Origin of the sequence: Variovorax paradoxus, assembly GCF_022009635.1 — a bacterium.
Taxonomy (GTDB): Bacteria; Pseudomonadota; Gammaproteobacteria; order Burkholderiales; family Burkholderiaceae_C; genus Variovorax.
Window position 1 is genome coordinate 6606276 of record NZ_CP091716.1, and the last position, 110851, is coordinate 6717126.

The following is a 110851-nucleotide window of genomic DNA, read 5'->3' on the forward strand; positions in this document are numbered from 1 at the left end:
GCGGCCTTGAAGTCGTCGAAGTGCTGCACGTAGCCCGGCACGTGCTTGGCCGAGCAAGTGGGCGTGAAGGCGCCCGGCAGCGCGAACAGCGCGATGGTCTTGCCGGCCGAAGCCTTGGCCACCCGAGTTCGACACCAACCGCGCTAAGTGCTTGATTTGTATGGGCCAAGACTCTCGGCTGCCACTACAGCAGGCTCAATTGGGTGTCTTGCTGGGGTTTTTTGATCTTCAGTGCGGCCAGCACATCGGTCTGGCGTTGGACGATGGAAGAGACGCCCGCAATGGGCGCGGCATTGTTGATGCTCACACGGTGGCGCTGAATTCGCCGCAAGTCCGCCAGGGCAGCCTCCGGTGACAAATCGCTGCCACTCATCTTCAGGCGCTGGCGCATCACGCGGTACAGGATCAGGGCCAGCATGCAAATGCTCGCATGCGCCTTGATGCGCTCGGGCAGGCGGTGGAACACCGGCGCAATCTCGATCTCCGACTTCAGCACCCGAAATCCCCGTTCGATGTCTGCCAGTGCCTTGTAGCGCTGCACCACCTCTTTGGGTGTCAAGTCCGCCACGTTGGTCACCAGCAGCAGCTTGCCATCCATCGCCTGGGCGCGGGCCAGAGCTGCCTGGTCGATGTCATACGTGAACAGATCGGCATGCAAATCGACCTTGATGATGCGCTTGAGGTGCGCCTCGCTCACCTCATGGAAGAAGCGTGCCGTCACACCCGCATCAGACAGCTTTCTACCCCGGTGTGCCTTGCCTGCATCTTGCGAATCGAGCTTGCCCACCAGCTGGTCGGCGCGCTGGCGCAATTGGTCAATGCGCGCCTGACGACTGGCAGTCTGCTCGGCCGCCTGCTGCGGGTTATGGGCCGCCACCAGACGAAGACCCTGCCATTGCGCCTCATCGATAGTCTCTTCTGTCGTTTCTTGCTCTGATGCGCGGGCTCGGGCTCGGGCGTTGATCGGCTCCAGTATGTCTGCGAACTCGCCATAGCGCCGCCCCGGCACTGCCAGGATGAACTCCAGCGCTTGATCGGTTGATCCGCTGGCCCCACCCGACAAGCGCAACTCGGACAAGGCCTCTATGTTGTCCAGCGAAAGCAGCCCACGGTCAGCCACCACCACCAGGCGGCGGATGTGCGGGTAACGCGCCATCACCTTCTTCAAGGTCGGCTCCAACGTCGGTGCCTCGGCTGTGTTGCCCGCAAACACCTCGTGATAGATAGGCATGCCGTCGGCTGTTTGCACCACGCCGAGCATGAATTGGCGCACCACCATGCCTTCCTTGGACATCCCATAGCGGCGCACGTCACCCTCTTGCTGGCTCAGTCCTTGGGCGCGGATGGTGGTCAGGTCGTAGAACACCACCGACAGATCCTCATCAATCAGCGGGCGCAAAAGGCCCGCCACGCATTCATCCACCGCGTCCTGGTGGTCCATGAGCGCATCCATGCTGCGCAGCAGTTGCTGGTGGGTGAGTGCCTCTGCATCGATACCCGGCATGCTGACGGTTTGCAGCCAGCGCAGCACCCCGAGCTTGGAGTCGGGGTCGCACAGCCGGTTAAAGACCATCACCCGCAGGGCATGCTCGATGGGGTTGGTAAAGCGTGCGCGGCGAAAGACAGCAGCCAAGCCATCGAAACCCAACTCGTGCCAGAGTTGATCCAGCGCCCAGACATCGCCCAGGGCCAGTGCGGATTCAAAACGCACCTGGGGAACGGATGTCTCACTCAGTGAGCGACCCTTGGCGCGAAGCAGACCGCCCAGCAGTGAGTCGACTTGTCCATCTGTTTCGTCCACCCGCCCGATGGTGGCCAGCGTGCGCTGGCGGGGTTTGCCGTGTTCGTCTCGGAAGGACTCCACCAACTGGGCGTAGGTGTGGCCGCCTGAGCGGGTGAGCTTGATGAACATAGAAGAAGTGTAGCAAAAAAATACGGGCAATTGCCAACACATCAGCAATAAAACATTGCCACTACATAAAAATCAAAACGCCTCAGCTAAGTGCTTGATTCATATGGCACCGGTCCGCGAAAACATCGGAAAACGGCGGTTTGGTGTCGAACTCGGGTGGCCACGTCCACGGCATTCGGGCCGATGCTGCAGCCCTCGCCTTCGACTTCGGAATACTCCTGCAGGGTGGCTGCGGGAAGGGTGTCGCCGACTTTGATCATTCGATGTGCTCCAGAAAAAGAAAAACGGCCCACATTGTGGGCCGTTTCCGGATTGGTTGCCCCTGGGGGCTCCAATGATTGATCAGACCAGAACGGCCTTCTCGACCAGACGGGTCACGACCCAGTTCTTGGTCTTCGAGATCGGACGGCTTTCCGTGATCTCGATGGTGTCGCCCAGCTTGTACTCGCCCTTTTCGTCATGGGCGTGGTACTTGCTCGTCTTGGCCACGATCTTGCCGTAGAGCTCGTGCTTCACACGGCGCTCGACCAGCACGGTCACGGTCTTGGCACGCTTGTCGCTGACCACCTTGCCGATCAAGGTGCGCTTGAGGGATTTTTTAGCTTCCGTCATGTTCACTCCTTACTTGGCGGCTTGGGTTTCTTGCTGCTTCTGAGCAAGAATGGTCTTGGCGCGCGCGATGTCGCGACGCGTCACGCGCAGCGTCGAGGTGTTCGACAGCTGTTGCGTGGCTTTCTGCATGCGCAGACCGAAATGGGCCTTCTGCAGATCCTTGATTTCGGCTTGCAGGCCTGCGACGTCCTTCGTGCGCAGGGTTGCGGCCTTCGTCACCTTGGCCGGAGCCGCGGTTTCTTTCTTCTTACGGGTTGCCATGGGTGTTCTCCTCTCAGGCGCCGAGCTGGCGAGCGACGAAAGTCGTACGCAGCGGAAGCTTGGCGGCGGCCAGGCGGAACGCTTCGCGGGCGAGTTCTTCGGGCACGCCGACGATCTCGAACACGATCTTGCCAGGCTGAATTTCAGCGACGTAGTACTCGGGGTTGCCCTTACCGTTACCCATCCGCACTTCTGCGGGCTTGGTCGAGATCGGCTTGTCCGGGAACACGCGGATCCAGATACGGCCACCGCGCTTCACGTGACGCGAGATCGCGCGACGAGCGGCTTCGATCTGGCGCGCCGTGAGGCGGCCGCGGTCGGTGCATTTGAGACCGAAGTCACCGAACGCAACCGAGTTACCCGTGGTTGCGATGCCGGTGTTGCGGCCCTTTTGTTCCTTGCGGAACTTTCTGCGTGCAGGTTGCAGCATGTTTTATTACTCCGTGAGGGCCCCAGGCACTTGCGTGCCCGGGAGCGACCGATTACTCGGTCTTGGCACCGTCCGCTGCTGCAGCGGGCGCGGCTTTGCGGACGCGCTTAACGGCGGGTTTCGAGTCTGCACCGGCACCGCCGGTTGCTTCTGCGGGCTTGTCGCTGCCATCGGCCGGCGCGGTGTTGCCACCGATCGGGCCACGGCCGCCGGCACGGGGGCCGGGACCACGACGGTCGCCACCCGGACGGTCGCCAGGGCGACCATCACGGCGCGGACCGCGCGGACGACGTTCTTCTTCGGGACGCGGCGTTTCAACGGCCGGCAGGTCGTTACGACCCAGCGTGTCGCCCTTGTAGACCCAGACCTTGACGCCGATGACGCCGTAGGTGGTCTTGGCTTCCGAGGTGCCGTAGTCGATGTCGGCGCGCAGGGTGTGCAGCGGCACGCGGCCTTCGCGGTACCACTCGGTACGTGCGATTTCGATGCCGTTCAAGCGGCCAGCCGACATGATCTTGATGCCCAGGGCACCCAGACGCATGGCGTTCTGCATGGCGCGCTTCATGGCACGGCGGAACATGATCCGCTTTTCGAGCTGCTGCGTAATGCTGTCGGCGATCAGCTGCGCATCGATTTCGGGCTTGCGCACTTCTTCGATGTTGACCGCAACCGGCACGCCGAGCTGCTTGCCCAGTTCGCGCTTGAGGTTCTCGATGTCTTCGCCCTTCTTGCCGATCACGACGCCCGGACGTGCCGAGTAGATCGTGATGCGTGCGTTCTTGGCGGGACGTTCGATCATGACGCGCGACACCGAAGCGTTCTTCAGCTTCTTCTTCAGGTATTCGCGAACCTTGATGTCTTCGGCCAGCATGCCCGCGAAATCGCGGTCGCTTGCGTACCAGCGGCTGGACCAGTTACGGGTAACCGCAAGGCGGAACCCGGTTGGGTGGATTTTCTGTCCCATATTTCTTCCAGGCCTTCTTAGTTGCCAACCGTCACGTACACATGGCACGTGGGCTTGCTGATGCGATTGCCGCGACCCTTGGCCCGCGCGGTGAAGCGCTTGAGCGTTGCACCTTGCTCGACGTAGATGGTCTTGACCTTCAGCTCGTCGATGTCGGCACCGTCGTTGTGCTCGGCGTTGGCGATAGCCGACTCCAGCACCTTCTTGATGATCACAGCGGCCTTCTTCTGCGTGAATTGCAGAACGTTGAGCGCTTGATCGACCTTCTTGCCGCGGATCAGGTCAGCGACCAGACGGCCCTTGTCGACCGACAGGCGGACACCGCGGAGGACTGCACGTGTTTCAGACATGGTCGTTCCTTACTTCTTCTGGACTTTTTTGTCCGCGGGGTGCCCCTTGAACGTGCGCGTGAGCGCAAATTCGCCGAGCTTGTGGCCGACCATCTGGTCGGTGATGTACACGGGCACGTGTTGCTTGCCGTTGTGCACAGCGATGGTCAGACCGATGAATTCGGGCAGAACCATCGAGCGGCGCGACCAGGTCTTGATCGGCTTCTTGTCCTTGGTCGTCACGGCCTTGTCGGCCTTGGCCACGAGGTGGTGGTCGACGAACGGACCCTTTTTGAGAGAGCGAGTCATTGGCTATCCCTTACTTCTTGCGACGCGACACGATGAAGACCTGCGTGCGCTTGTTGTTACGGGTGCGATAGCCCTTGGTCAGGTTGCCCCATGGGTCGACAGGATGGCGGCCTTCGCCAGTCTTGCCTTCGCCACCACCGTGCGGGTGGTCGACCGGGTTCATCACCACGCCGCGAACGGTCGGGCGAATACCCATGTGACGCTTCACACCGGCCTTGCCGAGTTGGCGCAGGCTGTGCTCTTCGTTGGCAACTTCACCGATGGTCGCGCGGCATTCGATGTGAATGCGGCGAACTTCGCCCGAACGCATGCGGACCTGGGCGTAGACGCCTTCGCGGGCCAGCAGCGTGGCCGACGTACCGGCCGAACGAGCGATCTGCGCGCCCTTGCCGGGTTGCAGTTCGATGCAGTGGATCGTCGAGCCGACCGGGATGTTGCGGATCGGCAGGGTGTTGCCGGCGCGGATCGGCGCTTCGGCGCCCGACAGCAGCGTTGCACCGGCTTCCAGACCGCGCGGGGCGATGATGTAGCGGCGCTCGCCGTCGGCGTAGCAGACCAGCGCGATGTGGGCGGTGCGGTTCGGGTCGTATTCGATGCGTTCGACCTTGGCCGGGATGCCGTCCTTGTTGCGCACGAAGTCGACAACGCGGTAGTGGTGCTTGGCACCGCCGCCACGATGACGGATCGTGATGTGACCGTTGTTGTTACGGCCGGCCTTCTGGAACTGGGGTTCCAGCAGGGGAGCGTGAGGAGCACCCTTGAACAGGTGGTCACGCGAGATCTTCACCGCGCCGCGTTGGCCCGGCGAAGTGGGTTTCATCTTGATGACGGCCATGATTAAGCGCCTTCCCCGACGAGGTTGAGCTCTTGACCCGGCTTCAGGGTCACATAGGCCTTGCGCACGTTGTCGCGGCGGCCGATGGACTTGCCAAAGCGCTTGGTCTTGCCCTTGGTGTTGAGCACCGACACGCCCTGGACTTCGACCTTGAACATCAGTTCGACAGCGGCCTTGATCTCGGGCTTGGTGGCGTCTTGCAGCACCTTGAAAGTGACAGCGTTCGACTTCTCGCCGACCATCGTGGCCTTTTCGGACACGATCGGGGCGACCAGCACCGCCATCAGGCGGCCTTCTTCGAACGTACGTTCAGCGGCGGTAGGGTTCACGCGGCTCATGCGAACATCTCCTTGAGCTTGTCGACGGCACCCTTGGTGACCAGCACCTTCTTGTAGTGAACCAGCGACACCGGATCGGCGTAACGGGGTTCGACCACGAGAACGTTCACCAGATTGCGCGAGGCAAGGTACAGGTTTTCGTCGACTTCTTCGGCGATCACGAGCACGGACTCGAGATTCATCGCCTTGAAACGGGCAGCCAGCGGCTTGGTCTTGGGCGAGTCGACCTTGATCGAATCGACCACGGCCAGACGGCCTTCGCGAGCGAGTTGCGAGAAGATGGAGGCCATGCCGGCGCGGTACATCTTCTTGTTGATCTTCTGCGAGAAGTTTTCGTCGGGCATGTTCGGGAAGATACGACCACCCCCGCGCCACAGCGGCGAGGACGTCATACCGGCACGGGCGCGGCCCGTTCCCTTTTGCTTGAAAGGCTTCTTGGTCGAGTGCTTGACCTGTTCGCGGTCCTTCTGGGCGCGCGTGCCTTGACGGGCGTTGGCCTGGAATGCAACGACGATCTGGTGGACCAGGTCTTCGTTGTAGTCACGGCCGAACACGGTCTCGGGAGCGTCGTACTTCGACGCGGCCTGGCCTTGTTCGTTCAGGAGTTCGAGTTGCATTACTTCGCTCCTTCAGCCGCTTGCGGCTTGGCCTTGATGGCGGGACGCACGGTGACGAAGCCACCCTTCGAACCCGGGATCGCGCCCTTGATGAGCAGCAGTTGGCGTGCTTCGTCGATGCGGAACACGTCGAGGTTTTGCGTCGTGCGGGTGACGTCGCCGAGGTGGCCCGTCATGCGCTTGCCGGGGAACACGCGACCGGGGTCTTGTGCCATACCGATCGAGCCGGGAACGTTGTGCGAACGGCTGTTACCGTGCGACGCGCGTTGCGAGCTCATGTTGTGACGCTTGATCGTGCCAGCGTAGCCCTTGCCGATGGAGGTGCCTTGCACGTCCACCTTCTGGCCCACGGTGAAAACGCTGTTCACGGCGATCACGCCGCCAGCCTTGTGCTGACCTGCGGTATCTGCGGTAACGCGGAATTCCTGGATGATTTCGCCTGCTTCGACACCCGCCTTGGCGAGGTGGCCGGCTTCGGGCTTGGTCACGCGCGATGCTTTGCGCGAACCGAACGTCACTTGCAGGGCGACGTAGCCATCGGTCTCTTGGGACTTGATCTGGGTCACACGGTTGTTGGACACATCCACCACCGTGACAGGAACTGCATCCCCGTCATCGGTGAAGAGACGCATCATCCCCACCTTGCGGCCCAGCAACCCGAGGGAGTTGCTCAGACTCATATGTTTTCTCCAAAAATGGAAATCCTCTTCCGCCACTGCCACTTCAATTGGCAACAGCGTTTGCCAGATTTCTCCGGCTACGGAAGAAGGTTGATAAATCTCTGCCCGCATGACGCCTTGCGGACGCAACAAGGGCAGAGCCAGCGATTATAGCCCGCCATGCGCGGGCCATGCAAGTGGCCGCTCAGGCCCTTGTTTCCGGGACCGAAGCTCGGATCTTCTGCCTATTTGGCAGGCAACGAGATGATCTTTTCGCCGCCGGGCGCAGCCTTAATTTCACCCGTGGGCTTCATGGAGGGCGCGTCCGGACCGGTTTGCACCGGGATGGAGACGGCGCTGCGCGCGTTGCCCTGCGCGATGAAGACATTCAGATAGGCAAGGCCCTCGCGATTACTCACCACCGTGACGGTGGCGCTGGAGCGCGCGCCCGGGGGCAGGGCCAACGTGTTGCTGCCCGACAACGTCAGTCCGGCGTCCGGGCTCAGGCGCACGGTCGCGCCGTCGGGACTCGTGACGCCGTCGAACTGCAGGGTGATGACCGTCGGCTTGCCCACCTGGGGATTCGCGGAAAACTGGTATTGCAGCGCGACGCCTGAGTCGTTGGACTTCCTGGATGCTGCGACAAGAGGCTGGACAGCCACCTGTCCGGCGCCGCGGGGGGCCGGCGTGCCATCGGCCAAAGCCGGCGCCGACATCGTTGCCAGCGCGAGCCATGCCAGCGCCATCGTCGAATGGATGCGGATGTTCATGGCAAGCCTTCCTATTGAACGAGAACGGAGAAACACCTTGGCGGCAGGTTGTTCGCGCCGGACACCGGGGCGTCATCCCGAACCGCGAGAACATAGTCGCCTGCGCCCAGGCTGACCTTGTTACTGGTTCTTGCGATCAATCCGCCCTTGAAGAGATCGAAGTTTGGCACGCCGCTTCCTCCGCTGAGCTGGATCGTGTAGTCGCGGCTCGCGGGTGCATGGAAGCCGAGATAAGAAATATTGCCGAGCTTGTTGACGGTGCCGGCCACATTGGAAATGCATGCAATGTTGGGGGACAGGACGCCGACCGTCACGGGGGAGTACAGCGGCAGCACATCAGGGACCGGCATGGCGGCCGCGCTGTCATCGCTCGTTTCGCCGACGCCGTAGGCATCGGTGGACGTGATGCCTTGCCCCATGAGCAGGGCTTTCAGCGCCGGCGCGCTCCCGGGCGCGACTGTGTCGAGCACCGAAGCGAACAGGTGGATCGAGGTGACGGGCGTCGCGCTGCGGAACTGGAAGCTCGTCATCGTGTCGTTGATCGGCTTGAACCCGACCTGCTGGTTCAGATTCCAGAGGACGGACTGGATCGAAACCTCGCGGTACCAGCCGGGGTTGGTCGACGGGCCGGCCTTGAGATCGACCAGTATGGAGTCGGTCACCTGGCCCGGACCACGGGAGTCCACGTAGGTGCTCCGACCCAGCGCAATGCCCGACCAGGCGTTGCCCCAACCCTCGGAGAACGCCAACCGACGATCGACACGGTCGCCGCCCGAGTGCTCTCCGCCCGGCGAGTCATCGCGGCTGAAGGACGACTGGTAGTAGTGCCCCCATTCATGCGCGATCACCGGCGAATCGAACTCGTCGGTGTCGACGTTCTCCTTGCCCAGCACGTAGATCTCGCGGCCGGTGCTCTTGCTGACGAAATAGGTGGTGGTGATCTGCCCCAATGCCGGATTGCCGGGCGACGGCGCATTGTTGGGACTCCAGTACACGCGCAACGACGGGAAATTCGTGGCGGGGGCAACCGACAGCACCTTCTGCATCGCCGTGTAGACCGTGTCGAGGATTGCGAAAGGCGCCGCCACGCGCGGCGAGGCATATCTGGACCCGTCCCAGCCGGTCGATGCCCGAAGGTCGCGCGTCAAAGCCGCGGTGCCCGACGAGAACGCCGCCGTCTGCATCGAATACAAGGCGTTGCCCTGGGTGTTGTCGCGCACGCTGACATCCCAGGCTGCGCCGGGCGCAGCGCGGGTCAGCTGGGCCCTCACGCGCACGATCACGGTCGCATTCGCCGGAACGCTCACTGAATAGGCGCCGTTGTCGTCGGTGGTGGCGACAGCGAGCTGCGCGGAAGAAGCAGCATCGACCACCTCCAAAGACGCCCCTCGTATGGGCTTGACCGACGTGGATGCGTACACCAGGTTGCCGCTCGGATTCGGCACCGATTCATAAGTGGCTGTGCCTGTCAGCGTAACCGGCGCCGCGCTCACCGGCAGCACGAAGGGCAACACGCCTCCACCACCCCCTCCCCCGCCACCGCCGCCACAGCCGGCCAGCAATGCAGCGGCAATGCATGCCGACGACGCAAACGCAAAAGAGAACCTGTGGTTCATAGCTGGTGCTGCCCTCGTTTCAGCCCCCGGTCGATACGCCGGAGTTGCCGCCGCGCGAGGATGCCATATCTGGGCAAAAAAGCACAAAGCCCGCCGGCATTTCTGCGGGCGGGCCTTGCTAAAACGCGACGCGTGTCGTGTTTTTCTTACTGCAGCTTGATTTCGACGTCCACGCCGGCCGGCAGGTCGAGCTTCATCAGCGCGTCCACGGTCTTGTCGGTCGGGTCGACGATGTCCATCAGGCGCTGGTGCGTACGGATTTCCAGCTGGTCGCGCGACGTCTTGTTGACGTGCGGCGAACGCAGGATGTCGAAACGCTTCATGCGGGTCGGCAGGGGCACGGGACCCTTGACGATCGCGCCGGTGCGCTTGGCGGTGTCAACGATTTCGGCTGCCGATTGGTCGATCAGCTTGTAGTCGAACGCCTTCAGGCGGATGCGGATTTTTTGCTTGGTTGCCATGGTGATTCCTTTGCGTCCGTCTTAGATGTCGAGGATCTTGGCCACGACGCCCGAACCCACGGTGCGACCGCCTTCACGGATGGCGAAGCGCAGGCCTTCTTCCATCGCGATCGGGTTGATCAGCTTGACGGTGATGCTGACGTTGTCGCCGGGCATGACCATTTCCTTGTCCTTGGGCAGCTCGATCGCACCGGTCACGTCCGTCGTGCGGAAGTAGAACTGCGGGCGGTAGTTGTTGAAGAACGGCGTGTGACGGCCGCCCTCGTCCTTCGACAGGACGTACACCTCGGCGGTGAAGTGCGTGTGCGGCTTGATCGAGCCGGGCTTGCACAGCACTTGGCCGCGTTCGACTTCTTCGCGCTTCGTGCCGCGCAGCAGCACGCCCACGTTGTCGCCGGCTTGACCTTGGTCCAGCAGCTTGCGGAACATTTCCACGCCGGTGCAGGTGGTCTTGACCGTCGGGCGGATGCCCACGATTTCGATTTCTTCACCGACCTTGATCACGCCGCGCTCGACGGCGCCGGTCACCACGGTGCCGCGACCCGAGATCGAGAACACGTCTTCCACGGGCATCAGGAACGTGCCGTCCACGGCGCGCTCGGGCGTCGGGATGTACGTGTCCAGCGCTTCGGCCAGCTTCATGATGGCTTCTTCGCCCAGCTTGCCCTTGTCGCCTTCCAGGGCGAGCTTGGCCGAGCCGTGGATGATGGGGGTGTCGTCGCCAGGGAACTCGTACTTGTCGAGCAGCTCGCGCACTTCCATTTCGACGAGCTCGAGCAGCTCGGCGTCGTCGACCATGTCGCACTTGTTCAGGAAAACGATGATGTAGCCCACGCCCACCTGGCGAGCCAGCAGGATGTGTTCACGGGTCTGGGGCATCGGGCCGTCAGCGGCCGAGCACACCAGAATGGCGCCGTCCATCTGGGCAGCGCCGGTGATCATGTTCTTCACGTAGTCGGCGTGGCCGGGGCAGTCGACGTGTGCGTAGTGGCGGTTGGCCGTTTCGTACTCGACGTGCGCGGTGTTGATCGTGATGCCGCGTGCCTTTTCTTCAGGTGCAGCGTCGATCTGGTCGTAGGCCTTGGCTTCGCCGCCGAACTTGGCCGACAGCACCGTGGCGATCGCAGCCGTCAGCGTGGTCTTGCCGTGGTCGACGTGACCGATCGTGCCCACGTTGACGTGAGGCTTGGTGCGGGTAAATTTACCTTTTGCCATTTTTCAATCCTTGAAAGAGCAGTTCCCGTGTATTGGTTTTATGTCTGCACCCGATTGCTGGTTCGCCTCGCACGGGAACGCGGCGGCACCGGATCGCAGACAACGAGGGCCGCGCACTGCGCGGCCCCGCATTCTTGAAAACTTACTTGGCGCGAGCGGCCACGATGGCTTCGGCGACGTTGCGCGGAGCTTCAGCGTAGTGCTTGAACTCCATCGTGTACGTGGCACGGCCTTGCGACATCGAGCGCAGCGTGGTCGAGTAGCCGAACATTTCCGACAGCGGCACTTCTGCCTTGATGGCCTTGCCGCCACCGACCATGTCGTCCATGCCCTGCACCATGCCGCGGCGGGACGACAGGTCGCCCATCACGTTGCCGGCGTAGTCTTCGGGCGTCTCGACTTCCACGGCCATCATCGGCTCGAGGATCACGGGGTTGGCCTTGCGGGCACCTTCCTTGAAGCCGAAGATCGCGGCCATCTTGAACGCCATTTCGTTCGAGTCCACGTCGTGGTACGAACCGAAGTGCAGCGTGACCTTGACGTCCACGACGGGGTAGCCCGCCAGCACGCCTTGCGTCAGCGCTTCGACAACGCCCTTTTCCACCGCGGGGATGTACTCGCGAGGAACCACGCCGCCCTTGATGGCGTCGACGAACTCGAAGCCCTTGCCGGCTTCCTGCGGCTCGAGCTTCAGGATCACGTGACCGTACTGGCCCTTGCCGCCCGACTGGCGAACGAACTTGCCTTCGGCTTCTTCGACGGTCTTGCGGATCGTTTCGCGGTAGGCCACTTGCGGCTTGCCCACGTTGGCTTCCACGCCGAATTCGCGCTTCATGCGGTCCACGATGATTTCAAGGTGGAGCTCGCCCATGCCGGCGATGATGGTCTGGCCCGATTCTTCGTCGGTCTTCACGCGGAACGAAGGATCTTCCTGAGCCAGGCGTTGCAGGGCGATGCCCATCTTTTCCTGGTCGGCCTTGGTCTTCGGCTCGACGGCCTGCGAGATCACCGATTCCGGGAACACCATGCGCTCGAGGGTCACGACGGCCGTCGGGTCGCACAGGGTTTCGCCCGTGGTCACTTCCTTCAAGCCCACGCAGGCGGCGATGTCGCCGGCGCGGATTTCATTCACTTCTTCGCGGTTGTTGGCGTGCATCTGCACGATACGGCCGATACGTTCCTTCTTGCCGCGCACCGGGTTGTAGACGCTGTCGCCCTTGGTCAGCACGCCCGAGTAGACGCGCACGAAGGTCAGCTGACCCACGAACGGGTCGGTCATCAGCTTGAATGCCAGAGCCGAGAATTTCTCGTTGTCGTCAGCCTTGCGCACGACAGGCGCTTCGTCTTCGTCCAGGCCGGCCACCGGCGGGATGTCCAGCGGCGACGGCATGTATTCGACGACGGCGTCGAGCATGGCCTGCACGCCCTTGTTCTTGAAGGCCGAGCCGCACAGCATCGGCTGGATTTCGCCGGCGATGGTGCGCTGACGGATGGCCTTCTTGATTTCTTCCTCGCTCAGCTCGCCGCCTTCGAGGTACTTGTTCATCAGCTCTTCGCTGGCTTCGGCAGCCGCTTCGACGAGCTTTTCACGGTATTCGTTGCAGACATCGGTCAGGTTGGCCGGGATGTCGCCGTACTGGAAGGTCACGCCCTTGTCTTCGTCCCAGATGATCGCCTTCATCTTCACGAGGTCGACGATGCCCTGGAAGTGCTCTTCTGCACCGATCGGGATCTGGATCACGACGGGGTTGGCCTTCAGGCGGTCGATCATCATCTGGCGAACGCGCAGGAAGTCGGCGCCGGTACGGTCCATCTTGTTGACGAACGCGAGACGGGGCACCTTGTACTTGTTGGCCTGGCGCCAGACGGTTTCCGACTGGGGCTGCACGCCGCCGACGGCGTCGTACACCATGACGGCGCCGTCCAGCACGCGCATCGAGCGCTCGACTTCAATGGTGAAGTCCACGTGGCCGGGGGTGTCGATGATGTTGATGCGGTGTTCGTCGAACTTGCCAGCCATGCCCTTCCAGAAGCAGGTAGTGGCAGCGGACGTGATCGTGATACCGCGCTCTTGCTCTTGCTCCATCCAGTCCATCGTGGCGGCACCGTCGTGCACTTCACCGATCTTGTGGTTCACACCGGTGTAGAACAGGATACGTTCGGTCGTCGTGGTCTTGCCAGCGTCGATGTGCGCGGAGATGCCGATGTTGCGGTAGCGCTCGATGGGGGTCTTGCGGGACATGATTTACTTTCGGGTTGAAATGCGTTGAGCGCTGGGCCCCGGGCACGGGCACAACGCCCGAAACCCGACACCCAACGCCCAAGCGAAGTTTGATTTTTAGAAGCGGAAGTGGCTGAACGCCCGGTTGGCTTCTGCCATGCGGTGCACTTCGTCGCGCTTCTTCATGGCACCGCCACGGCCTTCCGTGGCTTCCATCAGTTCGTTGGCCAGACGCAGGGCCATCGACTTCTCACCGCGCTTGCGGGCGGCTTCCTTGATCCAGCGCATCGACAGGGCGAGGCGACGGACGGGACGGACTTCGACCGGCACTTGATAGTTCGCACCGCCGACGCGGCGCGACTTCACTTCGACCATCGGCTTCACGTTGTTGATGGCAACGGTGAACGCTTCGAGGGGGTCCTTGTCCGGGTTCTTCTTTTCGATGAAGTCGAGTGCACCGTAGATGATGCGCTCGGCAACAGCCTTCTTGCCGCCTTCCATGATCACGTTCATGAATTTCGACAGCTCGACATTGCCGTACTTGGGATCCGGCAGGATTTCACGTTTGGGGACTTCGCGACGACGTGGCATTTTCTTAACCTCTTTGCTTCAGTTGGCACCGTTTCCGGTACCGCGAGAGCCAGCTGGAACTCTCACTTACTCGACCCGACATTGGGTCACTTCGTTCGATGTGCCAGCCAAGGCAACCGAACACCGTTTCTTGTCTTTCGACAACCAGAAGGCTTAAGCCTTCTTGGGACGCTTCGCGCCGTACTTGGAACGCGACTGCTTGCGGTCTTTCACGCCTTGCAGGTCCAGCGAACCGCGCACGATGTGGTAACGCACACCGGGCAAGTCCTTGACACGACCGCCGCGAACCAGCACGACGCTGTGTTCCTGCAGGTTGTGGCCTTCGCCGCCGATGTAGGAGATGACTTCGAAGCCATTGGTCAGACGGACCTTGGCAACTTTACGAAGCGCCGAGTTGGGCTTCTTGGGCGTCGTGGTGTAGACGCGGGTGCAGACACCGCGACGTTGCGGCGAGTTCTGCATGGCAGGGCTCTTCGAATTGATCTTCTCGACCGTTCGACCCTGACGCACCAGTTGATTGATGGTTGGCATGAATGAATTAGTCCCAAAACGACCCGGCCCTGGCTGTGAAACCGCCCCTGTTCGTGACACAAGGAGACCGGGAATAACGAAAACGTGAAACCCTTCGGAAAATTCCGAAAAGCCCACGAGTATAGCAAACGAGCTTGAAACGGCAAGGTCAGACGCCCCGGACACCCCGCCGGCAGCCCTGTCTTGCCCCTCTTTTACATATGCGACTTACTTGATCCAGAGCCGCACGGCGTCCCAGGCGCGACCGAAGACACCGGCCTGCTCGACCGCTTCCAGGGCCACCAGCGGCACGTCGGCCACGGGCTGCTCGTCCAGCGTCACCTTGAGCGAGCCGACCTGCTGGAATTTGGTGAAAGGCGCCACCAGCGGATCGGGCCGCGACACCTGCGTCTTGATCTTGCTGGCACTGCCTGCCGGCACCGCCACCACGATGGCCTCCGGACGCCCCAGCTTCAGGGTGTTGTCCTTGCCCTTCCAGACGGCGGGGGTGGCGGCCGGCTGGCCGGCGTCGAACAGGCGGACGGCGTCGTAGGCCGTGTAGCCCCAGTTCAGTAGCTTCTGCGATTCGTTGGCGCGAACGGTCTCGCTCGTGGCGCCCAGAACGATCGACAGCAGACGGCGGCCGCCGGTCAGGTTGGGGAAGTCGCGCTTGGCGGTGGCGATCATGCAGTAGCCCGCAGCATCGGTATGGCCGGTCTTCAGGCCGTCGACGGTGGGATCGCGGAACAGCAGCATGTTGCGGTTGGTGTCATTGGTCGACGGCGTGCCCGGATAGCGGTACTTCTTGATGGCGTAGTACTTGGCTTCCTCGGGGAAGTCGCGCACCAGGCGGGTCGCCAGGATGCTCAGGTCGCGGGCCGTGGTGGTATGGCCGGGCGTCGTCAGGCCTTCGGGATTCTTGTAGGTGGTGTTCTTCATGCCCAGCACCTTGGCCTGGGCGTTCATCATTTCGACGAAGTGCTCGACGGTGCCGCCCACGCCTTCGGCCAGCGCCACCGTGGCGTCGTTGCCCGACTGCACGATCAGGCCCTTGATCAGGTCTTCCACCGGCACCTGCATCTTGGGGTCGATGAACATGCGCGAACCGGGCATCTTCCAGGCACGCTGGCTGACGGGCAGCGTCTGCGTCAGCGAGATCTTCTTGGTGCGCAGCGCGTCGAACACCACGTACGCAGTCATCAGCTTGGTCAGCGAGGCCGGCTCGACGGGGCTGTCGATGTCCTTCTGCGCCAGGATCTGGTTCGCGGTCACGTCGAGCAGCAGGTAGCTGCGGGCGGCAATTTCGGGAGGCGCCGGCACTTGGGCGGCGGCAATGAAACTGATGGATGCGGCAGCGGTAATGACCAGCGCGCGGAGCGCACCAAGGAAACGATTCATCGGGAGTTTGGGAAGAGACGAAAACAGGCCTGCAAGGCCTTCACGCAGCGCCCGCGCGGAGATGGCGGGCAACGAGACTTTTGAGCAGCGGCAATTGTCCGTGAAAGAAATGGCCGCCCCCGGGGATGACTGTGACAGGAAGTGACTGCGGCCGCGCCCAATCCATCACGGCGGACAAGGCCACGGTGTCGTCGGCCTCGCCGTGAATGACCAGCGCGCGCTCGCGCGCCTCGACCGGCAACGGAGCCACGACATTGCGCGCGGCGGCGGTGCCGACCAGCACGATCTGCCGCACGTCGCGCTCGCCCCACAGCCTGGAGACGGCGCCACTCGCGACAAAGGCCCCGAACGAGAACCCGGCAATCGCCAACGGCCCTTCGGGCGCCAGTTGGCCGACGACATTCAGCATGTCCTCCAGCTCGCCGCGCCCCTCGTCATGCACGCCTTCGCTGGCGCCCACGCCGCGGAAATTGAAGCGCACCGAGGTCCAGCCGCTGGCGACGAAAGCCCGCGCCAGCGTCTGCACCACCTTGTTGTCCATGGTGCCGCTGAACAGCGGATGGGGATGGGCGATGACGGCAACGCCGCGCGGCGCTTCAGCGGGCTGGTCGCGCTGCACTTCGATGCGGCCGGCGGCGCCCTGGAGGGTGATCTTTTCTGTCTGGGAATTCATTGGCGCAAGGTACGAGCAAAGGGGTCGGCGGAAAGTTCAGCGCCCGATGTCGGGCGGAAGCAGCAGCCGCTCGACGACTTCGCCGTTCTTCAGATGGGATTCGACGATCTCGTCGATGTCGTCGCCGTCGACGAAGGTGTACCAGATGGCCTCCGGATACACCACCGCGACCGGCCCGCCCGCGCAGCGGTCGAGGCAGCCGGCCTTGTTGACGCGCACCTTGCCGGGCCCGGAAAGCCCCGCCTCCTTGACCTTGGCCTTGCACCGGTCGAAACCTTCCTGCGCGTTGTGCAAGGCACAGGAGTCCTCGCCGTTCTTGCGCTCGTTGAGGCAGAAGAAGATGTGGCGGCCGTAATAGCCGGACGGCGCGGCGGTTGAAGAGCTGGGCATCCGACGATTTTAGTGACCGCCCCCTGCGGCCGGGCCGCCATCGCCGCTGCCGCGCCCTCGCCGCGACAGCGCCGCTACCACATAGGCCAGCACGGCGAAGGGCCATACCCAACCCAGCCACTGGGCCAGTCCATGGAAGCGAATGAAACGCCCCTGCTCCCATGTGGCCAGGGTCTGGGCAAAATACGCGCTCTCGGGCGCTTGATTCAGCAGGCTCAGCTGCAGCACCAGCCCCATCAGCAGCAGGGCCGCGCACAGGCGGCGCGGCGCCAGCAGAAGCAGGATGCCGGCAAAGAGCGCCGCAGCCATGCCGACCTGCACTGGCAGATCAAGCCACGCCCAAGCATGCGCCGGGCCGTAGCTCAGGGCCGCCGACAACGCCGAAGCCGCCACGCCCACCAGCAGGATCAGCGGCAGCATGATCGCCCGCTGCACCACGGAGCGCGCCACCAGATAGCCCAGCAGGCACGGCACCAGCGCCCCGAGCATCACGCACAGCAGCTCCACGGCGGGCACCAGCGGCTCGAGCTCGAACTGGCGCAGCGGCAGCCAGTCGATGAAAGGCGTGTCGAGCAGCCACTCGGAGATCGCGACCTCCAGCCGCTCGAACACCTGTCCGAGCCCGAAGGTCACGGCCGCCGGGAACAGCAGCGCAAACGGCCACAGCGCCAGCAGCACCAGTGCGCCACGGGATTCTTCGACGAACCACTGCGACCGCGCGCGGCTCCAGTGCGCAATGGCCCCGAGTCGTTCCAGCCCCGCAGCCAGCACCGCGCCGATGATCGTGCCGGTCGTGTTCAGCGCCAGATCCACATTCGAGGGAATGCGCACCGGCAAATAACTCTGCAGCGTCTCCATGGAAAAGGCGATGGCCGCGCCAGCCACCGTGGCACGCAACACCACCCGCCATGCGCTGGCGCTGCGGCGCGTGCGAAGCACCGCCAGCGCGCACAGGAACCCGAAGGGCACATAGCCCACCACGTTGATCGCGAAGTCGAAGCCCGTCCAGTACTTGGGCCAGGGCGCCCACAGGTAGGCCCACGGGACGATGCCCTGGTCGCGCCAGTCGGCGAACGGGTACAGGCTGGCGTAGACGATCAGCGCCGCATAGGCGAGCGCCAGGGGGAACGCGGCGGACTTGTGCGGCTTCTCCACCGTGGCCACCATGCCTGCCAGCGTCAGAACGGCTTGACCACCACCAGGATCACGATGCCCAGCAGCAGCAGCACCGGCAGCTCGTTGAACCAGCGGAACCAGCGGTCGCTGCGCCGGTTCTCGCCCGCCACGAAGCGGCGCAGCAGCACGCCGCACCCGTGGTGATAGCCGATGGCCACCACCACCAGGGCCAGCTTGGCATGCATCCAGCCGTTGCCGGGGCCTCGCCCGATCCCATAGCCCAGCCAGAGCCACAGGCCGAAGCCGAGCGCGGGAACTGCCAGGAAAGTCGTGAATCGCAAGAGTTTGCGGGCCATCAGCAAAAGCCGGTCGCGTTCAGCCTTCGATTCGGGCGGCACCATGGCCAAATTAACAAATATCCGCGGCAGATAGAACAATCCGGCGAACCAGCTTGCAATGAAAACGATGTGGAGAGATTTGACCCAGAGCATGGCGGCAGTTTAGTGGCGCCCCCTCTTCGGCCCCTCTGAAACAGGCTCCGTGAAAGGTCTCCGGGCAAAAAAAAGCCCGACGTCTTCACGTCGGGCTGGGAAGCCCTTTTGCTGTCACACATCAAGGCACCCGCTCAGGGAGGAAAAGCGGGGAGCGGCAAGCCGCCCGCTTCAGAATTTAACAAAGACGAAACAAGGTTTCAAGCGACTGAGGCACTTTCTTTGACATTTAAACCAAAAAATTGAGAACCTTAGGCCTACGATTTACCGTAGTTGTCAGACAACTGCCCGCCGCAACGCCGGCACTGAGAATTGTTGCTTCAGGCACAATTTTGGGTATATGACGTCATCAAATTTACCTTTGGCCATGTTCCCCGCCGGCCGTCCGCGACGCCTGCGCCGCGACGCATTCACCCGCAACCTGGTGCGCGAACATGCACTGACGGTCAATGACCTGATCTATCCGGTCTTCGTGCAGGAAGGCGAGAAGCAGCGCGAGGCGGTGCCGTCGATGCCCGGCGTGGACCGCCTGAGCCTCGACCTGCTGCTGCCGGTGGCCGAGCAATGCGTCGAAGCCGGCATTCCGGTGATGGCGCTGTTCCCGGTGATCGACGCCAGCCTCAAGACGCCCGACGGCCGCGAGGCCTTCAACCCCGACGGGCTGATTCCCCGGGTGGTCGCCGCCCTCAAGGCGCGCTTCCCGGAACTGGGCGTGATGACCGACGTCGCCCTCGACCCCTACACCAGCCACGGCCAGGACGGCCTGCTCGACGACACCGGCTACATCCTCAACGAGGAAACCGTCGAAATCCTGGTGAAGCAGGCGCTCACACAATCGCAAGCCGGCGTGGACATCGTAGCCCCCAGCGACATGATGGACGGCCGCATCGGCGCCGTCCGCCAGGCGCTCGAAGCCCGCGGCGACATCCATACGCGCATCATGGCCTACAGCGCCAAGTACGCCAGCGCCTTCTACGGCCCCTTCCGCGACGCCGTCGGCTCGGCCGCGACGCTCGGCAAGAGCAACAAGAAGGTCTACCAGATGGACCCCGGCAACAGCGACGAAGCCCTGCGCGAAGTGGCGCTCGACATCGCCGAAGGCGCCGACATGGTGATGGTGAAGCCCGGCATGCCTTACCTCGACATCGTGCGCTGCGTGAAGGACGAGTTCCGCGTGCCCACCTTCGCCTACCAGGTGAGCGGCGAATACGCCATGCTCAAGGCGGCCGCCCAGAACGGCTGGCTCGACCACGACGCCGTGGTGCTCGAAAGCCTGCTGGCCTTCAAGCGCGCCGGCGCCGACGGCGTGCTCACGTACTTCGCGCTCGATGCCGCGCGCCTCCTGAAGAAGTAACGGCCCGCCGGCACCGGGCATGCGCATTTTCGAAATCAACCGTTCGCGGGTCAGCGAACACGCGGCGCTGGCGCCGCTGGCCGTGCCGGGCGCGTGCGGCGCCGGCGGCTATCTCTGGATCTCGCTCACGCGCGAGGAATTCAAGGCCTCGCTGGCCGAAGTCCAGCAGATCCTGCAGACCCTCTGCCTGACGCAACTGGTCGACCTGCACGTGGCCGACCTGCTCAACGAGCAGTTGCCCTCGCACTACGACTACACCTCGAAGTACGACGTGCTGGTGTTCCGGCGCCTGGCCAACGGCCAGGGCCAGGCGGCGCTGGGCAACGGCAAGGGCAACGGGAACGAAGCGCCCCCTGTCCCCACCCCGCCAACGCCCCGCGGCGGCCCGCCCGTGCTGCGCCGGGTCGACACCCGGCCGGTCGGCTTCGCCGTGTTCGACCGCGTGCTGCTGTCCGTGCACCCGGAAGACGGCGCGGTGCGCGACGCCTTCGCCGCCCGGCTGCTGGCCGCCGCCTCGCCCGACGACCGGGGCGCTCCGGCGCTCGATGTGCGCGCCACCTCGGCCCGGTTGCCGGCAAGCCCCTCGGACCTGATGCTGCGCGTGATCAACCAGATCGTCGACGGCTACCTGGATCTGCGGCGCGAGCTCACCAAGCAGCTCGACCACTGGCAGACGGAACTGATCGATCCGCGCAGCCGCTTCACCAACTGGAGCGCGCTGATGGAGGCACGCCAGTCGCTGCACCATCTGGACGAGATCTGCGAAGACCAGCGCGCCGCCATGCAGGACTGGATCGACTCGCTCGAGACCCTGCCCGTGCCCAAGGGCGAGGCGGAGCAGCGCGAGCGCGAACTCATCATGATCCGCAGCCGCGACGTGCTCGAGCACATCGAGCGGGTGGTGCACCACGTGCACCGGCTCGAGCAGAACGCCGAGACCGCCGTGCAGATGCACTTCAGCGTCCAGGGCCACCGGGCCAACGACATCATGCGGGTGCTGACGGTGCTGACCGCCGTTTTCCTGCCGCTGAACCTGATCGCGGGCATCTTCGGCATGAACTTCGAGTTCATCCCGCTGGTACACAAGGCCGACGGTTTCTGGATCGCGATGACCTCGATGCTGGTCATCGCCGTTCTGCTGGTCGTGATCTTCTGGCGCAAGCGCTATCTGGCCCGCACGCGCTGACACGCCGAATCCGTCCCGCCAACGAAAAAGGGCCACGCTTTCGCGTGGCCCTTTTCGATTTCGGCAGCCCCGGAAGGGCCGCTTCGATTACTTGGCGACGGCGCCCGAACCTTGCTGGGCTTGAACGCGAGCGTCCATCGGGTGTTGCATGGTCGAAATGACCTTGCTGTTGACGCGCGAGCCGCCGGTCACGTTCTGGTCGGGAGCGTAGGCGGTGCGAACGGCTTCTGCCTGGACGATCGAACGGTCCTTCGACACGGCGACCGTTTCCGGGCCGCGCGAACCGCGGGTCACGTTCTGGTTCGGAGCCGATGCGGTGCGCACGGCTTCGGCGTTCACTTCGGCACGGCTCTTGGTCGAGACGGCGGTGTTCACGCCTTCGTAGGTTTCTGCTTGCGCGCCGGCGGCGGCGAACAGGGTCAGGGCGGCAACTGCGAGGATTTGCGAGGTCTTCATATTCATTTCTCCTGGATGTTCGTTGGACCGTTTGTCCACCAGGCTTGCATGGTCGCTTGCCTGTGCAGCGAGTTTCGGGGCGAAACGCATGGCCGAAACGCGCCGATCAGAGACACCGTGTTTCCTCTATTGAAACAATGGCGACATGAAGGCATGCAAGTAAAAAAGCCGGCCCGGTTCGCACCAGGCCGGCCTGTCGCGAAATACCGCTTTGCCGGGCTACGGACGCCCGGTGCCGCGCTGCGGGGGCACCTCGCTGTTGAAGAAGGCGCGGCGGTCCAGGTTCTGGTTCGGCGCATGGGCCGTGGCCACGGCCTCGGCGCGAACCGATGCCCGGTCGCGCACGCTGGGCCGCGAAGTCAGGGGCTCCGCCACCACGTCTCCATATATGTTGCCGGCACGCGCCGCGGCGTCCGCCCCCGCCACCACGTCGGCCCGGCTGGTCACGGCCTGGAGCGGCTGAACCGGCGCATAGCCCTGGGCCCGCACACCGGCGGCGGCCAGCATCGAAAGGGCTGCGGCGGCGATGATGTTCGAGGTCTTCATGTCAGTTCCTTGGGGCAAGCGGCGGCATGTAACCGAAGTGTCGCCCAATCTGGTTAGGAAAAACCCGGGAGAATCGAACCATCGCGTTCCCAAAACGGAAACAATGGGCTCATTCACATGGACAGTCTCGATCTGATCAGAACCTTCCGGGAAGTCGCCTCCCACGGCAGCTTTTCCCAGGCAGCCAAGAGGCTCGACATGTCGAAAGCCACCGTCAGCAAGTATGTGGCGGAGCTGGAAACCCGCTTCGGCGTGCGTCTTCTCAACCGCTCCACCCGCTCCGTGAGCCTCACCGACGCCGGCCAGCTGCTGCTCGACCGCAGCACCCCGATGCTCGAGATGGTCGAGCTCACCCAGTCGGAGCTGCAGGACCGCGCCAGCCAGCCCGGCGGGCGGCTGCGCATCTCGGCGCCGCACGGCATGGGCAGCGGCGAATTCCCGAACCTGCTGGCCGACTTCATGCGCTACTACCCCGACGTGACGATCAGCCTGCAGCTGACCAACCGCACCGTCGACCTGGCCGAGGAAGGCATCGACGTCGAGCTGCGCAGCGGCCCCGTGGAAGACGCCAACCTCATCGTGCGCAAGCTGCGGCTCATGAACATGGTGGTCTGCGCCTCGCCGGTCTACTGGAAGAAGCACGGCAAGCCCGAGCATCCGCGCGACCTCGCCAGCCACGATGCCCTGACGTTCTCGCTGCTGGGCCAGCAGCCGGTCTGGCGCTTCGACGACAACGGCACGCCGCTCGACGTGCCGGTGAAAAGCCGCATGGACTGCACCGAAGGCGCGCCGCTGATCCGCGTGGCCATGCACGGCTTCGGTGTGATCTACCTGCCGTCGATCCTGGTGCAGTCGCACCTGGACCAGGGCGAACTGGTGCCGGTGCTGCAGGGCTACGCCCGCAAGGACATGTGGCTCTCGGCCGCCTACCTGCAGCGGCGCCACAACAGCGCCGCGCTGCGCGCGCTGCTCGACTTCCTGCAGACCCGCGTCGGGCCCGGCAGCACGCCGCGCAAGAGCCATTGAAAAACCCGGCAGCGCCGGGTTTTTTCATTCAGCGCGGAAACCGCTCAGCCGAGGTGCTTGGCAAAGAACGCCAGCGTGCGCTCGCGTGCCAGCTTGGCGGCGTCCGCGTCGTACGAGCCGCGCTGGTCGCAGTTGAAGCCGTGGCCGACCGGGTACACGTGCACCTCCACTTCCGGGTGCGCCTTCTTGAAGGTCTCGATGGTGTCCAGCGGAATCCAGTGGTCCTGGTTGCCGAAGTGCGCGAGCACCGGCACCTTGGGCTGGCGGGCGGTTTCCTCCGGCGTGGTCATGCCGCCGCCGTAGTACGGCGCCGCGGCCGACAGGCCCGGCAGCAGCGCGGCGGCGCGCCACACCAGCAGGCCGCCCCAGCAGTAGCCGACGATGCCGACCTTGCCCGCCTTCGACGCATAGGCGATCGATGCCTCGATGTCCAGCAGAACGCCGGGCGCCGGCAGTGCCTCGACCGCCGTCTTCAGGCCGAAGCCGTTCTTCATGTCGTCGTCCGAATAGCCCAGTTCCACGCCCTGCTTCACGCGGTGGAAGGTTGCCGGCGCCACGGCCAGGTAGCCCTCGGCCGCATAGCCGTCGGCCACCGAGCGGATGTGCGAGTTCACGCCGAAGATTTCCTGCACCACGACCACCGCGCCGCGCGGCTTGCCCGCGGGCTCGGCCACGTAGGCGGGGAAGGTGAAGCCGTCCTTGGCGGTGAGATCGATGAATTGGCCCATGTGCTGGTACTCCTAGATGGTGAATCGAATGAATGAATGAGTGGGCGCCGGGCTACGCGCGCAACGCCCGTTCGACGAAGTCCAGGCGATCTTGCCCCCAGAATATTTCGCCATCGATGACATAGCTCGGCGCGCCGAACACCTGCGTGTCGATGGCTTCCTGCGTGTATGCCTCGTAGCGCTCCTGCACCGCCTGGCTCTGCGACTGCTCGGCACGCTTGGCCGGCAGGCCGCACTCGACGACCAGCGCTTCGAGCACGTTCGGATCGCCGATGTTCCGCTCCTGCACCCACACCGCCTCGAACACGGCCGCGCACATGCGCATCGCGGCATCGGTGCCGTCGTGCAGGTCGACCGCGATGATCAGCCGCGCCGCGTCGTCCCCAGCCACCGGAAAGAACTTCGGCTTCGGGTTCAGCGGCAGTCCGAGGTGGCGCGAGAAGCGCGCCAGGTCGACCAGCCGGTAGGCCTGGCGCTGCGGTGCGCGCTTGCCCAGCGGCAGCCCGCCCGACACCGGGAAAACACTGCCCATGTCGATAGGCCGCACGCGCACCGCGGCGCCGGCTGCCTTGGCAATCGCCGCGAAGCGGGAATGCCCCAGATACGTCCACGGGCTCTGCGGAGGAAAGTAATAGTCGATCGTCTTGCTCGTGCTCATTCGCATGCCCCCGGTGATGTAATCAGCCGACGGTTTTAACTGACACGCAGTTTCTCTGCAGGAGGTAGGTTTTGGACCAGGTGCTCTTGATCACGGGCGGCGGACGCGGCATCGGCGCCGCCACCGCCCTGCTCGCCGCGAAGCGCGGCTACGCGGTCGCCGTCAACTACGCCAGCAACTCGCTGGCCGCCGACGAAGTGGTGCGCGGCATTCGCGCGGGCGGCGGCACGGCCATGTCGGTGCAGGCCGACGTGGGCGACGAGGCCCAGGTGCTCGCCATGTTCGAGAAGGTCGACGCCAAACTCGGCCGCCTCACCGCGCTGGTCAACAACGCGGGCATCGTCGACGTGCCTGCGCGCGTCGACGAAATGAGCGTGGCGCGGCTCGAGCGCATGTTCCGCATCAACGTCATCGGCAGCTTCCTCTGCGCGCGCGAGGCCGTGCGCCGCATGAGCACGAAGCACGGCGGCGCGGGCGGCGCCATCGTCAATGTTTCCAGCGGCGCCTCGCGGCTGGGCTCGCCGGGGCAGTACATCGACTACGCCGCGAGCAAGGGCGCCATCGACACCTTCACCATCGGGCTGGCCAAGGAAGTGGCGGACGAAGGCATCCGCGTGAACGCGGTGCGCCCCGGCGTGATCGACACCGAGATCCACGCCTCCGGCGGCCTGCCCGACCGCGCCGCAGCGCTCGGCCCGCAGGTGCCGATGAAGCGCGCCGGCACCGCCGACGAGATCGCCGGCGCCATCCTGTGGCTGCTCTCGGCCGAGGCCAGCTACACCACCATGGCACTGCTCGACGTCACCGGAGGCCGCTGAGCCATGAGCACATCGATGGACCTGATCAAGCCGCTGGTCACGCTGGTGGCCATCGTCAACCCGCTGGCCATCGTGCCTTTCTTCATCCACTACACGCAGGGCTACACCGACGCGCAGCGCCGGCACACGGTGCGCATGTCGGCCTTCAGCGCGTTCGTGGTCATCGCCGTGAGCGCGCTCATCGGGCTTCAGCTGCTGTCCTTCTTCGGCATCTCGATCGCGAGCTTCCAGGTCGGCGGCGGGCTGCTGCTGCTCATGAGCTCGCTGTCGATGCTCAACGCCAAGCCGGCCGAGAGCAAGACCAACGTCGAGGAGCTGCGCGCCACCGAAGTCAAGGCGTCGATGGGCGCATCGATCGCCGTGGTGCCGCTGACCATTCCGCTGCTCACCGGACCGGCCGCCATCTCCACGGTGGTGATCTACGCCGACAAGGCGCAGCACCTGTGGGAGCTGGCCATTCTGGTGGGCTACGGCGTGGTGGTGGCGCTGGCCACGGCGCTGGCGTTTTCGCTCGCGCAGCCGATCGCACGGGTGCTCGGCAAGACCGGCATCAACATCATGACGCGGCTGATGGGCCTGATCCTCGCGGCGCTCGCGGTCGAAGTCATGGCCGACGGCCTGGGCAAGCTGTTCCCGATACTGAACAAGCTCGCCTGAGCCGCCCGTCAGGCCAGCATCTTCTCGATGATCTTCCAGTGCGCCGGCTCCACCGGCGTGATCGACAGCCGGTTCCCCTTGCGCAGCACCACGAGGTCGGCCAATTCAGGCCTGGCGCGCAGCTCGGGCAGCGCCAGCAGCCGCGTCTTGCGCAGCGCCTGCACGTCCACCAGCAGCCAGCGCGGATCTTCCGGCTTGGCGCCTGCGTCGTAGTAGGGCGACTTGGGGTCGAACTGCGTCGGGTCGGGCTTGATGCCCGAGGCCACCCGCGCGATGCCGGCGATGCCCGGCTCCGGGCAGCTCGAGTGATAGAACAGCACGCCGTCGCCGACCTTCATGCCGTCGCGCATGAAGTTGCGTGCCTGATAGTTGCGCACGCCGGTCCACGCCACGGTGGCGCCGGGCGCGGCGAGCGCATCGTCGATCGAGACCTCGTCGGGCTCGGATTTCATCAACCAGAAATTGGGGGAATGGGTGGGCATGGTCCCGTCATGGTGTCACATAGTCGGACACCACCACCCACTTGCCGTCCTTGATCTGCGACAGCCGCGACTGGTCGTTGCCCAGGCGCTTGGTGGCCGTGTAGGTGCTCTTCGGGCTGCCGAACATGTCGGGCTCGAAGGTGATGCTGTCCATCGCCTTGATGAAGCTGTCGGTCGTGAGGTTCGGGCCGGCCTTGGTCGCGGCCTTGATGAACGAATCGATGATCACGTAGCCGTACACCGAGAACACCGTCGGGTCTTCGTTGAACTTGGTCTTGTACTTGTTGGCCCAGAAGCGCAGCGGCTGCGACTGCTCGTCGGTGTAGGGGTTCTGCACCGTCATGGTGGCGTAGATGCCGTCCATCGCCTTGCCGCCCAGCTTGTGGATCAGGTCGGTGTAGGCCGCGCTCGAGCCCAGGAAGGTCGGGTTGAAGCCGGTCTTGCGCGCCTCGCCCACGGTGCCGATGGTCTCGCGGATGATGGTGCCGAGCACCACGAGGTCGCAGTTGGCGGCCTTCATCTTCGCGACCTGCGAGCTGAAGTCGGTGGCGCCGCGCTTGAACGAGGTCTTCTCGGTCAGCTCCATGCCCGCGGCCTTCAGGCCCGCCTCGGCGCCGCGCTGCACCTCGAGCCCGAACTCGTCGTCCTGGTAGATGGTGCAGACCTTCTTGGCGCCCTTGTCCTTGATCATCTTCGGCAGCGCCAGCCGGATCTGGTCGTAGTAGGTGGCCGCGAACGAGTACTTCAGCCGGTTCAGCGGCTCGTACATTTCGCGCGCCGCCGTGATGGGCATGTAGTTGATGACGTTCTTGTCGAACTGCACCGGCATCGCCGCCATGTTCTGCGCCGTGCCGATGTGGCCGGCCATGATGAAAATCTTTTCCTGGTTCACCAGCTTCTGCGCCGCCAGCACGGCCTTCTTCGGGTCGTAGCCCGAGTCCTCCACGAACAGCTTGAGCTTGCGGCCGTTGACGCTGCCCTGCTCGTTGAGTTCGTCCACGCGCAGCTGCATGCCGTTGCGCGCCTGCTTGCCGAAGCCCGCGAGCGGACCCGACAGGTCCTGGATGGTGCCGATGCGGATCTCGTCCTTGGTCACGCCCTGCTGCTGCTGCGCGGACGCGAGCGTCGCGATCAGTCCCAGCACGGCCAGCGTCGTCAGTGTCTTGAGCTTCATGCGGTTGTCTCCTCGGGTTGACGGAAAAAACGAATCACCGGTACATGGCTTCTATGCGCTCGGCGTACTTGGTCTGCACCAGCTTGCGCTTGAGCTTCATCGTGGGCGTGAGCTCCTCGTCCTCGGCGCTCAGCTGCGTCTCGAGCAGGAAGAACTTCTTGATCTGCTCCACGCGCGCGAACTTGGCGTTGACGCGGTCGATCTCGCCCTGGATCAGGTCCAGCACCTCCTTCGTGCGCGTCAGGCTCTCGTAGTTGCTGAACGGCACGTCGTGGTCCTGCGCAAACTTCTCGACGTTCTCCTGGTCGATCATCACGATCACCGTGAGGTAGGGCTTCTTGTCGCCGATCACCACGGCGTCGGTGATGTAGAGGCTGAACTTGAGTTCGTTCTCCAGCTCGCTCGGCGTGACGTTCTTGCCACCTGCCGTGATGATGATGTCTTTCATCCGGTCGGTGATGCGGAAATACCCGTCCTCGTCCATCACGCCGACGTCGCCGGTGTGCAGCCAGCCTTCGGGGTCGATGGTCTCGGCGGTCTTCTCGGGCAGGTTCAGGTAACCCATGAAGACATTGGGGCCTCGCACCAGGATCTCGCCGGTGGCGGGGTCGATGCGCACTTCGTTGTAGCCGGTGGCCGGCCCGATGGAGCCGGGCTTGATGCGCGTGGCCGGCACCGCGGTGGAAGCGCCGCACGACTCCGTCATGCCCCACACCTCCAGCATCGGCACGCCGAGCGCCAGGTACCATTTCACCAACTCGGGCGAGATGGGCGCCGCGCCCGTCACGAGAAAACGCGAGCGGTGGATGCCGATGAGCTTGCGCGCGTTGTCCAGCGCCAGCAGGCGCGCCAGCCTGAACTTGAACTTGAGCCCCGCCCCGACGGGCTCGCCCGCAAGCACCTTCGCCGCAATGGCTTCGCCCACGCCGATGCTCCACTTGTAGGCGGCCTGCTGCAGCGGGCCGGCTTCCTTCAGCGCGATCATCACGCCCGAATAGAACTTCTCCCACACGCGCGGCACGGCGGTGAACACGGTGGGCGCGATCTCGCGCACGTTCTCGGGCACGGTCTCGGGGTTCTCGACGAAGTTGAGAATCGAGCCGGTGTACATCGCGAAGTACTCGCCACCCATGCGCTCGGCGATGTGGCACAGCGGCAGGAAGCACATGCGCTCGTCCTTCTCGTCCTGCGCGATGAGCGTGTTGTAGCCGCGCGCTGTGTACACCAGCCCCGCATGGCTGTGCATGGCGCCCTTGGGCTTGCCGGTGGTGCCCGAGGTGTAGACGAGGATAGCGAGGTCTTCGGGCCGGCAGGCGGCCACGGTGCGCTCCACCGCCTGCGGGTCGGTCGACAGGCGGGCGCGCCCGAGTTCGCGCAGCGCGTCGAGGCTCATCACGCCCGGATCCTCGAGGTCGCGCAGGCCCTCCATGTCGAACACCACGATGCAGCGCAGGCCCGGCAGGCCGGCGCGCACTTCGAGCGCCTTGTCGAGCTGTTCGTCGTCTTCCACGAAGAGCACGGTGGTGCGCGAGTCCTCGCAGAGGTAGTGCACCTGCGAGGCGGCGTCGGTCGGATAGATGCCGTTGGACACGCCGCCGCAGCTGAGCACGGCCAGGTCGGCAAGCACCCATTCGATGACGGTGTTGGACAGGATGGACGCGCACTCGCCCGGCGCGAAGCCGATGGACTGCAGGCCGGCCGCTATCTCGCGCACGGCGTCGGCGGTCTGGTGCCAGCTCCAGCTGCGCCAGATGCCCAGCTCTTTCTGCCGCATCCAGATGCTGTCGCCGCGCTGCTTCACGGCGTTCCAGAACATCGCGGGAATGGTGTCGCCGGGCACGACGACGTCGAGCCGGGGTTCGAAGGTGTTGAGGTCCCAGAGTCCTTGCATGGCGGTGGCTACCTCCAGGTCTTCTTCTTTTTCCAGCGCCGCTCGCCGCGCACGCCGTCGTCCTTCACGCCGAGGTAGAACTCCTTGATGTCTTCCTTTTCCCTCAGGCGTTCGCAGGAGTCTTCCATCACGATGCGGCCGTTCTCGAGCACGTAGCCGTGGTCGGCGGCATTGAGCGCCATGTTGGCGTTCTGCTCGACGAGGAGGATGGTGGTGCCGCGCTCGCGGTTGATGCGCACCACGATCTCGAAGATTTCCTTCGTCAGCTTGGGGCTGAGGCCGAGGCTGGGCTCGTCCAGAAGAATGAGATGCGGCGCCGCCATGATGGCGCGCGAGATGGCGAGCATCTGCTGTTGCCCGCCTGAAAGAAGGCCCGCGTCCTGCGTCGCGCGTTCGCGCAGGATGGGGAAGTAGGCATAGACGGTCTCCATGTCCCGCGCCACGCCGTCGCGGTCCTTGCGGGTGTAGGCGCCCATCAGCAGGTTGTCTTTCACCGAAAGCAGCGGAAAGACTTCGCGGCCTTCGGGCACATGGCTCAGGCCCTGCTGGACGATGTAGGCCGGGTCCTTGGCGGTGATGTCCTTGCTCTGGAATTCGATGCTGCCTTTTCTCGGGTCGATGATTCCGGAGATCGTCTTCAGGATCGTCGTCTTGCCTGCGCCGTTCGAGCCCAATACCGTTGCGATCTCGCCCTGCCGTACTTTCAGGCTCACGCCTCTGATGGCCTTGATGGGGCCGTAAGCGCTCTCCACGTTGAGCAACTGGAGCACGATGTCGCTCATCTTTGTCTTCCTGCGTTCGGGGAGCGGCGCTCAGAGTGTTTCCACCCTAGCCAAGCCCGGTGTGCGGTGCGGGGCGGGTGCCCCCTCTGTGCCGCCGAGGAGCGCAGCGTTTCGCGGACAAGGGCTCGCAGCTGTTTGAGCGAAGCGAGTTCTGCGAGACCCCGCGAAACGCGAGCACCGCAGGGGAGCCGCGAAGCGGCCGGCATAGTGGGGGCGCCCGCCCCGCACCGCATACCGGGCGTCCCCAAAGAGGCAACGAACGAAGCATTCACGCCGCCACCCTCCTCAAACTGCTCACGTCATCCACAGTCCCAAGGTAGGCCTCGACAACACGCGGATCAGCCTGCACCTCACCAGGAGAGCCGGTAGCCAGTACCTCCCCCTGGTTCATGGCAAGCACCCGGTCGGACACTTTGGAAACAAGCGACATGTCGTGCTCGACCATCAGCACGGACACCCCCAGCTCATGCTGGATGTCCTGGATCCAGAACGCCATGTCCGCCGTCTCTTCGACATTGAGCCCCGACGACGGCTCGTCGAGCAGCAGCAGCTTGGGTTCGGTGCACAAGGCACGCGCCAGCTCCACCACCTTGCGAACGCCATAAGGCAACCCCGCCACCATCGAATCGCGATGATGCTGCAGGTCCAGCAACTCGATCACCTGCTCCGCCTTCTCGCGCGCCGCGATCTCCGCGCGCCGCGTCGCGGGCGTGAAGAACACCTCGCTCCAGAACCCCGTCTGCCGGTGCGTGTGGCGGCCGATCAGCAGGTTGTGCAACACCGTCGCATGCTCGAACAGCTCGATGTTCTGGAACGTGCGCGCAATGCCCAGCGCCGCGATCGCATGCGGCGCCTGCTGCGTCAGCGCGAGCGGGCCGCCCTCTTCGCCATGCCAGGTGATCTCGCCCGTGGTCGGCGTGTAGATGCGGCTGATCAGGTTGAACACCGTCGTCTTGCCAGCGCCGTTCGGCCCGATCAGCGTGAACACCTCGCCGCGCCGCACGTCGAAGCTCACCTTGTTCACCGCAAGCACGCCGCCGAAGCGCACGCTCAGCTCCTTCGCGGAAAGAAGAATGTCACCGCTGCTCATCTCAGGCGATCCGACTTGGTGAACGACTTCTGCCGCTTGAACAACCCCTTGCGGTAGAACGGAAAGAGCTGCAGCCAGGTGCGCACCTTGAGCCAGCGCCCGTACAGCCCCAGCGGCTCGAACAGCACGAAGGCGATCAGCACCACGCCATACACCAGCCCCTGCAGCCCCGGTGCCTGCCCGATGGCCTCGGGCAGCCAGTCCTTGCCGATGGAGATCAGCTGCGGCATCGCGATCAGGAAGATCGCGCCCAGGAATGCGCCGTGCACCGAGCCCAGCCCGCCGATCACCACCATCAGCAGCAGGTCGATCGATTGAAGGATGCTGAACTGGTCCGGCGAGATGAAGCTCAGCTTGTGCGCATACAGCGCGCCGCCCAGCCCCGCGAGCGCGGCCGAGATCGCGAACGACATCGTCTTGTAGCGCGCCAGGTGAATGCCCATGCTCTGCGCCGAGATCTCCGAATCGCGGATGGCGACGAAGGCCCGCCCCGTCGGCGAGCGCAGCAGGTTCAGGATGCCCAGCGTGGCCAGCACCGCCACCACCAAGCACAGGAAGTAGAAGCCCTCGCCCGAACCCAGCGACCAGCCGAAGAGCTGCGGCGACTTCACATGCAGCCCGGCGTTGCCGCCCGTCACGCTCTCCCAGCGCGCGAACACCTCCTCCACGATGAAGCCGAACGACAGCGTGGCAATGCCCAGGTAGATCCCCTTCACGCGCAGCGCCGGCAGCGCGACCACCACGCCCACCGCCGCCGACAGCGCCGCAGCCGCGACCAATGCGAGCGGAAACGGCACGCCCAGATTCGTCAGCACACCCTGCGTGTACGCCCCCGCGCCCAGGAACGCCGCATGCCCGATGGAGAACTGCCCGGTAAAGCCGGCCAGCAGCATCAGCCCCAGGCCGACGATGCCGTAGATCAGCACGAAGGTCAGCTGCGCGAGCCAGTACTCGTCGATGACCCACGGCGCGGCCAGCAGGAACGCCACGAGCAGGCCATACCAGAACATGTGGCCGCCGTGACGCGCGAGGCGGATGTCCTGGTCGTAGCTTGTCTTGAAGATGAAGCGCATATGGGACTTACACCTTCTTGCGGAGCTTTTCGCCGAACAGCCCGTTGGGCTTGATCATGAGCATCAGCAACACCACGATGTACGGCGCCGTGTCCTTGAAGCCGTCCGGCAGGTAGAAGCCCGCGAACGACTCGACGATGCCGATGACCAGCCCGCCGACGATCGCGCCGGGCAGGCTGCCGAAGCCGCCCACCACCGCCGCCGGAAAGGCCTTGAGCCCGATGAAGCCCATGTTCGCGTGCACGAAGGTGATGGGCGCGAGCAGCATGCCCGCAATCGCCGCCACCGCCGCCGCCAGGCCCCACACCAGCCCGTTGAGCCGCTTCACCGGAATGCCCATGTAGTAGGCCGCCAGCTGGTTCTGCGACGAGGCCTGCATCGCGATGCCGAGCTTGCTGTAGCGGAACATCGCGAACAGCAGGCCGCACAGCACCGCGGTGGCGATGATGATCGCGAGCTGCTCCAGGTTGACCACCAGCTCGCCCAGCTTCCAGATCTGGTCCTTGTAGGGCACGGCCAGCGTGTGGGTCTCGGTGCCGATGCCGGGCACCATGGTGATGACACCACGCGCCACGTAGGCGATGCCGATGGTCAGCATGACGATGGAGAACTGCGGCTGCCCCAGGATCGAGCGGATCACCACCAGCTCCAGCAGCACGCCGAAGGCCGCCATCGCCACCACCGCGAGGATGGCCGCGAGCCAGAACGGCATGCCGAACAGCGACATGCCCGCGAACGCGCCGAAGGCGCCCAGCATCATCAGGTCGCCCTGCGCGAAGCTCACGGTCTCGGTGGCCTTGTAGATCAGCACGAAGCCCAGCGCGATCAGGCCGTAGATGCAGCCCTGCGCGATGCCCGACAGCAGCAGTTGAAGAATCTGCATGCCCGCCGCCCGCGCTACTGACGGAAGCCGCCGGCCAGGTCGTGCAGCGCGAGGCGGCGCGAGCCGGCCACGATGTCGCTGGGCTTGAGGCCGTAGACCTGGCGGATCGAATGGCTGAAATGCGTGGAGTCGGGGTAGCCGGTGTCGAGCGCGATGTCGGTGAGCGTGCTGCCCTGCTGCACGTAGCGCAGCAGGCTGCGCGCGCGCTTCCATGCGCGGAAGGCGCGGAAGGCCATGCCGGTCTCCTGCTTGAACAGGTGCAGGAAGCGCGAGAACGACAGGTGCACCGACGCGGCGCACTCCTCGGCCGACATCGGCGTGGCGGGGTCGGCGTTGATGGCGTCGGCCACCTTGCGGATGCGCGCGTCGAGCACGCGCGGCGCGAGCGCCTCGCCGAAGAACAGCGCGTCGAAGTCGAAGCCCTCGAAGTTCATGCCGCGCGCAGAGGCGGCCAGCAGGTGCGCATGCGCCTCGCGCACGCGCTGCACGAAGGCCGGCGCATCGACCGGGCCGCAGTGCTGCAGGAAGGCCGGCAGGCGCGCGGGGTCGACCGACTCCGACTCCACCAGCAGGTTGAAGATCAGCGGATGCGCGCTCTCCACCTGGTGCGGCACGTGCGGCGGCACGACGATGAATTCACCGGTGAGCCACGCGCCGCCGCCGACGCGGATGCGGTTCGGCGGCGCGCCGGCGGGCGACACGTACACGCCGTGCCCGCCCATCGTGCGTTCGGCGGCCGCGCCGAGCAGGCCGGCGTAGAACACGCGGTGCGGCGTGAGCCACATCAGGCGCTCGCCCTGCCGTGCGGCGCCGCTTGCCGCCGGCGTCGTCCTCGTTCGCTGCATGGTGCTTGTCTCCTGCATCGGTGGACTGCCGCTTCGAGGCGGCGTCCTTTGTTGGCTGGATCGTAGCGGCGCGGGCCGCCGGCGCGGCATCGATTTGCGCGGGGACTTTCCCTAGGCTTCGGCGAAGGCCCGGCGCAGTTCGGCGGCGCACAGCGCCACTGCGGTGTTGGCCTCGTCGAGCACCTTGCCCATGGGCACGAAGCCGTGGATCTGGCGCTCGAAGCACACGTACACGGCGCGGTTGCCGGCGGCGGTGAGCGCGTCGGCATACGCGGCGCCCTCGTCGCGCAGCGGGTCGTAGCCGGCGGTAAGCACCAGCGCGGGCGGCAGCTTCGACAGGTCCGCGTGCAGCAGCGGCGAGGCGCGCCAGTCGAGGTCCTGCGCCGGATCGGTGATGTAGTGGTCGTGGAAGTAGGCCATGGTGTCGCGGGTCAGCAGGTAGCCCTGGCCGTTGGACTGGTGCGAGGGATGGCCGCGGCGCATGTCGGTGGCCGGGTAGATCAGCAGCTGGAAGGCCACGGGCAGGTCGCCCGCATCGCGCGCGGCGATGGCCACCGCCGCCGCGAGGTTGCCGCCCGCGCTGTCACCGCCCACCGCCAGGCGGCTCGCGTCGAGCCCCAGCGTCGCGGCCTCGCGGCGTACCCAGCGGGTGGCGGCCAGCGCGTCGTCGAAGGCGGCTGGGAAGCGGTGCTCCGGCGCCATGCGGTAGTCGACCGCAACCACCGCGCAGCCCGCGCCGTTGGCCAGCTCGCGGCACAGCACGTCGTGCGTGTCGAGGTCGCCGATGACCCAGCCGCCGCCGTGGTAGTACACCAGCACGGGCAGCGGGCCCACGCCGGAGCCCATCGGACGGTACAGGCGCACCGGGATGGTGCCGTGCGGCCCGTCGGCGGCGAGGTCGCGCACCTCGGCCACTTCGGCCGGTAGCGGCTGGGTGGCGGTGCGGCGGTCGCGGTAGAAGGCCCGCGCGTCGGCCGGCGAAAGCGTGTGGGTCGGCGGAATGCCGCGCGCCTCGATGAAGTCGAGCAATGCGCGCGCCTGGGGATGCAGCATGGTGTCTCCGGTGGATTCGCCCGACCATGCCCGTGCCATCGCGGCGCGGCTTGCGGAAACTGGCTATGCCTTGCGGGGTTTCACGCGCGAAGCGGCTTCCTTGGCCAGCTTGCGGGCCGTGTCGGTGTCGGCCGCGTGCACCAGCGCCACGCCCATGCGGCGCTTGGTGAAGCTCTCGGGCTTGCCGAACAGGCGCACTTCGCTGCCGGGCACCTGCAGCGCATCGGCCACGCCGTCGAATGCGATGCCGGTGGCGTCCACGCCGCCGTAGATCACGGCGCTGGCGCCCGGGCTCTTGAGCGAGGTGTCGACCGGCAGGCCGAGGATGGCGCGCGCATGCAGCTCGAATTCGTTCTGCCACTGCGTGGCCATGGTGACCATGCCGGTGTCGTGCGGGCGCGGGCTGACTTCGCTGAACCACACCTCGTCGCCCTTCACGAAGAGTTCCACGCCGAACAGGCCCTGGCCGCCCAGGTCTGCGGTGACGGCCTGCGCGATCTGCTGCGCCTTCGCGAGCGCGGCGGGGGCCATGGGGTGCGGCTGCCAGCTTTCCACGTAGTCGCCGCTGACCTGCACATGGCCGATGGGGTCGCAGAACTTCGTTTCCACGCTGCCTGCGGCATCCTTGGCGCGCACGGTCAGCAGGGTGATCTCGTAGTCGAAGTCGATGAAGCCTTCGACGATCACCCGGCCATGGCTCACGCGGCCGCCGGCCATGGCGTAGTCCCAGGCCTTCTGCACGTCGGCCGGGCCGTCGATCTTGCTCTGGCCCTTGCCGGAGCTGCTCATCACGGGCTTGACGATGCAGGGGTAGCCGATGCCCGCATCGATGGCGGCCTGCAGCTCGGCCAGCGAGTCGCAGAACTTGTAGGGGCTGGTGGGCACGCCCAGCGTCTCGGCGGCCAGGCGGCGGATGCCTTCGCGGTCCATCGTGAGGCGGGCGGCGCGGGCGGTGGGAATCACGCGCACCACGCCGGCGTCTTCGAGCTGCTGCAGCATGGGCGTGGCGATGGCCTCGATCTCGGGCACCACCAGCGCGGGCTTCTCGGCCTCGATCAGCGCTTTCAGCTGCTCTGGGTCGCTCATGGTGATGGTGCGCGCATGGTGCGACACCTGCTGGCCGGGGGCGTTCTCGTAGCGGTCGACGGCGATGGTCTCGACGCCGAGGCGCTGCAGGGCGATCAGCACCTCCTTGCCGAGTTCACCGGAGCCGAGCAGCATCACGCGGGTGGCGGAGGGAGAAAGGGGGGTGCCGAGGGTGGTCATGGTCACGGGACAGGAAGATGGGGGAAGAAAAGCAACCGCAGCACTGTAAGCCACCCGCCGGCCCCCGGTGTCACGCGCGGCAACGGCGGGGGTGCGGGGCTGATCCACAATCGATGCTCCCTGCCGCGGCGCTCGCCCCCGCGCACCCCGTTTTTTTGTTTCTTCAAGGAGTTTTCTCATGGCTATCCAGACTGTCGGCATCATCGGCGCCGGAACGATGGGCAACGGCATCGCGCAGGCCTGCGCGGTGGCCGGCGTGAAGGTGGTGATGGTCGACATCGCCCAGGCGGCGGTCGACAAGGGCCTGGCCACGGTGTCGGGCAGCCTCGACCGCCTGATCAAGAAGGAAAAGCTCACCGCCGAGCAGAAGACCGCCGCGCTGGCGCTCATCCAGGGCTCCACCAACTACGAAGACCTCAAGAGCGCGCAGCTGGTCATCGAGGCCGCCACCGAGAACCACGCGCTCAAGCTCAAGATCCTCAAGCAGGTCGACGAGATGCTGGCGCCCGAGGTCATCATCGCCTCGAATACCTCGTCCATCTCGATCACGCAGCTGGCCGCCGCCACCTCGCGCGCCGACCGCTTCATCGGCATGCACTTCTTCAACCCGGTGCCGATGATGGCGCTGGTGGAGCTGATCCGCGGCTACCTCACGAGCGACGCCACGCACGACACGGTGAAGGAACTGGCCGAGCGCCTGGGCAAGTCGCCGATCACGGTGAAGAACGCCCCGGGCTTCGTGGTCAACCGCATCCTGGTGCCGATGATCAACGAGGCTTTCTTCGTGCTGTCCGAGGGCATCGCCACGGCGGAAGACATCGACGCCGGCATGAAGCTGGGCTGCAACCAGCCCATCGGCCCGCTGGCGCTGGCCGACATGATCGGCCTGGACGTGTGCCTGGCGGTGATGGAGGTCTACCTCGAGCAGTTCGGCGACTCCAAGTACCGCCCCTGCCCGCTGCTGAAGGAAATGGTCGCCGCCGGCCAGCTCGGCCGCAAGACGGGCCGCGGCGTCTACACCTACTGAGCAACAGAACCATAACAACACGGAGACAAGACCGATGACCGCGACCCCCACCACCCCGCCGGCGGAAGGCTGCATCGACACCCAGGTGCTCGACCACGTGCTGCTGATCGGCATCAACCGCCCCGCCAAGCGCAACGGCTGGACGCCGCCGATGTTCAAGCAACTGGCCGAGGCCTACACCCGGCTCGACGACGACCCGAACCTGCGCGTGGGCGTGCTGCACGCGTTCGGCGACCACTTCACGGCGGGCCTGGACCTGCCGGCGGTCACCGAATACATGAAGCGCGGCGAGAAGGCGATTCCCGCCGGCCTGGTGGAGCCGCACGACTTCGGCCTGCCCGGCTACCGCCGCCGCACCAAGCCGATGGTGGTGGCCGTCAAGGGCATCTGTTTCACGGTGGGCATCGAGCTGATGCTGGGCGCCGACATCGTGGTGGCGGCCGACAACTGCCGCTTCTCGCAGATGGAAGTGCAGCGCGGCATCATGGCCACGGGCGGTGCCACGCTGCGCATGGCCGAGCGCGCCGGTGTGGGCAACGCGATGCTGCACCTGCTCACGGCCGACGAGTTCGACAGCGCCGAGGCCTATCGCCTGAACTTCGTGCAGAAGGTGGTGCCGGCCGGACAGGAGCTCGACGCGGCGCTGGCCATCGCCCAGCGCATCGCGGCGCAGGCGCCGCTGGCGGTGGTGGCCACGCGGCTGAACGTCATCAAGGCGGTGGAGCAAGGTCCGCTGGCCGCGGTGTCGGAATTCATCGAGACGCAGAAGCGCCTGTCGAACAGCGAAGACGCCGCGGAGGGCGTGCGCTCCTTCGTCGAACGCCGTCCGGCCCGCTTCAGCGGCCGCTGACCCGGTTTCGACTCACCTCCAGACAAAAACAATCACCATGCCTCTTTCCACAGCACGCACGGCGCTTGCCGCCGCCCTCACCCTGCTCGCAGTGAACACCACCAACGCACAGACGCCCGCGCCCGCCGCGCTGCCCGACCCCGCGGCCACCTCGGTCGATGCGATGGGCTGGATGAAGGGCTTCCCGCCCCCGCCCGACAAGCTCATCACCTTCGACAACCCGGCCGGCGGCGTGTTTCCGCGCACGCGCTGGAGCTTCTCGCACGTGCGCGAGACGGTGCCCACCGCCAACGTGTGGCGTGGCGCAGGCGCGGCCAGCCCGCTGCCGTCGGCAACTTCGCCGGTGCAGATCGAGGCCGTGACGTTCAAGCCCCTTGGAAGTACAGGCAGCGACCAGACGCTCAACTTCGCCCAGATGATCTCCGGCACCTACACCGACGGCATCCTCGTGATGCACCGCGGCAAGGTGGTCTACGAGAAGTACTTCGGCGCGCTCACGCCCGAGCGTCCGCACATCGCGATGTCGGTCACCAAGTCCTTCGTGGGCACGCTGGCGGCCATCCTCGCGGACGAAGGCAAGCTCGACCCGGCCGCGCCCGTCACCAAGTACATCCCCGAGCTGAAAGACACCGCATACGGCGACGCCACCGTGCGCCAGGTGATGGACATGACCGTGGGCGTGCACTACTCCGAGAACTACGCCGACCCCAAGGCCGAGATCTGGGACTACGCCCGCGCCGGCGGCATGCTGGTGCAGGGCCCCGGCTATGCGGGTCCGAAGTCGTTCTACGAATTCCTCGTCACGCTGAAGAAGGAAGGCGAGCACGGCGACGCCTTCGCCTACAAGACGGTCAACGCCGAGGTGCTGGCCTGGATCGTGCGCCGCGCCAGCAACCAGTCGCTGGCCGACCTGCTGAGCGAGAAGATCTGGCGCCGCATCGGCGCCGAACAGGACGCGTATTTCATGGTCGACCGCATCGGCACCGAGTCGGGCGGCGGCGGCCTGAACACTGTTCTGCGCGACCTGGTCCGCTTCGGCGAGACCATGCGCAACGACGGCCGCGCGTCCAACGGCCAGCAGGCCATTCCGAAGGCGGTGGTGGAAGACATCCGCCGCGGCGGCGACCCAGCCAAGTTCGTCAAGGCCGGCTACCCGCTGCTGCAGGGCTGGTCGTACCGCGACATGTGGTGGGTCTCGCACAACCCGCATGGCGCCTACATGGCGCGCGGCATCCACGGACAGAGCATCTACGTGGACCCGAAGGCCGAGATGGTCATCGTGCGCTACGCCGCGCACCCGGTGGCGGCCAACGGCGCGAACGACCCGCTGACCCTGCCCGCGTTCCAGGCGATGGGCGAGGCGCTGATGCGCCGCTGACGAGCCCCGCGGGGCTTTTATCAGCCCCGCGCTTCGGCGATGACCAGGAGCCCGTCCATGATCAGGCTCTCGACCAGCTCGAAATGCCCGTTCATGACGGGCGCCATCTTCCAGCCCGCGCCGCCGGTCATGTAGCAGGCGGGCTCGGCACCGCAGTGCGAGCGCACGTGCTGCACCATCCGCTCCACCGCGCCGGCGATGGCGTAGGTGCCGCCGCTGGTGAGCGCGTCGCTGGTGTTGGTGGGAAATTCGCGCACCTCGCCGGTCGGCACGTGCAGCCCGGCCGTGCCCGACTCCAGCGCCCGCAGCATGATGCCGTGGCCCGGCAGGATCAGGCCGCCGAGGAACTTGCCCTCGGCATCGATCGCCTCGACCGTCACGGCCGTGCCGATCAGCACCACCACCATCGGCCGCGGCGGCTCGCCCGGCCGCTCCGCCAGCATGCGGTGGCGCGCGCCGATCATCGCCACGAAGCGATCGGCGCCCAGGCGCGTGGGGTGGTCGTAGCCGTTCACGATGCCGGCCTCGCCCGCGCTCGACATCACCCAGCGCGCCGGGCAGTCGAAGCGCTCGACGATCTGCTCCTCGGCACGGCGCCGTACCGCGTCGCCGGCCACCACGCAGCCCAGCATGGAGCCGGGGGCGGGCAAGTCGGCCCACGGGCCGTCGGCCAGCCGTTCGATGTGGTCCAGGAATTCCGCGCCCTGCGCCTGCAACGCGGCGCCGGGGCGGGCCGAGTCGTAGAGCGCCCACTTGAGGCGGGTATTGCCGATGTCGATAGCGAGGAAGGGGGATGCCATGCGCCGGATTATTGCGACTTTGTGTCTTGCTCTGCTGGCGGGTGCGTCGCATGCGCGGCAGGGGCCCGCGCGAGGCCTGCGCGTTGCGGTTCAGTTCTGGCGCCAGGGCAACCCACGCTTGCGCCACCCGCCGATCTGCCCCCGGTGGCCGTTCTCATCGGGATTCCCCTCGAACCCCTCGAGGATGTTGTAAGCCTCCACGCCCAACTCGGTAGCGCGCTTCGCGGCCGCGACAGAACGCACACCGCTGCGGCACAACATCACCAGCTTCTTCTTTGCCTCGGCGGCAGCACGCACGCCGTCGTCGAATGCCGGGTTCATCGCCATGCCCGGCCATTGCTTCCACGCCAGCGGCACGGCGCCGGGCACGTAGCCGACCCACTCGCGCTCGGCGTCGGTGCGCACGTCGACCATCACGGCCTCGCCGTCGGCCATCCACCGCGCGGCCTGTTCGGGCGTCACGTCGCCGGCGTAGCCCTTGTTTTCGACGGGGTCAGTCATCTGCTTTGTTCCTTGGAATGCGGGTTTTCAATGACCGGAATTTTTCACCACTTCGTGAAAACCCTGTTTGTTGCGTGTTCCTGTGCGCCAAAGATGGCGGCTTGGGCCTGTCAAACCATAACTCCAAGACGGCAGCCTGGGTTTCCCCAGTCAGAACAGCCAATTGGAGAGAGACAAATGACAGACAGCAAACTGCCCCGCCGCCGCGGGCTGCTCAAGGGCGCCGCCGTGGCCGCCGGTGCCATGTCCGTGCCGATGGTCAGCATGGCCCAGACCACTTCGCTGCGCTTCCAGAGCACCTGGCCCGCGAAAGACATCTTCCACGAGTACGCGCTCGACTACGCCAAGAAGGTCAACGACATGGCGGGCAACCGCCTGAAGATCGAGGTGCTGCCCGCCGGCTCGGTGGTGCCCGCGTTCCAGCTGCTCGACGCGGTGGCCAAGGGCACGCTCGACGGCGGCCACGGCGTGGTCGCGTACTGGTACGGCAAGAACTCCGCGCTCGCGCTGTGGGGCTCCGGCCCGGGCTACGGCATGGACGCCAACATGATCCTGGCCTGGCACACCTACGGCGGCGGCAAGGCGCTGATGGACGAGATCTACAAGGGCCTGAACCTCGACGTCGCCTCCTACCTCTACGGACCCATGCCCACGCAGCCGCTGGGCTGGTTCAAGAAGCCGGTGGCCAAGGCCGAGGACATGAAGGGCCTGAAGTTCCGCACCGTGGGCCTGGCGGTGGACGTGTTCACCGACATGGGCGCGGCCGTGAACCCGCTGCCCGGCGGCGAGATCGTGCCCGCGCTGGACCGCGGGCTGATCGACGCGGCCGAGTTCAACAACGCCTCCAGCGACCGCGTGCTGGGCTTTCCCGACGTGGCCAAGAACTGCATGCTGCAGAGCTTCCACCAGAGCGGCGAGCAGTTCGAGGTGCTCTTCAACGGCAGCAAGCTCAAGTCGCTGCCGCCGGAGCTCAAATCGATCATCGAGTACGCCACGCAGGCCGCCAGCGCCGACATGAGCTGGAAGGCCATCGACCGCAATTCGAAGGACTATGAAGAGCTGAAGAAGGCCGGCATCAAGTTCTACAAGACGCCCGACGCCGTGCTGCGCGCGCAGCTCGCCTCCTGGGACAAGACCATCGCCAAGAAGTCGGCCGAGAACCCGATGTTCAAGAAGGTGCTCGACTCGCAGCGCGCCTTCGCCGAGCGCGCAGGCCAGTGGCAGAACGACTACTCGGTCGATTTCAAGATGGCCTACAACCACTACTTCGGACGACAGGCCAAGAAGGCCTGATGCGCTTCATGTGACGCGAGGGCGCCCGGGCGGCGCCCTCTTTCATGCCTGCACGCATGCCGCGCACGGGTCGCGGCGAGGAGTTCGTTCCGATGCAATCTTTCCTGCTGGCGGTCGACCGGTTCTCCACCTGGATCGGCAAGACCTTCGCCTGGTGCGCGCTGCTGCTCACGCTGCTCATCAGCTGGGAGGTGTTCTCCCGCTATGCGCTCAACAAGCCGCACGCCTGGGTGCTGGACGCGCAGATCATGCTGTACGGCGCGATGTTCATGACCGCCGGCGCCTACACGCTCTCCAAGAACGGCCACGTGCGCGGCGACGTGCTCTACGGCTTCTTCCGTCCGCGCACGCAGGCGATGGTCGACCTGACGCTGTACATCGTGTTCTTCTTGCCGGGCATCGTGGCGCTCACCTGGGCCGGCTGGATCTACGCGGGCGAGTCGCTCGCCATCCGCGAGCAGACCTTCTCGGCCGAGCCGCTGCCGCTGTACCCCTTCAAGTACGTCATTCCGCTCGCGGGCTTCACGCTGCTGCTGCAGGGCATCGTCGAGATCATCCGCTGCGTCCAATGCATCCGACAAGGCAAGTGGCCGTCGCGCGAGCAGGACGTGGAGGAAGTCGACGTCGAGAAGCTCAAGGAAATGGTGCACGTGAAAGACGCGGACATCGCCGCGCTCGACCGCGTGGTGGTGGCGCAAACCGCCAGCGAGGGCGCGCGATGATCCGCCGCGAACTCTGGTTCGGCCTGTCGTTCATGGCGCTGATCGTGATCGGCGCGGGCGCGGTGCTGGCGAACGCGCCGACCATCACCAACGGCCACCTCGGGCTGCTGATGCTGTCGCTGGTGGTCGTGGCCATCATGCTGGGCTTTCCCACAGCGTTCACGCTGATGGGCATGGGCATGATCTTCACCTGGCTCGCCTACGACCGCGACTGGAACCGCACGCTCGACCTGATGGTGCAGTCGGCCTTCAAGACCATGGCCAACGACGTGCTCATCGCGGTGCCGCTGTTCGTCTTCATGGGCTACCTGGTGGAGCGCGCGAACCTCATCGAGTCGCTGTTCAAGAGCCTGCACCTGGCGCTCGCTCGGCTGCCGGGCGCACTCGCGGTGGCGACGCTGGTCACCTGCACCATCTTCGCGACGGCCACCGGCATCGTCGGCGCGGTGGTCACGCTGATGGGCCTGCTGGCGTTGCCCGCCATGCTGCGCGCGGGCTACAGCGTGCCGCTGGCGGCGGGGTCGATCACGGCGGGCGGCTGCCTGGGCATCCTGCTGCCGCCGTCGGTGCTGCTGATCGTCTATGGCGCGACGGCGGGCGTGTCGGTGGTGCAGCTGTATGCGGGCGCCTTCTTCCCGGGGCTGATGCTGTCGTCGCTCTACGTGCTGTACGTGATCATCGTCGCGTGGCTCAAGCCGCAATGGGCACCGCCGCTGTCGCAGGCCGAGCGCGTGGTGCCGCTGCCGCCGCTGTCGCAGCGGCTGGCCGACAGCCCCGCCGCGCATGCGCTGGTGGGGCTGCTGAAGGGCAGGCGCAATGCCGGCGTGCCGTTCTCGCATGTGCTGAGGCAGCTCGGCATCGTCGCGATGCCGGGAGTGATCTTCCTGCTGCTCGCGGCCTTCAGCTACAAGGCCGTGACGACCGTGGAGGCACAGGCGCGCTACGACATCGAGGAGATCGGCGCCGTGCGCAGCGCCCCCAGTGAAGGGGGCCTGCAGGAACCGCCGTCCGAAGGAGGCTTGCAGGAGCCTCCCGGCGGCGAGCAGGCACCGGCGCCCGTCGCTTCGCCTGCGCCGCTGGCCGAACCGGCGCAGGCGACGGCGGACACGCCCGAAGCCGCCACCGAGCGCCCCGCGCCCACTTGGTGGTGGGTCAGCTTCGCGATCTTCGGCGCCCTCGTCACGCTGTTCTATCTGTTCCTGAGCTTCGCGCGGCTCGAGATCTTCAAGATGCTGCTGGCATCGTTCTTTCCGCTGATGCTGCTGATCTTCTCGGTGCTGGGCTCGATCGTGCTCGGCCTGGCGACGCCAACCGAGGCGGCAGCCATGGGCGCGCTGGGCGGCATGCTGCTGGCCGCCGCCTACCGGCGGCTGAACCTGGCGGTGCTCAAGGAGTCGGTGTTCCTCACCGCCAAGACCTCGGCCATGGTGTGCTGGCTGTTCGTGGGCTCGGCCATCTTCTCGGCCGCGTTCGCGCTGCTGGGCGGGCAGGCGCTGGTGGAAGAGTGGGTGCTCGGCATGAACCTCACGAAGGTGGAGTTCCTGATCCTGAGCCAGGTCATCATCTTCCTGCTGGGCTGGCCGCTGGAGTGGACCGAGATCATCGTGATCTTCATGCCCATCTTCATCCCGCTGCTCGACAACTTCGGCGTCGACCCGCTGTTCTTCGGGCTCCTGGTGGCGCTGAACCTGCAGACCGCCTTCCTCTCGCCCCCGGTGGCCATGGCCGCCTTCTACCTGAAGGGCGTGAGCCCGCCGCACGTGACGCTGAACCAGATCTTCCTGGGCATGCTGCCGTTCATGGGCATCCAGGTGCTGGCGATCGTGCTGCTGTACATGTGGCCGCAGATCGGGTTGTGGTTGCCGCAGTTGCTTTACAAGTAGAGCAAGGTCGTCGCGCGCTGCGCGTATTTCCGGCGTCGCTCCATTGACAATTAAGAGCCGAGCCGCCTCTGCGGCTTGCTCCCGCGTGAAACCCATGCCCCTGCGCAAATATATGCTCGAGCGTGCGGAAATTCTCAAGCTGCCACTTAAGACATAACAGACCGAGCCAAGCGCGCCTACCATGATGCCTCAAATTAAAAAGGGAGTGGCACATGAGCGGCAGGGAGTTTTGCGCACCAGACAATTCAAACCATCCCAAATGGAAAAGCTGGGATGTTTTCAAATGGCGCGTTCTATCGGAAAAAATGGGCGGCGGGCGAGCATATCTGCAAGCCTACAAAGACGGCTGGATTGTTTACAATAAATTTCGTATAAAAGATGCAGCGGAACAATATCGAATCCCCGCTGCGCTGCTCGCCTGTGTCGCCTGGGCCGAGGTCGGTGGCAAACCCGACGGCATAAAAAGACCCGTCTTTCAAGGACGCACATTGCAGCGGACGCTGGCGGGCAGGCCCGTCAAGTTTGGCAAACCGCCCGAAGAAACATCTGTTGGCGCAGTAAGCATTCAGTTGCGCGTTGCCTCGAAAGAGCTTGGCATACCGATTGAACTGTTGTCGTACGCCGATCGAATGAACCTGATTGCATGCCTTGAGACCGACACGTTCAATTTAAGCGTCGTTGCTCGGCATCTGAAAAATCTGATCCTGCACGACTACCCAGGCATCGATACTTCAAACCTCACGGACGAACAATTCATCGTCGCCGGCTCTCGCTATAACCGGGGCATCGAGCGTGCGCTGAGCGAATTCATCAATTCAATAAAACTTCCTCCTGGCAGCCAAGGCAGGCAGTTTTCCGAATATGGGCGCAGAATGCTGGAGCATCGCGACCACGTTTCAACGCTTCTCGATAAAATCTGACAATGAAAAAAATAGGCTTGGCAATTGCGTCGGCGTATGCTTTTTTTTGCATTGCCCTGATGCTTCTCATGCCGATGAACAAGTATGAATGGATGTTGGACGAGCCAAACGCAAAATCCGATGGACTGACTTTTTGCGGATTGCCTATTGACAATGACATCAGCACCAGATTCTTCTCTCTCGCCGTATTAATTCCACTCCTTGTTTTCGCAGCAATTCAGTCGATCAGAGAGAGAGAAATACATTACTCCCTCTGGATTTCCATTGCCCTGCTCGCTGTTTGGGGGTGGCGTTTTTTGATCTATTACCCGTTGTGCTGAGCTGAGGCTTTCTGCGATGCCGCTCGTTTCACGGCAGACGACTGAAGGTTCGCGGCCCTGTCTCAGCGCCGCCGCTCCACATACGGCCGCGCCGGTTGCCGCAGTCGCTCTACAGGCAAGCGCCTTCCTGCTCAGCGTCCGACGCGTCCTGATAGGAGCTCGACGCTGCAGAGCAGCCTGTCTTCGCTGTTGCTCTCGTATGCGGCCATCGAGCGATATCCGGCGGCATTCCAGTATTGCGGCTGTTTTGGATCCAGGCTCAGGGCGATCACGCCGAAGCCGCACGGCTTCCCTTGCAAAACGAAGACCACTTCTTGCCCGGAGCCCCAGGGCTCTTTCGCAAGCACCCGATAGGGCGTTTTCCTGCAGGTCGCAAAAGGTGTATGCCACTCGATGGACTTGCTCTGCACGGACAGTCTTCCGAAGCACTGCCTGCCTGTGCCTTGATACTCGCCGGTGAACGAAAGATCGGCCGCCGGCAAAGGGTCGGCGAGCAGCAATCCAAGGAAGCCCAGAGGCAGGAAATTGATTCTCTTCATTTGCATGCGGCGGCATCGGGCTGCCGGATCACGCCGATCGCGTAGTCAAGCTTCTGGGAGTATCGAGGATCACCCGTGTTGTACCTGCTGGCGACAAACCGGGAACGTCAACTAGCGCCGCCGCTCCACATACGGCCGCGCCTGCAGCAACACGATCTTGTCCCCCACCGTGGCCCATTCGATGTCCTGATCGACCGCGTTGAAGGTGCGCTTCACCGCCGCGCCCACGTTGGCCAGGCGCACCACCAGTTCGTCGGTCAGCACGTTGCGCCCGGCCTCCACCGGCACTTCCTTCACGCCGCCGTCCTTGTCGAGCTGCAGCGCCGTGTCTTCGGCCGAGCGGCTCAGCACCTGGATGGCCTTGGACCAGCTCGAATACATCACCTGCTCGGCCACGCGCCGGCCTTCGACCACGCGGATGCCGATGCCGCGCTTGGCCGAGATGTAGGTGACGTGCGCATGCCCCGCGTCGAAGGGGTCGCGGGTGATCATGACGCCGGCGTTGGTCGAGTCGATGGCGGTCTGCACGAACACGCCCATCAGCACCGACTCGGCGCCGAAGCCCGCGGCGCCGCGGGCCTCCCAGGCCTCGGGGTTGAAGACCGAGGCCCAGACCTTCTTCACCGCGGTCTCGAGCGCGTCGCCGGTCTTGACGTTGGGCACGGTGGTGTAGAGGCCCGCGCCGCTGAAGCCGGGCAGGTCTTCGGAGTTGGACGAACTGCGCACGAACACGCCGCCGCCGCCCAGTTGCGACTGCCACGCGGCGCGCCATGAGGCCGCGGTGGCGGCATCGACCGGCCACTGCACGATCTCGTCGCGCAACTGCGCCAGCGCCTTCTGGCGGATCGTGGGATCGCTCGCGAAGCCGGGCTGCTGCTGCATGCGCGCGATGCGCTCGCCCAGGCCGTTGGCACGCATGAAGCGGTCGTAGTGCGCGAAGGGCACGCAGAAGCCGTCGGGCACCGACGTGCCCGGAATGCGCGCGGCCTGCATCGCGCCGAGGTTCGCGGCCTTGACGCCGCACTGCGCGCTGTTGCGCGCGCGCAGCGAGGCCAGCGGCAGCAGGCGGGTCTCGCGCAGGTCGGGCCTGATGGCTTTCGCGCCGCCGGGGGTGGCGCCGGTGGAGGCGGTGCGCACGGCGCGCGGCGGCAGCGCCGCGATTTCGTCGGGCGTGAGGCGGCGCACCTGATAGCCCGAGGCCGCGACCTTCAGCGCCACCCACTGGCCCGCGTGTTCCTTCAGCACCGTCGCGGCGTCGCGCACATAGGCGTTCGGAATGCCCCAGCCCTTGGCCAGCAGGTTGACGTGCGACAGCGCCGTGGACGGCCGCTCGGTCAGCACGCCCGCCACCGGCGGCAGGCTCAAAGGCACCTGCCGCAGCACGGCGATGTCGTCGGGCAGCAGTGCGTTGATGCCCGATTCGTCCTCCACCACGCGCACGCGGCCTGTCGCGGTGCCGAAGTTCATCGGCATATAGGGCTGCTCGCGGATCAGCGCTTCCTGGCTTACGTAGTCGACGCCGGTTTCCTGGGCAACGCGTTCGTGCAGCGTGGAATTGGTCTTGAACTTCACCGGCGCGAAGAAGCTGGCCTTTACCTGAGCATCGGCCTGGCGCAGCAGCGGCGCGGTGAACTTGTCGCCTTCCCAGAATTCGTAGGTGAAGGCGCCGATGTTCTGCTGCCAGCTCAACGTGCCGAACAGGAAGCGGCGGTCGGGCGCGAGGTAGTTGCGGTCGATCTCGCGCTTGGCGGTGTTGGGCGCCAGCCGCGTGTCGCGCAGGAACCGCACATGCAGCTGGTAGCGCGGCGTGTCGATGTAATACATGCGCGGCGCCGGTCTGGCCTTCAGGTCGATGACGAACAGCAGATGCGCCAGCTGCATCGGCGTGCCCGCGTCATAGACGCGCGCGAGCCGGTCGAAATCGGCCTGGCCGCGCAGCGCCGGCAGCGACGACGGCACCGCCGGCCGCTGCGCAGGCGGCTGGGACTGCGGCTGGTTCTGTTGCTGATAGTAAGAGGGCTTGCGCGCAAGCTGGGCGGCAGCCGGCACTGCCGCGACGGCGGCGATGCACAGCGCCAGCAGTGCCGGCCCACTCTTTTGGAAGCACACTTGACCCACCGGGCGTGCGTTGTTTTCGTTCTTCACCTCTGTTTCCTCCTTACAGCTGGTTGCCGAATGCACCTGCGCTTCACCAAGCAAAGGGACAGCGCTGACAGCGGCAGCGGATTCTCGCGCGTTACAAACAGGCAAACCGGGCGACCGGACCGCTTCATACATCCGGGGATCAGAGGAATCACATGAACCGCACGACACCTGGGCGCATCCGACGCCCGTTGCAACATTGGCTGCTCGGCATGGCGCTCCTGTGCGCCGGCATCGCGGCCGGCGCGCAGCCCGGCCCACAGGGCCAGATCGCACGACTGAACCAGCAGCAGGGCACCGTGAGTGTCGTGCCCGCCGGCCAGGACCGCTGGCAGGCGGCCCGGCAAGGCAGCGCGCTGTCGGTCGGCGACCGCGTCTGGACCGACCGCAACGCGCGCGCCGAGCTCTATATCGGCCCCGTCGCGCTGCGGCTGGCCGGGCAGACGCAAGTGGAATTCTCGGGACTCGACGCCAACTTCGTGGACATCACCGCCAGCCAGGGCGAACTGCAGCTGCGTGTGCGCGACAGGCTCGCCGGCCAGAGCCTGAAGATCCACACCGGCAACCTGCACGCCGTGATCGACGCGCCGGGCGAATACCGCATCGCCGCCGACACGGCCACTTCCACCACCTGGGTGGCGGTGGCGTCGGGCCAGCTCACGCTGTACAGCAAGAACGGCGCCTCGCAGTTGCTGACCGCCCGCCAGCAGACGACCGTGTCCGGCCGCGACCTGACGGCCGTGCAGACCCAGCGGGTGCCGAACGCCGGGTTCGACGCCTGGGTGGCCGAGCGCGACCGCATCGAAGACCGCTCCGGCACCGCCCGCTACAGCCCGCCCGGCCTGCTGGTGCAGCCCGCGGTGGTGGCCGTGCCGCAGCCGCAGGTGCGCTACGAGTCCGACTACCGGGCGCAGCAGGAACAACAGCTGGCCTGGCAGCGCGAACAGGACTGGCGCCAGCAGCAGGACGAATTCCGGCGGCAGGAAGATTGGCGCCGCGAACAGGAATGGCGCCAGCAGGAAGACTGGCGCCAGCAGCGCGAATGGCAGCAGCGCCGCGAATGGCGCGACCGCGCCGAGCAGGACCGCTGGCAGCAACAGCAGCAACAACAGCAGGTCTTGCGCCAGCAACAGGAAATGCAGCTGCGCGCCGCGCAGGCGCAGGCCCAGCAGCAACAGCAACTGCTTCAACAGCAGCAGCGCGCGGCGCAACAGGCGGCGCAAGCGCAGCAGCAGCAACTGCAGCTTCGCCAACAGCAGGAGATGCAGTTGCGCGCCATGCAGATGCAGCAGCAGGTGCAGGCCCAGCAGGCCGCGCAGCAGAATGCGTTGCGCCAGGCCCAGGAAGCGCAGTTGCGCGCGATGCAGCAGCAGCAACGCGGACTTGCCGCAACGCAGCAGCAACAGCAGCAAGGCCAGAGCGAAGACCTGAAGCGGCTCTGGACCTCGCCGGACTCGCGCTGACCCGAAGGGCACGGGGCTGCGAAGCCCCGCCCGGAGCGCCGCCATCGCTCCACCGCTAAAGTCGGCGGCCAAGGAGCCTTTCATGTCCACATTCGACTTCGATCTCTTTGTCATCGGCGGCGGCAGCGGCGGCGTACGCGCCGCGCGCATGGCAGCGCAAACCGGGGCCCGCGTCGGGCTGGCCGAGGCCGCCGAACTCGGCGGCACCTGCGTCAACGTGGGCTGCATACCCAAGAAGCTCTACAGCTACGCGGCTGGTTATGCCGAATCCTTCGAGGAAGCCGCGGGCTACGGCTGGAAGCTGCCGCAGGCTCCGCAGTTCGACTGGGCGCATCTCAAGTCGCAGCGCGCCAAGGAGATCAGCCGGCTCAACGGCATCTACGGTTCGCTGCTGAAGAACTCGGGCGTGACGCTCGTCACCGGCTGGGCCCAGCTGGCCGATGCCCACACGGTCGAAATCGACGGCAAGCGCCACACGGCGCGCCACCTGCTGGTGGCCACCGGCGGCACGCCCTTCGTGCCCGACATTCCGGGCCGCGAGCACATCGTGACCTCCGACGCGATGTTCGACCTCGACCCTTTCCCCAAGCGCCTGCTGGTGGTGGGCGGCGGCTACATCGCCTGCGAGTTCGCATCCATCTTCAACGGCCTGGGCGCCAAGGTGACCCAGCTGCATCGCCGCGCGCACCTGCTCACCGGCTTCGACGACGACGTGCGGCAGTTCCTGGCCAACGAGATGGGCAAGGCCGGCATCGACCTGCGGCTCAACTGCGAGGCTGCATCGGTAGCGCGCAATGCAGACGGCCTCACCGTCACGCTGGCGCGCGGCCAGCAGATCGAGGCCGACACGGTTCTCTTCGCCACCGGGCGCGTGCCCAACACGCAGGGCCTGGGCCTCGAGGCCGCGGGCGTGAAGCTCGACGAAAACGGCGCCATCGCGGTCGACGCGCACTACCGCAGCTCGGTGCCGTCGATCTACGCCGTGGGCGACGTTTCCACGCGCGTGCAGCTCACGCCGGTGGCACTGGCAGAGGCGATGGTGGTGGTCGACGAACTCTTCGGCAAGGCCAAGCGCCGGCTCGACTACGAGTTCATTCCCACCGCCGTGTTCACGCACCCGAACATCGGCACCTGCGGCTACAGCGAGATCGATGCGCGCGCGAAGTTCGGCGATGTCACCGTGTTCTCGAGCGAGTTCAAGTCGCTGCGCCACACGCTCTCGGGCCGCAGCGAACGCACCTTCATGAAGCTGGTGGTCGACAAGGCCACCGACCGCGTCGTGGGCCTGCACATGGTGGGCGCGGATGCCGGCGAAGTGGTGCAGGGCTTTGCCGTGGCGATGCGCGCTGGCGCGACGAAGGCGCTGTTCGACAGCACGATCGGCATCCACCCCACGGCGGCCGAAGAGTTCGTGACGATGCGCGAACCCATGCCGGGCTGATCAGGCCTGCGCCGCCTGCCGCAGCTTGCCCTCCAGCAGCTTCACCAGCACGAACAGCACCCGGTTGGCCGGTGTCGGCACGCCCAGCGCCTCGCCGCGCCGCACCACCAGGCCGTTGAGGTGGTCGATCTCGCTGAGCTTGCCGCGCGCCAGGTCTTGCGCGGTCGACGAGTACTGCGCGGGCATGCTCTGCGCGATGCCCCGCAGGGCTGCGTCGGTGTCGCCCGGCACCTCGACGCCTTCGGCCTGCGCCACCGCGAGGCATTCGGCCACCACGTCGCGGATCACGTCGCCCACGCCCGTGCCGTGCACGAGCACGCCGTAGGGCAGCTGCGTGATGGCCGACAGCGCGTTATAGGCGCAGTTGAGGATCAGCTTGGCCCAGAGCGAGCCGCGCACGTTGTCCGAGATCTGCGTGGGCACGCCGGCCGCCGCCAGATGCCGCGCGACCTCTTCGCTGCGCCGCGACGGCGCGATCACCAGCTCGCCGCGGCCGTTGTGCTTCACGTGGCCGGGGCCGGACATGCCGGTCGCCACGTAGACGACGGCGGCGGCCACTTCGTTCGACGCAGGCAGCACCGCGCGCACGCGCTCGTCGTTGTCCACGCCGTTCTGCAGCGTGAGCACCAGCGCGCCTGGCGCCAGATGCGGCCCGATTAGCGCGGCGGCCGATTCGCTGTCGGTCGACTTCACGCAGAACAGCACGAGGTCGGCGCCCCGCACCGCGCCGGGCTCGGTGCTCGCGGCCATCGGCACCTGCCCGTCGAAGTCCCGGGTTTCCAGCCGCAGCCCGTTGGCGTTGACGGCCTCCACGTGCGTCGGCCGGCCGATCAGCACCACCTCGTGTCCAGCGCGCGCCAGCATGGCGCCGTAATAACAGCCGACCGCGCCGGCACCCATGACTGCGACTTTCATCGATTCGACTCCTTGAATGTTGCGGGGATCATGCCTCGGTCTCGGCGCCGCGCGAGGCCACGCCCTCCTCCAGCAGCCATTCGCGGAACGCCACGAAGGCCGGCAGGTCGAGCCGGTCGGGCCGGTAGCACAGGTAGTGGCCCTGGTTCACGCTCACCGGCGTACCGCAGGGGCTCAGCAGTGCGCCTTCGGCCAGTTCTTCCTGCACCAGCAGCCTGGGCACGAGGCCGATGCCCAGGCCGTTGAGCGCCGCCTGGATCAGCGCCGAATACTGCGCAAAGCGCGGCCCGGCCACCGTCTGCACTTCCGGCACGCCGTGCTGCGCGGCCCATTGCCGCCAGGCTCCGGACGCGCCTTCATGGTGCAGCAGCGTGTGGCCGGTGATGTCGGCCGGTTGCGCGATGCGATGCCGCCCCTCGACCAGCGAGCGCGCCACGATCAGCACGAACTCGCGCCCCGCGATGTATTCGGACACCACGCCGGGCCAGCCGTCGGGGCCGTAGCGGATGGCGGCGTCCACGCCCGCCGGAATGCCGTCGCTGGGCTCCAGGTGGCGGCTGAAGCTCAGCATCACATGGCGGCTCTTCTGGCTGAAGGCCGGCAAGCGCGGAATGAGCCATTTGGTGAGGAAGGTGGGCACGCTCGCGAGCGTGAGCAACCCCGCGCCGGCGTCGCCCGAACGCGCCTCGAAGGTCGCGGTCTCGATGGCGCGCAGGCCACCCGAGATCTTCTGCCAGTACACACGGCCCTGCGGCGTGAGTTGCACGCCGCGGCCGTTCTTCTGCAGCAGCTCGCGGCCCAGGAAGGCCTCGAGCCCGGCGATCTGCTTGCTGACCGCGCTCACGGTGATGCACAGGGCACCCGCCGCGAGCGTGATGCTCTGGTGGCGCGCCACCGCATCGAAGGCCAGCAGCTCCTGGATGGTGGGGCAGTCACGCTTCACGCATGACTCCGCTTTGTGAAAGCCGCATGAAAAACTCTTTCCAATTGCTCAATTGTCGTCATCCAACTTTCACCCATAAGTTCGCATGCGCTCCCTAGAATTCGGCAACCGCCGCGGCATGCCCGGCACAGACAGTAGCGCATCCGGAAAGTATGCCGGGTGTTTACCGACATTGGAGCCCACCTTGGTCCGCGGCATCTCCCTCATCTACGGCCTGTACCTGCTGCTGCCCATCGTGCTGCTGATGATCGGCAGCGTGGGCGGCAACTGGACCAACACGCTGCTGCCCACGGGCATCACCGGCCAGTGGTATGTCGACCTCTGGCTCGACACCTCGTTCCGCAAGGCCTTCGTGAGCAGCCTCGTGGTCGCCATGTCGGCCTGCGCCATCAACACCGTGCTGGCCCTGCCGCTGGCCTATGCGCTGTACCACGGCGCGCGGCGCGGCGGCAGCCTGGCGGCGCGCATCGTGAGCGCCACGCCGGTGGCGGTGCCGGCCATCACGCTGGCCTTCGGCTACATGATCGTGTTCAACACCGACCTGGCGCCCTGGCTGGGCTCGATGCCGCTGCTGATCGCGGCGCACGCGATCCTCACGCTGCCCTACCTCACCAACACGCTGCTGGCCGACCTGCGCCACCTCGACCTCGGCCGGCTCGAGCAGGCGGCCGCCACGCTGGGCGCCTCGGGCTGGCAGCAGTTCACCGGCATCGTGCTGCCGAGCCTGCGGCAGAGCCTGATCAGCGGGCTGGTGATGGTCGCGGCCATCTCGGTGGGCGAGTTCGGCGTGTCGAACCTGCTCACGAGCTTCCAGAACCGCACCTACCCGGTGGTGCTGCTGCAGGCCTTCTACGGCGCAACAGGCTTCGCCTGCGCGGCCACGGTGATCCTTCTCGTGCTGGCGAGCGCGTCGGCGCTTCTTTCCTCTTCCCTCGTGAAGCAACGCGCTTGACCGATACGCCATGAGCCTCCTCCTCGACAACGTCAACTACAACTACCCCGGCAGCACGCACGGCCTGCACGACGTGTCGCTCGACGTGCGCACCGGCGAGCTGGTCGCGGTGATCGGGCCCAGCGGCTCCGGCAAGTCGACGCTGCTGAAGCTGGTGTCCGGCCTGGAAACTGGTCACACCGGCCGCATCGCGCTCGACGGCGAAGACATGTCGCGCACGCCGGTGCACCAGCGCAACATCGGCATGGTGTTCCAGAGCTACGCGCTGTTCCCGCACCTGAGCGTGCTCGACAACGTGGCCTATGGCCTCAAGCTGCGCAAGGTGGGCACTGCCGAGCGCCGCCAGCGCGCGCAGGAGCTGCTCGACATCGTGGGGCTGGGAGACTTCTCCGCGCGCGCCGTGGCCCAGCTTTCGGGCGGGCAGCAGCAGCGCGTGGCGCTGGCGCGCGCGCTGGCCATCGACCCGCGCGCCCTGCTGCTCGACGAACCCCTGTCGGCGCTCGACGCCAGCGTGCGCGGCCACCTGCGCGACCAGATCCGCTCCATACAGCAGCGCTTCAACGCCACCACGCTGCTGGTCACGCACGACCAGGAAGAAGCGCTGGTCATGGCCGACCGCGTCGCCATGCTCAAGGACGGGCGGCTGCTGCAGATCGCCACGCCGCGCGACATCTACGAAAACCCCGCGAGCCGCGCGGTGGCCGAGTTCGTCGGGCTCTCGACGATCCTGCCCGCCAAGGTGAGCGGCGCCGACCTGCTGGACCTGGGCTTTGCCGAACTCGCCGCGCCCACCGGCCGCCGCGCATTCGGTGCCGAGGTGCACGTGCTGGTGCGCCCCGAGCACATCCGCCCCGACCCGGCGCCCGGCACCGTGAACCGCCTCGAAGGCAGCACCCGCGCGCAGCGCTACCTGGGGGCGCTCACGCGCTACGACTTCGAAGTGCTGGGCGCGGCCAAGCCCTTCCTCGCCGAATCGCCCGCGCCGGCCGTGGAGGCCATCGCCATCGCGCCCGAGCACATCCGCTTACTCGACCACTGAACCCATCCCTCAAGGAGCCACCATGCAACGCAGACATCTGATCCAAGCCGCCGGCGCACTGCCGCTGGCCACCCTCGCGGCGCGCACCGCCTTCGCCTTCGACGGCCCCGAGCTCTATGCGGGCGAGAAGGCGCTGTACGCCGAGGCGCAGAAGGAAGGCCTGTGCGTCTCCTTCGACACCGGCCCCGAATGGGCCAACTGGAAGTCGCTGTTCCGCGACTTCAAGAAGCGCTACCCCGAGATCGAGCTGACCTACAACGACATCGGCTCCGCCGCCACCGTGGTCGCCCTCGAGAAGACCAAGCGCCGCCCGCAGGCCGACACCGCCTACTACTTCGCCGCCTCGGCCGTCGATGCCGCCAAGAAGGACGTGGTCGCGCCCTTCAAGCCGGTCAACTTCGACAAGCTGCCGGCCGTGTTCCGCGAGGCCGAGGGCCGCTGGTTCACCATCCACACGCTGAACATCGCCTTCCTGGTCAACAAGAAGCTGGTGAAGAACGTGCCCACCGGCTGGGCCGACCTGCTCAAGCCCGAGTTCAAGAACACGGTGGTCTACCTCGACCCGCGCTCCACCGGCATCGGCCAGGTGCTGACCTTCGCCGCGGCCTATGCCAACGGCGGCAGCGTCGACAACGTGCAACCCGGCATCGACTACCTGGGCAAGCTTCATTCGGCCGGCAACGTGCTGCGCGTGGAGGGCACCACGCCCTACGCCAAGTTCCTCAAGGGCGAGATCCCGGTGTGGATCAGCTACGAGAACGACGGCCTGAAGGCCAAGCACGTGGACGGCATGGGCGACGCGATGGAAGTCGTCATTCCCAAGGAAGCCAGCGTGGCCGCGCCCTACGCCATCAGCCTCGTGAAGAACGGACCCAACCCGAACGCCGGCAAGCTGTGGCTCAACTTCATCATGAGCGAGGCCGGCCAGTCGCTGTTCGCGCAGGGCTTCGTGCGGCCCGCCGTGCCGGGCACGCAGCTGAGCGCCGACGTGGCCGCCAAGATGCCGCCCGCGCCGCAGATCAAGCCGCTCGACGTGGTGAAGGCTTCCGAGCGCAAGGCCGAGATCGACAAGCTCTGGGCGCAAGTCGCCCTGGGCAAGTAAGCAAGAAGGCCCGAAGGAACGTGATGCGACGCTTTGGCGCCTGGCCCGCATGGGCCTTCATGGCGCTGTTCTTCGCGGTGCCGCTCGCGGCGCTGCTGCCCGAGGCCTTCGGCGAGGGCGGGAGTGCCTTCGGCCGGCTGTTCGGCAACCCGCTGTTCTTCGGCGCGCTGCGCAACACGCTGGCGCTCGGGCTGGCGGCGGGCGCGGTGTCGGCGCTGGTGGGCACCTGCATCGCGATCGAGCTGGCGCGCCAGCCGGCGGCGCGGCGCCAATGGATGATGACGCTGCTGGGCCTGCCGCTGGCCTTCTCGGGCCTGGTGATCGCCTACGGCTTCATCCTGGCCTTCGGCCGCGCGGGCTTCGTGACGCAGCTGCTCGCGGGCCTGGGCGCGGACCCGGCGGCCATCGGCAGCTGGATCTACAGCGTGTCGGGCCTGGGCTTCGCCTATGCCTACTACCTGATTCCGCGCGTGGCGCTGTCGCTGTACCCGGTGTTCGCGAACCTCGACCTGCGCCCGGTGCAGGCGGCGCGCACGCTGGGCGCGTCTCGCGCGCGGGCCTTCTGGGACACGGTGGTGCCCGAGGTGCTGCCTTCGGTGCTGTCGAACGCCTGCATGGTCGCCGCGATTGCCATGGGCACCTACGGCACGGCGCTGGCACTGGTGGGCACGCAGCTCAACATCCTGCCGCTGATGCTGCTGGCGCAGGTGGGCGACGGCGGTTCCGATTTCGCGGTGGCGGCGGCCTTGTCGCTGGTGCTGATGGTGGTGTGTGTGATCGTGATGGGAGTGGGCGATGTCTTTACGCGAAGGCGCGAGCGCGGTGCTGTCGGCGCCGGTCACTGAGGCGCTGACGCGCCTTGCGCAAAAGCAGTGGGGACCGACGCGCTACCGCCAGCCGGTGGCGATGATCGGCCCCGGCGACGGCGGCCCGGCCGAGTGCGAGGCGGCTTACGCCGTGGCGCATGCGCTGGCCGGCGCGGGCATGGCCGTGGTGTGCGGCGGGCGCGGCGGCGTGATGGCCGCGGCCTCGCGCGGCGCGGTGGAAGCGGGCGGCATCGTGGTGGGCATCCTGCCCGAGGACGACGACCGCAACGCCAACGAATGGCTCAGCGTGGCCATTCCCACGGGCATGGGCGAGATGCGCAACGGCATCATCGCGCGCAGCGGCGTGTGCCTGGTGGCCATCGGCGGCAACATGGGCACGCTGTCGGAGATGGCGATGGGGCTCAAGTGGGGCAAGCCGGTGTTCGTGATGCACGGCGATGTGGCGCTGCCTGGGGCGGTGCAGGTCGCCGGCGTGGATGACATGCTGACCAAGGTGCTGGACTGCCTGCTGGCTTAGCAACACAGCGGACGCCACGGCAGCATTGCACAATGACGGCATGCCCTACATGCCCACCTTCGTCGCTCCCGCCCGCTTCACCGATGCCGCCGCCGCACTCGAACAGGTCAAGGCCATCTACAACGGCGGCCTGGCCCATCTGCGTGAATCGATGCTGCGCTTCGTTGCCGGCGAGGCGCTGCCCGGCCGGGTGCGGGCCTGCTACCCCTTCGTGCGGGTGCACACCCACACCGTCTCGCGCCACACGCCACCGGCCAATGCCGGCCTGAGCTACGGCTTCGTGGCCGGACCCGGCCGCTACGAGACCACGCTGACGCGGCCCGACCTGTTCTCGCGCTACTACTTCGACCAGTTCCGCCTGCTGCTGGAAAACCACCAGGTCGAGCTCGAGATCGGCACCAGCACGCAGCCGATTCCCATCCACTTCTCGTTCGCCGAGAACGACCACATCGAAGGCACCATGAGCGCCGAGCGCCGCGCGCTCATGCGCGACGTGTTCGACCTGCCCGACCTGGGCGTGATGGACGACGGCATCGCCAACGGCACCTTCGAGGCGCGCGACGGCGAGGCGCAGCCGCTGTCGCTGTTCACAGCCGCGCGCGTGGACTACTCGCTGCACCGCCTGCGCCACTACACCGGCACCGCGCCCGAGTGGTTCCAGAACTTCGTGCTGTTCACCAACTACCAGTTCTACATCGACGAGTTCGTGCGGCTGGGCCACGAGGCCATGGCCGACGAGAACAGCGAGTACATCGCCTTCATCGAGCCCGGCAACGTGGTCACGCGCCGGCGCGGGCTGGCCGCGGGCGGCAGCGAGAACTTCGGCCACCTGCTCGACGGCAGCCAGGGCACCGCCCCGCCGCGCCTGCCGCAGATGCCGGCCTACCACCTGGTGCGCGAAGACTGCAGCGGCACCACCATGGTCAACATCGGCGTCGGCCCGGCCAACGCCAAGACCATCACCGACCACATCGCCGTGCTGCGCCCGCACGCCTGGATGATGCTGGGCCACTGCGCGGGCCTGCGCAACACGCAGCAGCTCGGCGACTACGTGCTGGCCCACGCCTACGTGCGCGAGGACCACGTGCTCGACGAAGAGTTGCCGCTATGGGTGCCCATTCCCGCGCTGTCGGAGATCCAGCTCGCGCTGGAGAAGGCCGTGGCCGACGTCACGCGCTACGAGGGCCCCGACCTCAAGAAGATCATGCGCACCGGCACCGTGGCCAGCACCGACAACCGCAACTGGGAGCTGCTGCCCGGCAACCAGCCGCAGCGCCGCTTCAGCCAGAGCCGCGCCGTGGCGCTGGACATGGAAAGCGCCACCATCGCGGCCAACGGCTTCCGCTTCCGCGTGCCCTACGGCACCCTGCTGTGCGTGAGCGACAAGCCGCTGCACGGCGAGATCAAGCTGCCCGGCATGGCCAACCACTTCTACCGCGAACGCGTGGAGCAGCACCTGCGCATCGGCATGCGGGCCATCGACATCCTGCGCCAGGAAGGCTCCACGCGCCTGCACAGCCGCAAGCTGCGCAGCTTTGCCGAGGTGGCCTTCCAGTAAAGCAAGGGCGCCCGGCGTGCATCCGGGTTTGTCCCTGCCCGCGCACGGGCGGTATTGGCGCGTTTCGCGGACATCATTCGGCTTCCCCACAGACAACCGGAAACAAGATGCCCCAGTCGCCTTCCGTTACTCTCTCGCGCCGTAATTTTTCGGCATGGATCGCGGCCTCGGCCGCAGCTGCAGGCACAGGGGGCGCGGCGCTGTGGCCCGGCGTCGCCAGGGCGGCCGACGCGCCGGCGGGCAGCAAGCTGCGCATCGTCATTCCCGCGAACGAAGGCGGCGGCTGGGACCAGACGGGCCGCGCGCTCGGCGCCGCGCTGCTGGCATCGGGCGCGGTGGGCAACGTGGTCTACGAGAACATCGGCGGCAAGGGCGGCACCATCGGCCTGGCCAAGTACGTCGAGAAATACGATGCCGACCCCGAGGCCCTGCTCGTCAGCGGCATGGTGATGGTGGGCGCCGTGGCGCTGCAGAAGCCGACGGTGACCATGAGCAACGTGTCGCCGGTGGCGCGCCTGACCAGCGACTACGAAGTGGTGGCGGTGAAGGCCGATTCCCCCATCAAGACGCCCAAGGACCTGATCGCGCAACTGCGCGCCGACGCGGCCAATACCGTGGTCGCGGGCGGCTCCGCCGGCGGCGTGGACCACATGTACGCCGGCATGCTGGCGCGCGTGGCGGGCGCTTCTTCTTCGCTCGTCTACCAGCCGCATCCCGGCGGCGCGCAGGTGGTCGAGGCACTGGAAAGCGGCAAGGCCGCGGCCGGCATCTCGGGCTTCAGCGAATTCAGCGACAGCCTGGCCAGCGGCCGGCTGCGCGCCATCGGCGTGTCGTCCAAGCAGCCGTTCCAGGGCATCGCATCGGTGCGCGAACAGGGCGTGGACGCCGACCTCGCCAACTGGCGCGGCGTGATGACCGGCAGGAAGGTGCCGCCCTACCGCAAGGCCGTGCTGCTCGACGCGGTGCGCCGCGCGACCACGCATGACCTGTGGGCGAAGACCATCAAGCGCAACAACTGGGACCCGTACTGGATGGCGGGGAAGGACTTCGAGAGCTTCCTGGAGCTGGACACGGCAATGGCCGGCCCGCTGATCTATCTGCTCAAGCTGAAGGCCTGAACGAAGGCTTGAGGCAGGCCCGCGCGGGCGTTCAGGCGAAGAGCTCCGGCATCTCTCGCTGCGCCTTCGGCGTGAGCGTGAGCGCGCGGCCGTCCAGCTCCTGCCGCACCCATCCGCGCCGCAACGACAGCTGAAGCCACGCGGCGCCCAGCGCGCCGCCCAGGTGCGGACGGCGCTCGCTCCAGTCGAGGCAGGCGCATGCAAAGCGCCGGCGCGAGCGGCGCACCGCGTCCACCTCGACGCCCAGGCTTTCGAGCGCGATGGCGCCGTCGGGCGTGAGTTCGTAGGAACCGCTGTGCAAGCCGCTGAGCCAGCCTTGCGCATGCAGCCGGTCGTGCAGCGCGACGCCCGCCGTGCCCGCCATGTGGTCGTAGCAGGTGCGCGCGCTGCGCAGGCGGCTCGGCGTGTTGGGCTTGAACTCGGCGGCGCGCGGCGTGCCGGCGACCACCATCAGGCTTTCGAGCGCGGCGGCCACGTCGTCGTTGGCCAGGCGGAAGTAGCGGTGCTTGCCCTGCACCAGCAGCTCGACCAGCCGCTCTTCCTTCAGCCGAGCGAGATGCGCGCTCGCGGTGGAAGCAGCCACCTCGGCCACGGTGGCGAGTTCGGTGGCGGTGCGTGCATGGCCGTCCATCAGGCAGCTGAGCATGCGGGCGCGCGCCGGCTCGGCGATGGCGCCGGCCACGCGGGCGAGCTGGAAATCGGCGGTGGAATCGAGGGTGTCCATGCGCCCATCGTAAGACGGCCTGGCATCCGACACTTCGCCCGTGGACGAAGTGTGGCGGCGCCGCCGATCGCACACTGCGGCCATGAACTCGAACGACAGCCCCGCCTCCTCCGGCATGCCCCTCGACCCCGTCGAGGCCGTGACGCACTCGGACCCCTACCCCTTCTACGCGAGCCTGCGCAACGGACCACCGCTAGCGTGGAACGACAAGCTGCGCCTCTGGGTGGCCAGCCGCGCCGGGGTGATCGAAGAAGTGCTGCAGGCACACGGCGCACTGCGCGTGCGGCCGGCCGCCGAGCCGGTGCCGGGCGCCATCGCGGGCAGCCTGGCCGGCGAGGTGTTCGGGCATCTGGTGCGCATGAACGACGGCGCGGCGCACGAAGCCCACCGTCCCGCGTTGCAACGGGCGCTGGCCGGGCTCGACCTGCATGCGGTGCGCGAAGCCGCCCTGCAGGTCGCGCTGCGCGTGCCGGCGCAGCAGCCGCTGTCCGATGCGCTGTTCTCGATACCGGTGCGATCCGTTGCGCACCTGCTGGGCTTTGCCGACGAGGCGTTACCGCAGATCGACCTGTGGACGCGCGACTTCGTGGCCTGCCTGTCACCGCTGTCGACGGCGGGGCAACTGCAGGCTGCGAGTGCCGCGGCGGGTGAGCTGATGGCGCGCTTCGAAGGCCTCATCGCAGCCACGCCGCCGCGCCAGGGCACGCTGCTGGCGGCAGTGCTGGCCGAGAGCGCCGCGCCGTCGCGCTCGCTGCTCGCCAACCTCGTCGGCCTGCTTTCTCAGACCTGCGATGCCACGGCGGGCCTGCTGGGCAACAGTTTCATCGCCTTCATGCGCGATCCCTCGCTGCGCACGACCGCGCGCACGCGCGACGGGCTGCAGGCCATCGTGGAAGAGACGGCGCGGCATGACCCTTCGGTGCACAACACCCGGCGCTTCGCGGCGTCGCCCGTCACCATCGCGGGCACGCCGCTCGCGGCGGGCGACGTGGTACTGGTGCTGCTGGCCTCGGCCAATCGCGACCCGTCGTTCAACCCCGACCCCGACAGCTTCATCCTCGTTCGCGCGAAGCGCCGCATGCTCGGCTTCGGCCACGGCATGCATGCCTGCCCGGGGCAGGCCCTGGCCTGCACGCTGGCGGCGGCCGGCCTCGAGGCGCTGCTGCATCGCGCGCCCGACGTCGATGCGCAGCGCCTGCGCGGCTGGCATTACCGGCCGTCGGTCGCGGCACGCGTGCCGGTGTTCCACTGACCGGTGCGCGCGAGATGCGGGGACAGCTCCGCATCGCCCCAGCGCAGCGGCAGCGCGCCCGGGCGGCGCAAGGCGTGCGTCACATGGAAGCGCATCAGCCGCTCCGCGCCTTCGAACGCCGCCACCTCGGGGCCGTTCCAGACGATCTCGGCCGTCACCGCCACATGCAGCAGGTCGCCGCTGTCGAAGTCGATGAACAGCAGACCCGCGCGCGGATGCGCCGCCAGGTTGCCCAGCGTGTTGAAGAAGCGGTTGCCGTTGAAGTCGGGCACGGTCAGCACGTCGTCGCCGTCGATGCGCACGAAGCCCGGACGGCCGCCGCGATGCGATACATCGACGCCGTGCGAACTCGCGTCGGCCTCGTCGCCCACGGCCACTTCGTTCGGATAGGCGGTGGCGATGAACAGCGTGTCGGCGCTGCCGATGAGGCGATGCGCGGCCAGGTCGAGTTTGTCGAGCCACTGCGCAGGCGCCGCATCGCCGCGCGGCGGCGTGAACTGCGGCTCGCGTGCCTGGATGTAGCGCGGACAGTTGCCGAAGCTCTGCTGCACCTCGACCATGAAGCCCGCCGCGTCGATTGCCTCCACGGTGCCGTTCATGCGGTTGCGTCGCCGCGTGTGCGGCTGGATGCCGAGCAGGCCCAGCGTGGCGCCCTGCTTCAGTTGGCCCGCGAGCGGATCGCCCGCCGACGGCAGCGCATCGACGCGCAGGTGCGTGGCGTCGGGCGAATGCACGAAGCCGGCCGGCCCCGCCAGCACGCTGGCCCAGGGCTGCAGTTCGCCGTCGATGCTGCCGGCCACGAGGAAGGGTAGCAGCGAGAAGAACTCGCGGTGCTGGTCGGGCATGAAGTCGCGGATGACGCGCGGGCCCGCGACCTCCATCTGCTCGCGCGAACCCGCGAGCGCCTGCAGCGCGCGTTCGCCGGCATGGAACGGCGCGGCGATCATGCGACCGCCGCGAGCCCGATGGGTGTGCGCACCATGGGCACGAAGCGGGGCAGCGCCTCCACGCGCGCGAGCCATTCGTGCACATGCGGATAGGCGTCGAGCGACACGCTGCCCTCGGGCGCATGCGCCACGTAAGCGTAGTTGGCGATGTCGGCCAGCGTGGCGGCATGGCCCGCAAGGAAGGGCTGGTGCCGAAGGTGCGTCTCCATCACCGACAGCAGCGCATGCGCGCGCGCCACTGTCTCCGATGGGTCGTCCGCCAGCCCGAACAGCGCCATGATGCGCGCGGCGGCAGGCCCGTACGCCAGCGGGCCGGCGGCCACCGAGAACCAGCGCTGCACCTGCGCGGCGCCCACCGCGTCCTGCGGCATCCAGCGGGCCGAATCGGGCGCATACCGTGCATTGAGATAGACCAGGATGGCATTGGAATCGGCCAGCGTCAGCTCGCCGTCCTCGATCACCGGCACCTGGCCGAAGAGGTTGCGCGCCAGGAACTCCGGCGTGCGGCTCTCGCGCTTGCGCATGTCGAGTTCGATGTTCTCGAAGGGCAGGCCGAGCATCGTGAGGAACAGGCGCACGCGGTGCACATGGCCCGAGAGCGCGGTGCCGTAGAGCTTGATGGGTTGGGCGGGGTGAGCGGGGCGGGCGGTGTTCATGGCGGGGGCCTTCTGGAATGTCTTCGGGGGCAATGCACGGATTCTTCTCTCTTGCGACAGATGAATGAATAGCCATTCCTGTATTTGACTGCTGCGTTTTCCGGTTTAATCGCGCCATGGATCGCTTCAAGGCCATGCAGACCTTCGTGCAGATTGCCGACCAGGGCAGCCTGACCCGCGCCGCCGAGGCGCTCGGCACCTCGCTGCCCGCGGTGGTGCGCTCGCTCGCCTCGCTGGAGGCGCATCTGGGCGTGCGCCTGTTTCACCGCACCACGCGCCGCCTCTCGTTGACCGAGGAGGGGCGGCACTATCTGCCGAACGCGCGCGAGGTGCTGCTGGCGGCCGACGCCGCCGACCTCGCGCTGAAGGCCGAGGCGCGCGAGCCGGCCGGGCAGCTCACCATCACCGCGCCGGTGCTGTTCGGCCACATGTACGTGGCGCCGGCCATCGTGCGATTCATGAAGCGCTACGAGAAGGTGCGCTGCAGCGTGCGCCTTTACGACCGCACGGTGAGCCTGCTCGAAGAGGGCATCGACGTGGGCATCCGCATCAGCCCGCTGGAAGACTCGTCGCTGGTGGCGCAGACGCTGGGCACCATCCGCCGCGTGGTGGCGGCCAGCCCCGAATACCTGGCCGCCCACGGCACGCCGCGACATCCGCGCGAGCTGAACGGCGCGCCCTGCGTGCGCGGCCGGGTCGATGCGCCGCCGCAGTGGCTGTTCCGCGAAGGCGGCAAGACCATCGGCGTGACGCCGGACAACCGGCTGGAGTTCAATCACATCGCACCGGCCATCGAGGCCTGCGCGGCGGGCGTGGGCTTCGGCACCTTCTTCTCCTACCAGGTGATGCCGCATGTGGCGCAAGGCCGGCTCGCTCTGGTGCTGGAAGACTTCGAGCCGGAGCCGCGGCCGGTGAGCGTGATCTATCCGAACGCGCGGCTGCTGCCGGCGCGCACGCGGGCGTTCATCGAGTGGATGAAGATGGAGTTCAGCGAACTCAGGCTCTAGCCTGCGGCCGGCTTGAGGTAAGGCGCGAGCCAGTCCGCCCCGGGCAGCTCAGGCGCCTCGCGGCTGTCGTGCAGGCAGATTTCGGAGTCCTGCGCCAGCAGCGGCCAGCCGTCGCGGTGGAGCTGCTCGCAGAGCACCACCACGCGCAGGCGGAACGCATCCAGCGGCTCATGGCTGCGCAGCGTCAGGAAGCAGGTGTCGGCTTCTTCATGCAGGCTGTCGCGCGACAGCTGCGCGCCGTGCGCCTCGCACAACTGCTGCAGCGCGGACAGGTCGTGCAACTGGCGCAGCTTGCCGCGCCACTCGAAGTACCGCCCGGTGCGGCCCAGCCTGTCGGCGTCATGCACCTGCGCGTCGACCTTCACGCCCAGCACGGCCATGCCCGCGCGCGCCAGCCATTGCGCCAGGGCCATCGCCTCGGCCTTGGCTTCCTCGAAGTCGGCGCGCAGCCAGGCGATGGCCGACGGCTGCTGTTTACGCTCGCTGCCGTCATGGGTGTGGTCATGCTCGCCGCGATGGTGGTGATGGTCGATGAGAAGCGGCCGCAGCCCGACCTGCTCGCACACCGCGACAAAGAAGGGAATCTGCGACGCATGCAGCGCGCCGCAGGTCAGGTGCAGCTTCAGCATGGGCTTCATGGCGGGGCCGTCCGTTCGGGCAAGGGCCGGCCTTCGCAGAGCGCCGCCGCATCGATGGCCATGCCGCGCACGGCTTCCTCGATGCCGAGGTTCAGCACCGACATGAATTCGCCGTTGCCGTTGGCCCAGTTGGTGCGCGTGCCCATGCCGTGGTACTGGCGCACCACGGGCTCGACGCCGGGCGTGCGGTAGGTGGTTTGCAGCACGACGTGCGAGACCAGGTTCAGCCCCGCCGACCATGCATGCGCGAGACGCAACGCCATGTCGGCCGTCACCTGCCGCGGGGCGCCGGTCGACGGCGGCGCGGCGGCCACCACCACCTGCAGCCCGTAGCGGCCGGCGGACTGCAGCGCGCCGCGAACCCACGGGCCGGCGTCGCCGCCCTGGATGGACTGCACCGACACCGGCGTGGCGTGCAAGGTGGGCAGCATCACGGTCAGGTTGCCCACGTTGGCCTTGTTCAGGCGCAGGTCGTCGATGGACTGAAGGTACAGGGTGCAGCCGCTCGCCACGTGCAGCTGCGCGACCGGCTGGCTGTTGGGCCGTTCGGCGGACTCGGGCGCACGCTCGAACACCATGGGCAGCGGCTCGGTCTCGGTCAGCGCATGCGACAGGCCCGGCATAGCGCAGAGCGCGGAAAAGGCACAGAAGGCGGCGGCTCCGCGCGCGCGGCGTGGCGTCATGGGGCGGCGCTCCTGACCGAGTAGAGGGCGCCGTCCTGGTCGCGGAACAGCACGCGTCCCGGCTGGTCGTCGAAGCTCGCGCCGGCCACGGTCACCCACGAGCCGTTGACATTGAAGCGCGCGGTCTTCACCGCGCCGGAGCGTGCGCCGGCGATGTCCATCGCCACCGCGCGCAGGGTCTGCGTCATCGAGTCGCGCATCACGCCGCGCAGCACCTGCCCGTCGTCGGCCGTGAGGCGGCGGATGACGGCCGCGCGCGCCGTACCGCCGATGGGCGTCTGGAAGATGGCGGCGGCGCGGTAGCTGGGCTCGCTCTTGCCGTCCTGCCACAGCAGCGCGGAGGCGCGCGTGGTGAATGCGCCGAGGCCGGGCTCGAGCGCGTATTGCAGCCACACCACCATGTACGCGGGGCCGTTCCGGGTGGCGGCGATGCGGGCTTCGTGCGCTGCCTTGACCGGCATGGCGGCAAGCAGCTGCGCCGAGCGGATCTTCAGCGGAAAGGAGCTGGGTTCGGCCATTTGCACTTCGAGCGCGCGGGCGGCCTCGGCGCGGTAGTCGTAGTCGAGCAGCGGGCCGACGATGGCCTGCACCTCGGCGCTCATGTCCTTCTGGCGCGACTGCTGCACCGAGGAATCGATCAGCGCGCCGATCAGCCCGCCGCCGGTGGCCGCGCTCACGCCCGGCGACTGCGCCGAGAACATGAAGCTCTCCTGCGCGACGACCACGCGCACATCCACCTCCCGGACCTTGCCCCGGTCCGCGGCCGACAGCGGCCGGTGAAACGGCGCGCAGGCGCCGAGCGCCATGAGCAGCGACAGCGCCAACAGGAAACGCAGCATCTTTGGGCCTCCCCCCGCGAAATGCATCGGCGCCGATTGTGCCGCGACCGGGCGTGCCGCGGCGCACATCGCGCGTGCCTGCGTCAGAATCGCCGCGTGCCGCCCACAACCGCCCCCACCCCTCCCCTCTTCCACGTCAGCCGGCTGCGCAAGCGCTATGGCGAGACCACGGTCGTCGACGACCTGTCGTTCGAGATCGCGCCCGGCGAATGCCTGGGCGTGATCGGCCCGAACGGCGCCGGCAAGACCACCACCATCCGCATGTGCCTGGGCCTCACGGCGCCCGACGGCGGCGAGATCTCCGCACTGGGCCTGCAGATGCCGCGCGACGCGCTGGCCATCAAGGCGCAGCTGGGCGTGGTGTCGCAGTTCGACACGCTCGACCCCGACTTCAGCTGCGCCGAGAACCTGGTGGTGTACGGCCGCTACTTCGGCTTCGGCAAGGCCCAGGTGCGCGCGCGCGTGCCGCAGCTGCTGGAGTTCGCGGCGCTGTCGCACAAGGCCGACGCCAAGCCGGGCGAGCTGTCGGGCGGCATGCGCAGGCGTCTGTCGCTGGCGCGAGCGCTGGTCAACGACCCCAAGCTGCTGCTGCTCGACGAGCCGACCACCGGGCTCGACCCGCAGGCGCGACACCTGATGTGGGAGCGGCTGCAGGTGCTGCTGCAGCAGGGCAAGTCGATTTTGCTGACCACGCACTTCATGGACGAGGCCGAGCGCCTGTGCTCGCGCCTGCTGGTGCTCGACCACGGCCGCAAGATCGCCGAGGGCCGCCCGCGCGACCTGATCGCCGAGCACCTGGAGCCCGACGTGGTCGAGGTGTACGGCAACGGCGCGCTGTCGCTGGCCGAGTCGGCCGAGCTCAAGGCGATGGCCGCGCGCGTGGAGGTGAGCGGCGAGACGGTGTTCTTCTACACGCAGGACGCGCGGCGGCTGCTCGAAGCGCTCACGCGCCACGGCGGGCTGCGCACCTTTCACCGGCCGGCGAACCTCGAGGACCTGTTCCTCAAGCTCACCGGTCGCCAGATTCGCGAGGACGGCTAGGCCATGAACACGACGACAACAACGAACGCGCCAGCCTCGCCCTCGGTCTGGCGCGCGCCCGAAATCTCGCTGCGCTGGTGGCCGGTGTTCCTGCGCAACCTGCTGGTGTGGCGCAAGCTGGCCATTCCCAGCCTGATCGGCAACATCGCCGAGCCGCTGATCTGGCTGGTGGCCTTCGGCTACGGCATGGGCGCGCTGGTGGGGCAGGTGTCGGTGGACGACGTGAAAGTGCCGTACATCCTGTTCCTGGCGAGCGGATCGATCTGCATGAGCGCGATGAACGCGGCGAGCTTCGAAGCGCTGTACTCGGCCTTCTCGCGCATGCATGTTCAGAAGACCTGGGACGGCATCATGAACGCGCCGGTCGGGCTCGACGACATCGTGCTGGCCGAGATGCTCTGGGCCGCGTTCAAGTCGATCTTCACGGTGACGGCCATCCTGTTCGTGATGCTGGGGCTGGGCATCAGCCACAGCCCGAAGCTCGTGGTCGCGTGGATGGTGCTGGTGGGCGCGGGCATCACCTTCTCGTCGGTTGCGCTGATCTTCAACGCGCTGGCCAAGGGCTACGACTTCTTCACCTACTACTTCACGCTGTTCATGACACCGATGATGTTCCTGAGCGGCGTGTTCTTTCCGCTGGAGCAACTGCCGGCGGCGGTCAGGGCGGTGGCCGCATGGCTGCCGCTGACCAACGCGGTGGCGCTGGTGCGGCCGCTCTTCATGGACCAATGGCCGACCGGCTGGTGGGTTCATGCGGCGGTGCTCGCGGTCTACGCGGTCGTTGCCTTCTGGATCGCGCTGGCGTTGACGCGCAAGCGGTTCAAGGGCTGACCACGCCCTGGCCCCGGCCAGCCGCGTCCGCCGCGCAGTTCTTCGCGCCGCGCTCGCCCTTGGGCAGCACGATGCCCCAGCGCATGCGCAGGCTGTTGCGCTCGTCGGTGCCGGCCCACGGAATGTCCAGCGTGCCGCGGCAGTCGGCCAGGGCGAGCCGGGGTTCGAGCAGCGCGCCTTCGGAGCGGAACTCGTGCGTGTCGAGGATCAGCACCATGCCGCCTTCGCGCTCCAGAGTGCCGGCAGGCAGCCACGGCGAGTTGCGCTCGTCGCCGTCGATCAGCAGCTGCGTCGACGAGTCCATCTTCAGCGCCACCGCGCCCGCGAACCAGGTGTCGCCCACGAGCAGCTTGAAAGGCTGATCACCGACGCGCTCGCGCCAGATGACGCGCACGGCATCCGCGACCTCTTGCGCCGGCAGGTTGGCGCGGGTGATGTAGCCGAGCCGCTTGCTCAGCACGCCGTCGACCCAGCCCTGGCCGAGCGCGCCGGCCACGTGCAGCACCGCCACCGTGACGATCACGCCGCGCCACCGGCGGCGGCTCCAGCGTTCCGCCTCGAGGCCGGGCAGCACGGCCACGGCCCACAGCGCGGCGGGCAGGAAGAAGGTGGTGAGCCAGGAAGGAATCAGCGGAATCTTCAGCAGCACCGCCGCGGGAAACACCAGGCACATGGGGCCCAGCGTGGCCCAGGCCAGGAAGCGGCGGTCGAACGCGTTCAGCCCCTGCGTGGTGGCCGACGAGGGCGCTGGCGCGACGGAAGCGCGCGTGAACCAGGCCCAGCCGGCCAGCAGCAACATCGGCAACAGGCGGGACACCTGCACCAGGAACACATGCAGCAGGTGGCGGTAGCCATGCCCGTGCGTGCCCGCCGGGTGGACCGAATGGCGCGCATAGGCAATCGTGCGTGTCGAGTGCTCCAGCACCCACCACAGGTGCGGCGCCATCAGCACCAGCGCAACGCCCGCCGCCAGCAACAGGCCGCGCCGCACATGCGCGTCGCGCCACAGGCCCTGCCGCACGATGAAGGCAGCGCCCACCGCGAACTGCACCACCGCGCTGTACTTGGTGAGCATCGACAGCGCCGCGAAGACGCCCAGCAAGGCCCAGTCGCGCAGCTTCGACGATGCCGGCGCATGCAGCACGCGCCACAGCATCCACCAGTAGCCGGCCAGCGGCAGCAGCTGCACGGTGTTGTGGTTGTAGATGACCGCGCGCTGCACGTGATAGGCCACCAGCGAGCCGAGCAGCACGGCCAGCGCCGCGCGCGCCGGGCTGACCATTTCGAGCGACCAGCGCCACACCAGGTAGAGCGCGCCCACGCCGCAGCCCACGCCGGCCGCGTAGGTCAGCCAGGGCTGGCGTCCGCCCAGCAGCATCAGGGCACCCATCAGCCAGCTCGGCAGCGGCGGATGCTTGTAGTAGCTCCATTCGAAGCTGCTGCCCCAGAACAGCTCCTCGACGTTGTCCCAGGGCGGGGTCGGATAGAAAAAGCTGATCGAGAGGGTCCACAGCAGCAGCATCGCCCCCAGGGCCCACAGGACGTTGCGCCGCAAGACAGGCGATGAAGCGGCCAGGGCCGTGGTGGTTCCTGTCGAAGGAATCGGAGAGAGTCGCATACGGAGTCGGGCGGACGGGTCAGGCGAAACGCAAAGGCAGGCTGGAAACAAAAGGCCCTAGTGTGGCACGGCGTTTACCTTAACTTTACATTGCACACAATTCAATTGCTCGCTAGAATTCGACCCATGCGCTCCACACCCGTATCCGCCGACGAAATGCTCAAGCTGGACAACCAGCTTTGTTTTGCCGTGTATTCCGCCTCGCTGGCCATGACCAGGCTCTACAAGCCGGTGCTGGAAAAGCTGCAGCTCACCTACCCGCAATACCTCGTGATGCTCTCGCTCTGGGAGCACGACGGCCCCACGGTCTCCGCGCTTGGCGATCGCCTTTCGCTCGACTCCGGCACCCTCACCCCGCTGCTCAAGCGCCTCGAAGCCAGCGGCTACGTGAGCCGCGTGCGCGACGTGGCCGACGAGCGCCGGGTGCACATCACGCTGACGGCCGTCGGCCGCCAGCTCAAGACCCGCGCCGCCGACGTGCCTGAATGCCTGATGGCCGCCGCCCAGTGCTCGGTGCCCGAACTGGTTTCGCTCACCCAGCAGATCCAGACGCTGCGCGACCGCATCAGGAAAGCCGCCTGACGCAGCGCCCCCGTTTCTCCCCGCCGAGGCTGCTTGCGGCCGAAGCTTTTTCCCCAGCCTCTCTCCACTCCATCACCAAAGGAATCACCATGACCACCAAGCTCGACAAAGTGCTCTACACCGCAGAAGCCCACACCGTCGGCGGCCGTGACGGCGCAGGCAAGTCCAGCGACGGCGCCATCGACGTCAAGCTGAGCTCGCCCGGTTCCGGCAAGCCCGGCACCAACCCCGAACAGCTGTTCGCGGTCGGCTACGCCGCCTGCTTCATCGGCGCCATGAAGGCCGTCGGCCCGAAGATCGGCGTGAAGGTGCCGGAAGACGTCGCCATCGACTCCAGCGTTTCCCTTGGCCCGACGAACGGCGGCGCCGCCTACGGCATCGCCGTGAAGCTGGCGATCACGCTGCCGGGCCTGGATGCCGATGCCAAGAAGAAGCTGGTCGATACGGCTCACCAAGTCTGCCCGTACTCGAACGCCACCCGCGGCAACATCGACGTCGAACTGACGATCGCCTGATCGCCCCCCAGCGCCAATGAACAAGCGACCTGGCCACAAGCCGGGTCGCTTTTTTCATGCCCGTCGATGTCTCACGGGTGACGCCAAAAGCCGCCGCGCGATGGCGCCTTTCACCAAGCTTGGCTAACGTCGCGGCCAGCCCATCCACCAAACGCCGGAGCTTCGCCCATGAGCACCACCAGCCTTCTCATCCGCAAGGACCAGCTCGCGACCACGCGGCTGCACACCGCCACCGACGAGCCGCTGGCCGACGGCCAGGTGCGCGTGCGCATCGACAGCTTTGCGCTCACGTCGAACAACATCACCTACGCCGCCTTCGGCGACGCGATGAGCTACTGGCAGTTCTACCCGACCGGCGAAGAAGGCTGGGGCAGCATCCCCGTGTGGGGCTTCGCGAGCGTGGTGCAGTCGCTGCACCCGGGCGTGGCGGTGGGCGAGCGGCTCTATGGCTACTGGCCGATGGCCACCGGCACGGTGCTCAGCCCCGGCCGGCTGTCGCCCGAACGCTTCACCGACACGGCGCCGCACCGCGCCGAGCTGCCCGCGGTCTACAACCAGTATTTCCGCTGCGCGAGCGACCCGCTCTACACCGCCGAGTCGGAAGACACGCAATCTCTGCTGCGCCCGCTGTTCATCACCTCGTGGCTCATCGACGACTTCATGGGCGACAACGATTTCTTCGGCGCGAAGACCATGCTGCTGTCGAGCGCGTCGAGCAAGACGGCCTACGGCACCGCCTTCCAGTTGCACCAGCGCGAAGGCATCGAGGTGATCGGCCTCACCTCGCCGGCCAACGTGGCCTTCTGCGAAAGCCTGGGCTGCTACGACCGCGTCGTGACCTACGAGGCGCTCGACACCATCGCCGCCGACACGCCCTGCGTGTACATCGACTTCGCGGGCAACGGCGCGCTGCGCAACGCCATCCACGCGCGCTTCGCGAATCTCGCGTTCAGCAGTTCCATCGGCGGCACGCACGTCGAGCAGCTGGCTTCCAAGGGCGCCGGGAAAGACCTGGCCGGCCCGCGCGCCACGCTGTTCTTCGCGCCCGCGCAGATCAAGAAGCGCACGACCGAATGGGGCGCCGAGGAGTTCGGGCGCCGCATGGTGGCCGCCTGGCACCACTTCATCGCCACCGCGACCGACGCCAACAAGCCCTGGCTGCGGGCCGAGCGCCACCACGGCGGCGAGGCGGTGCAGGCCGCCTATGCGCAGGTGCTGGCAGGCAAGGGCGATCCGCGCGCGGGCCATGTCCTTTCTCTTTACAAACAACCCGGCGACGCCTGACCCCGAAAGCGCGCGTGTGGCGACAATCGCCACATGACTCCTTCTTCCGCGGCGCCCGCGAACACACATCCTTACGAGAGCCTCACGCCCGACGTGGTGCTCGACGCGCTCGCGACGCTCGGCCTGCACGGCGACGGCCGGCTCACCGGCCTGAATTCCTATGAGAACCGCGTCTACCAGGTCTACCTGGAAGATCGCAGCGCAGTGGTGGTCAAGTTCTACCGCCCCGGCCGCTGGAGCGAAGCCGAGATCCTCGAAGAGCACGGCTTCTCGCTCGAGCTGGCCGCCGGCGAAGTGCCCGCCGTGCCGCCGCTGGCCTTCGACGGCAAGACCCTGCACCACCACGCCGGCTTCGCTTTCAGCGTGAGCCCCTACCGCGGCGGCCGCGCGCCGGAGCTCGACGATTTCGAGGTGCTCGAATGGGTCGGCCGCTTCCTCGCGCGCATCCACACCGTGGGCAGCGCGAAGCCCTTCGAGGCCCGCCCCGCGCTCGACCTGCAGACCTTCGGCCTGGACTCGCGCGACTGGCTGCTGGAGAACGACAAGATCCCGATGGACGTGCAGCGCGACTGGGAAACCGCCTGCAACGCGGCGCTCGACATGGTGCGCCAGACCGCCCTGGCGCTGCAGCCGCCGGCCTCCGACTTCACTCCGCGCAAGCTGCGACTGCACGGCGACGTGCACCCCGGCAACATCCTGTGGACGCCCACCGACCGCCCCGGCGGCGGCCCGCACTTCGTCGACCTCGACGACGCGCGCACCGGCTTCGCGGTGCAGGACCTGTGGATGCTGCTGTCGGGCGACCGCGCGCAGCGCACCGCGCAGCTGTCGGGCCTGCTCGACGGCTACGAGCAGTTCCGCGAATTCGACCGGCGCGAGCTGGCGCTGATCGAGCCGCTGCGCACGCTGCGGCTCATCCACTACAGCGCGTGGCTCGCGCGGCGCTGGGAAGACCCGATCTTCCCGATCAACTTCCCGTGGTTCGGCTCCAGCGACTACTGGAAGGGCCAGATCCTCGTGCTGGAAGACCAGTGCGAACAGATGGCGGAAGACCCGCTCTACGCCTGAGCCTGCTCGGCGGCGATGCTGTCCGCCACGCCCTGCAGCAGCCGCTCGACCAGCACGTTGGCCGGCCCGCTGCGCCAGACGCCATAGGCCTCCGACTGCGCCACCGCGCGGTCGAGCGGCCTGAACACCGCGCCGCGCAAGGCTGAATTCCGCATCGCCTGCGGCACCAGCGCCACGCCCAGACCCTGCGACACCAGCGAGACCACCGCCAGCCAGTGGCGCACCTCATGCCGCACCTCGGGCAGGAAGCCGGCGTCGGCGCAGATCGACAGGATGCGCTCGTGATAGTCGGGCGAGACCTCGCGCGAGAACAGCACGAAGGGCTGCGCGCGCAGGTCGGCCGGCGCCAGCACCCGCTTGCGCGCGAGCGCATGCCCCGCCGGCAGGCAGGCCACGAACGGCTCCGACAGCAGCAGCCGGTGCTGCAGCTCGAGCGGCACGCGCCGCGTGTGGGCAAAGCCCAGGTCGAGCCGGTCGTTCAGCAGCTCGGTGATCTGCACGCCGGAATTGACCTCGCTCAAGGTGATGCGCACCGCCGGATGCTTCGCCTGGAAAGCCCGCAGCGCCTGCGGCAGGCCCCGGTACAGCATTGCGCCGACGAAGCCGATGCGCAGCCGCCCCGCCGAGCCCAGCGCCACGTCGCGCGCCTCGACCGCGGCCTCTTCCGCCTGCAGCAGCACGCGCCGCGCCGAGATGCGCAGCGCCTCGCCGGCCGGCGTGAGCCGCACTTCCTTGCTGTTGCGCTCGAACAGGCGCGCGCCCACCGTGTCTTCGAGCTGGCGGATCGCCACCGACAGCGGCGGCTGCGAGATCGAAAGGCGCCGCGCCGCCCGCCCGAAGTGCAGCTCCTCGGCGAGCACGGAGAAGTAGCGCAGGTGCCGCAGTTCCATGAATAGTCAGATCGAATCGAACAAGACCAAATCGATATTAGACACGGATCGTCGCGGCTTCAACAATGCGCCAAATCAAGGAGACAAAGCGCATGTCCGCAACGCAAGCCCATCCGATTCCCGACCGGCACGGCCAGAACCTGTTCACCACCGACGCCGAGCTGCACGCCCTGCTCGCGCTCTACCTGCCCGAAGACCTGCGCCGGCACATGCAGCCGCACTTCGAGCGCCTGGGCGGCCTTGCGGGCGGCCTGCTCGACGAGCTGGCCGGCACCGCCGACCGCAACCCGCCCGTGCTGAAGCAGCGCACGCGCACCGGGCTGGACGACCAGAAGATCCTCAAGCACCCCGCGTATGTCGAGATGGAACGCCTGGCGCTCGCCGAGTTCGGCCTGGCCGCCATCTCGCACCGCAACGAGACGCTGGGCTGGCGCGGCAAGATGCCGCCGCTCGTCAAATACGTGCTGACCTACCTGTTCGTGCAGGCCGAGTTCGGCCTGTGCTGCCCCGTGTCGATGACCGATTCGCTCACGCGCACCCTCAAGAAATTTGGCAAGCCCGAACTGGTCGCGAAGTACCTGCCGCGCCTGACCTCGCTCGACTTCGACGAACTCGCGCAAGGCGCCATGTTCATGACCGAGCAGGCCGCCGGCTCCGACATCGCCGCCACCGCCACGCTGGCCCACCAGGAGGCCGACGGCAGCTGGCGCCTCACGGGCGACAAGTGGTTCTGCTCCAACCCCGACGCCGATTTCGCGATGGTGCTGGCGCGCGCCGATGATGAATCGGGCGGTTTGCCCGGCATGAAGGGCGTGTCGCTGTTCCTGCTGCCGCGCCGGCTGGACGACGGCAGCCTCAACCACTACCGCATCATCCGTCTGAAGGACAAGCTGGGCACGCGCTCGATGGCCAGCGGCGAGATCCGCCTCGAAGGCGCGGTCGCGTACCTCGTGGGCGAGGCCGGCCGGGGCTTCGTGCAGATGGCCGACATGGTCAACAACTCGCGCCTGTCGAACGGCGTGCGCGCCGCCGGCCTGATGCGCCGCGCGGTGGCCGAGGCCGAGTTCATCGCGTCGGAGCGCCGCGCCTTCGGCCGCACGCTCGATCAGATGCCGCTGATGCAGCGCCAGCTCGACAAGCTGCGCCTGCCGGCCGAGCAGGCCCGCACGATGGTGTGCCAGACGGCCCTGGCGCTGGCCCGCTCCGACGCCGGCGAGCCCGATGCCTACGCGCTGCTGCGCATCCTCACGCCGCTCATCAAGTTCCGCGCCTGCCGCGATGCGCGCAAGGTCACGGGCGATGCGATGGAAGTGCGCGGCGGCTGCGGCTACATCGAGGAATGGAGCGACGCGCGCCTGGTGCGCGACGCGCATCTGGGCTCGATCTGGGAAGGCACCAGCAACATCGTGGCGCTCGACGTGATCCGCGCGGTGAAGCGCGAAGGCTCGCTGCCCGTGCTGCGCGCGCACTGCCAGAAGCTGCTCGACGACGCCGCGCTGGCGCCTGCTTTCGCCAAGGCCCTGCGCGACGCGCTGGACCGCGCCGCGGCGCTGACCGAGACCGCCGCGCGCGAAGGCGGCGACGTGCTCGCGCGCCAGGCCGCGTCGGCGCTCTACCACTGCACCAGCGCCATCGCGATGGCCTGGGAGGCCGCGCACGGCGGCTCCGCGCCGCGCCTTCGCTGGGCGCAGCTGGTGCTGCTGCACCGCGTGCTGCCGCGCGACCCGCTCTCGCCCGACGCGATGCCCGCGGACTGGAACGGCACCGCCGCCGCGCGCCCCGCGGAAGCCATCGCCTGAACCTGTTTTCCCAGCTCATCACACAAGAACCGGAGACATCCCTTGAAACGCTTCATCTTCCTGCTGACCGCGTGCGCTTCGCTCGTGGCCGCCGTCCCCGCCGCGCATGCGGCCGATGCCTTTCCCACCAAGCCCTTGACGCTGGTGGTGCCCTTCCCGCCCGGCGGCCCGACCGACGCGATGGCGCGCACGCTCGCCGCCGAAATGAAGGACCGCCTCGGCCAGCCCATGATCGTGGAGAACCGCGCCGGTGCCGGCGGCAACATCGGCGCCGAATACGTGGCGCGCGCCGAGGCCGACGGCCACACGCTGATGTTCGGCACCTCGGGCCCGCTGGCCATCAACAAGAGCCTGTACCGCAAGATCAACTACGACCCGGTGAAGAGCTTCGCGCCGGTGATCCAGGTCGGCTACCTGCCCAACATCCTGGTGGTGAACCCCGCCCTGCCGGTGAAGACCGTGCCGGAGCTGGTCGCCTACGCCAAGGCCAACCCGGGCAAGCTGAGCTATGCCTCGTCGGGCAACGGCGCGTCGTCGCACCTGGCGGGCGTGCTCTTCAATTCGGTGGCGGGCACCGACCTGCAGCACATTCCGTACAAGGGCACCGGGCCGGCGCTCAACGATTTGCTGGGCAACCAGGTGAGCATGACCTTCACCGACATCCTCACCGCGCTGCCCTACGTGAAGGCCGGCAAGCTGCGCGCGCTGGGCGTGGCCACCTCGGCGCGCTCGCAGGCGCTGCCCGACGTACCGACGATCGCGGAGCAGGGCTACAAGGGTTATGACGTGAGCGTGTTCTTCGGCATCGTCGCGCCGGCCGGCACGCCCGCCGACCGCGTGGCCAAGCTCAACCACGCTTTCGCCGAAGTGCTCAACTCACCCAAGGTGAAGCAGATGTTCACCGCCCAGGGTCTCGAAGCATCGGCCGACACATCGCCGCAGAAGCTGGGGCAGTTCATTGCCGCGGAGTCGGTCAAGTGGAAGGACGTGGTGCAGAAGTCCGGGGCGCAGTTGGACTGATTTGACGGCTTTGTTCGGGGGAGCGCGCCCCGAAACAGCGAACAAACGAAAGACCGAAATGACACAACCCCAAGGCGCCCTCGCAGGCATCCGAGTGCTGGACATCTCCCGCATCCTCGGCGGCCCCTACTGCGGACAGATCCTCGGCGACCACGGTGCCGACGTGCTCAAGGTCGAGCCGCCGCAAGGCGACGACACCCGCACCTGGGGCCCGCCGTTCAAGGAAGGCGTGGCCTCGTACTACCACGGCCTCAACCGCAACAAGCGCGTGCAGCACCTCGACTTCTCGACAGAAGAAGGTCGCGAATCGCTGCTCGCCCTGGTGGCCGAGGCCGACGTGCTCATCGAGAACTTCAAGACCGGCACCATGGAACGCTGGGGCATCGGCTACGACACCCTGTCGCAGCGCTTCCCGCGCCTCGTGTGGTGCCGCGTCTCCGGCTTCGGCGCCGACGGCCCGCTCGGTGCCCTGCCCGGCTACGACGCCGCCGTGCAGGCCATGACCGGCATCATGAGCATCAATGGCGAAGCCGATGGCGGCCCGCTGCGCGTCGGCCTGCCCGTGGTCGACATGGTGACCGGCCTCAATGCAGTCATCGGCGTGCTGCTCGCGCTACAGGAGCGCAACCGCAGCGGACGCGGGCAGTTCGTGGAAGCGGCGCTGTACGACAGCGGCCTGTCTCTCTTGCACCCGCACGCGGCCAACTGGTTCATGGACGGCACCGAGCCGCGCCGCACCGGCAACGCCCACCCCAACATCTACCCTTACGACGCGCTCGCCACCGGCACCGACCCCGTGTTCGTCGCCGTCGGCAACGACCGCCAGTTCGCCAGCCTGTGCCGCTGCATCGGCCTGCCCGAGCTCGCGGAAGATCCGCTTTACCGCAGCGCCGGCGCGCGCTCGGTGCACCGCGACGGGCTCAAGCAGCGGCTCGAAGCGGCGATGGCCGCCTTCGACGGCCGCCAGCTGGTCGAGCAGCTCATGGCCGCCGGCGTGCCCGCCGCGCCGGTGCTGCCAGTCGATGCCGCGCTGCAGCACCCGCACACGCTGCACCGCGAGATGGTGGTCGAGATGCCCGGCGGCTACCGCGGCATCGGCGCGCCGGTGAAGCTGAGCCGCACGCCGGCGAGCTACCGGCATGCGCCGCTCACGCCGGGCGAAGCCTTCCTGCCGCAGGACTGATCGGCGGAGCGGCTGCCTCAACGAGGCGCGGTGCGCCCGCGCCCGATGCCGTAGTACGCGATGCCAGCCGCTTCCACCTGCGCCGCGTCGTAGACATTGCGGCCATCGAAGATCGCCGGCATGCGCAGTTCCCGCGCGATCCGCGCCAGGCTGACTTCGCGGAACACCGGCCACTCGGTCACCAGCGCCAGCACGTCGGCGCCCTGCAGCGCCTCCTGCGCATCGGCGCACCAGCGCAGGCCGTCGCGCTCGCCGACGATGGCGCGCGCATTCGCCATCGCGGCCGGGTCGTACGCCTGCACGCGCGCGCCGGCGGCCAGCAGCCGCTCCAGCAGCACCAGGCTCGGCGCGTCGCGCATGTCGTCGGTGTCGGGCTTGAAGGCCAGGCCCCACACGGCGACGGTCTTGCCCGCGATGCGGCCTTCGAAGTGATGCGTCATCAGGTCGAACAGCCGGCCTTTCTGCTCGTGATTCGCGGCCTCGACCGCCGAGAGAATGCGCAGCGCATGGCCGTCGCGCTCGGCCATGCGCGTCAGCGCGCGCACGTCCTTGGCGAGGCAGGAGCCGCCGTAGCCCGCGCCCGCCTGCAGGAAGTCGGGCCCGATGCGATGGTCCGCGCCGATGCCGCGCCGCACCATCTCGATGTCGGCGCCCGCATGCCCGGCCACGCGCGCCATCTCGTTCATGAAGCTGATGCGGGTCGCGAGCATCGCGTTGGCTGCGTACTTGGTGAGCTCGGCCGAGCGGCGGTCCATCACCAGCAGCGGCCTCTCGGGTTCGCTCACGAACGGCGCATAGAGCCGGGTCAGCAGGTCGATGGCCCACGGGTCCTGCGTGCCGATCACCACGCGGTCGGGCCGGCGGCAGTCGCGCACGGCCGCGCCTTCGCGCAGGAACTCGGGGTTGGCCGCCACCGCGATGCGCAGCGACGCGCCGCGCCGCGAAAGCTCGCCGCTCAGCACGGCCTCGACCTGGTCGGCCGTGCCCACGGGCGCGGTCGACTTGCACACCACCAGCGCCTCGCGCTCGCGGTGCCGCCCGATGCCCGCCGCCACCGCCATCACATGCCGCAGGTCGACGCGCCCTTCGGCATCGGCCGGCGTGCCGACCGCAATGAAGAGCACGTCGCCATGCGCGCACGCGGCCTGCGCGTCGGCGGTGAAGCGCAGCGTGCCGGCGGCCAGGCCCTGGGCCACCAGCGCTTCCAGGTCCGGTTCGTGCAAGGGCATCAGGCCGCGCTGCAGCCCCTCGATGCGCGCCAGGTCGGCGTCGGTGCACAGCACCTCGTGGCCGGCTTCGGCCAGGCAGGCCGCGAAGCTCAGGCCCACGTAGCCGGCGCCGAAGAGGCTGACCTTCATGGGCGGCCCGACGACACCGGGCACTGGTGGACAGCGCGGTTGTGCGATAAAAGCAGGATGGATTCTTTCAAAACCGTGTCCGGACAGGAAAATTCGATGATGCCCGATCAAGTTGCCGCGCGTTGCGCGCTGGTCCTGGAGACCAACAACCTGCGCGGCGGAGCGGATGCCGAGGCAAGGGCCGGCGCCAGCCTGCAGCGCCTGGTGGCACTGCTCGCAAGACAGAAGCTGCCGCTCGCGGCGCTCGCGCAGGTGGTCATCACGCACGATGGCCTGAGCCCCGCCACCTGCGACGCGGTGAGCGCGCTCGCAGGCCGGCCGGTCGACTTCGTGCGCATCGACGCGGCCACCGGCTACTACGACGCCAAGAACGTCGGCTTCGCGGCCACCGACGCGCAGCGCTGCACGCACGTGGTGTTCGCCGATGCCGACTGCCTGCCCGACGACGACTGGCTGCTGCAGATGCTGCTGCCGTTCACGCAAGGCGCCGATGCGCCCGCGGTGGTGGCCGGCCGCACCAGCTACGCGGCCAACGTGGTCGGCACCGCGCTGACCACCATCGACTTCATGTACTTCCCCAACGCCGACCACGCCGGCGCCACGAGCAACTTCTACGCGAACAACGTGGCCTTCCGCCGCGAGGTGTTCGAGCAGCACAGCTACCAGGCGCTCGACGGCGTGTACCGCGCGCACTGCCAGGTGCTGGGCATGCGGCTGAAGGCGGCGGGCGTGCCCATTCACTACGCGGCGGCGGCCCACACCGAACACCGCCTGCCCGACACGCGCATGGAAGCGCTCAAGCTGCGCTGGATGCGCGGACAAGACACCTATTCGCTCACGCCGCACCTGCTGCGCAGCTACGTGTCGCCGCGCTGGCAGTGGCTCGCCAAGAGCGGCCCCATCGGCCCGCTGTGCGTGCTGTTCACGCGGCTGGGCTTCAGCATCAAGGCGCTGAACCGGCAAGACCTGCCGCCGCTGCGCGGCCCGCGCTGGCTTTCAGGCGTGGCGCTGATCCTGGGCTTCTCGGCCGTCGACATGCTGGGCGCCTTCGCGCGCGGCATCGGCTGGCACACCACGGGCCGCACCAACGCGGATGCGCAGGCGCTCTCCTATCACCGGCCCTGAGCACAGGCCGCACAAGAACAACGAACAACAAAGACCATGCACATCCGCTCTTCGCTTACGGGTCGCCGCGCGGCGCTCGGCCTCGCGCTCGCGGGCGCCTTCACGCTGGCGGGCGCCGCCGACTTCGCCGGCCGCGGCGTCTTCAACTTCAAGTCCGATGCCGGCTGCCCCTTCGCCGCGCTGGCCGGCGCGGGCAACGACTGCAACCGCCTCGCGCTCGACGATCCCGACACGCACGCGGCGCTCGACAGCGCCGCCCACACCATCCGCTTCAGCAACACGCGCGGCTATGCCGACAAGACCATCGTCGGCGACGTGCTGCTGCAGGGCTCGGGCCAGGCCCGCAACGGCGGCCGGCGCGTGCCGCTGACCTTCCATGCGCTGCTGAGCCGCTCGGGCAACGACTGGTCGGTGAGCAGCCATGCGCACACGCCCGTGGGCGACGAGTTCAGCGACATCCGCATCGATGCCTATCAAGTGGTGGTCAACGACGGCGGCACCGACCGCGTGGTGCTCACGCCCGCGCAGATCACCGAAGCACTCGCCAGGCCCTCGCTGACCGCGCGGCTCGCGAACGTGCTGGTGCAGGTGGAGGACAACCGCGCGAACGGAGCGAAAGACGCCGACATCACCATCGGCCTGGGCCTCGGCAAGGCGTCGAAGTCGGTGGCGCGCGCGCGCTTCCATGCGCCGGCCGCCAAGGGCCGCGAGCTGGCCGACGCGATGCAGCAGGGCAACTGGACGCTGGAGCTGCAGGCACTCAGCGGCAAGATCCCGCGCCAGGTGGTGCAGCGCGACATGTTCCTGTACGGGCTCGAGTCGCAGTCGCTGCTGCAGCCGCTGCTGCAACGCGGCTTCCACAAGAACGAGAAGCTGGTGCTGGGCGCGGCCAACGGCAAGGGCTATGTGCGCTACGACGGCCAGCAGCGCGAGTTCGCGGGGGCCGACGCCGCGGCGCGCGCCTTCCTGCAGGACAGCTTCATCGGCCTCGTGCTGGGCTGGCAGCAGCAACAGCCGCAGCAGCAGCCCGTGCAGGCCAAGGCCGATGGCCGCTGATCCGGCGTCTGGCACTTCGGCCGGCTTCGGCTGCCTCGCCCCGCCACGGCTTCGCGGCTGGCCCGCGCTGCAGGCGCGCATCGTGCACCACCTCAAGCGCGCCGCGCTGCGGCAACTGCATGCGAGCAACGCGGGCGAGATGCTGCTGCTGCGCTTCTACCTCGTGGGCGAGGAGTCGTCCGAGCAGGCACTGCAGCGCGAGTTGCGCATCGCCCCGCCCGACTGGCTCGCGCGCCAGCTCGACCAGCACCTGGCCGACGAGCAGCTGCATGCGCGCCTGTTCGCCGAAGCCATCGTCCAGCGCGGCGGCAGCGCGCAGGCGGCCGCCTCGCCCGAAGAAGCGCCCCGGCCCGACTGGTTCAGCCGCCGCAAGCTGGCGCGCTGGCAGCAGCTGATCCGCCGGCATGCCCCGCACTTCGCGCACGGCGGGCTGGTGCCGGCCTATGCCATCGGCCTGAGCGCGGAGCAGATGGCTTCGCGCATCCTGCAGCGCCACTGCGTGCTGATCGGGCCGCAACATGCGCTGCACCCGCTGCTGTCGCGCGTGCTGGCCGACGAGGACCGGCACATCCGCCTGTGCAGCCGCACGCTGCAGCGCTGCGTGGCGCCGCACGAGGAGGCGCGGCTCGCGCAGCTGATGCGCGAGGTGCGCGACACCGAGCGCGGCTTCGGCATCACCGGCGCGGCCGGGATGTGGCTGGCCGGCGTGGCCCTGCGGCTGCGCCCCGGTGCGGCGCGGCCGGCACGGCACCGGCACCACGCCTGAGCGATGCCGCCGCGCATCCTCTACCTCGCGACGGCGGACGCGCGCGGCCACCTGATGCGCGCGCAACTGCTGACGCACGCGCTGCGCGAGGCAGGCGCGCAGGTGCAGGTGCTCACCACCTCGGACGAAGGCGCGCGCTTCCTGGCCGGCTTCGGCATCGACGCGCCGGTGCTCTCGCGCCACTACGCGGTGCAGTTCGACAAGGAGCAGAACATGCTGCGCCGCGAGACCGACCGCAACGTGGCCCACTACATGTTCCGCCCCACGCGCATGCTGCGCGACGTGCTGCGGCTGAGCCGCCGCTTCCGCGAAGCCGACCTGGTGGTGAACGACTCCTTCCACCCCGCGCTGCTGCTGATGGGCTGGCTGCCGTTCTGGCGCCGCAAGGTCGTGCACGTGTACGGCGCGAGCCTGCGGCACGCGCTGCAGACCAACTTCGAGGGCCGGATGCCGGGCGCCGTGGCCCGGCTGTTCGGCGGCATCGTGGCCTGGCAGATCGACCGCAGCCTCGCGCGCATCGCGCACGACTTCGCGCACGGCGAACCTTCACACGACGGGCGCGGCGGCTGGCGGCTGCCGACACCTGTCGCGGTGGTGGATGCAGCGGCCCATTCACAGGCGGCCACGCCGCGCGTCGCCGCCGTCTACCTGAATCCGCATTTCGAGGAGCCGGCGCTGGCCGAAGGCCTGGAGCAAGGCCTGGCCGACGCGGGCCTGCCGGCGCATCTGGTCGGCGAAGGCTATGCCCGGCGGCCCCGCTGGCATGCGCGCGACGAGCACTGGATCGAGGCCGCCGCGCGCAGCGCCTTCATCGTCTCCGCGCCGGGCATGGCGGCGCTGTCGATCGCGGCGGTGTACCGCAAGCCGATCCTGCTGCTGCTGACCGACCAGCCCGAGCAGGCGATCAACGCCGGGCGCGCGGCGCAGCTCGGGCTCGAGCACCGGGTGGTGGTGTGGCGCGGCGACGCGACCAAGTTCGCGCGGGCCGTGGCAACCGCGGCGGGCGAGCTGCTCGCCATGAATGCCGGCAACACCACGGATGCCGCCGAGGGCCGGCAGGCCGCCATCGACCGGCGGCAGCACTGGGTCGCGCTGCTGATGCGCCTTGCCGGCGGCAAACCGGCTACCCCATGACCCCGCGCGCGGAATCGACCACCGCGCGGAACACCTTCGCCGCCGCGCGCAGCGGATGCATCTCGGCCCACGGCATCGCCGAGGCCTTCGGCGGTGCCGAGATCACACCGCGCCCCATGCGCAGCGACACCTGAAGCCGCCTGATCGTGAATGAGGGCCGGGCCAGCGCCCGGCGCGCCACCGCGCGGCCGGCGTCCGCCACCACGAACTGCAGCACCAGACACTTGCGCGCCGCCGTGGCCTCGATGTCGAACACCAGGGTGCGGCGCCGCGCGCCCGTCACGCGCTGGGCCGGCAGCACCACGCCGTCGAACATGGCGTGCACGCTCGTGGCCTTGGCGTTGCTGCGGTAGTCCACCCGCACCTCGATGCGGTGCGGCTGCTGGTGCGACAGCGATTGCGAGGGCGCCAGCGCGGGCAGCGGTATCACCAGGCTGGCCAGCTCGCCCTCGCTGCGCGCGCCCTCGCCGTCGAAGCCGGCCCAGCCGTGGCTGAGCCAGCCGGTCGCGGGGCTGCCGGGGTGGAACATGTAGGGCCGGTCCATCCGCAGCTCGGCCACGTCGCGCAGGCCCTGGCTCTTGTCGTCGAAGCCCCAGCGCAGCGCGAAGGCCTGCTCGATGGCGGCGGCCGGCCAGGCCGTGGACCCCGCGGCGGCATCGGCCGCCAGGGGCGAGAGGTCGCCGCAGGCCTCGGCCATGAAATCCATCGCGCCGAGCCCGGCGCCGATCGGAATCCAGCCCGAGCATGCCGCCGGCAGCTGCGAGCGCGCGTTGCGGTCCGCATGGATCAGCGCATGGGCGGGCTTGCGGAAATAGCGCGCCTCGGTCAGCACGCTGGACGACAGCGCCGAGGCGAAGTGCACGTTGTTCGCCGACAGCAGCGCATAGGTGTTCTCCTGCGTCCACGCGACGTTGGGAATGGCCCGCGCGATCGGCGCGAGGTCGTGCAGCGCGGGCTCGTACGGATGCGGCTTGATGACCAGCAGGTCGACCCCGCGCGCCAGTTCGCGCAGCGGCGCGATCACGCTGGCCGGATGCATGGTGCGCCCGCCGCCGACCAGCGACAGGTCGACCAGGCTCTGGCCGAAGAACAACCCCACGCGCAGCCGCGGGTCGAACAGCGAAGCGGCGCCGCGCCTTGCGAAGTAGCCCTTGATCACGCTGGCGTGGTTCCAGAACAGCTCCTCGTCCACCCGGCGCGCGCGCAGCGCGGCCTCGATGGCGGGGTCGTTGGTGCGGGCGCAGAAGTGCAGGTGCTCGGTGAAGCGGCGCGGGTCGATCTCGATGTCGAGGTAGCTGGCGCCGCCGCGGTGGATGCAGTGCTGCAGCGCCGGCGTCAGGCCCCAGCCGATCACCAGGCAGCCGGGGTCGAACACCGGCATGCCGTCGCGCCCCGCCAGCGGCGAGAGGTCAGCGATGCAGGCGCGGGCCCAGCCGGCCGGCGTGCAGGGCAGCTCGAGCCGGGCCATGAGGCGCGCGACGTCGATGCGCCCGCCTTCGGACAGCGGCGCGACCTCGTGCACCGGCAGGCCCAGGCGGCCGAGCGCGGTGTCGAAGAAAGCCCGCAGGAATCGCCGGTTCGCGACGTGGTAAGTCAGGCCGTTGGCGGCGGAACGAAAAAAATCGTCCGCGAAGACGACGTGGTGGAACCGGCGAGTTTTCATCGTTTTTCTGGGCGGGAGCGGCCTGCCCCTGCACACCGTCCCGCCGACCCTTTCTGGCGATGAGCCAATCTAGGCAGCGACTCTTAGCCAGGAATGAGCACTTCGCGGCACGCGCGCAAAGTTGCCGTAAAGGCGCCGGCGGCTCAGTCGAGCACCAGGTTCAGGTCGCGAATGAGCGGATGCCAGCGCCCCGACTCGGCCTGCAGCAGCGCCGCGAACTTGCCGGGGCCGTCGCCCGCGGCCTCGATGCCCAGGTCGGCGAACCGGGCCAGCACCGCCGGGTTGTGGATGGCGCTGGCCACCGCCTGCTGCAGCCGCGCCACCAGTTCGCTGGGCGTCTTCACCGGCACCACGAGCCCCAGGAGCGTGGCGGCCTCGACGCGCGGCATGCCGAGCTCGGCGAAGGTCGGCACCGCCGGCAATTGCGCCAGCCGGCGCGGATGCGCCACCGCCAGCGCGCGCAGCTTGCCGCTCTCGATGAAGCGGCGGGCCGCCGCCAGGTCGCACATCATGGCCGGCAGCTGGCCGCCGGCCACGTCGGCCAGCGCGGGCGCCGCGCTGCGGTAGGGCACGTGCACCATCTCCAGGCCGGCCTCGCGCTCGAGCAGTTCCATGGCCAGGTGCTGCGGGCTGCCGGTGCCGGCGGAGGCGAAGCTCACCTTGCCGGGAAAGGCGCGCGCGTCGGCGATGAAGGCGCGGGCGTCTTTCTCGCCGGTGGACGGGCCGACCAGCAGCACCATCGGCAGCCGGCCCATGAGCGTGACCGGCGCGAAGTCGCGCGCGGGGTTGTAGCTGAGGTTGCGGTAGAGCGCGGGGTTGAACACCAGCATGCCGTTGTCGGCCGACAGCAGCGTGTAGCCGTCGGCCGGCGCGCGGGCGGCCTCGATGGCGCCCAGCGCGGTGTTGCCGCCGGCGCGGTTCTCGATGATCACCGGCTGCCCGCTGTCGACCGCCAGTTGGGCGCCCACGGTGCGCGCGACGATGTCGGCGCCGGTGCCGGCCGGGTACGGCACGATCCAGCGGAAGGGCTTGGCGGGATAAAGAGGCTGCGCCGTCGCGCCCCTGAAACCGACCGACAGGGCGGCTGTGGACAGCAGTTGCAGCAGAAGCGGTCGGCGGCGGATCATGGGCAGCATGGGCGGGCGTCTCCGCCCCCATGTTAGGGCCTGTTCAATCGCGAGACACCGCGGGAGAGGGGCCCGGGGGCGAGCCTCATCCTGCCCTGCTGGTCTTCAGGCCTTGCGCCGCGGCCCAGCCCGCCACGTCCTCGCGCTTGATGGCGGCGGCCATGAGGCCCGGGAACGCATCGGGCGTGCACGCGAACGAGGGCACCCCCAGCGCGGCCAGCTTGGCGGCCAGGTCGCGGTCGTAGGCCGGCGCGCCTTCGTCGCTGAGCGCCAGCAGCGCGATGAACTGCACGCCGGCCTCGACCAGCTCGTTGGCGCGGTGCAGCAGCTTTTCTTCCACGCCGCCTTCGTACAGGTCGGAGATCAGCACGAGGATGGTGTTGCGCGGCTCGCGGATCAGGCCCTGGCAGTAGCCCACGGCGCCGTTGATGTCGGTGCCGCCGCCCAGCTGCACGCCGAACAGCAGGTCGACCGGGTCCTGCAGCTGCTCGGTCATGTCGACCACGCTGGTGTCGAACACCACCAGCTTGGTCGCCACCGCCGGCAGGCTGGCCATGACGGCGCCGAAGATGCTCGAATAGACCACCGACGCGGCCATGGAGCCGCTCTGGTCGATGCACAGGATCACCTCGCGCTGCGGCTGCCGCGCCTTGCGGCCGTAGCCGACCAGCGACTGCGGCACCACCGTGCGGTATTCGGGCTGCCAGTGGCGCAGGTTGGCGCGGATGGTGCGGTTCCAGTCGATCTCCGAATGGCGCGGGCGGCGGTTGCGCTGGCTGCGGTTGAGCGCGCCGCTCACGGCGCTGCGCATCGGCTCCTCGAGCTTCTTCATGAGCTCGTCGACCACCTTGCGCACCACGGCGCGCGCGGTGTCCTTGGTGCCGGCCGGAATCACGCTGGCCAGCGCCACGAGGTTGGCCACCAGGTGCACGTCGGGCTGGGCGTTCTCGAGCATCTCGGGTTGCAGCAGCATCTGGCGCAGGTTGAGCCGCTCCATCGCGTCGCGCTGCATCACCTGCACCACCTGGCTCGGAAAGTACTTGCGGATGTCGCCGAGCCAGCGCGCCACGCTGGGGGCCGAGTCGCCCCGGCCGCCGCGCTGGCCGCCCTGGCCCAGGCCGCGCCGGCCGTCGGCCTCGTAGAGCGCGGCGAGCGCCATGTCGATCTCGCGCACCCGGCCTTCCACGGCGCCGCAGCTGGGCGTGGCCTCGCTGCCGAGCACCATGCGCCAGCGCTGCAGGCGGTCGGTGGAGGGCGGCGTCTCGTCCGCGGACGCGGCAACGGTGTTGGTGGTGTTCATGCCTTCACTCCCAGCAGTTCCCGCAGCAGCGGCAGCGCGAGCACCGCGCGCGATTCGTCCCAGTCCGCGGCGGCGGTGGCGACCGCCGCCGTGCCGCCTGTTCCACCCGTGGCGCCGCGCTTGGCGCGCTCGCCCAGTGCGCGCCGGTCGGCGCCAGAGAAGTCCGCGAAGCTGCGGCGCACCAGCGGCAGCACCTGCAGGAAGTGTTCTTCGCCCAGCGCCGACAGCCACGCATCGACCAGCGACCACACGGCCTCGTCGTGCAGCAGCACCATCGCGTTGCGGTTGAGGAAACCTTCGAGCCACGCGGCCGCCTCGGTGGGCGGAGCGCCGACCGAGAGGTTGCGCGCGAGCTGCTGCGAGGCGCCTTCGCTGTCGATCTGCGCATCGTCGAGCAGCAGCCGGCAGACCACGCCGCGCAGCAGCGGCGCGGCGCTTTCGCCGAACGCAATGGAACGCAGCGCGCCGCGCCATGCGGCGGTGGTTTCCTCGCCGTCGCGCAGGCGCACCGCGTCGTGCGCGGCGATGAGGCTGGTGCGCAGCGACTCGGCCGCCTCGGCGTCGAGCGCGCCGCATGCAATGGGCAGGCCGATGGCGCCGCGCACGATCAGGCTGTCGAGCACGTGCGACAGCAGCGCGCTGTCGGTCTGGCGCACGCTGCCGTAGCGGAAAACGTTGGCCAGCGGCGGCACCGCGCCGATGAGCTGCACCGCGTCGCCGGTGAGCGCGGCGCGGTCTTCGAGCGCGCGGGTCACGGCCTGCACCGCCGCTGGCAGGTCGGCCAGCAGCACGGTGTCGACCTGCTCGGCCAGCACGCTGAGCGAGCCTTCGCCGGCCAGCTTTTCCATCACGCGCGAGGTGGCGGCATGCGCCACGGTCGCGCCGAAGCGGCTGGCCTCGATGATGCGCAGCGCGAACTCCGGCTGCCACTGCAGCTGCCACACCTCGTGGAAGGTGCCGCGGCTCGAACGCTGGCCGGCGGTGGGCGCGCCCCACGGCAGCTCGAGCAGGCGCAGCCGGTGCAGCAGGTGGCTGCGCGCAAGGTCGTTGGGCTGGCGCAGGTCCAGGTCGAGCGTGCGCGCGGTGGCCTCGGGCTTCAGGCGCAGGCTTTTTTGCTGCTGCTCGATGTCGCGCTGCAGCGGCACGGTCGGCACCTCGGCCGGCACCTGGCCCATGCGGTCGCCGACGGTCAGGCGCTCGCGGATCAGCGTGAGCGGCGCCTGCTCGCCCATGCAGATCACGCTGCGCACGGCCTCGTCCAGTTCGGGCAGGCCGGGTGCCGGGCGTTCGCGCAGCGCGGCGAGCGTGTCGGCCAGGCGCGTGGCCTCGATCAGGTGGGCGGAGGAGCAATCGAGGTCGTGTTCGCGCAGGAGCCGCGCCACGCGCGCGAGCCAGCCGGTGCTGCGGCCCGCCACCTGCTGGCCCTGCTGCCAGAGGTGCTCGTACCAGCCGGGCGAATCGATGCCCGCGCCGTAGCCGCTGGCGCTGGTGAGGTGGCGGTAGGTCCACGGCACCCAGGTGGCGAGCACCTTGAGCCTGGGCAGGCCCTTGAGCAGCGCGGCGTCGGCCTTGGCGGTGGCCGCGCCCTGCAGCGCCGGCACGTGCCAGGCGCCGCAGACCACGGCGATGCGCTGGTGGCCGGCCTTGACGGCTTCGCGTATCGATTGCCGCATGAAGGCCTCGCGCAGTTGCTCGCGCTTCGCGGCGCGCGGGCCGCGGCGGTCTTCGGGCGTTTCGGCGCGCACGGCCGTCATGGCCTCGGCGATGGCGCCGAACAGGTCTTCGCCGTCGCCGCGCTCCTCGACCATGTGGTTCCACCAGCTCTCGCCGTCGGCATAGCCGGCTGCATGGGCGAGCCAGTCGAAGGGGTCGTCGGGGATCTGCGGCTGCGCCGCTTCTTCACCGGCTGCGGATTCGGCGGCCGGTGCTTCGTCGTGTTCGTCGTCGCCCAGCGGCTCGCCGGTTTCGGCTTCGGGTGCTTCCTGAGCCTTGGCGGCCTCGGCTTCGTCGGCCGCGCGCGCGGCCTGCTCGATCGCCATGCGGTGCGACTGCGGCAGGTCGATGAAGCGCACCGGCAGGTTGCGCGACACGCCCCATTGCAGCGCCTGCCATTCGGGCGAGAACTCGGCGAAGGGATAGAAGGCCGCGAGCCCCGTGTCCTCGCCCGCGTGGATCAGCATCGCGACCGGCGGGCGCAGGTCGGCATGCGCCATGAAGGACAGCAGGCCTTCGGCGTCTGGCGGCCCTTCGACCAGGATGCAGTCGGGCTGCAGCGACTCGAAGGCGCGCAGCAGGCTGCGCGCGCAGCCGGGCCCGTGGTGGCGGATGCCGAAGTAGTGCAGCGGAGAGCCCATTTTTCAGTGCGTCGGGAAAATGAAGATGCCGGGGCTCAGAGCCCGTAGCGCGCTTCCATGGCCTCGTGCCATTCGGTCGGCTCGCCGGCCGCGCGGGCCAGCTCGGTCCAGCACAGCTGGTGGCCCTTGCACAGCGCCGCCACGCGCGCCGCGATGGCGCGCGGCGGCACGTTGGCGGGTGCCGTCACTGCAAGGTAGAGGCCGGGAAGGTCGGCTTCGTCGCCGTCTTCTTCGTCATCGCCGCCTTCCCCGTCTTCGCCTCCCGCGTCGGCATCGCTCACCCGGTAGTTGTCGTTGCTGTACTGCCAGGTGCTCCAGCCCGCCTCGTGGAGCGCGTCGCGCAGGGCGCTCACGCTTTCCTCGCCCGGGTGCACGCCGTCGATCATGTAGCTCGGGCCGTACGGGCCCTTCTCCAGCACGTGCAACGGCGCGGTGAAGACGCGGGTGTAGGTGCGCAGTTCTTCCTCGTCCTCGGGCGGCTGCTCGGCCAGCTTGGGCTCGAACACCACCCAGTCGTCCAGGCGCTGGCCGAGGCCGCGCGGCGAGGGCTGCACGATGCGCGCGGTGGCCGGGCCGGTGCGGCGCGCGAGCACGTCGCGCTCGCGGCCGTTTTCCTCGCAGCGCAGGTAGACCAGGCCCCAGTCTTCCTCGATGACGGCGTCGTCGGGCTCGCCGGCCTCGAGTTCCATCTCGAGCGCGCGGGCCTGCGCGCGCACGTCGGCCCACAGGCCTGCCGCGCTGGCGGCGATCAGCAGCTCCCAGCGGCGGCCCGGCTCGGGCGCTTCGTCGGCGGCAAGCACCATGCGGCGCTGCGCCACGGCCGTGTCGAAGTCCTTCAGTTCCATGGCCGCGTCGGCCCAGAGGCGGCGCGTGGCCGTGGCCTCGGGGTCGTGCGCCAGCACCTGCTCGACCAGCGGGCCGACCTGCGCGTAGCGCCCTTCCCTGAAGGCGATGCGCGCGCGGTACCACGCGGCCATGGCCGGCTGCGCGGCCTCGATGCGGCGCGCCTGTTCCTCGATGGCGTCCAGGTCGCCGGCGCTGAAGCACAGGCCGAACCAGTGGTTCTGCAGCGCGACCGATTGCGGCGCCGCCAGCACCATGGCCTGCAGCCGGCTGCGCGCCTCGTCGTGGCAGCCGTAGTTCGACAGTGCGGAGGCCAGCAGCATCGCCAGCCCCTCGTCGCCGGGCAGCGCCTGGTGCGCCTGTTCCAGCCACTGGATGACGGTCTCGTTCGACAGGCCCTCGGCCTCGGGCGAGCGCAGCCAGCCGGGCAACTCTTCGGGTGCGCAGGGCGCGGGCCTCGGCACGACGGCGGCGAGCGCCTGCCCGGCGCGCCGCACCTTGTCGGCGGCGCCGAAGTCCTCGCGCAGCAGCGGCACGTGATGGCCCGCACGCGCCACGGCCTGCGCCGCCAGCCACGGCACCTGCCGCGCGCCGGCCAGTTCGGCCTGCGCCAGCGCGAGGTCGATCAGCAGGCGGTGGCTGCCGACGGTGTGCAGGTGCTCGATGGTGGTCCGCAGCGCGTGGCCCAACGCGGGCGTGTTGAGTTCGGGCAATGCGCGCGCGGCGGCCACGGCGGCGCGGCACCACGACACATGGTCGGCCACCTCGATGTCGCCGAATGCCGGCAGCAGGTCCCAGCCGGCACGTGGATCGCCGGCCAGCGCGAGCGCGCGGCTGCGCTGCAGCAGGCGGGCCGACTGCTCGCGGCGATCGTCCTCGTCGGCTTCGTCCTCGGAGTCGTCGAGCAGCTTGAGCGCGGTGTGCGGGTCGCCGGCCGCGAGCCATTGCTCGACCTCGGTGGTGACGAACAGCGTGGTCACTTCCTCGCCAGCGCGGCGCTGCGCGTCGCGCTGGCTCTTCAGGTACAGCACGGCCTCGCGCGGCTGGCCCTGGTCGCCCATGGCATTGGCGCGCTCGATGCTCAGGCAGCCGAAGCAGCCCCAGCTCGGGTCGATGCGCGCCAGCGTCTCGTCGCAGACCGCGAGGCGCTCGTTGGCCCAGCCGGGCCCGTCGACATTGGCGTAGGTGGCCACCAGGTCCTGCGTGACGCACACGCTCTGCGGGCAGCCCTGGGTCTTGTCCTGGTGCGCCTGCTCGTAGGCATCGACCACTTCGCCGAGCTGAGACTCGCCGTGATGGCGCGCCACGCGCGAGGCGCACAGCCAGTGCTTGAAGTACACGTCGAGCCACGCGATGCCCAGGCCGCGCGCGCTGGCCAGCGCCTCGGGCACCAGCGCCTCGACCAGCGCATGGTTGCCCTGGAACTGCTGGTGCGGCACGTCGTGAATCAGGTAGGCCAGGCGCTGCTGGCCTTCTTCCTCGAGCCGGTCCGACAGGTCGTTGACCCAGGCGAAGCTGTCCATCGTGTTGATCCTCTCTCTTTGGTTTTTTCTAGGAGGCCGCGCGCGGCGCGCAGAGCGCGGCCACGGCCTGGCTGAAATCGGCCAGCAGCTCGACCAGCGGCGGCTGGCCCTTCAGTTCCTCCCCGCCCGGCGCCATGATGGCCTTGAAGCTGCGCAGCAGCGCGACCGCATGCGCGGGCACGGCGCGGCCTTCGCGGTGGCTTTGCAGCAGCGCCTGGATGGCCGGGTTGTCGAGGTTCACGTAAAGCCGCGCCGACACGCTCGCGTCGATGCGCTGGGTGAACGCGCGCGCCAGGCTGAGCGCGGCGCCGGCCATGCGCTTCCGGGCCTCGTCGGTCTCCAGCCGCGCCTTCAACTGCGCCTCGCGGTCGGGCACGGCGATCAGCGGCAGCTCGGGCGACACGAAGCGCGCGGGCACCACCAGCTCGCCCCATGCGAGGTGTTCGCGCAGCCATGCGAGTTCGCTCTCGGGCAGGTCTTCGCCGCGGAACATGCGGGCGTTGCCGGCGGCGGTGCCGATCTCGATGAGCTGCACGCCGCGATCGCGCACCCACTGGCGCAGGAAGCCGGCCACGGCATAGCGGTCGCCGCGCGCCACGGGCACCTGCAGCGCGCGGAACAGCACGTCCTCGAAGCCGCCGCTCTGGCCCAGGCTCAGGTGGATGCGGCCTTCGCGCACCAGGCTGCGCACCGGCAGGTCGCCCTGGCTGGTGGGCAGGCGCACGGCGTCGGCCAGCATGGTGAAGAGCTCGTCCTCGCACAGCGCGGCGCCCAGCAGCGCCTCGTTGTGGCGCGTGAGCAGGCGGCTCCAGGCCGGTGCCTGCGACTGCGAGAGGTCGGCCAGACCGCGGATCAGCGCGTCCTGGATATGGGCGCGCGTGGCCTGGTAGGCGGCGTCGCGCTGCAGATCTTCGCGGCTGGCGGTGGGCGTGAGCGCGTTCGACTCGATCACGCCGCCGATGAAGCCGGCCCACACCGGCAGCAGGTCGCGCGCCTCGTCGTCCAGCAGCATGCCGCGCACGTACACGCTCAGGTGGCGGTTGTCGCTGGTGCCGTAGGTGGCGCCGTCCTGCACCCACAGCAGGCCGCGCGCGTCGCTGTCGCCCTCGGGCTCCACGGGGATCACGCAGATGGGCTCGAAGTGCCGCTCCATGCGCGCCGCGAAGGCCATGCGCTGGCGCTGCAACACCGCGGGGTGCACCACCACGCCGTCGGCGGCGGCGCGCCACGGCGGCGCGTCGGCATTGACGCATTCGTCGTCGAACCACAGCGGCTCGCGCAGCAGCGCGCAGTAGCGCCCCAGCACCTTCTTGAGCACGCCGGCCGAGCACAGGTGGTTGAAGTCGCTGCGCATCGCCAGATGGATCTCGGTGCCCACGGGCCGTGCGTCGATGGCCTGCACCGCGTAGCGCCGCCCGTCCGACGAGCGGTAGCGCCAGCCTTCGCCGGGCGACTGGAACGAAGTGCTGTTCACCAGCACCTGCTCGGCCACCACGAAGGCCGAGAGAAAGCCCAGCCCGAACAGGCCGATGAGCTCGTCGCTGCCGTCCTTGTCGGACGCGCGCAGCTGCCGCGTGTAGCCGTTGCCCAGCGTGGCGAGGTACCGGTGCAGTTCCTGCTCGGTCAGGCCCGAGCCGTTGTCGCGGATGACGAGGGTCTGCGCCGCCTCGTCGGCCAGCACGTCGATGCGGCCGGCCTCGGTGAACGACGGGTCTTCGAGGCGGCGGCGCGAGATGGAGTCATGCGCGTTCTGGATCAGCTCGCGGATGGCCACCACCGGCGTGGAATACAGGTGCTTGGCCAGCACGTCGAACAGGCCGTCCAGGTGCACCTGGGTGGTCTGCAGCGCCGGAGTCTGCGGGGGAAGGTCCGGCGGTGGAAAGTCCGACATCGGCGCGCTCACAGCTGCTCGCGGCAGGCGCGGTACAGGTCCTTCCAGTCGCTGCGTTCCTTCACCACGGTCTCCAGGTACTCCTTCCACACCACCTGGTCCTGCACCGGGTCCTTGATGACGGCGCCGAGCAGGCCCGACGCCACGTCGGCCGAGCGCAGCACGCCGTCGCCGAAGTGGCCGGCCAGCGCCATGCCGCTGTTGATGACCGAGATGGCCTCGGCGGTGGAGAGCGTGGAGCTGGGCGACTTGATGCGCGTCTTGCCGTCCTCGGTCTGGCCGTTGCGCAGCTCGCGGAAGATCTGCACCACGCGGCGCACTTCCTGCAGCGCCGGCGGCTCGGCCGGCAGCGCAAGCGCGCGGCCCAGTTCGCCCACGCGCTTGACCACGATCTGCACTTCCTCTGCCTCGCTCGACGGCACCGGCAGCACCACGGTGTTGAAGCGGCGCTTGAGCGCGCTCGACAGCTCGTTCACGCCCTTGTCGCGGTTGTTGGCGGTGGCGATCACCGAGAAGCCGCGTACCGCCTGCACCTCGCTGCCGAGTTCGGGAATGGGCAGCGTCTTTTCGGAGAGCACGGTGATCAGCGTGTCCTGCACGTCGGCCGGGATGCGGGTGAGTTCCTCGACGCGCGCGATCTTGCCCAGGCGCATGGCGTGCACCAGCGGGCTGGGCACCAGCGCCTTGTCGGACGGGCCGTGGGCCAGCAGCTCGGCGTAGTTCCAGCCGTAGCGCAGCTGCTCTTCGCTGGTGCCGGCGGTGCCCTGGATCAGCATGGTGGAGTCGCCGCTCACGGCGGCGGCCAGATGCTCCGACACCCACGACTTGGCCGTGCCCGGCACGCCGTACAGCAGCAGCGCGCGGTCGGTCGCCAGCGTGGAGACCGCGATTTCCATCAGCCGCGAATTGCCGATGTACTTGGGGCTGACTTCGAAGCCGCTGGCGAGCTTGCCGCCCATCAGGTAGGTGAGCACGGCCCAGGGCGAGAGCTTCCAGTTGGCGGGGCGCTGCCGGTCGTCGACCTTCTGTAGCGCATCGAGTTCTTCGGCGAATTGCTGTTCGGCATGCTGGCGCAGGACATTGCTCATGGACGGCCTTGAGATGAAGAAGAAGATGAAAGGGTGAGGAACAGCTGGCGCGCGCGCACGATGCGCGCGGTGTCGGCCAGCGCGTTGGCGGTGCCGGGTGTTTCTTCGGCGGCGCGCGGCAGGTCGGCCAGCGCGGGCAGCGCCGAGGAATGCAGCAGCGCGGCGGCGCTGGTGAGCACCTGGCGCAGCATGTAGTCGTTGGCCAGGTCGCCGCGCACCACGCGCATGCGCAGCGCGGCGGCCAGCCTGGCGGACAGCTCGGCCGACGGCGTTTCGCCGGGCGCGCAGGCCTGGTCGGCAAAGCCCACCACGTCCTGCACGCCGTTGCCTTCGGCGCCGAGTTCAGCGAGCCAGTGGCGCTCGCGCCGCGCGCGCGGCAGCAGCGCGAGCAACTGGCCGACCCAGGCACGCTGGGCGCGCGGACGATCGAGCATGGCATCGCACCAGTCGTGGTCGGGCGCGGCGACGACGGCGTCGTTCCAGCCGCGCAGCAGCGCGTCTTTCCAGTCGCCAGCGGCGGCCCAGTCGAGCAGCGCGGCGGGCGTCATGCCGGTGCGCGCGGTCCACCACGACAGCGGTGCCTGGCGCACGAGCTGGTAGAGCCACCATGCGCGCTCGCCGAGGCCCTCGTGCGTGGGGCGCGCGGGGTCGATGGCGTCGTCCTTCCAGCGCGGGTCGGCGGCTTCGGGGGCATCGATGCGCCATGCGGCGCCGTCCTGCTTCAGCAGCGGGTCGAGGAAGGCCGCGATGCGCTGCGCGTGCGCGCTCTGCGGCAGGCGCTGCAGCAGTTCGACTGCCGCCTGGCGGACGTCGCGGGCGCGGTCCTTGAGCTGGGCGTCGATCAGCGTCTCGTCGTCGGGGCCGAGGTTCTCGGCGAGCGCGCCGAGCAGCGCGGCGCGGTCCTTGGCGGGGAGTTGCTGCAGCTCGGCGGCGAGGCGTTCGCGCGCGCCGGCCGGGTCGCCCTGGCGCTGTTCGCGCAGCACCGCAACGCGTTGGTCGAGGCTGCCTTCGTCCCAGCGCGTCCGCGCATCGGCCTGCTCGCTGGCGCCGACGGCGTAGCGCCAGTCGTCGTTGCGCGCGGCGAGCCAGAGGCCGCGTTCGCCGAGCGCGGGCGTCACGACGGGCCGCAGGTCGATGGCGCGGCGGCCGGCGTCGAGCGCCACGGGCAACAGGCTGTTCGGCAGGCGCAGGCCGGCGGCCGCGAGCGCTGCCAGGCCTTCGTGCTGCAGGCGCAGCGGGCCGCTCGACAGCGCATCGGCAATGGCGGCCTGCAGCGCGGGTTCCTTGAGTTCGGGGCGTTCGTCGTTGGCGGCGACGGGCGCGTCGGATGGCGGCAGGCTCGGCGCGACGAAGCCCGCGCGCCGGCCGACAGCGACGGCCCCCGCCATGCGCAGCAACTGGCCCTGTGCCTCGCCGCCTTGCAGCGCTTGCAGCAGTGCGGCGAATTCGCCGGCCATGCCTCCGGCCGGAGGCACGGGCTGGCGCGAGGTGCCGACGAGCGCAGCCTGCAGCAGTTGGTTCCAGTGGCTCATTCGATGACCTCCGTGCTTCGCACTGCGGTGCGAGCTTGCTTGGGGCGGCCCGGCGCTGCGCTCATATCCGCACTCCCGTCAGCGTCCAGACCGGCGCGCTGCCGACCGCCGCACCCGTCGGCCATGCGGTGAGCGGCGCGAACTGTTCGCCGTCCCATTCGCCGAACACTCGCAACGGCGCGCCGCCCGAATGGGCCAGCAGTTGCCAGGCTTCCTGCGCGGCGATCTGCATCGGCAGCGCCTGCGGCGCGCCGCCCAGGCGCAGCCACCAGCGCTCGCCGTCGCGGCTGGGCACGGCGTCGGGCCACACCATCGGCAGCAGCGGCTGCCAGGGGTTGGCGGCGATCTGCCGCGCCATGCGCTGCCATTCGTCATCGGGCGTGTCATTGGCGGGGGCAGCCGTGGCGGGCGCATCGGACGGCAGCTCGGCCACCAGCGCGCGCTGCGAGGCGTGGCCCGGATAGAAGCACAGCACCGCCGCGCGTTCGCTGCCGCTGACCCAGCCGGTCTCGAAGCCGCGGCCGCCGTGGGCGTAGTCGAGCAGCAGCGCGCGGCGCCCGCTCGCGCGGCCTTGCAGCCATACATGGCGCTCGACCAGCCGGGTGTCGCGCTCGTCGATGCACTGGCCCAGCACCAGCCAGTGGTCGCTCACGCGTTCGCCCTCGGCGAGCAGCGCCTCGCGGTCCTGCGGCCAGCCGAGCGCGGTGCGCAGGTCGGCCAGCGTGGCAGGCGACAGCGATTCGCGGCGCGGCACCGCATCGACGATCAGCTGCAGCCGCCCGAGCCGGTCGAGCAGCCGCGCGGGCCAACCCTCGCCCACGCCGATGAGTTCGGCCGCCTGCGTGATGCGCTGGCCGAGCCCCGGCGCCTGCGCGTCGACCATGCGCGCGGCCATCGCGCTCCAGGCTTGCTGCTGCTCGCTGCCGAGCGAGGCCAGGCCGCGCTGCGTCTGGTCGTCGAGCCAGCGCGCCAGTTCCTGCGTGCCGGCCTCGATGCGCTTCCAGCGCTGCGCGTCGCGCTTGGCGGCCGCGGCGGGATCGGGCGCGGCCGGCGGTTCGGCGGCGCGGGCTTCTTTCTTTTCGGCTTTCTCGCGGCGCGAGGCGAGCCATTCGGCCACCCACGGCGGCGGCTCGCCCTGCGTGAAGCTGGCTTCGCTCTGCGCGCGCAGCAGCATCAGCGCCAGGCCGTGCTTGCAGGGGAATTTGCGGCTCGGGCAGGAGCAGCGGAACACCGGGCCCGTGAGGTCGACCTGGGTCTGGTACGGCTTGCTGCCGCTGCCCTGGCATTCGCCCCACACGGCGGTGTCGGAGAACGCGAGCGTGGGCCACTTGGCCGGTGCGAGCAAACCCTTGGCGGCCTTGGCCGACGCATCGTCGGGGGCGAGCGCCAGGACGGCTTCTGTGCTGAGACTCATCGGGGCACCCTCGCGCCGGTCCGCGGCGCGGATGATTGAAAAGACGCGGCCATCAGGGCGCGACGGGATTGCCCGGCGTGCCGGCCTCGCGGGCCGAGGCCGCCGCGGCCGCAACGGCCGGCGTGCGGTAGGTCACGTTCACCGCAGGCTCGGGCGGCGGGCGCGTGATCTTGAAGAGAGGCGGCCTGGCGGGCGCGGCAGGAGCCGTCGGAGCGGCGGCAGCCTGGGCCACGGGCGCGATCGGCGTGAAAGGCGCGGCAGGCGTCGAATACAGCACGGGAGCGGGCGTACCCGGCGCCGGCGTCACGGTGACCGCGGCCGGAGCCACGGTCGACGCCGGCACGACGGGCGCCGCGGCGGCCTTCGGGTCATAGAGCACCGCGCCCTTGCTGATCCCCGTGGCCACCGGCCCCACGCCGACACCGATGCCGGTCGAGCCCGACACCTGGCCGCCGTTGTTCACGGCCACGCCCGCGCCGAGCGGGCCGAAGCCGGTGTTGAGCCCGACCGAGAAATTGCCGTCCTTGGTGGCGCCGAGCCCCAACGAGAGCCCCGGCACCAGCGGAATGCCGATCTGGTAGTGAGAACAGCCGCCCATCAGGAGCAACAACAGCGCCGCCGGAACGGTGGCCGTTGCTGCTGCACGGATGCGCGGCCGTGCCATCACACCAGCAGCGCGTTGACGCGCCTCACGTAGGCCGCCGGATCGGCCGGCAGGCCGCCTTCGGCCAGCAGGGCCTGGTCGAACAGGATGTTCGCGAGGTCGTCGAAGTGCGACGAGCCTTCGAGCTTCTTCACCAGCGGATGCTCGGCGTTGACTTCGAGCACCGGCTTGAGCTCGGGCGCGGGCTGGCCGGCCTGCTTGAGCATGCGCGCGAGCTGCGTGCTCATGCCGCCGTCCTGCACCACGAGGCAGGCGGGCGAATCGACAAGGCGGGTGGTCACGCGCACGTCTTCGGCCTTGTCCTTGAGCGCTTCCTTGAGCTTTTCGAGCAGCGGCTTGAACGACTCGGCGGCTTCCTCGGCGGCCTTCTTCTCGGCTTCGTCCTGCAGCTTGCCGAGGTCGACCGCGCCCTTGGCCACGCTCTGCAGCGGGGTGCCGTCGAATTCGTTCAGGTAGTTCAGTGCCCACTCGTCGACGCGGTCGGTCATGAGCAGCACCTCGATGCCCTTCTTCTTGAAGACTTCGAGCTGCGGGCTGTTCTTGGCAGCGGCCAGGGTGTCGGCCGTGATGTAGTAGATCGCGTCCTGGCCTTCCTTCATGCGTGCCTTGTAGTCCGCGAAGCTCACGCTCACCGCGTCGGTGGTGGTCGAGGCGTAGCGCAGCAGCTTGGCGATGCGCTCGCGGTTGCCCATGTCCTCGCCCAGGCCTTCTTTCAGCACCGCGCCGAACTCGGCGTAGAACTTGGCGTACTTGCCCGATTCGTCGGCAGCCGCGGCGGCGGTTTCGGCGGCGGTGGGCGCGTTCTTGTCGACCACGTCGGTCACGGCTTCGGTCGGCTCCGGCGCCGGCACCGATTCGCCCGAGCCCACGTCGATCTTGCCTTCGCCGCTTTCAGGGCCGGTCTTCTGCTTCTTCGCCAGGTCTTCGAGCATGCCGAGCACGCGCTTGGTGCTGCCTTCGCGGATCGCCTTCACGTCGCGGCTTTCCTGCAGCAGCTCGCGGCTCACGTTCAGCGGCAGGTCGGCCGAGTCGATCACGCCCTTGACGAAGCGCAGGTAGCTGGGCAGCAGCGCCTCGGCGTCGTCCATGATGAAGACGCGCTTGACGTAGAGCTTGACGCCCGCGCTCTTGTCGCGGTTCCACAGGTCGAACGGGGCCTTGGCGGGGATGTAGAGCAGCTGCGTGTATTCGGTGCTGCCTTCCACGCGGTTGTGGCTCCAGGCGAGCGGCGCCTCGTAGTCGTGGCTGATGCTCTTGTAGAACTCTTCGTACTGCTCGGGGGTGATGTCCTTCTTGGGGCGGCTCCACAGGGCGTTGGCCTTGTTGACGGTTTCCCATTCGCCGGTCTTCACCATGTCGCCGGGCTGGTCGTTCTCGCCTTCCTTCCACTCTTCCTTTTCCATGAGGATGGGCAGGGAGATGTGGTCGGAGTACTTGCCGACGATCTGCTTGAGCTTCCAGGCGTTGAGGTATTCGTCGGCGTCGTCGCGCAGGTGCAGCGTGATGCTGGTGCCGCGCTCGGCGCGGGTGATGTCGGCCACCTCGAAGTCGCCGGCGCCGCCGCTGACCCAGCGCACGCCCTGGTCGGCCGGCAGGCCCGCGCGGCGCGATTCGACGCTGATCCTGTCCGCCACGATGAAGCCCGAATAGAAGCCCACGCCGAACTGGCCGATGAGCTGCGCGTCGGCCTTCTGGTCGCCGCTGAGCTTGCTCATGAAGTCCTTGGTGCCGCTCTTGGCGATGGTGCCGAGGTTGTCGATGGCTTCCTGGCGCGACAGGCCGATGCCCTTGTCGGTGATGGTGATGGTGCGCGCGGCCTTGTCGAAGCTCAGGCGCACGTCGAGCTCGGACTGGCCTTCGTACAGCTCGGGGTGGTCGAGCGCCTCGAAGCGCAGCTTGTCGCATGCGTCCGATGCATTCGAGATCAGCTCGCGCAGGAAGATTTCCTTGTTCGAATAAAGCGCATGCGTGACGAGGTGCAGCAGTTGCGCGACTTCAGCCTGGAAGGGGAGTTTGGTATTGGAGGAATCAGCCATGGAAAAAGAAATATCGGATCCAAAAAATTCTAAGTCGATGCGGCGGCCGCAAGGTGACGGCGCGCCGACTTTCTCAAATGAGGAGGCCCTTCGACTTCATCAAGAAGCCGGCGAAATAGAAAGGCTTCATTTTGCGCATTGCTGAAGAGCAAAAACCAACGCCGCCCTCTGAGAAAACCCTTCGAGACATGAAAAGTTACCATAGATGACATTTCTGAAATATCCTGTTCCTCGATTCGGAACAGGGCGGCAACGCCCCGGGAAAACAGGGATGTCGTTTGATGATTCGAGTGACACTGTGGACTGCGGTCGGTCCCGCCGGAGCACGCTGGCGCCCGACCTTCGCGCACATGTGGCTCGGATGCGCAGGCGCCATCGCGGGACTGTCGTGCGCGCAGGCCCAGACCGCGCAGCCCGCCGCCCCGGTGAAGAACAACCCGGCGGCGACGCCAGCCCCCGTCGTGGCTGACGCGCGCATCGAATCCATCGATCGCGCGCAGGCCGAACAGGCGCGGCTGAAGGCGCTCATCGATGCCGCGCCCAAGGCCTACGAAGACCGCTTCATGAACCCCGACGCGTCCGCTGCCGGCGACGCCGCGCCCGAGGCCGAGCAGCCGCAGGGCTTTCGCGCTTGGCTGGTGGAAAGCCGCATCGGCTTCGGCGATGCCACCAGCACCGGCTACGGCCGCCAGCGCGCGAGCGAATTCGGCCAGCGCTTCGAGTACCGCCGCGAGACGCTCAACTACGGCGAATTCGTGCTGCAGGCCGATGCGCGCCACCTGAGCGGCGACAGCTTCCTGAGCGGCGGCGGCATCGGCTCGCTGGGCTATGCGCGCGAGGCCACCAGCGGACGCTTCACGCTGCGCAACCTGGGCTTTCCGCTGACCACGCGGACCTTCGCCGACACTGCGGTGGGCGACATCTACAGCGAACTCACCGACGGCCTGTCGCGCAACTACCGTCTCTCGCTGGGCTCGACCACGGTGCGCGGCGCGTCCACGCGCATCTTCAGTTCCGACCTCGACGTGCGCGCGGGTTTCGGCGAGCGCGGCAACCTCGCGGGCGGGCCTTATCCGGGCTTCGAGAAGAGTCAGGGCACGCTGGGATGGCTCGGCCTCACCAAGCGGCTGGGGGAGCGGTGGTTCACGTCGTTCCAGATCGACCAGGCCCGCAACATTCCGGCGTACTACTACGACCCGCTCAGCGCGCAGGGCATCGGCCGCAGGGACGTCACGAGCTGGGCCACGTCGATCGGCTATGGCAGCGAGTTGCTGCGCGACGGCGACATCAAGGGCCGCGCCACGCTGGTGGGCAGCCGGACCAGTTCGTCACTGGTCCCGCTCGCGCGCACGGACAGCTCGCAAGGGCTCTTCGTGGAAGCCAGCGCGCGCACCGGCGCATACCGTCACGAGCTGGGCGCGTACACGGCCCGGCCCAATCTCTACTTCGGCGACTACCCGCTGGCCACCGGCACGCGCGGCGCCTACTGGCGCATCGACCGCAGCGACAGCCGCATGAACTGGGGCGGCGCGCTCGACTTCGAGCGCGCGGCGCCCAACGACAGCTTCAACCTCTTCGGCTATCGCCGCGCCAGCGCGAGCGGCAACTTCCAGTACCTGCTGGACCGCAACACCTCGTTCGGCGGCAGCCTGAACCTGATGCAGATGCGCTACGAAGGCGCGTCGACCGGCGCGGCCTCGCAGGCGCAGAGCCCGGGCAGCCGCTTTCGCAGCGTCTACGCGGACGCCTTCTACCAGACGCGTTTCTTCGACTGGCCGCGCAGCCGCTTCAGCCTCTCGGTGCGGCGCAACGAAGCCATCGTGCTCGGCGACGGCACCGCCACCGGGCAGGAACTGCAGTGGGAGCAGGACTGGATCGGCGGGCGCTTCGAGACCATGCGCCCCGAGCTCACCACCACGCTGGGCTACGCGCGCGACCAGAGCAGCGGCGTCACCCGCAACTACCCGACCGCCGGCGTGCAGTTCCGCTTCTGGATGGCGGAGGGCTTCAGCGTGACAGGCAACCTGCGCTACACCTCGCAGCACGGCGGCCTCTACACCAGCCGCGGCCTCTCGGGCTCGATCAGCGCCGAGAAAGACCTGGCGCCCGGCTGGCGCGCGGGCATTGCCGCCAACCTGAACCAGGCGCGCGCCACCACGGTGCCGGTGGCGCTGAACACGCCCACGCTCTTTCGCACCAACGACAAGACGGTGTACGTCTACCTGCGCTGGGAAGGCTCCGCCGGCTCGGCCTACCAGACCGCGGGCGCGCGCACCGGCAACGCGGGCGGCGGCAGCGTGACCGGGCGCGTGTTCTACGACGCCAACAACGACGGGCAGCAGCAGATCGGCGAAGGCGGCGTCGCCAATGTCGAGGTGCTGCTCGACGGCCGCTACCGCGCCGTGACCGACCGCGACGGCCGCTTCGAATTTCCGCTGGTGACCACGGGGCGCCATCAGCTCACCCTCACGTCCGAGACCGTGCCGCTGCCCTGGGGGCCGGCGCGCGATGCGGGCGCGAGCGTCGATGTTCCGCTGCGTGGCCAGGCCAGCACCTCGATCCCCGTGATCAAGGTCGGGCAGTGACCACTTTTCTTGTTCGTTCCACCGCTAAGCAAAGGAAACCGAGATGAGACAAACCCCGAGACTGCTCACCGTGGCCGCCGGCACGGCCCTGGCCCTGGCCGCCGGCGTGGCGCTGGCCGAGAGCCAGTACGGCTACGGCACCGGCACGCCCGCCGTGACGGCCCAGGCCCACCTCAACCTGAGCGTGACGGTGCCCAAGCTGATCCTGCTGCGGGTGGGCACGCAGACCGGCACCGGCGACACGCTGAGCTGGACCGCCCCCATCACCTGGGCCACCGCGCCGACCATCACGGCCGGCAACAACGAGGCCGCCAACTGGGACGGCACCGCGCCCACGCTCGGCACGGTGACCAACCCGGCGGCGGTGCCGGTGTCGGCGTGGACCAACAGCTCCGGCGGCGGTTCCCTGACCTACACGGCGGCCGCCTTCGCGCCCACCGGCGGCCCGGCGCTCGCCAACATCGGCGTGACTTCCGGCGCGGGCCTGGCGCACCCCGGCGGCGCGACGCTGGCGGCCACCAGCAGCGCGGCGAGCACCTTCGTGCCTTCGACCGTCGCCACCGGCACGTGGACGTTCTCGCTGACGGGCACCGCCCTCACCTGGACGCCGGGCACCTACACGACCACCATCACCTACACCGCGACCAGTGTCTGAGCCGCTGCGCGCGGCGGTGGCGATCGCGCTCCTGGCCGGCCTGGCGCCGCGCGCGGACGCGGTCTTCACCTATGCGCCGACCAGTTCGGCCGCCTACGGCATCACCCTGCAGGTAGGCTCGGCGGCGGCCATCGACGAGGTGGTGTTCAACGCCACCGGCACCAACGCGGGCCTCGCCACGGGGACCGCCATCGCCGGCTCGCAGTCGATCACCATCCGCATCAGCCCGGCGCGGCCGGGGCGCCTGCTGCCCGAGAGCCGCCCCGTGACGCTCACCGCCACCGTGCCGGCGGGTCTGACCTGCACCACCTCGGCCACCTGCGGCACCAACGTCATTCCCTTCGGCGCGATCAGCTGGGTGTCGACCGACGCGACCAGCCCCGGCCAGGGCGACATACAAAGCGGCGCCTTCGCGGCGGGCGGCGTGCAGACGCTCGCCAGCTTCGACGCGGCGACGACGACCGTGCTCATCCTCAACGGCGACACGCGTTTCATGTCCAACACGCTGACCTTCCAGTACGCCAACACCACGGTGTATCCGGCGGGCAGCTACAGCGGCACGGTGCGCTTCACGGCAACGATGCTGTGACGACCATGAAGGCCACCGCGACCACGGCCTTGCTGCTGCCCGTGCTGCTGCCCGTGCTGCTGGCCGTGCCCGGCCCCGCCGCGGCGCTGGTCGAACGGCTGGACGACTCCGCCTCGCCGAGCGCGCAGGTGCGCGCGCAGGACGACAACTCGCCCGTCACCACGCCGGGCGCCAGCGTCTCGCCCTTCGTGCGCATCGACTTCGGGCGGGTGCACTACCGGCTGGCCACGGCGCGCTACGTGGGGCGGCAGGCGCGCATCTACTACGTGCTGCCCATGGCGGTTCCGGGCCTGCGCTCGCCCGCCGGGCTGCAGGTGAGCTGGCGCACGAACGGCCTGTTCGCCGCCGGCAGCGGGCGCCCCGGCGACCGGGTGCCGGTGTGGAGCGGACAGGTGCGCGACGCGTGGCTCAACGAGGCGCTGGACCTCACGTGGCAGGTCGACGTGCGCGAGGTGCGGCTGTCGCGCGGCATGCCGCTGGGCTTCGAGGCTTATTTTGAAATAGAGACATTGCCATGACACCACCGCATCGGACTTTCGCGCGCGCGCTGCTGGCACTGGCCGCCACGACGGGATGCGCGCTCGCGGCGGCCGCTCCGTTCGAGATCGCGATCATGCCGTCGCGCTTCGAGCTGTCGGCCAAGAGCGGCGCCCGGCTGGGCCAGTCGCTGGACATCCACAACGTGGGCGTCACCCCGACGGAGGTGTCCGTGCGCACGCTGGACTGGAGCTACTCGCCCGAGGGCGAGATCGCCTACCTCGACGCGCTGCAGCCCGGCAGTTGCCGCACCTGGGTGCTGCTGGAGCGCAAGACGGTGAAGGTGCCGGCGCGCGGCAAGGCGGGCTTCCGCTTCCAGATCGAGCCGCCGGCCGACGCGCCGCGCGGCGAGTGCCGCTTCATGCTGGCCATCGAGGGCGTGGAGCCGGCCTACCGCGCGGCCATCGGCCAGGGCGGCTCCAGCCTGAGCCTGCCGGTCACCGGGCGCATCGCGGTGGCGGTGTACGTGTTGCTGAACGGCGCCGAGCCCAAGCTCGCGCTGAATCAGGTCGGCACGCGCGAACTGCAGGGCAGGCGCACGCCCTACGTGACGGTCAGCAACACCGGCGACGCCCACGGCCGCCTCGACGGCAGCCTGGACGCGACCGACGCCACCGGCAAGCGCTTCGAAATGGTGCCCGACGGCACGCCCGTGATGCCGGGGCAGACCCGCCTGATCGCGCTGCAGCCCAAGGCGACGGGTGCCACCGACGGGCCGCCGCCCGCACCGGTGTATCCGCTGAAGGCCAGCGGCACGCTCGACTGGGAGAAAGGCGGCTTCAAGGTGAACGCGGAGTTCCGCTGATGCGGCGTGGGCACGCCCCCTTCGCGGCCAGTGCCCTGCCATGCGCCGCCGCGCTGGTTGCGGCCGCCCTCGTCGCCGTTCATGCCCCGCTGCGCGCCGGCACGTCCACCACCACCGGCCTGGGAACGCCGGCCTTCACCGACCTGAAGTTCACCGTGAACATCGACAAGTTCGTGTTCTTCCGGCTCGGCGACGGCATCTGGCCGGCCGTGAGCGGCAGCATCAACACGGCCGCGTTCACGCTCGCGCCCACTATCCCCGGCGGGCCGACCACGCCCGTCGCCGGCAACAACACGGCCGCCAACTGGAATGGCGGCGCGCCGATGCTGGCGGTGTCGCCCGCAGCGGGTGTCTCGCTGCCGGTGGAGGTGCGCAGCAACGGCGGGCAGATCACCCTGCGCGCCACCGCGAGCACTCCGCTGACCAGCGGCGCCAACACCATCCCGATGTCGGAGATCACCATCGCCACCGACGACCCGACGCTGCCGGCACCCGCGATTCCCAACACCGGCACGGGCGGGACGGTGAACGTCACGCCCACGGCCTTCGGCACTCTCGTGACGCAGCGCGCCGCGAACTGGACCTTCTCGTACGCCAACATCACGAACCGCCCGGCGGGGCTCTACACCGGGCAGGTCACCTTCACGGCCAGCTCGCCCTGACCCCGCTGAAGCAGCCCGGAACCGGCCGTAAGTCACGCCGAGCGGCCATGCCGCAGGGCCAAGTCAGCTTCCGCTGGGATTGCACGCTAAAGCTGCCGGGTTGCCCCATTCCAACTCACCAGGAGCTTTGCATGAACAACAAGAATCCCCGGATGCTGTGGATCGCCGCCTGCCTCGGCCTCGCCGCTTTCGCCGCACAGGCGCAAGTGCCGGCCGACGCGCCGGCCGGCACCACCGTGCAATGCAAGGACGGCAGCTATGCCTCGCCCGACACCAAGGCCGGCGCCTGCCGCGGGCACAAGGGCATCAAGACATGGTTCGGAAAGAGCGCCGCAGCGGCGCCTGCTGCCGCAGCGCCGGCCGTGGAGACCCAGTCGGCCGACGTAGGCAAGACCGGCGTCGCGCCGAGCACCGGCACGGCCACCAAGTCACCCGGCGCGCCCGATCTCACGAAGATGGCGGCCGCGCCCGGCGGCGGTGCCGGCAAGGTGTGGGCCAACGACGAGACCAAGGTCTACCACTGCATGGGCGACCGCTACTACGGCAAGACCAAGAAGGGTGAGTATCTGAGCGAGGCCGATGCCAAGGCCAAGGGCATGCACGCCTCCCACAACAAGGCCTGCTCGTAGCCTGCCCGCGTCATCAGCGCGGCTGGGATTCGACTTCCTTCGTCCAGCGGTCGATCAGCCGCTTGCGCTCGGCAGCCTTGCCGTATTTCTCGAAGTCGTACTTGATGAGCTTCACGTCGGCCATCGACGGGATGCGCGGATCGGGCTTGAAGGTCTTGTTGGCGGGCGACTGCAGGCTGCCCGACTTGCCGCCGATGGACTGGCCCGCGGGGCTCATGAGCCAGTCGTAGTAGCGCCTGGCGTTCTCCTTGTTGCGCGCGCCCTTCACCAGCGCGATGCCGCCGATCTCGTAGCCGGTGCCCTCGCAGGGCGCGGCGGTCTTGACCGGAAATTTGTCATACCGCCAACGCTCGAAGCCGAAGATGAAGCTCACGCCGATGGCCACTTCGCCCTTGGCCACGTTGGGCGCCTGCGCCTGGCCGCTGCGGGTGTAGCTGGTCACGTTGCGGTGCAGCTTCTTGAGGTATTCGAAGGCCTCGTCCTCGCCCATCTGCTGCACAAGGCCCGCGATGATGGTGTAGGCCGTACCGCTGGAGGCGGGGTGCGAGATCTCGATCTCGCCCTTGTATTCGGGCTTGATCAGGTCGGCCCAGCACTTGGGCTCGTGCAGCTTCTTTTTCTTCAGCAGGTCGGTGTTGAAGCCGAAGCCGATGGCGCTGGTGTAGAAGCCGCCCACCATGTTCTGCGACATCGCATATTGGCGCACCGACCAGTCGTACAGGTCGTTGATGTAGGCCGGCCGGTAGGGCTCCAGCAGGCCCTGCTCTGCCGCCTGCAGGAACGGGTCGCCGGTGCCGCCCCACCAGATATCGGTCTTGGGGTTGGCCGCTTCCGCGCGCAGTTGCGCGCCGATTTCGCCGGTGCCCTTGTGGGCCTGCAGCACCTTGATGCCGGTCTCGCGCGTGAAGGCCGCGGCGGCCGCCTCGCACCAGCCCGCGTCGGTACTGCACAGCGCGTTGACGGTGCCCTGCGCGGCGGCGTTCGACGCGCCCAGCAGCGCCGTGCATGCCAAGGCGGCTGCGATGTGTGGAATGGCGAATGGGCGCATGCGGCGTGTCTCCTCGTTGTTCGATGAATGGAAGCCGCAGGATAGCGCCCGCGCGGGTCTTCAGCGCGCGGCCAGCAGCGGCGGCAGGTGCTCGGCCAGCCAGTCCACCACGACGCGCGTCTTCAGCGGCAGGTAGCGGCTGCGCGAGCGGATCACGTGCAGCGCGAAGCCGAAGGGCTGCGGCTCGTCGAACACGCGCACCAGCGTGCCGGCCGCCAGCGCATCGGCGGCGAGCCAGGCCGGCAGGCGCGCCAGGCCCATGCCGCCGATGGCGGCCTCCAGCAGCACCTCGGCGCTGTCGCAGCGCAGGCGCGAGGGCAGCGTCACTTCGGTCGGCTCCGCAGGGCCGCCTTCGGCCGCGTGGAAGCGCCAGGCCGATACCTGCCCGTCGCGCGCGTAGAGCACCGCCTCGTGCGGCGCGGCGAGTTCGGCCACGCCGCGCGGATGCCCGCGCTCGGCCAGGTAGGCGGGCGCGGCGCACAACGCCATCCACTGCATGCCGACCGGCCGCGCGACGAGTTCGTCCGTATCGGCCAGCTCGCCGCTGCGGATGGCCAGGTCGAGCCCCTCCTCGGCCAGATCCACGCGCCGGTCATTGAACGAGAGTTCGAGCGACAGCTGCGGATGCCGCCGCGCCAGCGCCAGCAGCAGCGGCCCCACTTTCAGCCGGCCCAGCATCGCCGGCATGCTCAGGCGCACCAGCCCGGAGGCGGTGCTGCGCGCCACGTCGGCTACGGCCTCGGCCGCCTCCAGCTCGGCCAGCGCGCGGCGGCAGCGCTCGTAGTAGCCGTGGCCTTCCTCGGTGAGGCTCTGGCTGCGCGTGGTGCGCAGGAAGAGCCGCGTGTTCAGGCGCGCCTCGAGCCGCGCGATGCTCTTGGCCACCGCCGAGCGCGTGACATGCAGGCGCTGCGCGGCCAGCGCGAAGCTGCCCGCTTCCACCGCCGCGACGAATTC

110 protein-coding genes and 2 pseudogenes (2 of these 112 only partly in view) are annotated in these 110851 nt (G+C 68.1%); 45 read left to right on the plus strand and 67 right to left on the minus strand.

Going from position 1 to position 110851, the window contains the following annotated elements; genetic code table 11:
- The 25 genes and pseudogenes from L3V85_RS30930 to L3V85_RS31050 form a co-directional block, all read right to left on the minus strand.
- Positions 1-122: pseudogene (locus L3V85_RS30930) on the minus strand (peroxiredoxin); its annotated part reaches 289 nt to the left of the window's first position; the annotation flags it as partial.
- A gap of 62 nt (positions 123-184) precedes the next feature.
- Entirely contained in the window at positions 185-1912 is a 1728-nt protein-coding gene (locus L3V85_RS30935) for an IS1634 family transposase (protein ID WP_237674302.1), read from the minus strand.
- Positions 1913-2049: 137 nt separating this feature from the next.
- A pseudogene (locus L3V85_RS30940) lies at positions 2050-2172 on the minus strand (peroxiredoxin); the annotation flags it as partial.
- An 82-nt stretch (positions 2173-2254) separates the two neighbouring features.
- Positions 2255-2524, minus strand: a complete 270-nt coding sequence (gene rpsQ / locus L3V85_RS30945; protein WP_015867662.1) for a 30S ribosomal protein S17 — start codon at positions 2522-2524, stop codon at positions 2255-2257.
- A 9-nt stretch (positions 2525-2533) separates the two neighbouring features.
- A complete protein-coding gene (gene rpmC, locus L3V85_RS30950; RefSeq protein WP_026284221.1) occupies positions 2534-2743 on the minus strand; it encodes a 50S ribosomal protein L29 in 210 nt (69 codons plus the stop codon).
- Positions 2744-2798: 55 nt separating this feature from the next.
- A complete protein-coding gene (gene rplP / locus L3V85_RS30955; protein WP_007838137.1) occupies positions 2799-3215 on the minus strand; it encodes a 50S ribosomal protein L16 in 417 nt (138 codons plus the stop codon).
- Positions 3216-3267: 52 nt separating this feature from the next.
- Positions 3268-4179: a 30S ribosomal protein S3 gene (gene rpsC / locus L3V85_RS30960; RefSeq protein ID WP_081266126.1), complete on the minus strand. Its 912-nt coding sequence runs from the start codon at positions 4177-4179 to the stop codon at positions 3268-3270.
- Positions 4180-4196: 17 nt separating this feature from the next.
- On the minus strand, positions 4197-4529 hold the full coding sequence (gene rplV, locus L3V85_RS30965) for a 50S ribosomal protein L22 (RefSeq protein WP_007838134.1): 333 nt from the start codon (positions 4527-4529) through the stop codon (positions 4197-4199).
- A gap of 9 nt (positions 4530-4538) precedes the next feature.
- Entirely contained in the window at positions 4539-4817 is a 279-nt protein-coding gene (gene rpsS, locus L3V85_RS30970; RefSeq protein WP_007838132.1) for a 30S ribosomal protein S19, read from the minus strand.
- Between the two features lie 10 nt (positions 4818-4827).
- Positions 4828-5652 carry a 50S ribosomal protein L2 gene (gene rplB, locus L3V85_RS30975; protein WP_007838130.1) on the minus strand — a complete coding sequence of 275 codons (825 nt, stop codon included), beginning with the start codon at positions 5650-5652 and terminating at the stop codon, positions 4828-4830.
- 2 nt (positions 5653-5654) lie between these two features.
- Entirely contained in the window at positions 5655-5990 is a 336-nt protein-coding gene (rplW, locus tag L3V85_RS30980; RefSeq protein ID WP_007838129.1) for a 50S ribosomal protein L23, read from the minus strand.
- Complete coding sequence (gene rplD / locus L3V85_RS30985; RefSeq protein ID WP_081266125.1) at positions 5987-6607, minus strand: 50S ribosomal protein L4; 621 nt, start codon at positions 6605-6607, stop codon at positions 5987-5989. The genes rplW and rplD overlap by 4 nt, the downstream gene beginning before the upstream one ends.
- Positions 6607-7287, minus strand: coding sequence for a 50S ribosomal protein L3 (gene rplC, locus L3V85_RS30990; protein ID WP_081266124.1), 681 nt, complete (start codon positions 7285-7287; stop codon positions 6607-6609). Before rplC ends, rplD begins: the two co-directional genes overlap by 1 nt.
- Before the next feature lie 224 nt (positions 7288-7511).
- Positions 7512-8036, minus strand: a complete 525-nt coding sequence (locus L3V85_RS30995; protein WP_237676429.1) for a hypothetical protein — start codon at positions 8034-8036, stop codon at positions 7512-7514.
- Positions 8037-8047: 11 nt separating this feature from the next.
- Positions 8048-9652, minus strand: a complete 1605-nt coding sequence (locus L3V85_RS31000) for a hypothetical protein (protein ID WP_237676430.1) — start codon at positions 9650-9652, stop codon at positions 8048-8050.
- Between the two features lie 146 nt (positions 9653-9798).
- On the minus strand, positions 9799-10113 hold the full coding sequence (rpsJ, locus tag L3V85_RS31005; RefSeq protein WP_007838118.1) for a 30S ribosomal protein S10: 315 nt from the start codon (positions 10111-10113) through the stop codon (positions 9799-9801).
- A gap of 21 nt (positions 10114-10134) precedes the next feature.
- Positions 10135-11328 (minus strand): elongation factor Tu, encoded by a 1194-nt coding sequence (gene tuf, locus L3V85_RS31010; protein WP_012745744.1) that lies wholly within the window; start codon positions 11326-11328, stop codon positions 10135-10137.
- A 142-nt stretch (positions 11329-11470) separates the two neighbouring features.
- Positions 11471-13570 carry an elongation factor G gene (gene fusA, locus L3V85_RS31015; protein WP_237676431.1) on the minus strand — a complete coding sequence of 700 codons (2100 nt, stop codon included), beginning with the start codon at positions 13568-13570 and terminating at the stop codon, positions 11471-11473.
- A gap of 96 nt (positions 13571-13666) precedes the next feature.
- Positions 13667-14140, minus strand: coding sequence for a 30S ribosomal protein S7 (gene rpsG, locus L3V85_RS31020; protein WP_007829591.1), 474 nt, complete (start codon positions 14138-14140; stop codon positions 13667-13669).
- Between the two features lie 153 nt (positions 14141-14293).
- The gene (rpsL, locus tag L3V85_RS31025) at positions 14294-14671 is read right to left on the minus strand and encodes a 30S ribosomal protein S12 (protein WP_013543948.1); all 378 of its coding nucleotides are present in this window, start codon (positions 14669-14671) and stop codon (positions 14294-14296) included.
- A gap of 207 nt (positions 14672-14878) precedes the next feature.
- A complete protein-coding gene (locus L3V85_RS31030) occupies positions 14879-16048 on the minus strand; it encodes a D-alanyl-D-alanine carboxypeptidase family protein (protein WP_237676432.1) in 1170 nt (389 codons plus the stop codon).
- Between the two features lie 40 nt (positions 16049-16088).
- Positions 16089-16721, minus strand: coding sequence for an alpha/beta hydrolase (locus L3V85_RS31035; RefSeq protein ID WP_237676433.1), 633 nt, complete (start codon positions 16719-16721; stop codon positions 16089-16091).
- 36 nt (positions 16722-16757) lie between these two features.
- Positions 16758-17111: a (2Fe-2S) ferredoxin domain-containing protein gene (locus L3V85_RS31040; RefSeq protein WP_237676434.1), complete on the minus strand. Its 354-nt coding sequence runs from the start codon at positions 17109-17111 to the stop codon at positions 16758-16760.
- A gap of 9 nt (positions 17112-17120) precedes the next feature.
- Positions 17121-18278: a VanZ family protein gene (locus tag L3V85_RS31045; protein ID WP_237676435.1), complete on the minus strand. Its 1158-nt coding sequence runs from the start codon at positions 18276-18278 to the stop codon at positions 17121-17123.
- A gap of 11 nt (positions 18279-18289) precedes the next feature.
- Complete coding sequence (locus L3V85_RS31050; protein ID WP_237676436.1) at positions 18290-18718, minus strand: CopD family protein; 429 nt, start codon at positions 18716-18718, stop codon at positions 18290-18292.
- Between the two features lie 367 nt (positions 18719-19085).
- Here L3V85_RS31050 and hemB point away from each other — a divergent pair, with 367 nt between their 5' ends.
- Entirely contained in the window at positions 19086-20072 is a 987-nt protein-coding gene (gene hemB, locus L3V85_RS31055) for a porphobilinogen synthase (protein WP_237680690.1), read from the plus strand.
- A 19-nt stretch (positions 20073-20091) separates the two neighbouring features.
- Positions 20092-21258, plus strand: coding sequence for a magnesium transporter CorA family protein (locus L3V85_RS31060; protein ID WP_237676437.1), 1167 nt, complete (start codon positions 20092-20094; stop codon positions 21256-21258).
- Positions 21259-21345: 87 nt separating this feature from the next.
- On the opposite strand, the gene L3V85_RS31065 is transcribed toward L3V85_RS31060, so the two are convergent.
- Together L3V85_RS31065 and L3V85_RS31070 are read right to left on the minus strand one after the other, a co-directional pair.
- Positions 21346-21714: a DUF4148 domain-containing protein gene (locus tag L3V85_RS31065; protein WP_237680691.1), complete on the minus strand. Its 369-nt coding sequence runs from the start codon at positions 21712-21714 to the stop codon at positions 21346-21348.
- Between the two features lie 219 nt (positions 21715-21933).
- Complete coding sequence (locus tag L3V85_RS31070; protein ID WP_237676438.1) at positions 21934-22260, minus strand: alpha/beta hydrolase; 327 nt, start codon at positions 22258-22260, stop codon at positions 21934-21936.
- A gap of 117 nt (positions 22261-22377) precedes the next feature.
- Between L3V85_RS31070 and L3V85_RS31075 the strand changes: the two genes are divergently transcribed.
- On the plus strand, positions 22378-23286 hold the full coding sequence (locus L3V85_RS31075) for a LysR family transcriptional regulator (RefSeq protein ID WP_237676439.1): 909 nt from the start codon (positions 22378-22380) through the stop codon (positions 23284-23286).
- 44 nt (positions 23287-23330) lie between these two features.
- Here L3V85_RS31075 and L3V85_RS31080 read toward each other — a convergent pair whose 3' ends face one another.
- Both L3V85_RS31080 and L3V85_RS31085 read right to left on the minus strand, forming a co-directional pair.
- The gene (locus L3V85_RS31080) at positions 23331-24014 is read right to left on the minus strand and encodes a dienelactone hydrolase family protein (RefSeq protein ID WP_237676440.1); all 684 of its coding nucleotides are present in this window, start codon (positions 24012-24014) and stop codon (positions 23331-23333) included.
- A gap of 52 nt (positions 24015-24066) precedes the next feature.
- Positions 24067-24672 (minus strand): 2-hydroxychromene-2-carboxylate isomerase, encoded by a 606-nt coding sequence (locus L3V85_RS31085; protein ID WP_237676441.1) that lies wholly within the window; start codon positions 24670-24672, stop codon positions 24067-24069.
- A 71-nt stretch (positions 24673-24743) separates the two neighbouring features.
- On the opposite strand from L3V85_RS31085, the gene L3V85_RS31090 reads away from it, so the two are divergent.
- Positions 24744-25490 (plus strand): SDR family oxidoreductase, encoded by a 747-nt coding sequence (locus L3V85_RS31090; RefSeq protein ID WP_237676442.1) that lies wholly within the window; start codon positions 24744-24746, stop codon positions 25488-25490.
- Positions 25491-25493: 3 nt separating this feature from the next.
- A complete protein-coding gene (locus tag L3V85_RS31095; protein ID WP_237676443.1) occupies positions 25494-26147 on the plus strand; it encodes a MarC family protein in 654 nt (217 codons plus the stop codon).
- Positions 26148-26155: 8 nt separating this feature from the next.
- Here L3V85_RS31095 and L3V85_RS31100 read toward each other — a convergent pair whose 3' ends face one another.
- From L3V85_RS31100 to purT, 10 genes are all read right to left on the minus strand, one after another.
- The gene (locus L3V85_RS31100; RefSeq protein WP_237676444.1) at positions 26156-26629 is read right to left on the minus strand and encodes an EVE domain-containing protein; all 474 of its coding nucleotides are present in this window, start codon (positions 26627-26629) and stop codon (positions 26156-26158) included.
- 7 nt (positions 26630-26636) lie between these two features.
- Positions 26637-27803, minus strand: a complete 1167-nt coding sequence (locus L3V85_RS31105) for an ABC transporter substrate-binding protein (RefSeq protein WP_237676445.1) — start codon at positions 27801-27803, stop codon at positions 26637-26639.
- 34 nt (positions 27804-27837) lie between these two features.
- Positions 27838-29694, minus strand: a complete 1857-nt coding sequence (locus L3V85_RS31110) for an AMP-dependent synthetase/ligase (RefSeq protein ID WP_237676446.1) — start codon at positions 29692-29694, stop codon at positions 27838-27840.
- An 8-nt stretch (positions 29695-29702) separates the two neighbouring features.
- Entirely contained in the window at positions 29703-30476 is a 774-nt protein-coding gene (locus tag L3V85_RS31115; RefSeq protein WP_237676447.1) for an ABC transporter ATP-binding protein, read from the minus strand.
- A 268-nt stretch (positions 30477-30744) separates the two neighbouring features.
- Entirely contained in the window at positions 30745-31566 is an 822-nt protein-coding gene (locus tag L3V85_RS31120) for an ABC transporter ATP-binding protein (protein WP_237676448.1), read from the minus strand.
- On the minus strand, positions 31563-32639 hold the full coding sequence (locus L3V85_RS31125) for a branched-chain amino acid ABC transporter permease (RefSeq protein ID WP_237676449.1): 1077 nt from the start codon (positions 32637-32639) through the stop codon (positions 31563-31565). The genes L3V85_RS31120 and L3V85_RS31125 overlap by 4 nt, the downstream gene beginning before the upstream one ends.
- A gap of 7 nt (positions 32640-32646) precedes the next feature.
- Positions 32647-33522, minus strand: a complete 876-nt coding sequence (locus L3V85_RS31130) for a branched-chain amino acid ABC transporter permease (RefSeq protein ID WP_237676450.1) — start codon at positions 33520-33522, stop codon at positions 32647-32649.
- Positions 33523-33536: 14 nt separating this feature from the next.
- Positions 33537-34367, minus strand: coding sequence for a helix-turn-helix domain-containing protein (locus tag L3V85_RS31135; protein WP_237676451.1), 831 nt, complete (start codon positions 34365-34367; stop codon positions 33537-33539).
- A gap of 111 nt (positions 34368-34478) precedes the next feature.
- Positions 34479-35420, minus strand: a complete 942-nt coding sequence (locus L3V85_RS31140; RefSeq protein WP_237676452.1) for an alpha/beta hydrolase — start codon at positions 35418-35420, stop codon at positions 34479-34481.
- Between the two features lie 63 nt (positions 35421-35483).
- A complete protein-coding gene (gene purT / locus L3V85_RS31145; RefSeq protein ID WP_237676453.1) occupies positions 35484-36686 on the minus strand; it encodes a formate-dependent phosphoribosylglycinamide formyltransferase in 1203 nt (400 codons plus the stop codon).
- A 178-nt stretch (positions 36687-36864) separates the two neighbouring features.
- On the opposite strand from purT, the gene L3V85_RS31150 reads away from it, so the two are divergent.
- From L3V85_RS31150 to L3V85_RS31160, 3 genes are read left to right on the plus strand one after another with little or no spacing between them, the layout of a single operon-like run.
- Complete coding sequence (locus L3V85_RS31150; protein WP_237676454.1) at positions 36865-37713, plus strand: 3-hydroxybutyryl-CoA dehydrogenase; 849 nt, start codon at positions 36865-36867, stop codon at positions 37711-37713.
- A 34-nt stretch (positions 37714-37747) separates the two neighbouring features.
- Positions 37748-38563: a crotonase/enoyl-CoA hydratase family protein gene (locus tag L3V85_RS31155; RefSeq protein ID WP_237676455.1), complete on the plus strand. Its 816-nt coding sequence runs from the start codon at positions 37748-37750 to the stop codon at positions 38561-38563.
- Positions 38564-38600: 37 nt separating this feature from the next.
- Positions 38601-39941: a serine hydrolase domain-containing protein gene (locus tag L3V85_RS31160; RefSeq protein ID WP_237676456.1), complete on the plus strand. Its 1341-nt coding sequence runs from the start codon at positions 38601-38603 to the stop codon at positions 39939-39941.
- 20 nt (positions 39942-39961) lie between these two features.
- On the opposite strand, the gene L3V85_RS31165 is transcribed toward L3V85_RS31160, so the two are convergent.
- Together L3V85_RS31165 and L3V85_RS31170 are read right to left on the minus strand one after the other, a co-directional pair.
- Positions 39962-40741, minus strand: a complete 780-nt coding sequence (locus L3V85_RS31165) for a type III pantothenate kinase (protein ID WP_237676457.1) — start codon at positions 40739-40741, stop codon at positions 39962-39964.
- Between the two features lie 90 nt (positions 40742-40831).
- A complete protein-coding gene (locus tag L3V85_RS31170) occupies positions 40832-41242 on the minus strand; it encodes a rhodanese-like domain-containing protein (RefSeq protein WP_237676458.1) in 411 nt (136 codons plus the stop codon).
- A gap of 177 nt (positions 41243-41419) precedes the next feature.
- Here L3V85_RS31170 and L3V85_RS31175 point away from each other — a divergent pair, with 177 nt between their 5' ends.
- The 5 genes from L3V85_RS31175 to L3V85_RS31195 all read left to right on the plus strand — a co-directional run bounded on the left by L3V85_RS31175 (position 41420) and on the right by L3V85_RS31195 (position 46380).
- Positions 41420-42535, plus strand: coding sequence for a TRAP transporter substrate-binding protein (locus L3V85_RS31175; protein ID WP_237676459.1), 1116 nt, complete (start codon positions 41420-41422; stop codon positions 42533-42535).
- A 92-nt stretch (positions 42536-42627) separates the two neighbouring features.
- Positions 42628-43257, plus strand: coding sequence for a TRAP transporter small permease subunit (locus L3V85_RS31180; protein ID WP_237676460.1), 630 nt, complete (start codon positions 42628-42630; stop codon positions 43255-43257).
- Entirely contained in the window at positions 43254-45140 is a 1887-nt protein-coding gene (locus L3V85_RS31185; protein ID WP_237676461.1) for a TRAP transporter large permease, read from the plus strand. The genes L3V85_RS31180 and L3V85_RS31185 overlap by 4 nt, the downstream gene beginning before the upstream one ends.
- A 212-nt stretch (positions 45141-45352) precedes the next feature.
- The gene (locus tag L3V85_RS31190) at positions 45353-46060 is read left to right on the plus strand and encodes a hypothetical protein (protein WP_237676462.1); all 708 of its coding nucleotides are present in this window, start codon (positions 45353-45355) and stop codon (positions 46058-46060) included.
- 2 nt (positions 46061-46062) lie between these two features.
- Entirely contained in the window at positions 46063-46380 is a 318-nt protein-coding gene (locus tag L3V85_RS31195; RefSeq protein WP_237676463.1) for a DUF2645 family protein, read from the plus strand.
- Between the two features lie 131 nt (positions 46381-46511).
- Here L3V85_RS31195 and L3V85_RS31200 read toward each other — a convergent pair whose 3' ends face one another.
- Positions 46512-46919 carry a hypothetical protein gene (locus L3V85_RS31200; RefSeq protein WP_237676464.1) on the minus strand — a complete coding sequence of 136 codons (408 nt, stop codon included), beginning with the start codon at positions 46917-46919 and terminating at the stop codon, positions 46512-46514.
- Positions 46920-47030: 111 nt separating this feature from the next.
- Positions 47031-49064, minus strand: coding sequence for a PEP/pyruvate-binding domain-containing protein (locus tag L3V85_RS31205; protein WP_237676465.1), 2034 nt, complete (start codon positions 49062-49064; stop codon positions 47031-47033).
- A gap of 152 nt (positions 49065-49216) precedes the next feature.
- Between L3V85_RS31205 and L3V85_RS31210 the strand changes: the two genes are divergently transcribed.
- The gene (locus L3V85_RS31210; protein WP_237676466.1) at positions 49217-50524 is read left to right on the plus strand and encodes a hypothetical protein; all 1308 of its coding nucleotides are present in this window, start codon (positions 49217-49219) and stop codon (positions 50522-50524) included.
- Between the two features lie 82 nt (positions 50525-50606).
- Positions 50607-51965 (plus strand): glutathione-disulfide reductase, encoded by a 1359-nt coding sequence (gene gorA / locus L3V85_RS31215; RefSeq protein ID WP_237676467.1) that lies wholly within the window; start codon positions 50607-50609, stop codon positions 51963-51965.
- Here the strand turns inward: gorA and L3V85_RS31220 are convergent, their stop codons facing one another.
- The gene (locus L3V85_RS31220; protein ID WP_237676468.1) at positions 51966-52880 is read right to left on the minus strand and encodes a ketopantoate reductase family protein; all 915 of its coding nucleotides are present in this window, start codon (positions 52878-52880) and stop codon (positions 51966-51968) included.
- 28 nt (positions 52881-52908) lie between these two features.
- Positions 52909-53823, minus strand: a complete 915-nt coding sequence (locus tag L3V85_RS31225) for a LysR substrate-binding domain-containing protein (RefSeq protein ID WP_237676469.1) — start codon at positions 53821-53823, stop codon at positions 52909-52911.
- Positions 53824-54007: 184 nt separating this feature from the next.
- On the opposite strand from L3V85_RS31225, the gene L3V85_RS31230 reads away from it, so the two are divergent.
- The 7 genes from L3V85_RS31230 to L3V85_RS31260 all read left to right on the plus strand — a co-directional run bounded on the left by L3V85_RS31230 (position 54008) and on the right by L3V85_RS31260 (position 60936).
- Positions 54008-54775, plus strand: a complete 768-nt coding sequence (locus L3V85_RS31230; protein WP_237676470.1) for an ABC transporter permease — start codon at positions 54008-54010, stop codon at positions 54773-54775.
- Positions 54776-54785: 10 nt separating this feature from the next.
- Positions 54786-55814, plus strand: a complete 1029-nt coding sequence (locus L3V85_RS31235; RefSeq protein WP_237676471.1) for an ABC transporter ATP-binding protein — start codon at positions 54786-54788, stop codon at positions 55812-55814.
- A gap of 22 nt (positions 55815-55836) precedes the next feature.
- The gene (locus tag L3V85_RS31240) at positions 55837-56916 is read left to right on the plus strand and encodes an extracellular solute-binding protein (RefSeq protein WP_237676472.1); all 1080 of its coding nucleotides are present in this window, start codon (positions 55837-55839) and stop codon (positions 56914-56916) included.
- Between the two features lie 23 nt (positions 56917-56939).
- Positions 56940-57761 (plus strand): ABC transporter permease, encoded by an 822-nt coding sequence (locus L3V85_RS31245; RefSeq protein WP_237676473.1) that lies wholly within the window; start codon positions 56940-56942, stop codon positions 57759-57761.
- Positions 57712-58260, plus strand: coding sequence for a TIGR00725 family protein (locus L3V85_RS31250; RefSeq protein ID WP_237676474.1), 549 nt, complete (start codon positions 57712-57714; stop codon positions 58258-58260). The genes L3V85_RS31245 and L3V85_RS31250 overlap by 50 nt, the downstream gene beginning before the upstream one ends.
- A gap of 40 nt (positions 58261-58300) precedes the next feature.
- Positions 58301-59818, plus strand: a complete 1518-nt coding sequence (locus L3V85_RS31255; RefSeq protein WP_237676475.1) for an AMP nucleosidase — start codon at positions 58301-58303, stop codon at positions 59816-59818.
- A 107-nt stretch (positions 59819-59925) separates the two neighbouring features.
- Positions 59926-60936, plus strand: coding sequence for a Bug family tripartite tricarboxylate transporter substrate binding protein (locus tag L3V85_RS31260; RefSeq protein WP_237676476.1), 1011 nt, complete (start codon positions 59926-59928; stop codon positions 60934-60936).
- A 31-nt stretch (positions 60937-60967) separates the two neighbouring features.
- Here the strand turns inward: L3V85_RS31260 and L3V85_RS31265 are convergent, their stop codons facing one another.
- A complete protein-coding gene (locus tag L3V85_RS31265) occupies positions 60968-61660 on the minus strand; it encodes an ArsR/SmtB family transcription factor (protein ID WP_237676477.1) in 693 nt (230 codons plus the stop codon).
- 115 nt (positions 61661-61775) lie between these two features.
- Here L3V85_RS31265 and L3V85_RS31270 point away from each other — a divergent pair, with 115 nt between their 5' ends.
- Entirely contained in the window at positions 61776-62912 is a 1137-nt protein-coding gene (locus L3V85_RS31270) for a cytochrome P450 (RefSeq protein WP_414080252.1), read from the plus strand.
- Here L3V85_RS31270 and L3V85_RS31275 read toward each other — a convergent pair.
- Both L3V85_RS31275 and L3V85_RS31280 read right to left on the minus strand, forming a co-directional pair.
- Positions 62870-63859 carry a pyridoxamine 5'-phosphate oxidase family protein gene (locus L3V85_RS31275; protein ID WP_237676479.1) on the minus strand — a complete coding sequence of 330 codons (990 nt, stop codon included), beginning with the start codon at positions 63857-63859 and terminating at the stop codon, positions 62870-62872. The genes L3V85_RS31270 and L3V85_RS31275 overlap by 43 nt on opposite strands.
- Positions 63856-64515 (minus strand): glutathione S-transferase family protein, encoded by a 660-nt coding sequence (locus tag L3V85_RS31280; protein WP_237676480.1) that lies wholly within the window; start codon positions 64513-64515, stop codon positions 63856-63858. Before L3V85_RS31280 ends, L3V85_RS31275 begins: the two co-directional genes overlap by 4 nt.
- 116 nt (positions 64516-64631) lie before the next feature.
- On the opposite strand from L3V85_RS31280, the gene L3V85_RS31285 reads away from it, so the two are divergent.
- Complete coding sequence (locus tag L3V85_RS31285; RefSeq protein ID WP_237676481.1) at positions 64632-65522, plus strand: LysR family transcriptional regulator; 891 nt, start codon at positions 64632-64634, stop codon at positions 65520-65522.
- On the opposite strand, the gene L3V85_RS31290 is transcribed toward L3V85_RS31285, so the two are convergent.
- The 3 genes from L3V85_RS31290 to L3V85_RS31300 are packed head-to-tail and all read right to left on the minus strand — an operon-like array spanning position 65519 to position 67682.
- The gene (locus L3V85_RS31290; RefSeq protein WP_237676482.1) at positions 65519-66160 is read right to left on the minus strand and encodes a hypothetical protein; all 642 of its coding nucleotides are present in this window, start codon (positions 66158-66160) and stop codon (positions 65519-65521) included. The genes L3V85_RS31285 and L3V85_RS31290 overlap by 4 nt on opposite strands.
- Positions 66157-66843 (minus strand): hypothetical protein, encoded by a 687-nt coding sequence (locus L3V85_RS31295; protein ID WP_237676483.1) that lies wholly within the window; start codon positions 66841-66843, stop codon positions 66157-66159. Before L3V85_RS31295 ends, L3V85_RS31290 begins: the two co-directional genes overlap by 4 nt.
- Positions 66840-67682, minus strand: a complete 843-nt coding sequence (locus tag L3V85_RS31300) for a hypothetical protein (protein WP_237676484.1) — start codon at positions 67680-67682, stop codon at positions 66840-66842. Before L3V85_RS31300 ends, L3V85_RS31295 begins: the two co-directional genes overlap by 4 nt.
- Before the next feature lie 21 nt (positions 67683-67703).
- Between L3V85_RS31300 and L3V85_RS31305 the strand changes: the two genes are divergently transcribed.
- The gene (locus L3V85_RS31305; RefSeq protein WP_237676485.1) at positions 67704-68723 is read left to right on the plus strand and encodes an ATP-binding cassette domain-containing protein; all 1020 of its coding nucleotides are present in this window, start codon (positions 67704-67706) and stop codon (positions 68721-68723) included.
- 3 nt (positions 68724-68726) lie between these two features.
- Positions 68727-69554, plus strand: a complete 828-nt coding sequence (locus L3V85_RS31310) for an ABC transporter permease (RefSeq protein ID WP_237676486.1) — start codon at positions 68727-68729, stop codon at positions 69552-69554.
- Here L3V85_RS31310 and L3V85_RS31315 read toward each other — a convergent pair.
- The gene (locus tag L3V85_RS31315; RefSeq protein WP_237676487.1) at positions 69544-71109 is read right to left on the minus strand and encodes a glycosyltransferase family 39 protein; all 1566 of its coding nucleotides are present in this window, start codon (positions 71107-71109) and stop codon (positions 69544-69546) included. The two genes, L3V85_RS31310 and L3V85_RS31315, sit on opposite strands and share 11 nt — an antisense overlap.
- Positions 71110-71298: 189 nt before the next feature.
- On the opposite strand from L3V85_RS31315, the gene L3V85_RS31320 reads away from it, so the two are divergent.
- The 4 genes from L3V85_RS31320 (at position 71299) to L3V85_RS31335 (ending at position 74621) form a co-directional block, all read left to right on the plus strand.
- Positions 71299-71754: a MarR family winged helix-turn-helix transcriptional regulator gene (locus tag L3V85_RS31320; RefSeq protein WP_237676488.1), complete on the plus strand. Its 456-nt coding sequence runs from the start codon at positions 71299-71301 to the stop codon at positions 71752-71754.
- An 89-nt stretch (positions 71755-71843) separates the two neighbouring features.
- A complete protein-coding gene (locus tag L3V85_RS31325) occupies positions 71844-72269 on the plus strand; it encodes an organic hydroperoxide resistance protein (protein WP_237676489.1) in 426 nt (141 codons plus the stop codon).
- Between the two features lie 168 nt (positions 72270-72437).
- Complete coding sequence (locus tag L3V85_RS31330; RefSeq protein WP_237676490.1) at positions 72438-73553, plus strand: DUF2855 family protein; 1116 nt, start codon at positions 72438-72440, stop codon at positions 73551-73553.
- 33 nt (positions 73554-73586) lie between these two features.
- On the plus strand, positions 73587-74621 hold the full coding sequence (locus L3V85_RS31335; RefSeq protein ID WP_237676491.1) for a serine/threonine protein kinase: 1035 nt from the start codon (positions 73587-73589) through the stop codon (positions 74619-74621).
- Here the strand turns inward: L3V85_RS31335 and L3V85_RS31340 are convergent.
- Positions 74612-75511 (minus strand): LysR family transcriptional regulator, encoded by a 900-nt coding sequence (locus tag L3V85_RS31340; protein ID WP_237676492.1) that lies wholly within the window; start codon positions 75509-75511, stop codon positions 74612-74614. The genes L3V85_RS31335 and L3V85_RS31340 overlap by 10 nt on opposite strands.
- A 92-nt stretch (positions 75512-75603) precedes the next feature.
- Here L3V85_RS31340 and L3V85_RS31345 point away from each other — a divergent pair, with 92 nt between their 5' ends.
- From L3V85_RS31345 to L3V85_RS31355, 3 genes are read left to right on the plus strand one after another with little or no spacing between them, the layout of a single operon-like run.
- A complete protein-coding gene (locus L3V85_RS31345) occupies positions 75604-77310 on the plus strand; it encodes an acyl-CoA dehydrogenase family protein (RefSeq protein WP_237676493.1) in 1707 nt (568 codons plus the stop codon).
- 42 nt (positions 77311-77352) lie between these two features.
- Positions 77353-78330: a Bug family tripartite tricarboxylate transporter substrate binding protein gene (locus L3V85_RS31350; RefSeq protein WP_237676494.1), complete on the plus strand. Its 978-nt coding sequence runs from the start codon at positions 77353-77355 to the stop codon at positions 78328-78330.
- Between the two features lie 58 nt (positions 78331-78388).
- The gene (locus L3V85_RS31355; RefSeq protein ID WP_237676495.1) at positions 78389-79513 is read left to right on the plus strand and encodes a CaiB/BaiF CoA transferase family protein; all 1125 of its coding nucleotides are present in this window, start codon (positions 78389-78391) and stop codon (positions 79511-79513) included.
- Between the two features lie 17 nt (positions 79514-79530).
- Here the strand turns inward: L3V85_RS31355 and L3V85_RS31360 are convergent, their stop codons facing one another.
- Entirely contained in the window at positions 79531-80871 is a 1341-nt protein-coding gene (locus L3V85_RS31360) for a UDP-glucose dehydrogenase family protein (RefSeq protein WP_237676496.1), read from the minus strand.
- A 96-nt stretch (positions 80872-80967) separates the two neighbouring features.
- Between L3V85_RS31360 and L3V85_RS31365 the strand changes: the two genes are divergently transcribed.
- The 4 genes from L3V85_RS31365 to L3V85_RS31380 are packed head-to-tail and all read left to right on the plus strand — an operon-like array spanning position 80968 to position 84952.
- Positions 80968-81996, plus strand: a complete 1029-nt coding sequence (locus tag L3V85_RS31365; RefSeq protein WP_237676497.1) for a glycosyltransferase — start codon at positions 80968-80970, stop codon at positions 81994-81996.
- A gap of 36 nt (positions 81997-82032) precedes the next feature.
- The gene (locus tag L3V85_RS31370) at positions 82033-83052 is read left to right on the plus strand and encodes a hypothetical protein (RefSeq protein WP_237676498.1); all 1020 of its coding nucleotides are present in this window, start codon (positions 82033-82035) and stop codon (positions 83050-83052) included.
- Positions 83042-83818 carry a hypothetical protein gene (locus L3V85_RS31375; RefSeq protein ID WP_237676499.1) on the plus strand — a complete coding sequence of 259 codons (777 nt, stop codon included), beginning with the start codon at positions 83042-83044 and terminating at the stop codon, positions 83816-83818. Before L3V85_RS31370 ends, L3V85_RS31375 begins: the two co-directional genes overlap by 11 nt.
- A 3-nt stretch (positions 83819-83821) precedes the next feature.
- Positions 83822-84952, plus strand: a complete 1131-nt coding sequence (locus tag L3V85_RS31380; protein ID WP_237676500.1) for a hypothetical protein — start codon at positions 83822-83824, stop codon at positions 84950-84952.
- Here the strand turns inward: L3V85_RS31380 and L3V85_RS31385 are convergent.
- From L3V85_RS31385 to htpG, 11 genes are all read right to left on the minus strand, one after another.
- Positions 84942-86615, minus strand: coding sequence for a hypothetical protein (locus L3V85_RS31385; protein ID WP_237676501.1), 1674 nt, complete (start codon positions 86613-86615; stop codon positions 84942-84944). The genes L3V85_RS31380 and L3V85_RS31385 overlap by 11 nt on opposite strands.
- A 143-nt stretch (positions 86616-86758) precedes the next feature.
- The gene (locus L3V85_RS31390; protein ID WP_414080253.1) at positions 86759-87742 is read right to left on the minus strand and encodes a Bug family tripartite tricarboxylate transporter substrate binding protein; all 984 of its coding nucleotides are present in this window, start codon (positions 87740-87742) and stop codon (positions 86759-86761) included.
- A gap of 85 nt (positions 87743-87827) precedes the next feature.
- Positions 87828-89042 carry a VWA domain-containing protein gene (locus L3V85_RS31395; RefSeq protein WP_237676503.1) on the minus strand — a complete coding sequence of 405 codons (1215 nt, stop codon included), beginning with the start codon at positions 89040-89042 and terminating at the stop codon, positions 87828-87830.
- On the minus strand, positions 89039-91396 hold the full coding sequence (locus tag L3V85_RS31400; RefSeq protein ID WP_237676504.1) for a DUF5682 family protein: 2358 nt from the start codon (positions 91394-91396) through the stop codon (positions 89039-89041). The genes L3V85_RS31395 and L3V85_RS31400 overlap by 4 nt, the downstream gene beginning before the upstream one ends.
- Before the next feature lie 35 nt (positions 91397-91431).
- The gene (locus tag L3V85_RS31405; RefSeq protein WP_237676505.1) at positions 91432-93762 is read right to left on the minus strand and encodes a tetratricopeptide repeat protein; all 2331 of its coding nucleotides are present in this window, start codon (positions 93760-93762) and stop codon (positions 91432-91434) included.
- Positions 93763-93790: 28 nt separating this feature from the next.
- On the minus strand, positions 93791-95653 hold the full coding sequence (locus tag L3V85_RS31410; RefSeq protein WP_237676506.1) for an ATP-binding protein: 1863 nt from the start codon (positions 95651-95653) through the stop codon (positions 93791-93793).
- Between the two features lie 8 nt (positions 95654-95661).
- Positions 95662-96741, minus strand: coding sequence for an ATP-binding protein (locus tag L3V85_RS31415; RefSeq protein ID WP_237676507.1), 1080 nt, complete (start codon positions 96739-96741; stop codon positions 95662-95664).
- The gene (locus L3V85_RS31420) at positions 96738-98273 is read right to left on the minus strand and encodes a DUF5691 domain-containing protein (protein ID WP_237676508.1); all 1536 of its coding nucleotides are present in this window, start codon (positions 98271-98273) and stop codon (positions 96738-96740) included. Before L3V85_RS31420 ends, L3V85_RS31415 begins: the two co-directional genes overlap by 4 nt.
- A gap of 61 nt (positions 98274-98334) precedes the next feature.
- Positions 98335-99687, minus strand: coding sequence for an SWIM zinc finger family protein (locus tag L3V85_RS31425; protein WP_237676509.1), 1353 nt, complete (start codon positions 99685-99687; stop codon positions 98335-98337).
- A 52-nt stretch (positions 99688-99739) separates the two neighbouring features.
- Positions 99740-100351 (minus strand): hypothetical protein, encoded by a 612-nt coding sequence (locus tag L3V85_RS31430; RefSeq protein WP_237676510.1) that lies wholly within the window; start codon positions 100349-100351, stop codon positions 99740-99742.
- Positions 100351-102387: a molecular chaperone HtpG gene (gene htpG / locus L3V85_RS31435; protein WP_237676511.1), complete on the minus strand. Its 2037-nt coding sequence runs from the start codon at positions 102385-102387 to the stop codon at positions 100351-100353. The genes L3V85_RS31430 and htpG overlap by 1 nt, the downstream gene beginning before the upstream one ends.
- On the opposite strand from htpG, the gene L3V85_RS31440 reads away from it, so the two are divergent.
- The 8 genes from L3V85_RS31440 to L3V85_RS31475 all read left to right on the plus strand — a co-directional run bounded on the left by L3V85_RS31440 (position 102386) and on the right by L3V85_RS31475 (position 108849).
- On the plus strand, positions 102386-102532 hold the full coding sequence (locus L3V85_RS31440; RefSeq protein ID WP_237676512.1) for a hypothetical protein: 147 nt from the start codon (positions 102386-102388) through the stop codon (positions 102530-102532). The two genes, htpG and L3V85_RS31440, sit on opposite strands and share 2 nt — an antisense overlap.
- A 136-nt stretch (positions 102533-102668) precedes the next feature.
- Positions 102669-104972, plus strand: coding sequence for a carboxypeptidase-like regulatory domain-containing protein (locus L3V85_RS31445; protein ID WP_237676513.1), 2304 nt, complete (start codon positions 102669-102671; stop codon positions 104970-104972).
- 43 nt (positions 104973-105015) lie between these two features.
- On the plus strand, positions 105016-105627 hold the full coding sequence (locus tag L3V85_RS31450; RefSeq protein ID WP_237676514.1) for a hypothetical protein: 612 nt from the start codon (positions 105016-105018) through the stop codon (positions 105625-105627).
- Complete coding sequence (locus tag L3V85_RS31455) at positions 105620-106216, plus strand: hypothetical protein (protein WP_237676515.1); 597 nt, start codon at positions 105620-105622, stop codon at positions 106214-106216. Before L3V85_RS31450 ends, L3V85_RS31455 begins: the two co-directional genes overlap by 8 nt.
- A gap of 5 nt (positions 106217-106221) precedes the next feature.
- Complete coding sequence (locus tag L3V85_RS31460) at positions 106222-106734, plus strand: hypothetical protein (RefSeq protein ID WP_237676516.1); 513 nt, start codon at positions 106222-106224, stop codon at positions 106732-106734.
- The gene (locus L3V85_RS31465; RefSeq protein WP_237676517.1) at positions 106731-107558 is read left to right on the plus strand and encodes a hypothetical protein; all 828 of its coding nucleotides are present in this window, start codon (positions 106731-106733) and stop codon (positions 107556-107558) included. The genes L3V85_RS31460 and L3V85_RS31465 overlap by 4 nt, the downstream gene beginning before the upstream one ends.
- On the plus strand, positions 107558-108220 hold the full coding sequence (locus L3V85_RS31470; RefSeq protein ID WP_237676518.1) for a hypothetical protein: 663 nt from the start codon (positions 107558-107560) through the stop codon (positions 108218-108220). The genes L3V85_RS31465 and L3V85_RS31470 overlap by 1 nt, the downstream gene beginning before the upstream one ends.
- Before the next feature lie 131 nt (positions 108221-108351).
- Positions 108352-108849, plus strand: coding sequence for a hypothetical protein (locus tag L3V85_RS31475; protein ID WP_414080169.1), 498 nt, complete (start codon positions 108352-108354; stop codon positions 108847-108849).
- Between the two features lie 13 nt (positions 108850-108862).
- Here the strand turns inward: L3V85_RS31475 and L3V85_RS31480 are convergent, their stop codons facing one another.
- Positions 108863-109897 carry an ABC transporter substrate-binding protein gene (locus L3V85_RS31480; RefSeq protein ID WP_237676519.1) on the minus strand — a complete coding sequence of 345 codons (1035 nt, stop codon included), beginning with the start codon at positions 109895-109897 and terminating at the stop codon, positions 108863-108865.
- 60 nt (positions 109898-109957) lie between these two features.
- Positions 109958-110851, minus strand: the 3' portion of a protein-coding gene (locus L3V85_RS31485) for a LysR family transcriptional regulator (protein ID WP_237676520.1). 27 nt of this gene lie beyond the right edge of the window; only the last 894 of its 921 coding nucleotides appear in the window; the start codon falls outside the window, past its right edge; it ends in the stop codon at positions 109958-109960.

Coding starts and splice junctions, on each gene's coding strand:
- L3V85_RS31480 (WP_237676519.1), bottom strand. CDS start 109,897: ATGCGCCCATTCGCCATTCCACACATCGCAGCCGCCTTGGCATGCACG.
- L3V85_RS31120 (WP_237676448.1), bottom strand. CDS start 31,566: ATGAGCAGCGGTGACATTCTTCTTTCCGCGAAGGAGCTGAGCGTGCGC.
- L3V85_RS31340 (WP_237676492.1), bottom strand. CDS start 75,511: ATGGAACTGCGGCACCTGCGCTACTTCTCCGTGCTCGCCGAGGAGCTG.
- L3V85_RS31170 (WP_237676458.1), bottom strand. CDS start 41,242: ATGACTGACCCCGTCGAAAACAAGGGCTACGCCGGCGACGTGACGCCC.
- L3V85_RS31030 (WP_237676432.1), bottom strand. CDS start 16,048: ATGAATCGTTTCCTTGGTGCGCTCCGCGCGCTGGTCATTACCGCTGCC.
- L3V85_RS31275 (WP_237676479.1), bottom strand. CDS start 63,859: ATGATCGCCGCGCCGTTCCATGCCGGCGAACGCGCGCTGCAGGCGCTC.
- L3V85_RS31450 (WP_237676514.1), top strand. CDS start 105,016: ATGAGACAAACCCCGAGACTGCTCACCGTGGCCGCCGGCACGGCCCTG.
- L3V85_RS31115 (WP_237676447.1), bottom strand. CDS start 30,476: ATGAGCGACATCGTGCTCCAGTTGCTCAACGTGGAGAGCGCTTACGGC.
- L3V85_RS31400 (WP_237676504.1), bottom strand. CDS start 91,396: ATGGGCTCTCCGCTGCACTACTTCGGCATCCGCCACCACGGGCCCGGC.
- gorA (WP_237676467.1), top strand. CDS start 50,607: ATGTCCACATTCGACTTCGATCTCTTTGTCATCGGCGGCGGCAGCGGC.
- L3V85_RS31390 (WP_414080253.1), bottom strand. CDS start 87,742: ATGATCCGCCGCCGACCGCTTCTGCTGCAACTGCTGTCCACAGCCGCC.
- L3V85_RS31095 (WP_237676443.1), top strand. CDS start 25,494: ATGAGCACATCGATGGACCTGATCAAGCCGCTGGTCACGCTGGTGGCC.
- L3V85_RS31345 (WP_237676493.1), top strand. CDS start 75,604: ATGTCCGCAACGCAAGCCCATCCGATTCCCGACCGGCACGGCCAGAAC.
- L3V85_RS31200 (WP_237676464.1), bottom strand. CDS start 46,919: ATGAAGAGAATCAATTTCCTGCCTCTGGGCTTCCTTGGATTGCTGCTC.
- rpsS (WP_007838132.1), bottom strand. CDS start 4,817: ATGACTCGCTCTCTCAAAAAGGGTCCGTTCGTCGACCACCACCTCGTG.
- rplW (WP_007838129.1), bottom strand. CDS start 5,990: ATGAGCCGCGTGAACCCTACCGCCGCTGAACGTACGTTCGAAGAAGGC.
- L3V85_RS31035 (WP_237676433.1), bottom strand. CDS start 16,721: ATGAATTCCCAGACAGAAAAGATCACCCTCCAGGGCGCCGCCGGCCGC.
- L3V85_RS31135 (WP_237676451.1), bottom strand. CDS start 34,367: ATGCAGCGAACGAGGACGACGCCGGCGGCAAGCGGCGCCGCACGGCAG.
- L3V85_RS31305 (WP_237676485.1), top strand. CDS start 67,704: ATGCATCGGCGCCGATTGTGCCGCGACCGGGCGTGCCGCGGCGCACAT.
- L3V85_RS31085 (WP_237676441.1), bottom strand. CDS start 24,672: ATGAGCACGAGCAAGACGATCGACTATTACTTTCCTCCGCAGAGCCCG.
- L3V85_RS31140 (WP_237676452.1), bottom strand. CDS start 35,420: ATGCTGCATCCCCAGGCGCGCGCATTGCTCGACTTCATCGAGGCGCGC.
- L3V85_RS31065 (WP_237680691.1), bottom strand. CDS start 21,714: ATGAAGACCTCGCAAATCCTCGCAGTTGCCGCCCTGACCCTGTTCGCC.
- L3V85_RS31410 (WP_237676506.1), bottom strand. CDS start 95,653: ATGTCGGACTTTCCACCGCCGGACCTTCCCCCGCAGACTCCGGCGCTG.
- L3V85_RS31290 (WP_237676482.1), bottom strand. CDS start 66,160: ATGAAGCCCATGCTGAAGCTGCACCTGACCTGCGGCGCGCTGCATGCG.
- L3V85_RS31190 (WP_237676462.1), top strand. CDS start 45,353: ATGAGCGGCAGGGAGTTTTGCGCACCAGACAATTCAAACCATCCCAAA.
- L3V85_RS31440 (WP_237676512.1), top strand. CDS start 102,386: ATGGAAAAAGAAATATCGGATCCAAAAAATTCTAAGTCGATGCGGCGG.
- L3V85_RS31425 (WP_237676509.1), bottom strand. CDS start 99,687: ATGAGTCTCAGCACAGAAGCCGTCCTGGCGCTCGCCCCCGACGATGCG.
- L3V85_RS31250 (WP_237676474.1), top strand. CDS start 57,712: ATGTCTTTACGCGAAGGCGCGAGCGCGGTGCTGTCGGCGCCGGTCACT.
- L3V85_RS31460 (WP_237676516.1), top strand. CDS start 106,222: ATGAAGGCCACCGCGACCACGGCCTTGCTGCTGCCCGTGCTGCTGCCC.
- L3V85_RS31335 (WP_237676491.1), top strand. CDS start 73,587: ATGACTCCTTCTTCCGCGGCGCCCGCGAACACACATCCTTACGAGAGC.
- L3V85_RS31255 (WP_237676475.1), top strand. CDS start 58,301: ATGCCCTACATGCCCACCTTCGTCGCTCCCGCCCGCTTCACCGATGCC.
- hemB (WP_237680690.1), top strand. CDS start 19,086: ATGTTCCCCGCCGGCCGTCCGCGACGCCTGCGCCGCGACGCATTCACC.
- L3V85_RS31360 (WP_237676496.1), bottom strand. CDS start 80,871: ATGAAGGTCAGCCTCTTCGGCGCCGGCTACGTGGGCCTGAGCTTCGCG.
- L3V85_RS31325 (WP_237676489.1), top strand. CDS start 71,844: ATGACCACCAAGCTCGACAAAGTGCTCTACACCGCAGAAGCCCACACC.
- rplB (WP_007838130.1), bottom strand. CDS start 5,652: ATGGCCGTCATCAAGATGAAACCCACTTCGCCGGGCCAACGCGGCGCG.
- fusA (WP_237676431.1), bottom strand. CDS start 13,570: ATGTCCCGCAAGACCCCCATCGAGCGCTACCGCAACATCGGCATCTCC.
- L3V85_RS31465 (WP_237676517.1), top strand. CDS start 106,731: ATGACACCACCGCATCGGACTTTCGCGCGCGCGCTGCTGGCACTGGCC.
- L3V85_RS31445 (WP_237676513.1), top strand. CDS start 102,669: ATGATTCGAGTGACACTGTGGACTGCGGTCGGTCCCGCCGGAGCACGC.
- L3V85_RS31415 (WP_237676507.1), bottom strand. CDS start 96,741: ATGAGCAATGTCCTGCGCCAGCATGCCGAACAGCAATTCGCCGAAGAA.
- L3V85_RS31245 (WP_237676473.1), top strand. CDS start 56,940: ATGCGACGCTTTGGCGCCTGGCCCGCATGGGCCTTCATGGCGCTGTTC.
- L3V85_RS31330 (WP_237676490.1), top strand. CDS start 72,438: ATGAGCACCACCAGCCTTCTCATCCGCAAGGACCAGCTCGCGACCACG.
- L3V85_RS31180 (WP_237676460.1), top strand. CDS start 42,628: ATGCAATCTTTCCTGCTGGCGGTCGACCGGTTCTCCACCTGGATCGGC.
- L3V85_RS31185 (WP_237676461.1), top strand. CDS start 43,254: ATGATCCGCCGCGAACTCTGGTTCGGCCTGTCGTTCATGGCGCTGATC.
- L3V85_RS31430 (WP_237676510.1), bottom strand. CDS start 100,351: ATGGCACGGCCGCGCATCCGTGCAGCAGCAACGGCCACCGTTCCGGCG.
- L3V85_RS31050 (WP_237676436.1), bottom strand. CDS start 18,718: ATGCTCTGGGTCAAATCTCTCCACATCGTTTTCATTGCAAGCTGGTTC.
- L3V85_RS31395 (WP_237676503.1), bottom strand. CDS start 89,042: ATGAACACCACCAACACCGTTGCCGCGTCCGCGGACGAGACGCCGCCC.
- L3V85_RS31260 (WP_237676476.1), top strand. CDS start 59,926: ATGCCCCAGTCGCCTTCCGTTACTCTCTCGCGCCGTAATTTTTCGGCA.
- L3V85_RS31295 (WP_237676483.1), bottom strand. CDS start 66,843: ATGACGCCACGCCGCGCGCGCGGAGCCGCCGCCTTCTGTGCCTTTTCC.
- tuf (WP_012745744.1), bottom strand. CDS start 11,328: ATGGCAAAAGGTAAATTTACCCGCACCAAGCCTCACGTCAACGTGGGC.
- htpG (WP_237676511.1), bottom strand. CDS start 102,387: ATGGCTGATTCCTCCAATACCAAACTCCCCTTCCAGGCTGAAGTCGCG.
- L3V85_RS31130 (WP_237676450.1), bottom strand. CDS start 33,522: ATGCAGATTCTTCAACTGCTGCTGTCGGGCATCGCGCAGGGCTGCATC.
- L3V85_RS31235 (WP_237676471.1), top strand. CDS start 54,786: ATGAGCCTCCTCCTCGACAACGTCAACTACAACTACCCCGGCAGCACG.
- L3V85_RS31385 (WP_237676501.1), bottom strand. CDS start 86,615: ATGAAAACTCGCCGGTTCCACCACGTCGTCTTCGCGGACGATTTTTTT.
- L3V85_RS31040 (WP_237676434.1), bottom strand. CDS start 17,111: ATGCCCAGCTCTTCAACCGCCGCGCCGTCCGGCTATTACGGCCGCCAC.
- rpsL (WP_013543948.1), bottom strand. CDS start 14,671: ATGCCAACCATCAATCAACTGGTGCGTCAGGGTCGAACGGTCGAGAAG.
- L3V85_RS31240 (WP_237676472.1), top strand. CDS start 55,837: ATGCAACGCAGACATCTGATCCAAGCCGCCGGCGCACTGCCGCTGGCC.
- L3V85_RS30995 (WP_237676429.1), bottom strand. CDS start 8,036: ATGAACATCCGCATCCATTCGACGATGGCGCTGGCATGGCTCGCGCTG.
- rplV (WP_007838134.1), bottom strand. CDS start 4,529: ATGTCTGAAACACGTGCAGTCCTCCGCGGTGTCCGCCTGTCGGTCGAC.
- L3V85_RS31000 (WP_237676430.1), bottom strand. CDS start 9,652: ATGAACCACAGGTTCTCTTTTGCGTTTGCGTCGTCGGCATGCATTGCC.
- L3V85_RS31110 (WP_237676446.1), bottom strand. CDS start 29,694: ATGCAAGGACTCTGGGACCTCAACACCTTCGAACCCCGGCTCGACGTC.
- L3V85_RS31280 (WP_237676480.1), bottom strand. CDS start 64,515: ATGAACACCGCCCGCCCCGCTCACCCCGCCCAACCCATCAAGCTCTAC.
- rplD (WP_081266125.1), bottom strand. CDS start 6,607: ATGCAACTCGAACTCCTGAACGAACAAGGCCAGGCCGCGTCGAAGTAC.
- L3V85_RS31045 (WP_237676435.1), bottom strand. CDS start 18,278: ATGGTGGCCACGGTGGAGAAGCCGCACAAGTCCGCCGCGTTCCCCCTG.
- L3V85_RS31475 (WP_414080169.1), top strand. CDS start 108,352: ATGAACAACAAGAATCCCCGGATGCTGTGGATCGCCGCCTGCCTCGGC.
- L3V85_RS31125 (WP_237676449.1), bottom strand. CDS start 32,639: ATGCGCTTCATCTTCAAGACAAGCTACGACCAGGACATCCGCCTCGCG.
- L3V85_RS31285 (WP_237676481.1), top strand. CDS start 64,632: ATGGATCGCTTCAAGGCCATGCAGACCTTCGTGCAGATTGCCGACCAG.
- L3V85_RS31155 (WP_237676455.1), top strand. CDS start 37,748: ATGACCGCGACCCCCACCACCCCGCCGGCGGAAGGCTGCATCGACACC.
- L3V85_RS31220 (WP_237676468.1), bottom strand. CDS start 52,880: ATGAAAGTCGCAGTCATGGGTGCCGGCGCGGTCGGCTGTTATTACGGC.
- L3V85_RS31150 (WP_237676454.1), top strand. CDS start 36,865: ATGGCTATCCAGACTGTCGGCATCATCGGCGCCGGAACGATGGGCAAC.
- L3V85_RS31070 (WP_237676438.1), bottom strand. CDS start 22,260: ATGAAGACCTCGAACATCATCGCCGCCGCAGCCCTTTCGATGCTGGCC.
- L3V85_RS31060 (WP_237676437.1), top strand. CDS start 20,092: ATGCGCATTTTCGAAATCAACCGTTCGCGGGTCAGCGAACACGCGGCG.
- L3V85_RS30935 (WP_237674302.1), bottom strand. CDS start 1,912: ATGTTCATCAAGCTCACCCGCTCAGGCGGCCACACCTACGCCCAGTTG.
- L3V85_RS31370 (WP_237676498.1), top strand. CDS start 82,033: ATGCACATCCGCTCTTCGCTTACGGGTCGCCGCGCGGCGCTCGGCCTC.
- L3V85_RS31365 (WP_237676497.1), top strand. CDS start 80,968: ATGATGCCCGATCAAGTTGCCGCGCGTTGCGCGCTGGTCCTGGAGACC.
- L3V85_RS31355 (WP_237676495.1), top strand. CDS start 78,389: ATGACACAACCCCAAGGCGCCCTCGCAGGCATCCGAGTGCTGGACATC.
- L3V85_RS31100 (WP_237676444.1), bottom strand. CDS start 26,629: ATGCCCACCCATTCCCCCAATTTCTGGTTGATGAAATCCGAGCCCGAC.
- rplP (WP_007838137.1), bottom strand. CDS start 3,215: ATGCTGCAACCTGCACGCAGAAAGTTCCGCAAGGAACAAAAGGGCCGC.
- L3V85_RS31160 (WP_237676456.1), top strand. CDS start 38,601: ATGCCTCTTTCCACAGCACGCACGGCGCTTGCCGCCGCCCTCACCCTG.
- rpsQ (WP_015867662.1), bottom strand. CDS start 2,524: ATGACGGAAGCTAAAAAATCCCTCAAGCGCACCTTGATCGGCAAGGTG.
- L3V85_RS31080 (WP_237676440.1), bottom strand. CDS start 24,014: ATGGGCCAATTCATCGATCTCACCGCCAAGGACGGCTTCACCTTCCCC.
- L3V85_RS31380 (WP_237676500.1), top strand. CDS start 83,822: ATGCCGCCGCGCATCCTCTACCTCGCGACGGCGGACGCGCGCGGCCAC.
- L3V85_RS31310 (WP_237676486.1), top strand. CDS start 68,727: ATGAACACGACGACAACAACGAACGCGCCAGCCTCGCCCTCGGTCTGG.
- L3V85_RS31320 (WP_237676488.1), top strand. CDS start 71,299: ATGCGCTCCACACCCGTATCCGCCGACGAAATGCTCAAGCTGGACAAC.
- L3V85_RS31300 (WP_237676484.1), bottom strand. CDS start 67,682: ATGCTGCGTTTCCTGTTGGCGCTGTCGCTGCTCATGGCGCTCGGCGCC.
- L3V85_RS31270 (WP_414080252.1), top strand. CDS start 61,776: ATGCCCCTCGACCCCGTCGAGGCCGTGACGCACTCGGACCCCTACCCC.
- rplC (WP_081266124.1), bottom strand. CDS start 7,287: ATGAGTCTGAGCAACTCCCTCGGGTTGCTGGGCCGCAAGGTGGGGATG.
- L3V85_RS31265 (WP_237676477.1), bottom strand. CDS start 61,660: ATGGACACCCTCGATTCCACCGCCGATTTCCAGCTCGCCCGCGTGGCC.
- rpsJ (WP_007838118.1), bottom strand. CDS start 10,113: ATGGCAACCAAGCAAAAAATCCGCATCCGCCTGAAGGCGTTCGACTAC.
- L3V85_RS31165 (WP_237676457.1), bottom strand. CDS start 40,741: ATGGCATCCCCCTTCCTCGCTATCGACATCGGCAATACCCGCCTCAAG.
- L3V85_RS31075 (WP_237676439.1), top strand. CDS start 22,378: ATGGACAGTCTCGATCTGATCAGAACCTTCCGGGAAGTCGCCTCCCAC.
- L3V85_RS31210 (WP_237676466.1), top strand. CDS start 49,217: ATGAACCGCACGACACCTGGGCGCATCCGACGCCCGTTGCAACATTGG.
- L3V85_RS31375 (WP_237676499.1), top strand. CDS start 83,042: ATGGCCGCTGATCCGGCGTCTGGCACTTCGGCCGGCTTCGGCTGCCTC.
- L3V85_RS31470 (WP_237676518.1), top strand. CDS start 107,558: ATGCGGCGTGGGCACGCCCCCTTCGCGGCCAGTGCCCTGCCATGCGCC.
- L3V85_RS31405 (WP_237676505.1), bottom strand. CDS start 93,762: ATGGACAGCTTCGCCTGGGTCAACGACCTGTCGGACCGGCTCGAGGAA.
- L3V85_RS31105 (WP_237676445.1), bottom strand. CDS start 27,803: ATGAAGCTCAAGACACTGACGACGCTGGCCGTGCTGGGACTGATCGCG.
- rpsC (WP_081266126.1), bottom strand. CDS start 4,179: ATGGGACAGAAAATCCACCCAACCGGGTTCCGCCTTGCGGTTACCCGT.
- L3V85_RS31175 (WP_237676459.1), top strand. CDS start 41,420: ATGACAGACAGCAAACTGCCCCGCCGCCGCGGGCTGCTCAAGGGCGCC.
- L3V85_RS31195 (WP_237676463.1), top strand. CDS start 46,063: ATGAAAAAAATAGGCTTGGCAATTGCGTCGGCGTATGCTTTTTTTTGC.
- L3V85_RS31420 (WP_237676508.1), bottom strand. CDS start 98,273: ATGAGCCACTGGAACCAACTGCTGCAGGCTGCGCTCGTCGGCACCTCG.
- purT (WP_237676453.1), bottom strand. CDS start 36,686: ATGACCACCCTCGGCACCCCCCTTTCTCCCTCCGCCACCCGCGTGATG.
- rpsG (WP_007829591.1), bottom strand. CDS start 14,140: ATGCCACGTCGTCGCGAAGTCCCCAAACGTGAAATCCTGCCGGATCCC.